This is a genomic window from Corynebacterium sp. LaCa_282 (assembly GCF_057198125.1).
Window position 1 is genome coordinate 229,111 of the sequence record NZ_CP191095.1, and the last position, 115,343, is coordinate 344,453.

Consider the following 115,343-nt stretch of genomic DNA (forward strand, 5'->3'; position numbering starts at 1 on the left):
TCGGCCGGTTTGGCCTCAGCATCAGAATTAGCTCCAGAACCTGAGCCCTTGCCAGTACCTTTGACCGCGTCTTCTTTCCTGGACGAGTCCGCCGTCTTGTCGGCAACGTCAGAGGACGGCTTGGAAGATTGGACATCCCCAAACGCAGGTTCGTGCGCCTGATCTTTTGGCTCTGCCGTTCCGGTATAAGCCCACGTACTGGCCGCTACGAGGGCAATGACCGCGAGGATCGCGATCACCACGGTGGCGATGCGCTTGCCGCGGCCTTTAGGGGAGCCGGTCGGTTCCGAAGATTCTGAAGGCTGAGTTTTGCTCAAGAGAGGGGCCCTTAGGTGGTGTAGGGAGGAATAAAGAGAATGGCAGTGAAGCCCTTTGCGCACTTACTATAGCGTGATCGCGTACACGACGGGACGCAGTTGCTCCCCGAATCGCGTTATTGCTTTCAGCCTTCCCATCCAAGGAGCCAGGGAAATAAGCAAACCACGGGCATAAAACGCTGCAGCCGACTCCGTCACTCGACTCGACTGCAGGTATCGTCGCACACATGGAAAACTTATCTGGACGACCCCTCTTCGTGGCGGCCGTGGATGCCGAAGCTGCACACATTCCGGACAGTGAAGCGCTGCTTATTACCGGTATCGGCACGGTTCCAGCGGCGATTTCCCTGACCGAGGTCTTAGCTGAGGCCCGCGCACACGATGCTTTGCCTGAGCGCGTGGTCAATATTGGTACGGCGGGCGCGCTCGTCGATGGCATGGATGGCGTCTTTGAGATCAATAAAGTAACCAAGCACGATTTCAAACTAGACGTTCTGACCGATATCAGCCGTTACCTCCTGCCAGAATTCATCGAGCTGGATACCTCTGGCAAGCTTCCGGCACGCGGGCTAGCCACCGGTGACATGTTTGTCTCTACTACCGCACTGCGCAATGAGCTGGTGAAAAAGTCCCAGCTATGCGATATGGAAGGCTATTCCATCGCAGCAACCTGCCAGCGCTTCGGCGTGCCCTGCACTTTGCTGAAGCAGGTTTCTGATTCCGCCAACGAGGAATCGATGGGCACCTGGGCCGGTGTCTTGGATCGCAGTGCCCGCCAGCTTGCCGCTGCCGCAGCTGACTTAGGCTTCTTGCGCTAAAAATCTTTTCAGTTCTCCATCCACCGTGAGACGAACGAACTGGATGTAGATCAGAAGAGGCCCGCTCAACGTCATTTTGCAAGACGATGAGCGGGCCTCTTTGTTATGGAACAGCTCTACGGAAGAACACGGTGATTAGTTCAAGGCACGCCGTCCAATAAACACAGCTGCTGCCGCTACAACACTGGCCAAGAGGGCGAGTCCTCCTAAGCCGCGACCGCCGGTATTGGGCAGATCGCCTTTACGGATATCGGCTACCTGCATGACCGAGTGGTTCGCATCCTTCTCATCTTTCTGGATGGAAATTTCCGGATACTGTTCAGCTCCTCCTTCGATCTCAATCTCTGGTTTTCCAGATTCTCCAACGACGATGTTGAAGTAAATCGGGCTGCTAAGTAGCTGGTAGCCAGAGGGTGCTTGTGTTTCTACCAGCTCATAGCGATTACCCGGCTGGAGATCGAAAATCCGCGTTGCACCATCACGCAGGACCCCTACTTGTTCACGATTGTCTCCATCCATTTTATTGAGGGTGAATTCGGACCCCGCTAGAGGTTGTGGCTGGTCTTCGAAACTGACTTTTTGCACGGAAAGATCAATTTTTACCGGAACGGTGTAATTTTCAATCGTGCAATTGACGATGCCCCGGAATGGAACATCCACGCCGAATCCTGGTTTTTGAGCATCGTCAATATTGCGTACTTCGGAGTCCTTAGTCTTCCACGAGTTGCCCTCACGCACGCGTGTCGTGCATACGGCATTCTTGCCGTTCTGCTTGTGGAGCCTATATCCAGACTGCTGGTGCTCAACTACGGTGACGGATTGACCCTTCCTGTTTTCTTGATTCAAGGACCGTCCATAGCGTCCGTTCTCGTCGGTTTTATCAGTGACTTGTGCTTTACGCTCAGTTCCATCCTCGCCGTCGATGATAGCTTCTTGACCACCGTTAACAGAGGTATCAAAGGTCCAATCCTGTCCAGGTGACACTGAGCCGTCTTTGCCATGGACAAGCTTAGTTACGTTAATGGAACCAAAGCAGTCATTGAGGACTAGCTCATTGAGTCTATTTACCAAATTATTGAAGTTATCTACGGTAGTGACGGCATCCTCGCTGGAGATGTCTGCACCGATGGACTTTGTATTACGAACGCCCGCACGCCATACTTCCGGCTGGTTCGTAATATCGTATTCTGTGGTTGTAGTCGGATCTGTGGTATCCCACATCAAGACCTTGCCATTCTCGACAATGTCTCGTACGAAATCCGCTTGGCCGTAGTAACTCGGGTATCCATAGCCGTCCTGGTAGGGCCAGGGTTTCGGTATACCATCTGTTACATTGGGCACTTTTGGCGTCTTTTGGTTTTTAACTGCCCCTAAACCGAAGTAGTCATCTTTGAGAATGTGCTCGTTGAATGGTTCTATGCCGACCATGACGGTTTCGATGCGTGTGCCGGACTCTTTGATCCGGTTAGCCTCATGAACCGCTGCGGATAGATCGCTCTGATTGATTAGCGTACCGATGTCGAACCCGAAAGGATAGTCTCGCCCGCTTGTGGTTGGAAGCCCATCAGAGATGAAGTAAACTACGTCGAACTCTCCGGAGGGGACCTGGTTAAGGCCGGCCTCATAATTGGTGCCGCCACGACCATTGCGTTCAAAATATTCTCCGATGGCATTAACAGCGCTGCGCAGTTTTTGTACATCACCATTGTCATTGAGGCTTAACGTATCTGTTGACATGCCCGGGATGGACTTTGCACTCGAAGCAAAATTATAGATCGCCATCTGGCTTCCTGTTCCCTGTAACGCGTTAATAACGCTTAATCCGGCATCGCGGCTAGCAACAACACCTGCACCATTATTTCGTGCGATGGAATCGGAGGTATCGAAAACTAGGGCAATCTTTCCCCCACAGCGCTTCGGCAAGGTGGGGTTTGGGGAAGATGCTGGCAGCCAGTCTAACTCGTGACGTGGTGTTTCTTGTGCATTGATATCGATATCCGTTGCGTCACGGTCGAACCAATCGGGAGCCTTGTGCCACAGCGTCATTTGGCAATTGGGGTTTGCCATGTCTAGTGGGATCTCAGCTTCGACATCGAAGGAATCGATGTGTGAAGCAGCTCGTTGCATCTTTTGATTCAGTTCAAAAAAGATTCGATTTTTACTTACCGTCAGTGTGTAATCAACGTCTTTTTTCAGATCCGTCCAACCCGCTCTTCCAGAGCCGAAGCGAAGTTGCAGCCGTGGATCTGCGGCATTGATAGCATTAGTGAGGTCGCCAGCACCGTTAACAGTCACTTCGACGACGCTTACATCTTTGCCGCCATGCTTCCGCGTGTTTTCTGAATTGTCCCACCAAGTCTTTGCATACAGAAGGCCATCGTTTGAGGTGCAAGCATCCCACGTTCTTTTGTTTGGAAGCGCACGGTAATTTTTCGCCTCTGTAGGATTTCCAACGGCTGGGGGCTCTGGTGGTGCTAACTCGGTGCCTTCCATGGTCGCCGTCATACTAGACAACCTAGGGACATTTTTCTGTCCTGCCCGCCATTGGACAACAATGGGAGTCCCAGGCTGTACGTCTATGGCAGTCGGAAGATTTACGGTAAGCGTATTCGTAGATCTTACGTTAGGTGAAATCCAGGACACAGGATACGAGGTACCATTGATGGTGAGAGCTTTGTCTGTATCAGGTGGATACGTAGAGAACTTCTCTGTGGTGTTAAGAGTCAGCCTCTTCATCGACATCGCTTGGGTGGCCGACATGTGAACCGAAAAAACGTTGCTGTATACAGTGCGAACGTTATTGATTGTCACCGGAGCTCGCACTGCAGATTGAGCATGAGCAGTCGGTGTGACGGAGTGTTCCGATTGGGTTGGGGTGACCGCTGGAACAGCCCCAGCTGTCAGCATGAGGGTAAAGGCAGCTACTGCGCTTGTCCGCATTTTGCGGGAGAAGCTGTGCATTGTTGTCGTCCCTTTCATCATTGGTCACCTTTATTATTTCGACGGATAAGCAGCATTCCGGCCGCGATGAGGCCAGCAGCCAGAACAAGGATTCCGAGTACGGAAGCGCCTGTTCGTGCTAATTGGCTGGGCTTTGGTTTCTCAGGACCTGCTGGTGGGGTATCAGCAGGCGTAGTTTCTGTTGTTTCGGAGCCATCCGATCCCGGCCCCGGAGGCGTGGTGTCCTCAGGTGGTGGGGTCGAATTAGGCTTCGATGGAGTAGGGGTGGGGGTGGGCGTCGGCCGTGGATCGGGGATATCCGTTGGTGGAGGGACATCGCCACCGCCGTCGTCGGTTTTGGCTACGACCTTGAGATCGTGTAGCCAATTTCCCTCCTTGTCCGTGGCAGGAAGTACAACGATCATTGGCCGGATGTCCTTATGCTTCTCCCCGCTGCGTTGGGGAGGGGTTATCTCGATTAGGTACGCACCCGCGGGGAGATTTTCGAAGCGAACCTTGCCAGAATCATCGCTGGTTTCTTTCCGCTTGACATCAGTAAATCCCAGATCGCGTGCTTTTTTGGGAGTGAGGTTGAGTGCATCCGTATATCCCTGGTGCGTACGAATATCAAGGCCCGCTACCTGCGCCAATTCGAAGGTATAACCGCTTAATGCCCCTGGCGGTAGCTCGCCCTCTTTAACTTCATCAAATGGATTACCGGTGGGCAGAGAAATGGTAAGGGAATTGAGCTCTTGACCAATGGAACTGGGGTCAACCTGGGTGGATGCTGGGGCATACCCTGAAATGACTTTGGCATCAGCCGGTGTTGCAGGGGCAGTCATTGTCACGAGACATCCTGCGCACAGGGCTGCTGTTGCCCGAGCTAGTCTACGTTGCTTAAACATTTATGCTTCCTCTAGTGATACTGACTGACCGAATTTTGGCTTTTGCTTTTTGTTCAATTTGTACAGCCAGAAAGCGGCCGCAATGGCGATAAGCAATGCGCCAGCCATAAAAGCCCACATCCACCACGTCCAGTGGAGGCCACGAGGGGTAAAGGCCTGTTCTGCTTCCTCATCGAAAGGCACGCGCTCAGCAGTAACCAGCAAGCGATGGGAATTGACGCCATACGGCGTGCAGGTAATGAGGGTGACTTGGTCCTTGCCGGCTTCTGGCCGGAGAGAATCCGTCTCGTGCGGAAGCACCACACGGATGTCATTGACCTGGTACTTCATTTTTTCACCGGAGACACCAACATAGATTGGGTCTCCTTCTTTGACCTTGTTGAGATTGTCAAAGAGCGTGGCGTTTACCAGTCCGGTGTGGGCAGTTAAGACCGAGTGCGTTCCTTCTCCGCCAACAGGAAGATCAGAGCCGTACAAGTGCCCAACACCCTTCTGAAGGACGTCCTCACTGGTGCCGTGATAAACGGGAAGATCGACGTCAGCCGAAGGCACAACGAGTCGAGCCATAACGTCATGGGCATCTAATTCGGATAAGTATGCTTGGTAGTCAGCGTTATCCTCAGAAATACGCGTCAGCCAGGGATCGAGGATCGGACCAGCCGAATGAGTCTTGTTGTATTCCTGGGCTGCGGCGAATTGCTGGGCAAGCAACTCCTGATCTGCATTATCGATGTCGTTGCTATAAGAATCAGCGGCGCGGAGCTGTTCCCAGTTATTGAGTTGTGTCACCACCACTGGGTAAAGCAAGAGGCCGATGGCAAGCATCGCGAGAACAATGACGGGAACTGCTTTTTGCGGCAGTGCCTTCGATGTGTCCCTGTGCTTCGCTTTAACCGCGGGACCAGAAGTACGCAGTACCATATAAAATTTCCTCACTCGCCAGACTCGGCATGTCCGTTGTGGTGGTGTAAAAGCTCATGGAATCTGTTCCCTCGCCGAAGCGAGGGAACAGTCCACGTATGTGGGAGTTAGCTGCCCGTATGCAGTCGAATTAACTCCCAGGTGCCTAACCGATGGTTCGGTTTAGCTTTCTTTGTTCGCGCGGCGAGCGAACCAGAGTGCACCGCCTGCTACCAGTACGGCGAGTGCGCCTAGGATGCCAATACCCATGCCACCGGTAAGCGGGAGCTGCGGCATATCGGAGCGCTTGTTTTCAATCTTTTTCTCCAACTGCAGAGGGGAATCCGCGTTCAGCTTAGTTTCGTCGGAAGTCAGCTTGAATGAGTGGACCTCATTGGTGGCAACAAAGCCGCGCGGGGCTTTGGTCTCTACAAGGCAGTAGGAGTTTTCGATCTTTTTCGAATCGTCTTCTACATCGGTGACGTGGATGCCATCGATAAGTACGGTGCCGTCGTCAGCGGTCTTCCACTTAGAAGTGCCGTCGATGGAAATCTTTTGCTGATCATTTAACTGATCAGCTTGCGTTTCAGTACCTGCACAGCGGTAGAGCTCAAATTCAGCACCCTTCAGCGGAGTCTCAGAGCCCTCTTCAATCTTGACTACCTTGACCTGGCCCCAGTAGGACTTGACCTCGTTGGACTCGGTTTCGGTCTCGTTATCTTGGTTAGGGTAGTGGACGAACTGACGGGCCTTGTTTACGGCGATGCCATCGGTGCCTGCGAGTTCCTTCACCTTGGCGGTAATAGTGAGATCGACGGTGGTTCCAGCGTCCAATCCTGCAAGCTTGTCCAAATTGGTGACGTTTAGCTCAACGTCGCCGGTGCCTTGGGTGATATTCAGGGTGTAGTCGCTGGCAGCCAACTCGGTACCATCAGAGAGTGCGACCTGAGCTTCAATATTCTCGAGGTTTTCGGTATCGAGTTTATCCGTAAGGCGGAAGCTCTTGAGCTTTTCGCCCTTCGGGACGACCGGTACGTTGCCGTGGACAACATACTCGATGGTGTCTCCGACGTTCTTGTCCGCGTCTTTGACTTCCTTGGTAACACCTGCGGTGGTGTTCTTCGGCTGGACCACTACATTGTAGTTCCATCCGTTGCCTTCACCGTTGGTATAAGGCAGGGAAACGATAAATGGGGTGGAGGGGGCTACTTCAGAGGCTTTGTAGCTCTTTTGAGTAACGGTGTCGGTTACTTCGCCCTCGATGGTTTCAGTGAATAGCCAAATGCCCTGCTGGAAATTGGTACCGTTCGAATCAAACTTCAGCTGGCCATCGTTGCCGGTTTTGCCGGTAACTGTAGTTCCCGTGGCGGTAGCTCCAAGCTCCTTGTAGTTGCTTGCGTTCAGTTCGCCCAATTTCTTCGGGTCTACGTTGCTGACGTCAAGGAGCGTACCGGTGAAAGTAGCACCTGCCAGTGGGTTACCGGTAGCATCTTGATCTGCTGTGCCGGAACCAGGTCCGCCGATGCTGGTGGGATTGAGGCGCTTATCGATGGTCAGGGTCACCGGCGCATTCTCATCGATGACAGCAGCCGGGGCGGCGGCCGGAGCGCCATCTTGGGCCACGGCGGTTACTCCGCTCATGGAGAGCGTAAGTCCGAAGATGGCCGCAGCACTTGCGGACCGGATTAATGCAGTTTTCTTCATGCGTGAAAAGCCTTTCTTTGCTTAACACCCAACGTGTAGAGAGGGAATTCTGTGGCCAGGTGTTAATGACGACATCCAGGAAACGGAGATCTCGTTTACCCTGTACACACCGTAGGAAGATTAATATTTCCTGTACAAATTGGTTGGAGTGTGATTATCGTTACCTGGAAATATCCTGCATGTATTAATTTCGCAAAGTAGATGCCCTCCCCCCCGGATGGGGAGGCTGTTTGCACTTAAAAGCAATGCGGTGCACCTCGAAGGGAATACTCCGGCAGGTGCACCGCGTTGTGTAAAAGGGTCTTTAGGTGAGCGGGCTCATGGCCGCGAAAAGCTGCTTTACCTTCTCGCGAGGAGTCTCCTCGCGGGGGCTGTTGCTGTTGTCGTCGCCTTCGGAATCTTCGTCATCTTTGTTGTCCTTGGACGCGGCCTTGGAACCGGTGATGACTTCGATATCGTCTGGCGCGACTTCACCGGCGCGCAGGGCGGCCATCTCTGCGTGGTAGCGCAGGACAACGGCAATGGTGGCGGCGACCGGCACGGCGAGGAAAGCGCCGACGATGCCGGCCAGGGTGGAACCCACGGTGATGGAGAGCAAGACGATGGCCGCGTGTAAGCCCATGGCCTTGGACTGCAGGATGGGTTGGAGAACGTTGCTTTCCACTTGCTGGACGATGATGATAAGTGCCAGCGCGAGCAGCGCATTGGTCAGGCCATTAGATACCAAGGCGATAATGACGGCCAAGGCACCGGCAGTGACGGCACCGATGATGGGGATAAAGCCCGCGAAGAAGGTGATGACGGCGATGACTAGCGCCAGTGGGACCTGGAGGGCCCAGAGGCCGAGGCCGATAAAGACGGCATCGACAAGCGCGACTACTGCTTGGGCCTGAATGAATCCAGACAGCGTCTTCCACATGCGGGAGGTCAATTCCGTGATGTGCCATGCGGCGGAATTGCCGGTGTATTTGCGCAGCCAGGGCAGGAACCTATCGCCGTCTTTGAGGATGAAGAAGGTGATAAAGAGCATGATGACGGTGGCTACCGCAATGGAGCTGGCCATGGAAAAACCAGAGACGACGCCGGTGGCAATTGTTGAGGCCTGGCCCTTGGCAAAGGTTACGATGTCTTGGAAGACTGATTGTAGCTGGTCCACCTCAATATCCAGCGGGGAATCGTTGACCATCTTGGTCAGCTGCATAATGCCGGCTTCGGCCTCATTGATAAGCACCTTGGATTGCGCGGTGACCATGGGCGCCATGGCGGCAAAGATGCCGCCGAAAATAACCACCAGACCCAAAAGCGTCGTGACCGCTGCCAGGGTGCGGGGAAAGCCCTTGGAACGCAGCCAGGCGGTGACCGGATACAGCACCGTGGAGACCAAGATGGCGAGGATAACCGGCAGCAGGCCCACCCAAATAAAGCGCAGCAGGAAGCCTGCCAGGCCTAGCCCTGCCGCGATGAGGATAAAGCACACCGAAATCTTGGCCATGCTGCGGAAGTCTTTTGCCAGCACGGCGGATTTATTATCGCGATCGGCGGGATCGGCGGTGGCTACCTCAGCGCCCAGCTGGGATTCATCGGGGGAGACCAGTGGCGTGGCGTAGGGGTTCTTCGCATCGGCCTTGCGGTTGACGGCGTTGTCCTCGAGCGCCGAGGGGTACTGCGCGCGCTGCGCCGCGTCCTGGCCCGGGTGCTGCTCCGCGCCGTGAGGGAAATGGTTTTCTGGCGTAGTCATTCATCTACTATGCCACACGAAACCACCTAGAGACAGCGTGGGAAAGCAGGCAAAAAGGTAGCGCCCCACCTAACTCCCAGCGGAAAGGGCAGGAGAAAGGTGGGGCGCTTATTCAATGTGCCGCGACGGAGGCGACTGGCGTATTAGTCGCGCAGGTTGCCCACGTTGCGGATGATGCCGAAGCGGTGCATGGTCACGGAGACTGCCTGCTCGAGGAGGTAAGGCATGAGCTCACGGCGGCCATCGGCAAGCACGGGCTGGTCCAGCACCACGGAGTTGGAGCGCACCGCTGCCTCGTAGACGGAATCCGGCACGGTGCCCAAGGCGCGCACGCGGGAGGACTCGTCATTGGCCACGGCGGCGGCGAAGGAACCATCAGAAATGGACTTCACGTCGAAGCCGAGCTCCTGCAGCTGGGCGGCAACCTCTGGCGCAGCGGAGATTTCCGTCTCGGTTCCGGTGATGCCGGAAGCAAGCACCTGGCGGGCGACATCGCGCAGCTTGTAGTCCTCGCCCACGCGGATGCGCAGCTTGGTGAGCAGCGGGCGGTAGCGGAAGCGGTTGGCTTCAGCGACCAGCGCGGTGCGGTCGTGGGTGCGGCCGAATTCCTCGAGCCACGCAATCCGGTCCAGCTCGGCAGCGCGCCAGAGCCATTCCAGATCGTCCTGGCTGAGCTCATCAGACAGCTCATCGTGCAGGCGCTGCAGAATCTTCACGCTGGCTGGGGCGATATCCACGTCGCGCGGCTTGAGCTCGCCATCGGTCCAGGTACCCATCTGAGCCACGTAGTTCGGGCCGCCGGCCTTCGCACCTGGGCCCATGACGGACTTCTTCCAGCCGCCGAAGGACTGCCGCTGGACAATCGCGCCGGTAATGCCGCGGTTGACGTAGGCGTTGCCCACCTCAACGTTGTCGATCCAGTACTCGATTTCCTTGTCATCCAGGGAGTGGATGCCGCCGGTCAGGCCATAGCCGGTGCTGTTTTGCCAAGCGATGGCCTCTTCCAAGGTATCGGCGTACATGATGCCGAGGATGGGGCCGAAGCACTCATTCTTGTGGTACCAAGAGCCCGGCTGGACATTATCGCGGATGCCCGGGGACCACAGGGTGCCCTCTTCGTTGAGCTTCTCCGGCTTCAGCAGCCACTTCTCGCCCGGCTCCAGCTGGGTCAGGCCGCGCAGCAGCTTCTCGCTCGGCTTTTCAGCCAGGCCGTTCATCGTGGTGGTGATGTCATAGCCCGGGCCAGGCTTCAGGGTCTTGACGGAATCCAGCAGCTGCTCGCGCAAGCGCTTGGACTTGCCCGCAGCACCAACGAAAATCACCAGCGAAGCGGCCGAACACTTCTGGCCGGAGTGGCCAAAGGCGGAGTTGTACAGGTCCTGGATGGCCAGGTCCGGGTCGGCGGCTGGGGTGATGACCAGCGCGTTCTTACCGGAGGTCTCTGCCATCAGGTTCATCTTGGGCTTCCAGGAGCGGAAGAGCGCGCCGGTATCGGAGGCACCGGTCAAGATGATGTTATCCACGTCATCGTGGGAGAGCAGGGTCTTGCCGGCATCGCCTTCATCAGTCAGCACCAGCTGCACCAGATCCGGATCCAAGCCTTCTGCTTCGAGTGCGGTGCGGAAGGCTTCAACCACCATCTTGCCGCAGTGGACTACCTGGGGAGCAGGCTTGACGATGACCGCCGATCCCGCCGCCAAGGAGGCCGCAATGCCACCGGTAGGAATGGCGATGGGGAAGTTCCACGGAGGGGTCACCACGGTGACGGTGTGCGGGTGGAACTCGGAGTGTGCCTCTTCCAAGAAGCGGGCGGACTGCCCGTAGTAGGTGCAGAAGTCAATGGCTTCCGAGACCTCAGGGTCAGTCTGGGTGACCGTCTTATTGGCCTCGTAAGCTGCTACAGAGATGAAATCGCCGCGCTTGGCGGCCAGCTGATCTGCGACGGCGTCTAGGGCTGCAGCGCGCTCTGCGGCGGGGCGCTTGCCCCATTCGGTGCCCAGTTCCTTGGCGCGGGCGACGTAGCTTTCCACGGAGGAGGGGTCGGTGACCTCCTGGACGCCGTGCTCACCAGGGTCATTTGCAAGCGCGCGCTTGGCCCAGGTGCGGTTCGGGGTAATGGCCGGGTCCGTATCGGGCTCGTTCCTGAAGCGCCCGGAATCCGGTGCCTGGCGCCCGGAATCCTCGAGGCGGTTCTGGGTGCGGCGCGATCCGGCGAAGGTATCCCAGCGCTTGGCCACGGCCTTGCGGAACGTTTCTTCCTGGCTTGCCAGTGGTTCCTCGCCCGGGGCGAAGAGGGCGTAGAGGAAGTTCTGCGGCGCGGAGTTCTCCTCCAAGCGGCGCACGAGGTAGGACACGGCGACGTCGAAGTCATCCGCGTGGACCACCGGGGTGTAGAGGATCTGGCGGCCCTCGTAGACCTTGCGCACGGCTGCCTGCTGCGCCGGGGACATGCCCTGCAGCATCTCAGAATCCAGCATGTGCAGCACGCCGCGCTTTACGCCGAGCTCGTAGGCCATGGCGGCGGTGTACAGGTTGTGGCTGGCCACACCGATGCGGATGCAGTCCGCGAATTCCTCCTGCAGGATGTAATCCAGCAGGCGGTAGTAGTTAGCGTCAACGTCCAGCTTGTTGGTGTAGGTAGCCAGCGGCCAGTCGTGGACTTCGCTTTCGGCGGTCTCCATGGACAGGTTGGCGCCCTTTACAATGCGCACCTTGACCTTGGCGCCGCCTTCTGCCACGCGCTGCTTGGCAAATTCCGCGATGTCCTGGAGGGCATCGAAGGTATCGGGCAGGTAGGCCTGCAGCACGATGCCGGATTCCAGGTTCTTGAACTCCGGCTCGCTCATCAGGCTCTTGAACAGGCGCAGCGTCAGGTGGAGGTCGTGGTATTCCTCCATGTCCATGTTGATAAAGACCTGCGGGTTGCGGCGTGCGGCCTCCTGGTAGAGCGGGCGCAGGCGGTCCTTCAGGCGTTCTACGGAACTGCCGATGTCCCAGTTATTCAGCTGCGCCACCATCGAGGACGCCTTGACGGATACGTAGGTCACGCGCGGGTTCTTGATGAGCTCCAGGGTGCGGCGCGCGCGGGACTTTGCTTCCTCTTCACCGAGCACGGCTTCACCCAGGAGGTTAAGGTTCAACTGCTCGCCAGAGGCTGCGGCCTTTTCCAGGGTGTCATTGAGCGCATCCGATTCCGCGTCCAGCACCAGGTGGCCAACCATCTTGCGCATGTACATGCGTGCTACCGGCATGACCAGGTTAGGCAGGATGGGTCCGAAGAAGCCGCCGGCGCCAACGAGTGCGCCATTGATGCTGCCCAGGAAGGAAGGATCGTACTGGGAGGAAATGTCCTTCAGCGCCTTGGCCGCGACCTTGTCATCTTCCGGGCGCATGACGCGGTCCACGAAGTCCATGGTAAACCGCACACCATTGTCATCGCGCAGCAGCTCCGCCAGCTGCTCGGTGGCCTTGTCCTTTTCATCTGCGGTGGAATCGAGCCAGCCCTGCGCGCGCTTAATGGCGGCGGGCAGTACGGCCTCAACATCATCAGATAGTGGCGTGCGGGTGTATGCGGGAGAAGTCATGTGAAATTCAACCTCTTTTTCGAAACGTGTACTTCCAGGTTGGTGGCCAACCCACACCGCGGTGTGGCCTTTATGCTGTGACTTTTAGCGCCGGTGGCAGAAAGTGGCTGGTAAGTCTATGGAAATGAGAAAGCATGCGGGGCGTTTTAACGCCGCACACGTGGCAATGAGTGGAACACGCGGAATGCGCGCGCCGCTGCTCGGTGGTTTACACCAAGCGAATCAACAAGCCATAGTGCTATCGGTATTGGTGACCGGGGGCCTGTCGCTATGGCGGCGGACGCGTGCCAAGTTGGTGTTCAACACTCACCTGCTTTCTACGAAGTGACGATATTAAAAAAGGGTGAGCACTCTCTGTAGTAAAAGTGCAATGCCCTTTATGTTCCAGAACGGGGTATAAGTACCGGGAACGGCATAAATCCGCTGGTACGCAAGGATTTTTACCCCTTTGCTGTTAACCTGATTATAGGGGTGGAAGGAACGTGACGCTAGTCTCGTTTGCAAAATCACACTCGGGGGTAAAAACAGAAAGCTTAACGTGCTGGGTACAGAGTTTTAGGGGGTAGTCGCTGCCTAGTGTTAAAGGTGCGCTTTCTCCGAGATTAACCGTGTTAAAGACTGTCTGGCGAGGTCAGGGCCGTGCGGCGATCTGGGGTAAATGGGCCAAGACTGTATTTCACCCAGATCGCCACTCATGCGAAGCCGATATGTGTCCAACCTCGTACATGAGGTACACGCTTTTCACAGCTCATGTTAATGTTCACGGCTGAATCTTAAGCATTCTCTAGCCCCTATCCATCTACTTGCCAGAGGTTTCCATGAGGACTTCCAGAAAAGCTTCCACGAAAGTAATGGCGTTGCTTACTGCTTCGCTCCTGACGGTAGCGGGGGCTGCGGTAGTAACCCCTACGTCTGCTAATGCCTTCATTCCTGACGCGTCGCTAGAGGGACCGTCTCACGGTGACGACCTGGGGCACGGCCCCAAAACGGCCAGGATTACTTTGGACACGGATAAAACCAAAGTAAAGCCTGGTGAAACCGTCAATGCCCACATCGAAATTGACGGTACGGCACCTTATCCAAAGTCGGGAAAATGGAAATATGGCGAGTCTGATATCACCGCAGTTTTGTTTGAACTGAATGTTAATCCGAAACTGACCGTCAAATCGGTAGATAAGTTGGACTTCAAGTGGAGCGACGGTAAGAAGCGGGAGCTTACCCAAGCTCCGACGGTGGACGAGCACAACACTATTGCTTTTGAATTTGCAACCGGCGAGCTTCGCCCTGGGTTTAAATCGACCACTCCCTTTGGCGCCGACACTTCTCTAAGCGTCGATATTCCTGTCACGGTTAACGAGACTGTCAAAGATGGAGAAGAACTCGGTGTGACGGTAGCGACCGAAATCGATATCCGCCCGACGTTGGACTGGACGTACGGGAAATGGGAAATGAACGAGGTAAACGGTCGCGAGGTGGACAATGCTGCCTGCTACCGGGATGCGGAAGGTACGCTTACCTTTGAAAACCCAGGCCGCTACGGAACTTGGATGGCCGATTTGTGGCTCGGGACTACTGCTGACCACTTCGAATTGAACGGTAAACCAGAATTTACGGTGACGGGCCCCAATGGAGAGAATCTCACCGATAAGGTTTTCCCAAGTGACGCTTATCCAAAGCGTACCCTGAACCCGCAGGCTAAGCCGACCATTTATACGGGTGCCGACGGTACGGATCTGACAAACTATCGTTGGCTCAGCCGCTATGAATGGAAGTTCAATGAAAAGGGCTCCGCCGGCGATGTATGGATACCTGAAGGCTCTACCATCCACGTTAAACAACGGGTGAGGTCTACTAATTGCTCATTCAATCCCAGCAAGGACCACTTCGGTGTCAAGGTCGAAAGCCGAAATGCGCATCTATTTAAACAAGATGTTGCGAGTGCCGCGCTGACCGTCGATGAAAACCCTGAGGCGCCTACTCCAAGCGAGACCGAACCCAAGCCGGATACGGAAAAGGAGTCGGAGCCGTCTTCTACCTCTTCTACTCCGTCTACGGAGGCGACGACTACCTCGGATTCTCCTGAACCGTCGGAGCCAACGGAACCAACGGAGCCATCGGAACCGTCAGAGCCTTCGGAGACTACGCCCAATGAAGATGGCGAGACCACGGTAACGACCACGGAACCAGAGACCGAAGACCCTGAGCCAGAGCCCGAAGAGGATCCTGAGCCATCTTCTCCTTCGTCTACTACATCTACGGAGGTGACGACTACCTCGGAGACTCCTGCTTCTTCGACTACGGAGACGACCAAGACGACTACGCCGACGTGTAAGCCATCGGAGTCTGAGTCCCCTAAGCCATCGGATCCGTCGGAGCCGTCCGAGCCTTCGGAGCCAACGCCTAGCGAGAGTGGCAAGACCACAGTTCCTTCTACGGAGCCTGAGTCCGAGGACCCGGACTGCGAGCCTTCGGGAAGCCCTGAGCCTACGCCTTCGTCCACCACGACGCCGACGTTGCCGCAGCCATTGCTCCCAGTGCCATTGCTGCCGTTGGGAAAGAACAAGGATAAGGAACCGAGCACGACGCCGGACAAGCCGAAGTCGAGCGAGCCTCAGGGAACTGAGCCGCGGGAACCCGGCACGCAGCAGGAGACCACCCAGCCGCAGAACGGTTCGCAGTCTCATGCCGCCACCAGCACGACGGCTGCAGCCCCTGCCAAGGGTGACCACTCGCAGCGAACCACTGGCCTTGCCAATACCGGCGCGTCTGTCATTGGACTGGTTATTGCCGGAATCATGGCTATTGCAGGCGGTCTCTTCCTGGTGCGTAGGAACCGCAACGCTTAAGAAAGCTAGTGGCAGTTACCCAGCACTGCCGGCTTCTGAGAAGCTGACTTAGAAGCGGTCAAAGCAGCGCCCTCGCAACGCGTACGAAACGTTGCGGGGGCGCATTGTGCTGTGCAGGTGCGTTCTTAAGGGAAGCCCCTATTTTCCGTAACCGGCTTTCAGTGCTTTAACGGCGAGTTCGAGGCGAGATTTTGCGTGGAATTCGCTGAGCAGGCTGGAGACGTACTTCTTGACGGTGCCGGCGGCATAGTGGGTGCTGGTGGCAATTTCCTCATTGGATTTGCCCTCGCAGACCAGGTCGAGGATGCGCTCTTGTGCCGGGGAGATATTGGGCGTTTCCGGTGCGTGGGCCGGCGCGGCGGCCGCGTCGTCATCGTCGGTGTGCAGCTCCGGCATCTGCTGGAAGAGGCGCGTCAAAGATTGCGGGGCTACGACCGTGCCGCCGCGCACCGCCTCCCGGACCGTGTCTTGGATATAGGCGGGCTTGGAGCTTTTGAGGATATAGGCTGCGGCCTTGTGGGACATGACCTCTTTGAGGGTGTCATCGTTATCCATCGCCGTCATCGCGATGAAAACGGGTGGATCCTCCAGCTTGTTGATCTCGCGCAATAATACGGTGCCATCCATTTCTGGCATGTGAATATCGGCGATAACCGCATCGATGTCGTTGGTCTTTAGCTGCTCCAGGGCGTCCTTGCCGTTTTCTGCGGTGGCGCTGACCTCCATGTCCTCGGCGGTGGCAAAGTAGTGGCCTAGGGCCTCGAGGACGAGGGGGTCGTCATCGACAAGCAGCAGCGCTGTCTTTACTCGAAGCACCATGGAGCCGGGCAGCCGAAGACGAGTTCTACGGAGGATTCGTACTTGGTGTTGTGGGGGAGATCGCCAGGGGTGAGGTCCGCGCCGAAAAGGGAGGTGGACATCATTAAGGGCGTGAGGATGCTAGCGAGCGCGGTCTGCATAACCAATCTCCTTGTCATAAAATCTACGTCAAAATAAGCAAGGCATAGCTTAATTGAAGGGGGCGCGGGCCTGCCATGCGGCGTGGCATAATTAACGCGCCTTATGCGCCGAAGGTGGCAGGGATAGGGTGAGCTCCCAGCGCTTGTCGATGCCCCTCGTATCCAGCCTGGCATCGATAGTTGCTGCGATGCGCTGCATGGATGAAAGCCCAATGCCCGACGATGTCTCTGCCGACGTGTTCGTGGGCTTGGCTATGGGATTGCTCAATCTGAGTCCAGCCCCTATGAGGCCGCGCCGAAATGGAAATCTCGGCGCCGGGAGGCGAGTACTTCACGGCGTTCAGGCACGCCTCGGTGGTAATAGCGGCGATGGATTCGAGCACCGTGGGAGGAAATTCGGGGCAGAAATCGTGCCCGCTAATGTTGACTACTGGGCGTCTGTTGAGTTTGGAGAGCCGCTCTTCCTCGCGGCTAAGCAGCTGGGTAAAGCTGGTGGGTGGGGCCAGCGTACCAAGGCTGGTGGCCTCAGTGGTGCCCTCGATATTGGTGCGCAGCACCTTGGTGAGCGCGCGGACCTCGGACATGGATGCACGCATGGCATCGCTAAGCTCAGTAAGGCGTCGGCTAAGGCCAGGATCGTTGGCGTATTCCAAGCTCAGGGCCTCTAATTGCATGGTATTGACCGTCAGGCTGGAGACCACGGAATTGTGGAGGGTTTCGGCCAAGTCGGTCTGGCGGCGCTTGACGTCGTTATTCCATTCCACCATCGCCTTCTTGTAGCGCCTGGCGGAATGTGCCAGCGTGCCGCCGATAAGGGCGCTGACCGTCAAAAGCATGCCCCAGACCAGCGCAGGCGCGGGCAGGAAGACCAGCCGGTGCGTGCCAGGATCGATAAGGCCGACACCCCAAAATGCCAAGAGGAGGAAGAAGGTCTGCCATCTGGTGCCATGAAAGGCGAAGACGGCGAGGAAAACCGGGGCGAGGAAGACGCAGCTGGCATAGGGGATGCCCACCGTGAGGATGGCAGCGACCCAGATGCCCAGGAACGCCACCGTCATTGTCTTGGGGTAGCGGTACACAGAGGCGGTGATCGTCGTGAGGATGAGCCCGATGATGGCCGCGGAAAGCTGATGCTCGGTTGGGGTGAGAAACGCTGCGAGCAGGGTAAGCGCTACGCACAGGGCGGCGATTAATGCTGCGGTGCGCTGGAGGGTCATCGCAGAGCGGAGGCGGTGATACAGCGGTGGGCGAGGGGCGTGGGTCACGGCGAGAAGGATGCTTTCTAGACGCGGCGGGCTAAATAGACGTGCGCGTCTAGTGTAAATACAAACGCATATCTAATAGGTAGGGCGCGAAAACAGCTCAACCTCCCGCACCTTCTGGCTGCTTATTTGCGCAGCGCATGTCGCGCGGCACAGAAGGTGAGGGAGGTTTAGCTGGTCTTCACGAAGGAGTGTGAAACGCTACCGAGCGTTTTAAGCGTTCGGGGTTTTAAGCGTTTGCGGCGGTGGCGGTGGTGGCAGCCTCTTCGGCTGCTGCGGTGGTCTCAGTGGTGGACTCTACGCTGCCCTGGGAGGACAATCCCTCAACTACAGAGGACAGGCCCTCGGAGTTGGAATCGGACTGAGAAATCAGCCCAACAATGCCCTTGGTGATCTTAACGACAGTATCGAAGTCAACGGCGGAGCTGAGGTGTACAAGGGTATCGAGCATTGACATTTCCTTTCATGTCGGTGGGGGAAGTGAATCTACACAACAATCATTCTCTGGATAGCAACCAGTGGCTGCCGTGGTGTCCAGTATCTGCGAGCGGGTGAAGGCTGACAATCCTCTTTGTGCCCCATTCTTTGGTAACTTTTGGCCACCTTTGGGTCACTTTTTGGGGCGCCGTGTGGGTGACTTTGGGCTCTGTGGGGCTCAAGGGGGAAGAGTTTTTCTTTGTTGTGTATCTGGGGCGGCTGGGATGGTGGTCCAGCTTTACAACCTGTCTAGCTGGGAAAATATAAAAAGTTTCAAGAAAGTTGAGTCTGCGGGAATAACTTTGCAGGGTGGCCCGTTATTAAGATTGAGTGACACAGGCTCAAGGTTTTGTGTAGGAGCGCTAAAGTTCTGTTAGAGTAGCGCAAGGACGCAACGAAGAGTTGAGTCACTGATAATCAACTTTATTAACTGCACTCAATAAAAAGGAGAATGAATCATGGGACGCGCAGTAGGTATTGACCTTGGTACGACGAACTCCGTCGTTTCCGTATTGGAAGGTGGCGAGTCCACCGTTATCGCTAACTCCGAAGGCTCCCGCACCACGCCTTCCGTTGTAGCGTTTGCTAAGAACGGCGAAATCTTGGTTGGTCAGTCCGCCAAGAACCAGGCCGTGACCAACGTGGATCGCACCATCCGCTCCGTCAAGCGCCACATTGGTACTGACTGGAAGGTCAACATTGATGACAAGGACTACACCTCCCAGGAGATTTCCGCTCGCACGCTGATGAAGCTGAAGCGCGATGCAGAGTCCTACTTGGGTGAGGATGTTACGGACGCCGTTATTACCGTCCCTGCATACTTCGAGGACGCACAGCGCCAAGCCACCAAGGAAGCTGGCCAGATTGCCGGCCTGAACGTCCTGCGCATCGTCAACGAGCCCACCGCGGCCGCACTTGCATACGGCCTGGAAAAGGGCGAGCAAGAGCAGACCATCCTGGTCTTCGACTTGGGCGGCGGCACCTTCGACGTGTCCCTGCTGGAAATCGGCGATGGCGTCGTTGAGGTTATGGCTACCGCAGGTGACAACACCCTGGGCGGCGATGACTGGGATCAGCGCATCGTTGACTGGTTGGTTGACCGCTTCAAGAGCTCCCAGGGCGTCGACCTGACCAAGGACAAGCGCGCCGTGCAGCGTCTGCGCGAGGCTGCAGAGAAGGCCAAGATTGAGCTGTCCTCCTCCCAGCAGGCCAACATCAACCTGCCCTACATCACCGTTGACTCTGACAAGAACCCACTGTTTTTGGACGAGACCCTGACCCGTACCGAGTTCCAGAAGATCACCCAGGATCTGCTGGACCGCACCAAGGCTCCGTTCAACCAGGTCATTAAGGATGCTGACCTTTCCGTCGGCGATATCGACCACGTTGTGCTGGTCGGCGGTTCCACCCGTATGCCGGCCGTATCTGACCTGGTCAAGGAGCTGACCAGCAAGGACCCGAACAAGGGCGTTAACCCAGATGAGGTCGTTGCAGTAGGTGCTGCCCTCCAGGCAGGTGTGCTGCGCGGCGAGGTTAAGGACGTGCTGCTTCTCGATGTCACCCCGCTTTCCCTCGGCATTGAGACCAAGGGTGGCGTGATGACCAAGCTCATCGAGCGCAACACCACCATCCCGACCAAGAAGTCCGAGACCTTCACCACCGCAGAAGACAACCAGCCTTCCGTGCAGATTCAGGTCTTCCAGGGCGAGCGCGAGATGGCTACCGCCAACAAGCTGCTGGGTTCCTTCGAGCTCGGCGGCATTGCACCGGCACCTCGCGGTGTGCCCCAGATTGAGGTCACCTTCGATATCGACGCCAACGGCATCGTCCACGTGACCGCCAAGGACAAGGGCACCGGCAAGGAAAACACCATCAAGATCCAGGAAGGCTCCGGCCTTTCCCAGGAAGAGATCGACCGTATGGTTAAGGACGCCGAGCAGCACGCTGAGGAGGACAAGAAGCGTCGCGAGGAGCAGGAGCTGCGCAATAACGCAGAGTCCACCTCCTACCAGACCCGCAAGTTCTTGGAGGATAACGAGGACAAGGTCTCTGAGGACACCAAGACCAAGGTCACCGAGGCTGCTGACGCCGTGGACGAGGCGCTTAAGGGCGATGACCTTGATGCCATCAAGTCTGCAGTAGAGAAGCTGTCCACCGAATCCCAGGAGATGGGCAAGCAGATCTACGAGGCGCAGGCTGCAGAGGGCGGCGCTGAGGGTGCTGGCGATGCCGGCGCCGCACAGGGCGACCCAAACGTGGTCGACGCTGAAGTTGTGGACGAAGACGAGAACTCCGACGACAACAAGGATGGCGACAAGTAATGACTCAGGACAGCGGAATGCCGCAAAACCCAGGCGACCCGGAAAACACGGATCCGGAGGCTACCTCGGCTGACCGCGCTGAGGCTGCCGCCGAAAAGGCCGAGGAAGCACAGGCTGCCAACGACGCGCAGGCTGATGCCTCCGAAGAAGCCAAGTTGGATCCCACCCTTGATGCTGACCTCGAAGACGCGCTGGCTGATGTCAACGCCGATGAGGTCGAGGCCGAGGCGGAGGGCGATGAGCCCACCTCCACCGGTGCTGCCACCAATGATGTGGAAGCGCAGTTGGCAGAACGCACGGAAGACCTGCAGCGTCTGAATGCGGAATACACCAACTACCGCCGCCGCACCGAGCGTGACCGCCAATCCGTTATCGAGACCGCGAAGGCAAAGGTTATAAGTGACTTGCTGCCGGTTCTTGATGACCTCGATTTGGCCAAGCAGCACGGTGACTTGGAGGGCCCGCTCAAGGCGGTTGCGGATAAGCTCCGCAAGGGCCTAGAGCAGCACAACCTCACCGCCTTTGGTGAAGAGGGCGAACCCTTCGACCCAGAGATGCACGAGGCCGTGCAGGATTTGTCCTCCGGCGATGAGCAGGTGCTCGGCACCGTGCTGCGCCAGGGCTACCGCGTAGGTGAGAGGCTGGTGCGCAACGCGCTGGTCATCATCGCGGACCCCGGTGAGGATTCCGGCAGTTCGGAAGGCACCGAACAAGCCGATTAATCCGGGAAAAGGGCGCCTTGGGAACTGACTGATTCAACTTCCCCCGGCGCCCTTTTTACTAACTACAACCGATTCTTCTTGAAAGGAGGAGATGCCCAGTGAGCGCTAAACCCGAATGGGCAGACAAAGATTATTATGCGGATCTGGGGGTCTCCTCGTCCGCAGATCAAAGCGAGATCAAGCGCGCGTACCGCAAGCTTGCCCGCGAAAACCACCCGGATACCCACCCCGATGACCCCGCGGCAGCGGACCGGTTCAAGCGGGTTGCGGAAGCATACGATGTGCTTTCCGATGCCTCCGAGCGCAAGGAATACGACCAGTTCAAGGCCATGCTGCGTAATGGCGGTGGCTTTGGACGGAACGGAGGCGCCGGCTTTCCCGGCGGGTTTCGATCCACGAACATGGGTGGACAAGGTGCGCAAGACTTCGACCTCTCGGACCTCTTCGGAGGAGCCACTGGAGGATCGTCTCAAGGCGGCGGTTTTGGGGATATCTTCGGTAGCGTTTTCAACCGCAGCGGTAGTGCTGGCCACTCAGCTAAACCGTCGCGGGGGGCCGACGTCGAAACGGAAATAACCCTCGATTTCCGCGAGGCCGCCAAGGGGACCACCATCCCGCTGGCCTTAAGTGGTAATGCGCCGTGCACCACGTGCCACGGCTCGGGTTCTTCCTCTGGCAAGACCTCAACGTGCGGGACTTGCAATGGCTCCGGGTACACCTCGGAAAACCGCGGTGCCTTCGGCTTTTCTGCCCCGTGCAAGGATTGCGATGGCACGGGCCGCCGCATCCCAGATCCATGTTCGGACTGCAACGGCACCGGAACGGTGCACCGCACCCGGAATATCACGGTCCGCATTCCCGCCGGCGTCATCGACGGCCAAAAGGTCCGCATCGCCGGCCAGGGCGAGGCTGGCCCGAATGGCACCCCGGCCGGTGACCTCTTCGTTGCGGTCACCGTGAAGCCAGACAAGGTCTTCACCCGTGACGGCGACGATATCCACATCACCGTCCCCGTCTCGTTTGCCGAGCTCGCCCTTGGTGACACCATCACGGTCCCCACCTTGGATAGCCCGGTCCGCGTGAAGATCCCGGCTGGTACCCCGGATGGCCGCACCTTGCGTGTGCGTGGGCGCGGCATTGCCAAGCGCGCCGGCAAGGCTGGCGACCTGTTGGTGAGCGTGCAGGTCACCGTTCCTTCCAAGCTCGATGCCGCGGCCTCCAGCGCCTTGCGCACCTATGCACAAGCCGAAAAGGACTCTGGCTTTAATCCCCGCGCAGGCTGGGCCGGCGCGGAGAGCAATTAAGGCAGGAGGTGCATTGCACAATGAGTACTGGAAAGGCAGAAGGCTCCGCCACCGCGGTTTACGTCATTTCCGTGGCCGCCGAGCTTTCCGGGATGCACGCCCAAACCCTGCGCACCTATGACCGCATGGGTTTGGTCTCCCCGGCCCGCACCCGGGGCGGCGGTCGCCGTTATTCGGATCGCGATATTGAATTGCTCCGCAAGATTCAGGCGCTGTCGCAAGACGATGGCGTCAATCTCGCCGGCATCAAATCCATCATCGAGCTAACTGAAGAGCGCGACCAGCTCGAGGCCGAACGCGATGCGCTTGCCGATGAAGTCCGTGCCCTCCGCGACCAGCTCGCCGCCGGGCAGCGCTCGGGATCGCAGCACCCCCAAGCGCAGGGGCAGCACACCCGCGGCGCACAAGGTCCGCAAGGCTCGCAGGCTCCGGTGCACTCCCAGCGCAGCGGTGAGCTCGTCCACGTCCCGCGGTCTACCTCCGTGGTGATGTGGAGCCCGCGCACCGCGCGCGATCGCAAACGCAATCGCCGAAACAACGGCGGCTAAACCGGCTAAACCGCCTAATTCGTCCTGCGGACGAGAAACCTCAACTTAAAACCCTCCATACCTTTGCCAGGACATAGCGCCCGCACAGGTATGGAGGGTTTATCTCTGTCCAAAAGCCCCTCGCACTCTCGGTGCCCCCGGCCTCCCGGCTCCCCCTCGGCCCCTATCATTCCCGCGCCCCCTCGCACCGCTGCCCCCTCCCTCGGGCAGTTCTGCACTCGCACAACCGGACTTTGGTCTGTGAAGAAATGTTAATTTCTCACCCCTATTTTGTGCGAGATGCGAAAAAGTGCATTACTATGGCCGGAAAGCAGGTGAGATACGCCACGGTAGAGCGCCTGCAGTGGTCCGAGCCATACCCGGCAAGGACCACGTCTGGCAAGAGCCACAGTCGAGATTTCTGCACGAGAGGACACCACCATCATGACTTTGTACGCAGCACCCGGAACCGAAGGGGCCATCGTCAACTACCGCGACCGCTATGACAATTACATTGGCGGTAAGTGGGTACCGCCAGTCGATGGCGAATACATGGACAACATCAGCCCCGTGACCGGCGAGGTATTTTGTCAGGTGGCCCGCGGCAAGGAAGCCGATGTCAATGCAGCCATCGACGCCGCGGAAAAGGCGTTTGCTACCTTTGGCAAGACCACGCCAGCAGAGCGCGCGCTCTTGTTGCACCGCATCGCGGACCGGATTGAAGAAAACCTCGAAAAGATTGCCGTTGCGGAGACCTGGGAAAACGGCAAGGCCGTCCGCGAGACCTTGGCCGCCGATATCCCGCTGGCCGTTGACCACTTCCGCTACTTCGCGGGCGCCATCCGCGCACAGGAGGGCCGCCTCTCCCAGATCAGCGAAGACACCGTGGCCTACCACTACCACGAGCCACTCGGCGTGGTCGGCCAGATCATCCCGTGGAACTTCCCGCTGCTCATGGCCTCCTGGAAGATTGCACCGGCCCTGGCCGCCGGTAACTGCATCGTGCTCAAGCCTGCGGAGCAAACGCCAGCATCCATCCTCTTGCTCATGGATATCATCGGCGACCTCCTCCCAGACGGCGTGCTCAATATCGTCAACGGCGTGGGCGAGGAAGCTGGAGCCGCATTGTCGGGATCGGATCGCATCGCGAAGATCGCGTTCACCGGCTCCACCCCGGTGGGCAAGCTCATCAATAAGGCCGCCGCGGACAAGGTCATCCCGGTCACCCTGGAACTCGGCGGCAAATCGCCGTCCATCTTCTTCAAAGACATCATGGATGAAGATGACTCCTACCTAGAAAAGTGCGTCGAGGGATTCGTCATGTTCGCCCTCAACCAGGGCGAGGTCTGCACCTGCCCATCGCGCGCGCTGGTCCATGAGGATATTGCTGATAAGTTCTTGGAGCTCGCCATCGAACGCGTCAAGAAGATCAAGATCGGCCACCCGTTGGATACCGAAACCATGATGGGCGCCCAGGCCTCTCAGGAGCAGATGGACAAGATCACCGAATACCTCAAGATCGGCCCAGAAGAAGGCGCGGAAACGCTCACCGGCGGCCACGTGAACAAGGTCGAGGGCCTCGAAAACGGCTACTACATCGAGCCCACGGTCTTTAAGGGCAGCAACGAGATGCGCATCTTCCAGGAGGAGATCTTCGGGCCAGTGCTCTCTGTGGCGACCTTCAAGGATTACGACGAGGCCATCGAGATCGCGAATACCACCAACTTCGGCCTCGGCGCCGGCGTATGGTCGCGCCAACAAAACATCTGCTACCGCGCCGGGCGCGATATTCAGGCCGGCCGCGTGTGGGTCAACCACTACCACGACTACCCAGCACACAGCGCCTTCGGCGGCTACAAGGAATCCGGCCTGGGCCGCGAGAACCACTTGATGATGCTCGGCCACTACCAGGAAACCAAGAACATGCTGGTCTCGTACTCCGACGTCCCCGCAGGACTCTTCTAAACCCGCCCCACGCTCCCACGCCCCCGCGCTGCCCAGCCCAACGCTAATCCGGCCTGGGTTCCGGGGCGGCCACCGTGCCCAAACCGCGCAGGAACTGCGGGTCCTCCCAATAAGACCCGTGGTCCCCGGGTAGGCCATCCGCGCCGGGCAGGGGAGTGGCACCAAAGGACTGGGTGGTGGGATCCGGGCCGTGGATCCCGCTAAGTGGCCCCGTCGCGATAGCGATGGGGTCATTGTCATTGGTCGCCGCCCACACGGTGCCGTGCAGCTCGCCGGCATGCTGGGCACTAGTACCGGGGCTTCCCACGAGCACAATATCGGAGGCGATGTCCTCCTCGCGCGCCGCGTATCCGGTCACGACGGAGCCATAGGAATAGCCCACCACCGTTCGTTTCGCACCTGGATACCGCTTGCCGATGCCCCGCTGAAACCGCACCAGCTCCTGCCCCGCCGCCCGCGCGGGATCAGCGTGCACGGCGCGCGGCAAACTCGACGGCGCCTGGTAACCCAACCACACGGCGGCAGGACCACCACTCGCCTTAGCAATATTGCGGCCACGGTCCACGGCGCGCTGCCAGGTGGTGGGGTCGGAGGAATGCACGCCTTCGACAAACGTGGTCACGGACGCAGGCTCCGTGCGAAAGCCCTCAGGATCCACCAGTGCTACCAACCGGCCAGGGCTAGTTTCCACGATGCGCATATCGGGATTATCCGCGGCCAGCTGCGCCACGCGGTCGCTGGCCTGGGCGAGGTTAATCTCGTGGATGGTATCGAGAGGAAGATCGGCAAAATCCTCCAGCCGCTTAGGCGGTTCCGCCCCGGCCGGCGTGCAGAGGGCGTCGATTTCTTGGGAGCAGAGCCAATCGAGGGCATCGCCAAGCGCGCGCACCTCCCGCAGTTGCACGGCCCCGGCCAGCGCGGCGGGGCCAGAAAGCTCGTCGATCTTGCCCAAAATGGAAATGATCCGCGCCTCCACCCCCTCGCGCCAGGCCTGCAAGTCCGCGTGTCGGTCGAGCACCTCGATGACCCGCTCCATCTGCTCAAGGGGGCTACTCAGCCACTCGGTAGCCTCGGCCAAACCGGAGCGCGCCGCCACGCCCGCGGGGCCACCCAGCGATAGCGAGCGCCAATCGTGGTGCGAGTCCATATAGTGAGTGTGCAGGCCAGAGCGATCCGCGGCGAGCTGCGCGGCGCTGTGGCGCAGGGCAGTCGATAAATTCATCGCGCCCTCCCCAAGTTCGCAGCCAGTGAGGAATCGAGCGCGCGGGCGCGATCCAGAAAGTCGTGGAGGCTGCGCAGGTGCTGGGAAACGGTGGCATCGCTAAGCTGCTGCGTCTCAGACCATTGCGCCACCGCGCGCTGGAGGGAAGCGGACGTCCGAGAGGCCACGCTTAAGTGCGCCCCCGGCAACGCCGCCGCCGGCCGCGCCCTCAACGTGCGTACATGTACGGGAAGGTGTTCAGGAATATCTACATAAGTCATGGCCTTAAGCGTGGCCGCTGCGGGCTGTGGCCGCGAGGGCAAAACCGCCAACCTGTGGATAACTAGGTGACGCTGCACTAAGTTGGGATTTATGAAAGTAGCAGCAGTGCAATTGACGTCTACCGGCAGCATCGAGGAAAACCAAGAACTCGCCCTGGATAAAATCCGCGAGGCCGCGGCGGCGGGCGCGCGCCTTATCGTGCTGCCCGAGGCCACCTCGCAGAACTTCCGCTCGGGCCGCCTGGACGAGCAGGCGCAGAACCTCGAAGGCCCGTTCGCCACCGCGATTCAGGAAGCCGCGGAGGAATTGGAGGTCACCGTCGTCGTTGGCATGTTCTGCCCAGCCGATACCGTCGAGCGCGAGGATAAGACCATCAACCGCGTATCCAATACCGCGCTCGTCGCAGGCCCTGGCGTGCTGGGCGGTTACGAGAAAATCCACACCTACGATGCCTTTGACTACCGCGAATCCGATACGGTGCAGCCCGGGGAGTCCCTGGTGACCTTTGACGTTGATGACCTCACCGTCGGCGTCGTGGTCTGCTATGACATCCGCTTCCCAGAGCAGTTCAAGGAGCTTGCGCGCGAGGGAGCGCAGCTCATCGTCGTGCCCACCAGCTGGGCGGATGGCCCCGGCAAGCTGGAGCAGTGGCGCCTGCTCACGGCCGCGCGGGCGCTGGATTCCACCAGCTATATCCTCGCCGCGGGCCAATCCCGCCCGGGCGGCAATGCGGAGGCCGGATCCCCCTCGGGCCCGACCGGCATCGGGCACTCCACCATCGTCGATCCCAACGGCGTGCGCGTGGCCGAGGCCGGCTACGAAGACGAGATCCTCTACGCCGAAATCGATCCGCACGAAGTAGCGAAGACGCGCCGCTCCCTGCCGGTGCTAGAGCTTAACGACTAAGACTGCGCCGCATAATCCTCCGGCAGCCACTCCCGGTCGCGGCCCCAGCTGTGGCTTAAGATCCACTGCTTGCCGATGCCCCTTTTCTCCAATCCCCTCCTTCCTTCCGCTACCTCCTCGGCGCTGCCGAAGAGGGCGAAGTAAGTGGGCGTGCCTGTGGATAACTCGGCCTCGTTGACTACTACATCGGTCGGGTCGGGGGAGAGGGTGTGGGTGGCGGCATCGGCAAGCGGCCGTGCGCCCAGCAACCACGGGTCGTTTTCTTGCCGGATGATGCGGCGCAGGCTGAGATCGGGGTAGAGGGCCGCAAGGTTCTGCTGGAAATGCGTGTCATAGTGCGCGCCGGGGCTATCCGCAACGGCAAAAATCTGCAGGTCCAGGTTCTTCGCGAGTCCCTCCTCGCCCGCATCCGCGGCCTGGCGCGCCGCTAGCGCCAAGCACCGCGCCGCCGCCCAGCCCGTGCCATAGGCTACGATGACCAACCTGCCGCCGCGCAACGCGCGCAGGTCCTGCCAGATGGACCCGGTGGGCCGGCCCAAAGTCCACCAATCGTCCGGCTTGGTATGCGCAAGCGACCGCGAAGCCGCGCCCACCGCGGCGACGTGGAAGACCAGCTGGCCGGTGGCATCGCTTGGCTGGGCTGGGGTGAGCATGCGCCATTGGCCGGGAAGGTACTGGGTGGTGACGGGGAAATACTGCCCCGGCTCAAAGTCTGCGGGCATCCCTGCCTCCACGCGAATGACCGCTGTTTCGCGCGTCGGCCGCTCCACCGCGACCACCTGCCCCGAATACGCCGGCGCCTCCCCAGCCAGGTCCGCCTCGCGCGCCGCGGTCGCCATCTCCGCGCAGACCTCGTGGATGACGGCGCAGGCGAAGTCGTACTGATACCGCGTGAGCGCCAACACCCGCAGGCCTTTGATGAGTGCCTCCTCGAAGCGCGCATACACCTCTGCCGGGAATCCATGCCTGCGGTGATCGCGGCCGAGCTGCGCGATCTTCTCCCGGACTGTCTCGGGCAGCACAGCCCCAACCCCGGACCCCGCCTTCGTGCCGGCGCTGCTGGGCTCCGCGTGTTCAATCACCCACGCCAATGCGTGCACCATGGACCGGTGGGTGTCCTGCATAGAAAGGGAAAAGACCTGCCGCGCCTCCGGCACCATGAGGAAAAACTGCTCATGCACCGCATCGCGGTAGTCGTCTGCGTACTTTCGGAAGTGCTCGCCCAATTCCCACATGCTTTCCCATCCTAGTGTGCTTGCCTGCCTTTTAGCGTGCACATTATCGTCCCCGCGCTACAGTTCCAGCGCCTTGATGACCTCGCGTGCCGCCAAGCGCCCCGCGCGCGTCGCTCCCACCGTCGAGGCAGTCGATCCATATCCGGCGAGGAAAACCCGCGGGTTCGCGGCAGGCGAGACCTCGTTGCGCATGACAATCCCGCCCTTGTGCGAGCGCAAATGCAACGGCGCCAGGTGGTCGAGTACCGGACGAAAACCGGTATTCCAAAAGATGACGTCCACCGCCAGATGCGTGCCCGCAGGGTAGGGCTGCCATGCCGCCCCGCTTTCCGATGCCCCCACAAACCCACCGCTCACAGCACCGTCGCCGTCCGCCACCGTCTCACGGTGCGCCGCAGATTCATCGCTCGCCGCAGCCCTGCCACCCGTGGCCGCCCCGTCGCTCGCCGCAGTCCTGCTGCTCGTCGCAGCCTCGCCAAACCGCACGCCGGTCGCATCGATGGCATTGAACATGCCGCGCGAGACCAAAACGCCGCGCTCTACCGCATCCAGGTATTCCTGCCAGGGCGGAATCCCGGTGGTCGAGACCACCGAGGCCGGTGGATTGCCGCTAAAGACCCGCTCGCGGACCTTCTCTTCCACATCCAAACCCCACTGCTTATCGAACTCCGTATTCGTAAAATCCGGCGCCCGCCGCGTGGCCCAAGTGGTTTGCGCGATGCCCTCAAGCTTCAATAAAAACTGCACCGCGGATAGCCCGCCGCCAACGACCAACACGTGCTGGCCTGCAAAATCCTCCGCCGCCGAATAATCCTTAGTGTGCAGTTGGCGCCCGCCGAAACTGCCGATGCCCGGAATATAAGGAATATACGGCCTATCCCACGTGCCGGTGGCGTTAACGATGGTGTCCGCGGAAAACTGCTCGCCGGACTCCAATGTCACGAGAAACGCGCCGCGCGGCTCGGGCTCGTCGTGCGAGGCGTGCGCACCGCGTGGCTCGTCTGGGTTCTCTGTTGCGCGCTCATCGCGCGGGCCGAGCGCGCCGTGGAGATTGCGCGCGCTGTGCGTGCCGGGCAGGGGGCGGACGCTGCGGACGCGCGCCGGGCGGTAGGGCCGCAGCTGAAACTTGTCCTCGTAAGCGCCGTAGTAGGAGGCGACTACTTGGGAGGCGGGGGAGGAGGCATCGGCAAGCGGGGCGGGCATGCCCGGCAGGCTTGCGATGTTATGGGCCTTTCCAAGCGTCAGGGAATCCCACCGGTGACGCCAGGCGCCGCCGGGGGCGGGGTTGGCATCGATAAGCAGAAAGTCTTGGGCGGGGACAAGGCCGCGGGAGGTGAGCTGGTGGGCCGTCGCCAAGCCTGCCTGGCCCGCGCCGATGATGATGCTGAGGTAGTGCTCCACCGTGCCATTGTAGCGGGGGTGAAAATCCGCCGTATGTTGTGGCTCACTACATGATAGGTAATGTACTTTTTATCTGCGAGCTCTCTACAAGTGAGCGGCCTGTCATAACTGCACAGCTAGAAAGGATTCCCATGGAAGATTTTTCCGCTTATACGCTCATGCTGGACGTGGGTTGGATTTCCTTACTCATGGTCATCGGCAATATTTTGCGCCACCAAGTGAAGTTTATCTTCCAGGACTTATTGCTGCCTGCCCCCATTACCGCTGGCCTGATCGGCCTGCTCGTCGGGCCCAACGTGCTGGGCTGGATTAATTTCTCCGATAACCTCGGCGATTACACCTCCATCCTCATTGCCGTGGTCTTTGCCTCGATGGCCTATTCCATGGAAGTCGGCGGCAACATGGGCAAGGGCGCGCGCAATATGTGGGGCTTTTCCACCATGATGTTTACCGGCCAGTGGGGCCTGTTCATCGTGCTCGGCCTGCTCTTCTTCGCCCCAGTCTTTGATACCCCCAACTGGTTCGGCATGATGCTGCCGGTTGGCTTTACCGGTGGCTTCGGCACGGCCGCCGCTGTGGGTGGCGCGCTGGAGGGCGTCGGCGCCGAGGCGGCTGCGTCTTTGGGCTTTACGTCTGCGACCGTCGGCACGCTGGCCGCGATTATCGGTGGTGTCATCGCTGGTAACTGGGGCATCCGCAAGGGCAAGGTGTCCTACGTTCCCAAGGAGCTGCCGGAAGAGATTCGCCGCGGCTACATCAAGAACCTGGATGACCGCCCCTCCCTCGGCCGCGCGACCACCAACCCTTCTTCCATCGAGCCGCTAGCGCTGCACTTCGGCTTCATCATCCTCACGGTCATGACGGCGTACGGCGTCAATAAGGGCATCTCCAGCATTTGGGAAAATGTTTCCATTCCGCTCTTTGCGATGTCCATGGTTATCGGCCTCATCTTCCGCGCCATCATGAACTTCGTCGGTGCCGAGGATTATCTGGATAAGGATTCCGTATCCTCCATCTCCGGTGCCGCTACCGATTACCTCATCGCCTTCGGCGTGGCCGCCATCGTTCCTGCTGCTATCGCTTCCTACTGGCAGGCGCTGCTGGTGCTGTTTATTTTGGGCACCATCTTCTGTAGCTTCTTCCTGATGTGGTTCCCCGCCGAGTTCTTTGGCGAGCGTTGGATCGAGCGCGGCATCTTCGGCTGGGGCTGGGCGACGGCCACCGTTGCTACCGGCATCGCCGTGCTCAAGATCGTCGACCCGAAGCTGAAATCCGGCACGCTATCCGAATATGGCATGGCCTATATCGGCTTCGGCCCGTTCGAGATTTCGTGGACCATTATCGCGCCAATGGCCGTGATGTACGGGTTTACCGGCGCATTCGGTGCCGTCTCGCTGGCCATTTCCATCGGCGTGTACCTGACGTTCAAATTCATGGGCTTGCTTCCGCCGCGCGGCACGATTTTCAAAGAGGGCATCGGCCACGTGGGCCAGAAACAAGAAACCTAGCCTTCACAAATCCACCCTGCGCAGCTACTCTGCGCAAGCCGGGCTCCCACATTTTTGGTGTGGTGGCCCGGCTTTGTCGTGCCGCGCCCTGCTGGGGCTCCGTCACGCTCAGGCCGTCGGCTGCAAACTTCCCGCCTCATGGAGGTTGTCGGCCGGAACCTCTCTGCCTCGCTGGAACCCGGTTTGAACCCAGCTTCGGCAGTGCGGCGTGCTCACTCCTATGCCGGCAGGACTTGGGTAGAACTTTTGCTGCATGGCGGCAACGCTGGGGAGCATAGCGTGGGAAGTTGAGCCGGGTGGACTCAAAAAATTTGGGTTGAGTGGAATAGGCTCAACTTTATGTGCGTTATACCAAGTGAATCCTTAAAATGGACGAATAAATCTTAGAAGGAGAAACGTACACATGAGTTCTTTTAACCCCACCACCAAAACACAAGAGGCGCTGCAGGAAGCCCTGCAGACCGCTTCCGCGAATGGCAACCCGGATATTCGGCCGGCGCACCTGCTGGCTGCCATCCTTGGGCAGGAAGGCGGCATCGCCGCGCCGGTACTCAAGGCCACCGGCGTTGACCCGGATACAGTGCTGAAGGAAGCGCGCGAGCTGGTTAACTCTTACCCCAGCGCCGAGGGCGCCAATATGTCCAACCCGCAATTCAACCGGGATGGCTTAAACGTACTGACCAAGTCGCAGGAATTGGCGGGCGAGCTTGGCGATGAGTTCGTGTCCACCGAAGTCCTCCTCGCCGCCATCGCTGGTTCGAAGACCGACGCCGCCGAGTTGCTGACCGGCCGCGGCGCAACCTACGACGCCATCAAGGGCGCCTTCCCCTCCGTGCGCGGGGCCGCCAAGGTGACCTCGGAGAACCCGGAGGACCAATTCCAGGCCCTAGAAAAGTACGCTACCGACCTCACGGCACGGGCGCGCGAGGGAAAGATCGACCCGGTCATCGGGCGCGATCAGGAAATCCGGCGCGTCGTCCAGGTGCTTTCGCGCAGGACGAAGAATAATCCGGTGTTGATTGGTGAACCGGGCGTCGGCAAGACTGCGATCGTTGAGGGCCTAGCCCGCCGCATCGTGGCTGGCGACGTCCCCGAGTCCCTGAAGGGCAAGACGCTTATCAGCCTGGATCTCGGCTCCATGGTCGCCGGCGCCAAGTTCCGCGGCGAGTTCGAGGAGCGCCTCAAGGCGGTTCTGGATGAAATCAAGCAGTCTGAGGGCGAAATCATCACCTTCATCGATGAGCTGCACACCATCGTCGGCGCTGGCGCTACCGGTGAAGGCTCCATGGATGCCGGCAACATGATTAAGCCCATGCTGGCCCGCGGCGAGCTGCGCCTCGTCGGTGCCACCACGCTGGATGAGTACCGCAAGTACATCGAAAAGGACGCCGCCCTCGAGCGCCGTTTCCAGCAGGTCTATGCCGCAGAGCCGTCCGTGGAAGACACCATCGGTATCCTGCGCGGGCTCAAGGAACGCTACGAGGTCCACCACGGCGTGCGCATCATGGACTCCGCCTTGGTTTCGGCAGCGGAGCTATCGAACCGCTACATCACCAACCGCTTCCTGCCGGATAAGGCCATCGACCTAGTCGATGAGGCCGGCTCCCGCCTGCGCATGGAAATCGACTCCTCGCCGCAGGAAATCGATGAGCTCGAGCGCATCGTTCGCCGCATGGAGATCGAAGAGCTCGCCCTCAAAAAGGAATCCGACGCCGCCTCCAAGGACCGCCTGGCCGCCCTGCAGGGTGAGCTCGCGGACCAGCGCGAAAAGCTCGGCGAGCTCAAGGCGCGCTGGGCCAACGAGAAGAAAGCCATCGATGACGTGCAGGATATTAAGGAAGAACTCGATGATCTCCGCCGCCAAGCAGAAATTGCCGAGCGCGACGGCGATCTCGCCCTAGCCTCCGAGATAAACTACGGCAAGATCCCACCGTTAGAAAAGGACCTAGCCGCAGCTGAGGAAAAGGCTGCCGCCCAGCGCAATACCATGCTGGATGAGGAGGTTAGCCCGGACACTATCGCGGAGGTCGTTTCCGCGTGGACCGGCATTCCCGCCGGCAAGATGCTGCAGGGTGAGACCGAGAAGCTGTTGAATATGGAATCGGTGTTGGGTGAGAGGGTCGTCGGCCAGCGCGAGGCCGTGACCGCTGTTTCCGATGCCGTGCGTCGCTCCCGCGCGGGCGTGGCTGACCCCAACCGCCCGACCGGTTCCTTCCTCTTCCTCGGACCTACCGGCGTGGGTAAGACGGAGCTGGCTAAGGCGCTGGCGGACTTCCTCTTCGACGATGAATCCGCCATGGTGCGCATCGATATGTCTGAGTATGGCGAGAAGCACTCCGTCTCCCGGCTCGTTGGTGCCCCTCCGGGATACGTCGGCCACGAGGCCGGCGGCCAGCTCACCGAGGCCGTGCGGCGTCGACCTTATACGCTCGTGCTTTTCGACGAAGTGGAAAAGGCCCACCCCGACGTCTTCGACGTCCTCCTCCAGGTCCTGGATGAGGGGCGGCTTACCGATGGCCAGGGGCGCACCGTCGACTTCCGCAATACCGTCATTATCCTAACGTCCAACCTGGGCGCCGGCGGTACGAGGGACGAGACGATGGAGGCCGTGAAGAGGGCGTTTAAGCCGGAGTTCATCAACCGTCTCGATGATGTGGTGATGTTCGAGCCGTTGTCGGAGGAGCTGCTGCGCGGCATCGTTGACATCCAGCTGCGCGGTCTCACCGAGCGTCTGGAGGCCCGCCGCTTGACGCTGCAGGTATCCGATTCCGCCAAGTCCTGGTTGGCCGACCGCGGCTATGACCCCGCCTACGGCGCCCGCCCGCTGCGCCGGACCATCCAGCAGGCTATCGGTGACAAGCTAGCGAAGAAGCTTTTGGCCGGTGACATTGCCGATGGCGATACCGTCCACGTCGATGTCGCCGATGGCGGTGCGGAGCTGGATATTTCCGCTCGCTAAATTACCGGGCGAAAAATAATGCTCATGCCTTTAGACTGGAAGGCATGAGCATTTTAGTTTCCCCGCAGGAACTCAAAGAATCCATCTACCACGGCGATCGTTTCACCCTCCTCGGCACCCACTGGCAGCCCAAGACGGGCCAGAGCTTCATCGACTTTGCATCCCAGCACATCCCCACCGCGCTTTTCGGCGATACCGGCGCGGCCTTCGTCGGCCTTCCCGGCTCGCGCAATGGCCGCAACCCGCTTCCCGATGAAGACAAGCTGCAAGCCTGGATCCGTTCTTGGGGTCTGCAGGAAGACCGCCCCGTGGTGGTCTATGACGAGGGCCGCGGGCTGTTCGCCGGCCGCGCGTGGTGGACGCTGCGCTGGGCAGGCCTGACGGACGTGCGCATCCTCGATGGCGGTCTGGAAAACTGGCTCGCGCATGGTTACCAAACCCTGACGGGGCCGGGCAATATCGCGGTCGGCTCGACGTTCGAGGTCACTCCCGGCCAGCTGCAGACCGCGACTATCGATGACGTCCGCAAGCATGATGGCGTCCTCATCGATACACGCTCCAGCAACCGCTTTGCCGGTCGCCGCGAAAACCTAGATTTGAAGGCAGGCCACATCCCCGGTGCGGTCAATATTCCCGAGCGCCTCTTCCACAACGATGGGGTGCGCACATTGAAGTCCCCGGATGAAATCCGTGAAGTGCTGGCCGCGGCTGGGCTGACCCAGGAAAACACCAAGGATGCAATCATCTATTCCGGCTCGGGCAACCACTCCGCGCTTGCACTCGCAGCGATGGAGGACGCCGGATTCACCGGCCTGCGCCATTACATCGGCGGTTGGTCGCAGTGGTCTGCAGACCCGACCAACCCGGTGGAACGCGGGGATAGGACTTCGGTTAACGATTAATCCCAATTAATCGCTCCGACTCCGACTGGTACCGGCACCGTGGGGTGCCGGTACCTATTATTATCGGGAGATGATGGCTTCTTTACTCCTGATTTTCGCGCTCGTACTCGGCATCGCCGGTGGCTTTTTGCTGTACTACGACCGCACGCAGCGCGCCACCGATGCCCAGCGAGACACCGCATCCCAGCAGGACACCGCTGCAGGCGAATCCGATAATTCGGTGGCAGAACAATCTCAAGGCGAGAAGCCCCAACACAACGGGAAAGACTGGGACTCCCAAGGAGACCAGGACACCTGGGAAGAATTGGGCACTCGGGAAGACCAGGGTGCGCCTTTCCGCGCAGCTACCAACACGGACGACACTGACCATGCTGACGGCAGTGACGAGGATGCCGAAGGCGCCCCAGAAACCGTAGGCACCCCGGACGCCAAAGTGGTCGCAGAGCCTGAAGGTGAAGCCGCTGCTGAATCCTCCTCCAGTTTCGCGGCAAAGTACTCGCCGTCCCCCGATATTGAATCCGATTCTTCCTCCGCTACCTCTTCAGGGCGTCACCATCGCACTGCAGACGATGCGCACCGCAGCGCCAGCGACACCCGCCGTGCCAGCGAGTCCGAAGCTCTTTCGGAAAATGATGTCGTAAAGGGCAACACAACCGACGCCACAACCGCAGGCCTTGCATCCGGCGCAGACGGTGCCGGCAGGGCCAGCAGCAACGGCTGCAACGGCTGCAACGGCAGTATCGGCAGCAACGACACTGACGGCACTAACGAGAGCGTCGACAGTGCTCACACCGCAGGCAACACTGAAAAGGCCGCGGAAACTGGCGCAGGCTCTGGCATTCATCCTGCTGCGGGCTCAGCTGAAGATACGGAATCGGATGCGGATGCCTCCTCCGACGAGGCGGGCCAGAAGGGAACTGAAGAGCAACCGGAAGCTCACGCGAAGCCTAAACCTGTGGGAAGGCCGCGGCCGCTTATCCCTGGCACCATTCGCCGGGAGCGCAAGAACTGGGCGGAAACCCGGGGCTTTGAGTACATGAAGTCGGACCAGTACCTTGTCGATGAATGGACGAGGGGAGTCGCCTCCTCTGGCGCCGCGCCGAAAGACATCGTCGCCGGCAATGTGTACGGCCACGAAATGCTGCTGATGGATATCGACGGCGTCAATGTGATGGCGATGAGGACGGGGGCGGCATCGGATGTGGTCATTGATTTCCAGCGCTTCGACAGCCAAGAGCCCGAGATGTCGGAGGACCTGCTTTTGGCCATGAACATCGAGGGGTTTGAGGTATATTCCTCCGATCGCGGCGTGACGGAGCGGATGGTAGACGAGCGCGTGCGCATCGCGCTGCAGCGCATGCCGGAAGTGGTGTCGGCGCTGTGGCTGGAAACCGAGTGGGTGCTGGCGCAAACCACCAAGCATTCGCGCACCGCGGATTGGGAAGCAATGCTCCCGCCGCTAGCTTTGCTTGCCGATGCCGCCCGCGTCCTCCCACCCCGTTCCTCCTCCGTGCACACCATTCACCTCGAGGACCTAGACCCAGCCAGAGAAATTCCCGCCGCGCCTGTGGTTGAAGCAGTGGGAGGCACAACGTCGGTGGGACAGCCGGAGTTTTCCCGGCCGGTCATCCAAAGGCCGGAGGAACCATTGGATATGCCGTCGCGCACGTACTCCGAGACCCGCGGCCCGGTCGAGCACACGGCGATTGGAGCGGACGAGGTCGATGCCATTGCCGATGGCAATGAGCGCCCCACCCCCGATTCAGGCTCCGCCCGCCTGCCGCGCCGGCAATTCGGGGAGGCTTCCATCTTCGGTGACACTTTTGGCAGCGCTTTTGGCGGCTCTTTCAGCGGCGGCCTCGGCGACGCCTCCCCAGACCCGGCCAAAGACGGGGCGAAAGATATAGCCAAAGATGCGGCCAAGAACGCGGCCAGAGATACGGCCGAAGGTACGGCCAAAGGCTCGTCCACGGGCCCATCTAGAGATTCTTCTCGAGGTCGTTCCAGAAACGCCAGCGGCCCGGCCGCTGCTCGCGATAAAGACCGCCAGGATGAGTCGGGGCCGCGGCAGGGGGAGTAGCCTAGAATGTTGCGTTGGCCCACATAGCCAGGACTTTCCTCATATGCCGAAGAAAACTCTAAAGAAGGAGCAATGCGATGACTGAAGTGCACCTGCAAGAAGACAAGAAGAAGCGTCTCGCGGAACTGGTCAAGGAGCTTGCCGTTGTGCACGGCAAGGTGACTTTGTCCTCGGGCAAAGAGGCCGATTACTACGTTGATTTGCGCCGCGCGACCTTGCACCACGAAGCCTCCCGCCTCATCGGATCCTTGCTCCGCGAGCTCACCGCCGATTGGGATTTCGCGGCCGTGGGAGGACTAACCCTCGGCGCGGATCCGGTTGCCACCTCTATCATGCATGCCGATGGCCGCGATATCGACGCCTTCGTTGTGCGCAAGGAAGCCAAAAAGCACGGCATGCAGCGCCGCATCGAGGGCGCAGATGTGACCGGAAAGAAGGTGCTGGTCGTCGAAGACACCACCACGACCGGCAATTCGCCGCTCACGGCAGTTGCCGCTTTGCGCGAAGCTGGAGCAGAGGTGGTCGGCGTGGCTACCGTCGTTGACCGCGCCACCGGCGCCGAGGATGTCATTTCGGCCGAGGGCCTTGAATACCGTTCCCTGCTTGGTTTGGGTGACCTTGGACTCGCGTAACGAGATGGACCAGGCACGCCAGGCCGGGCAGGTCGAGCCGACCGGTCAGGATGCGCAGGCCGGGCAGGGTGCGCGCGGCGAGAGTATTGCGCGGGCCGCGCAGGGCGAGAGTGCTGCGCAGCATGAGCAGCAAAAGCAACAAGAACGGTCCGAAGAGGCGAAGGGTCCGACCGAATGGAATGAGGGCCGGCACGGCGTGGGGCCCTGGGAAGGACCCTGGCCGGAAGGGCCGGAGGCGGACAAATACGATCCGGAGCTGCTGCGCGAGGGCGACCGGCGCAATGTCGTCGACGCGTATCGGTATTGGCGGAGGGAGGCGATTAAGGAGGATATCGATAAGCGGCGGCATAGCCTGCATATCGCCATCGAGAACTTTGAAAATGACGCCAATATCGGCACCGTCGTGCGCACCGCCAACGCCTTTGCCGTCGATACCGTCCACATCGTGGGGCGGCGGCGGTGGAACCGCCGCGGCGCCATGGTGACGGATAGGTATCAGCATCTGCGGCACCATGAGAGCGTCGATAAGCTCATTGCCTGGGCAGCCGAGGAAGACCTGACGGTCGTGGCCATCGATAACACCCCCGGTTGCGTGCCCCTCGAAACCGCCGAACTACCGGAACGCAGCCTGCTGCTATTCGGGCAAGAAGGCCCCGGCGTAAGCGCCGCCGCGCAAGACGCCGCCCTCATGACCTGCTCCATCGCGCAATTTGGCTCCACGCGGTCCATCAACGCTGGCGTGGCCGCGGGCATCGCCATGCATGCCTGGATCCGGCAGCACGCCGATCTGAACAATTCCTGGTAAGAGATCGTTACACTAACTGTAATAAACCTTGCTACTGGAGTGATAAAGAAAACGTGGAAGAAAAGTGGGCCCACCGCGCCGAACTCGCGGAAACCGCCATCGATGAGCGCCATGCGCATTCCGTATGGGGCCTGCCGCGAACCAACCTCGCCATCGTCAGCTGGCCGCCCACCACGAAAGAAAAGCTCCTCGTGCACTGGCATTACTGGTGGCAAGCGCACTACCTCGACTGCCTCGTCGATGCCGCGGAGCGGAAGAACACCAAGGTCCTCCGCCAGCGCATCCTTGACACCACGCGCGGGATTCGCGTCCGGAACCTGACGCAGCTGACCAAGAATAAGTACTTTGATGACAAGGCCTGGCTCGCGCTTGCCTTCGGGCGTGTGGGCGAGGTGAAGAAGATGAAACCACCCAAGGCGTTGGCGTCTTTGCAGCGCAATATCGCCGAGGGCCTCGATGACTCGCTGGGGATATTGCCGTGGCGCGATGGCGAGAACTTCATGAATGTGCCCGCCAACGGGCCCGGAGCCATCATGCTCGCGCGGATGGGAGAAATCACCGCGGCTCGCCGCATCGTTGACTGGGTCTACGACAATTTGGTCAACGAAGACGGCTTCATCATGGACGGCGTGCGCATGCGCATGGATGGCCCCGAGATCGTCAAACAAGTCCACCCGTACTGCCAGGGCGTGATGCTCGGGGCATGCCTGGAGATTGTGTTGGCGATGCGGGAGGAGTCGAGCATCGGCAAGCTGGAGCAGATCGACAGCGTCTACGAGGCCGAATTGGCTTCCGAGATGATGAGCTACATCATTAAGATCCGTGGCTTGGTGCAGGCTATTGCTTCCGGCATGGCGACTCCCTCCGGCGTCGTGGATTGGGAGACCGGTGATGGTGACGGCGGCCTGTTTAAGGGCATCCTGATGCGCTATCTTGCCGATGTCGCCGTGCGCCTGCCCGGGGATTCGCCCGCCAACCGGGCTACCAAGAAGCTGGCGACCCGGATGGTCGTGGCGTCTGCCGAATCCGTGTGGGAGCACCGGCTCGAGGTTGATGGCCTGCCAATTTTTGGCTCTGACTGGACTGCCGATGCCCGGCTTCCCCACAACTACGGCTTCGGGCACACGACCGTGAGTGAAAAGATGGGCATTATTCGCGTGGATGAGCGCGACCTATCCGTGCAGCTGTCTGGCTGGATGCTGTTGGAGGCGTGCGCCCGGGTGGCTCGTGACCTGCACGAAAAATCGGGCCGCGATTAACCGCGCTGTTGATCCTCTCTGTGGAATTTGCCGAGGGGAACGCCGCAGTGTTGAGAGGCGGATTGTAAACACAGGAAATGTCACACAAATTTTACGGCGGGATTCCGGAAATGTGGGCATAATTGGGTGTTGGAACGTGTTTGACCGCAATCCCACTTTAAGGATGGAATTTCATGCCAATTGCAACCCCCGAGGCGTATAACCAGATGCTGGACACCGCGAAGCAGAACGGCTTCGCGTTCCCGGCCATCAACTGCACCTCATCTGAAACGATCAACGCAGCACTGAAGGGCTTTGCCGAGGCAGAGTCTGACGGCATCATCCAATTCTCCACCGGTGGCGCAGAGTTCGGCTCTGGCCTCGCGGTCAAGAACAAGGTTAACGGTGCTCTGGCGCTAGCCGCTTTCGCACACGAGGCTGCGAAGCACTACGGCGTTAATATCGCCTTGCACACCGACCACTGCCAGAAGGAAGTTCTGGACGATTACGTTCGTCCGCTGCTGGCCATCTCCCAGGAGCGCGTTGACCGCGGCGAGAATCCCCTTTTCCAGTCCCACATGTGGGACGGCTCTGCTATTCCGATCGATGAAAACTTGGTCATCGCCCAGGAGCTTCTGGAAAAGGCAAAGAAAGCGCACATCATTCTCGAGGCAGAAATTGGTGTCGTTGGCGGTGAAGAAGACGGTGTCGAGGCTAAGGCCGGCGATAACCTGTACACGACTCCGGAAGACTTTGAAAAGACCATCGATGCCCTGGGCACCGGCGAGAAGGGCCGCTACTTGTTGGCCGCTACCTTCGGTAACGTGCACGGCGTCTACAAGCCGGGCAACGTGAAGCTGCGCCCCGAGGTCCTGCTGGAGGGCCAGAAGGTTGCGCAGAAGAAGCTCGGCCTGAGCGAGGGCGAGCACGCCTTTGACTTCGTCTTCCACGGCGGCTCCGGCTCCGAGAAGGAGAAGATTGAAGAGGCGCTGCGCTACGGCGTCATCAAGATGAACGTGGACACCGATACCCAGTACGCGTTTACCAACCCAGTGGCCCGCCACATGATGGAAAACTACGACGGCGTGTTCAAGATTGACGGCGAGGTGGGCAACAAGAAGGTCTACGACCCACGCTCTTACCTGAAGAAGGCAGAGCAGGGTATGTCCGAGCGCGTCATCGAGGCATGCCAGGACCTCCACTCCGTGGGCAAGACCACCGCCAAGTAGGCCCGCCCCTAAACTGGGCACGCCGAAGTAGCCGCTTCCCCCTGTGCGGGAGGCGGCTTTTCCTATTTCTGGGCCTATCCCTGGTTCTATCTTGAGTCCTATATCCAGGCCTATCTGTGGGGCGCAAGGATGCGGTGGGGCCTTGCCGGAGATGAGTCAGATCAGTCAGCTAAATCAGATCAGCCAGACAAGCTATGCCAGCGAGATTAGGCAGATTGGGAGGATAGCAGGTTAGGTAGAACTCCTTGATGGGCGTGGCGAATGGGCAGGCGAGGGGATAAATCGCGGGTTACCGCTCCACGGCGGGATCCAGGCGATGCGCCCCTTGATGCGGACCATGCGGCCGCGGGCGGTGGGGCGGGAATCATCATCTTGATTCACCGCATTGTGATGGGCACAGAGCGTTACGAGGTTTTCTTGGTTCGTGGGACCGCCGGCGGCCCAGGCGGTGAGGTGGTGGACTTGGGCGTCATCGGCAGGCGTGGAGCAGCCGGGCCACGCGCAGATGGGATGCTCCGCGCGGGCTAGCATGCGTTGCTTCCAGCTGGCCATGCGCTCGGTGCGATACAGGTTTACCGCGCCGTGCTCGGGGTGGACCAAGCTGACGTAACCGCGCTGGGCGAGGGTGCGGGCCACGAGCTGGGCGCCGGACATGCGTGCGCCGTTGGAAAGCTGAAGCATGATGTCATCACCCTGGCCAGCAGTGATGCGATCTAGTTGGTCAAGGGTGATGATCACGTTGGTATGCACCGCGGGCAGCGCGCCGGGATTGCCTTCGAGGATGACCTGCTTGGCCGCAGCGAGCGGGTTTTCCTTATCCACGGAGGCGAGAACGCCCTTGATATCTGCGATATCGGTGGGATCTGCGGTGATGGAGATGGTGTGGGGACCATCGGGGCGTCGGGTATAGCGCACGCCGTGGGAGGGACGCTTGGCGGGGTTGAGCTGCTTGAGGCGCTTCTTCGCGATCGCGGGAATCAGGTGGGCTTCTGCGCGGCAGAGCTCCAGGCGGAGGTCCCAACTGCGGTTGGTGTCTTTCACACGGTGGGCGAAAGACTCGATGCTTTCAAGCACGGCGAGGTCGTGGCCGCGGGAACGGGCGGCCTCGCAGGCAAGGCGCTGCTTGCGGCTATTGGAAGTGCGGCCGAAATAGGTGTGTTGCAGGCGGGCGAGTTGCGCGGCGAGGAGCTGGCTGGCGCCGGCCTTGATGAGCTCTTGTTCGGAGCATCCCTGAAACTCGGCGACGAGGTCCACACCGCGACGGCAAAGTTGCAAAAATTCTGTGTTCACGACTCCTGACCGTAAAAGCGGCACGGGTGCGCGGCAATGGATGCGCAAGGCGAAACAGCAAATCTGTGGAATTCTCGCGCTGCGGGGGTCGCTGAGGCGCGCATATAGCGCGTTATCCACAACTTGGCGCGGGCCGGGATGCGGACGCACGGGGGCGGTGGTAGAGGGAGGTCTTCTATGCTGGAGGTCATGTCGGAAGCGAAACAAAGAGTCTCAACGAGGCAAATGCTGCGGGTGGTGGACCGCTCAGTAGTATCGCGCCTGCAACGCATCCGTTCGCGCTTCGTTTATATAATCCAGGCCACCGTGGGTGCCGCATTGGCGTATTGGGTGGCAAGCTCCGTCGTTGGGCATCCGCAGCCGTTCTTCGCGCCCATCTCGGCCGTCATCATCCTGGGGCTTTCGGGCGGGGACAGGATGAAAAGGGCGGTGGAGATGTCGCTGGGCGGCATTGTCGGCGTGGCCTTGGGTGATCTGCTCTTCCAAGTGGTGGGGCAGGGCCCGTTCCAGATCCTGTTCATCGTGGGAGCGGGCCTGGTGGTGGGGTCCTTTATTACGAAATCGCCGCTGGTATCCAACCAGATTGTCTTTGGATCCATCCTTATTGCCACGATTTTTCCGCCCACCGAGGGGCCGGGTGGCCTGCACCGGGCCATCGACGCGATGATTGGTTCCGGCATTGGGCTTATCACGATCGCGCTTATCCCTAATTCGCCGTTGAAGGAGGCTCGGCGCGAGGTGTCGAAGGTGCTGAGGATTGCCTCGAGCATTCTTAACGACGTCACGCATGGTATCCGCGATACCAACCCCGAGATCATTCGCGACGCCCGCGATGCGGTGCGCGGCACGCAAAATGACGTGAATACGCTGTTGAGCGCGGCGCAGTCGGGCAGGGAGGCATCGGAAGTATCGCCGCTTTTGTGGACCTCGCGCAGGAATATTCGCTCCCTGGAGCGTATCCTCTTGCCGGTAGATAACGCGGTGCGCGGGGTACGGGTGCTTTCGCGCCGCGCGCTAGTGCTTACCGAAGACGGCGATAGCGTGTCCGCAAAGCAGCTAGAGCTCCTAGAAGAACTATCAGAAATTATCCTCGCGGTGGGAGAACTCTACGGCCGCCAAAAGCGGGATCACGACGAGGCGATAGAGATACCCGAATTAGTACAGCGGCTGCGATACGTGGGCGGCCAAGCGGGCATGGATCTTATCGAAGAAGATGCGACGCTTTCCGCATATACGATCCTCGCGCAGACGAGGTCCATCGTTGTGGACATGCTCATGGTGTGCGGGCTCTCGCGCGAGTCCGCCGTCGCGCACCTGGTTCCTACCTCTGCGCACCCGGCATACCCGCCGGAGGTGTGGGAGCGCGACGATAAACCGAGCGATAAACAGAAGGGGCAGGATTAGCAGGACCCCGCCCCGCAAATCCGCCGAGCGGGGTGCCGGTGCGGGGCGGCGGTAAGAGCCAAGGGAAGTCGGCGTGAGCTGCGAAGGAGGCTAGGGGCGCACGACTTGGAGGTCGCGCAGGTGGCGGTAGAAGGTGACGCGGGTGAGGGGGCGTTTGTGGGGGATGGCATCGACAAGCACGCGCAGCTGGGGGCCGCCCGCCTGGACCGCGCGGCCGGTGCGGACGGAATCCGGGTCGAGGCGGCCGGGCTTGCGCAGCAGGGAGCGCAGGCGACCTTCGGGCTCGACTGGAGAGGTTGCGCGGGCCGCCAGGATGCCCGGGGCGTCGGTCATGGGGACCAGCCGCGCGCCAAAAGTACCGCGGCCGGAGGCGGCGAGGGTAGCGTCATCGATGATGATTTCACCGGTAAGCGGGCCATTGGACCAATCTGAGATGGTTGCTGAGCCGGCGACGGCCTGGCCGGAATCGTTGCGGATGAGCGGCACCGGGCGGACCGGGGCGGTGCGGGCGAGCTCGAGGGCCTCTTGCGGCGCGCCGGGCAGGCCCCAATTGGCGGCGGCGGCCGACTCGCCCGTGGGGATGAACGCTACCTCGGCCCACAGGTTATCGGCGCGCATCAGCCGGGTGATGACGGCATTGAGCGCCGAATCCGAGCCCGCGACGACCACGCGCAGGCGGTCCTCTAAGTAAGGCTCCTGCGGGGCGGCGGCAGGGGCGCCGAGGTGGCGGACATCGGGCTGCGCGGCGATATCGTCAAGCGAAGGCGTGGGGTCGTGGGGGAGGAGGTTGGTGGCGGCGGCATCGACAAGCGCGAGCTCCTTGCGGGAAGGAACGGCCGAAAGGTCATAGGCCTCTGCGGGCAAATCAACGTCGGCGGCGCCGCAGCGGAGGAACAAAAAACGCATGCACAACATGCTACGTGGGCTATTGCGGCCAGAAAAGTGTAAGGTAAATGCGTATTTTGGCTTCAATAATGAGGAAGTGACTTAAAAGATGGCAGCGATCGTCATTGTCGGCGCCCAATGGGGCGACGAAGGCAAGGGCAAGGCTACCGATATCCTCGGCGGGAAAGTTGACTACGTAGTCAAGCCGAACGGCGGCAATAACGCCGGGCACACCGTCGTGGTCGGCGGTGAAAAATACGAGCTGAAGCTCCTGCCCGCTGGGATTCTTTCTGAAAACGCCACCCCGGTGCTGGGCAACGGCGTGGTGATTAACCTTGAGGCGCTCTTTGATGAGATTGATGGCTTGGAAGCGCGTGGGGCGAATGCTTCCCGCCTGAAGATTTCCGCGAACGCGCACCTCGTGGCGCCGTACCACCAGACCCTCGACCGCGTGCAGGAGCGTTTCCTGGGCAAGCGCGCCATCGGTACCACCGGCCGCGGCATTGGGCCGACCTACGCCGATAAGGTCGCGCGCATTGGCATCCGCGTGCAGGATATTTTCGACGAATCCATCCTGCGCCAGAAGGTCGAGTCCGCGCTGGAGATTAAGAACCAGATGCTGGTGAAGATGTACAACCGCAAGGCCATCGAGGCCGAGCAGATTGTGGACTACTTCCTCAGCTACCGCGAGCGGCTGCGCCCCATGGTCATCGACGCCGAGCTGGAGCTGAACCAAGCGCTTGCCGATGGCCACAATGTACTCATGGAGGGCGGCCAGGCCACCATGTTGGACGTCGACCACGGCACCTACCCGTTCGTGACTTCCTCGAACCCGACTGCGGGTGGGGCATCGGTTGGCTCTGGCATTGGGCCGACGCGGATTAAGACCTCGCTGGGCATCATCAAGGCTTATACCACCCGCGTGGGTGCCGGCCCGTTCCCCACCGAGCTGTTTGATAAGTGGGGCGAGTACCTGCAGACCACCGGCGGCGAGGTCGGCGTGAACACCGGCCGCACGCGCCGCTGCGGTTGGTACGATTCCGTGATCGCTCGCTACGCCACGCGCGTCAATGGCTTTACGGATTACTTCCTGACCAAGCTCGATGTGCTCACCGGCATTGGGGAGATTCCTATCTGCGTGGCTTATGACGTCGACGGCAAGCGCTTCGACGAGATGCCGGTCACCCAGTCCGAGTTCCACCACGCCGAGCCGATTTATGAAACCATGCCCGCGTGGGATGAAGACATCTCCGAGTGCACCACCTTTGAGGAGTTGCCGCAGAAGGCACAGGATTACGTGCTGCGTCTTGAGGAACTGTCCGGCTGCCGCATCTCTTATATTGGCGTCGGCCCAGGCCGCGACCAGACCATCGTGCGCCACGATGTCATGGAGGACCAGTAACGCTAATCCTCATAATCCTGTGCTTACACAAGCACCGGGTGAGGAAGCTTTACATAAGTAGCAGCTCATAGCGCGCGGGTTCGTGGGCTCTAGCTGTGAGCGGATAAAAGCAAAAGGGGAGCGAGGTGCCGTGGTCAGGCGCCTCGCTCCCCTTTGTTGGATCCTCGGATACTACCGGAAGCCGTGTGCTTAGCTTTAATAAGCGGCAGTCAGGTTGTCGTAGCCGTTGCTCTTCAGCGCATTCATCACGCGATCCATCGCTGCCTGGTCGGTGTCCGGGTTATAGGTTTCCGGGAAGGTCAGGTGCGCGCTGTGGCTATCTTTGAAGTCGATGTTCACAAACTCGTGGCCTAGTTCCTGCGTGGCAAGTGCGAGTTCGCGTTGGACTTCCTGCTTTCCACTGTCCAGGATCGGCGCGGACTGCTCGGTTTCGGCCGTCTGGGTTACCTCAGGTTCAGCAAGCTGATCCTGGGCAGCGACTGGGCCGAGGCTACCTGCTAGCGGCAGAAGAGCAGCAACGGCGCTTACAATAAATGACGAAATTGACATGTTCGGTCCTTTCTTAAAGGCTAATCTCTTGAACCGAAAGAAATAGTAGCACTTAAAAGTTCGTTAATAGTGTGACCTTAAACCTGTTACTAGTCTTATTAATTCTGATAGCTGTTTGAGATATGTAAAATTAATGTAAGGGTTATCCAAAGAGATCTATCTTGGCGTTTTCGACAGATAGATGTGGAATTAGCTATCTAAAGATTGATCTATACGTTGGGAGGATTCCCTTTGCCTCAGGCCTAGCTAAGAGGTAGGGCAAGCGGAAGGGTTCCTTCTATCTCCGTCCATGGTGACCAATGGGCGGGAGTAATGGCGTGGACCATTTGAGAACTTTCTTGTTAGGGGGAGAAAGTTTCTCAAATGACTGCACGAACTTTTTGGCCAGTGCAATTTTTAAGCGGTGGAGACCGTTCTAGAATGTGATCTATACGACATTTGTGAAGATTGTTTAGATATGTTTGTTCTGATGTATGGACGACTGAGAGAAGTGCGGGCGCAATTGCGAATCAACTGGAGCGAAGACGTATCGAATGTATGGTCGCATATGGGGGGCGTGTCCAATTGGCGATTAGATGTGCTATTGGCGTTAAGGACGCAGTAAAAATGCTGGCCAAGATGGTCTACAACTTTAAAGATGCTTCTGCGGGGGTAAATGGAAGAGTGAATCAGTTCGTAAAGAGCGGTGCAAATAGGAAGATTAAATGTTCACTAAGTCTGTATAAATGTACAAGTTTCCGGGAAGTTGAGTGAACTCCATTTATCGAACATAGGTGTTTCTGTGTGTAGATAAGACTTCTTCTATATTTTCATTATTTCTATTAGCTAGTGAAAGAAATATGTTGATGTATCATGATTGTAATGGCGGGTTTGTTCTGGGTAATGGGGGCGACTGGTACTCTTCCAAGCGCACAATTGAGGGCAATCAATATGTTTTAAAGACAGAGAATGCCCGCTGTGTATTTAACTTTCACATTTAAGTTCTATGTAGCTACTTCTAGGACTGTGGAGGAAGACGTTGTAGGAATGGATCCTTTTAAGGGGATGAAATGAGTGGGACGAGAGGTCTATCTCGAAAAAGACGGCATATCTTAACCACGGTGTTTGTTGTAGTTGCGGTAATTGCAGCGATGATCAACGTTCCATGGATGAAAGCAAATGCTAGAGAGGTGGCTCCTAGTTTTGAGCCAAATCTAACGTTGGGAAACAACGACACGAAGAATGGAAAATCAGGAACGGACCCCAATTATGGGTTCCTGGTTTGGGCTGGAGAGCCGGCGCAAGGGAAAACGAAACCAAACTCTGAAAATAACGTTGGATGGGCGTGGTGCCTCGAGCCAGAGGCGCTAAATCCCTACAACACAGAGCGGTTGTACGATCATGCAAATGCTGAACAACTTAGTGTTTCGCCAGAATATCGCGACGCAGCGATCAATGTTGCTGGCAAGCTACAGAACGCTGCCATGCAGAACAACTCCAAGGAAGCTGTAAACTATTACGTTTATCTTGCGACTCTGCTGGGTGACAAAGATTTGAAGCAATCACTTGGTTTGTCGCAAAAGATATTTGCTTCCACTATTACTGGTTCGAGGGCGCACTCTCTTGGGGTTAATGACACCAGTCAAGTGGTCTCCAAATTTACAGGGAGCCATGAAGAGTTCAGGGAACTTACTGGGTACAAGATTGTAAAAGACGATGGTCCAGTCATCCTGAAGAGAGATTCATCGGTTCAGATTTCTGAACAGCCCGAGGATGCTTTTATCACAGTTGTTCGTGCTGCAGGTGGTTCAGGGAACAAAGCTCAAACTATCATGCCGGTAGATCAACCAGGTCTGCCTGGTAATAGTGAAAAGCCTACGGACGAGGAAACCCCTATTCCTGACGAGCCTGCTACGCCGAATCCCGTTCCGCCGAGCTCTGAACCGTCTGAGAAGACTCCGGAGATTTCGACGAATGCTGATTTCGCTGAGGGTTCCCATGAGGTTGTTGCCGGTGTAGAGATTGTTGACACGGTCAGTTATGAGGGCTTGGTTCCAGGTAAGGAATACACCCTGTCTGCTGAGCTGATTTCCAAGGCTGATGGCAAGACTGTTTTGGGTAAGGGCGAGAAGACCTTTACCCCGGCGGAGTCCGCTGGTACCGAGGACGTCACCATCACCGTTAATGATGACGTGACCGAGCCGGTTGAGGCTGCGGTTGCGTTTGAGGAATTGACTTCTACTGAGGTTAACGACAAGGGTGAGGACACTCCGGGTGTTGAGAAGCCGAATAAGGTTGCTGAGCACAAGGACATCACCGATAAGGATCAGACGGTAACTTCGAAGGGTTCTAAGAAGACTCCGCAGATTTCGACGAATGCTGATTTCGCTGAAGGCTCCCATGAGATTGTTGCGGGTGCAGAGATTATTGATGCGGTCAGCTATGAGGGCTTGGTTCCAGGTAAGCAGTACACCCTGTCTGCTGAGCTGATTTCCAAGGCTGATGGCAAGACTGTTTTGGGTAAGGGCGAGAAGACCTTTACTCCGGAAAAGTCTGAGGGCAGCGTTGATGTGGAGATCACCGTTGACAGCGATGTAACCGAGCTGGTTGAGGCTGCGGTTGCCTTTGAGGAGTTGACCTCGACGGAGGTCAACGACAAGGGTGAGGACACTCCGGATGTTGAGAAGCCGAATAAGGTTGCTGAGCACAAGGACATCACCGATAAGGATCAGACGGTAACTTCGAAGGGTTCTAAGAAGACTCCGGAGATCTCGACGAATGCTGATTTCGCTGAAGGTTCTCACGAGGTTATTGCGGGAGCAGAGATTATTGACACGGTCAGCTATGAGGGCTTGGTGCCGGGTAAGGAATACACCCTGTCTGCTGAGCTGATTTCTAAGGAAGATGGCACCACGGTGCTGGGTAAGGGCGAGAAGACCTTTACCCCGGCGGCGGCTAATGGTACCGAGGACGTCACCATCACTGTTAATGATGACGTGACCGAGCCGGTTGAGGCTGCGGTTGCGTTTGAGGAGTTGATCTCGACGGAGGTTAACGACAAGGGTGAGGACACTCCGGATGCTGAGCAGCCAAATAAGGTTGCTGAGCACAAGGACATCGATGATAAGGACCAGACGGTGACCTCTGAGGAGTGCGACAACCCTGGAGATAAGCCGAACAAGGGCAAGATTCCGTGGTGGGCGATCCTGATTCCGGGCATCGGCTTGGGCAAGATCATCCATGACCACCGCCATGAAGGCGACCACGACCAGCCCAAGGATCACCACAAGGACCACTCGAAGGGCAGCAACGCGTCCGAGCAGCAGTCCAAGGGTAACGGTGATAACCACACTCCGGGCAACACCGGCGAGGACCAGACAGGCGATGCCGGCCAGAGCGCACAGGGCCACGTGCCGGGCAAGACTGGTACTCCGCTGCCAGCCGATGCCGGGCGTACCGAGATTAAGTCCGTGCCATCCGGCGCTACCGAGCTCGACCCAGGTGTGCAGGGCTACATCAAGTAGCGTGCGCGCGTCGAGCCGCTAACAGGCCAAAGTGCCTGGGCACATCACGTCCCCTTCAGGGTGTCACTGCACACGCTGAAGGGGACAAACCATCTGATGAACCACTGAGAAGACCAAATAAGGAGACTGGGCAATGTCTGAGGAGACGGGCCGCAAGGAATCCATGAGCCGGGGCAAAATCGTCGGCTTTATCGTGCTAGTGGTGGCCGTAATTCTGGTGCTGATCCAGCTGGCCCTGTACCTCACCGGCGGTGAGGAGGGGAGTGAGGTGAGTGAGGGGGCATCGGAAAGCGTGGCCAGGGATGAAGGCGACGCCTTCGTTGATGAAAGCGGTGAGCAAGAGCACGAATTCGAGCCGGCGCCGGGCGAGTTCCAGGGCTTTGAGGGCATGTCTGTGGGCATCGACGGCGATTTCGCCGCCGTGGACCCGGTGCAGGTAACGGACCAGGGCGTGCTGCTGCCACCACATGATGTCTCCCGCCTGGGTTGGTACTCCGCCTCGGCAGTGCCTGGCGATGCCGGCAACGTCGGCTCCAGCGTGATTACCGGCCACGTGAACTACCAGGGCCAGGGCACCGGCTATGCGGAGAAATTCACCCGGCTGCAGGAAAACCAGGTATTTACTGTGGTCATCGATGGTGAGGAGCGCACCTTTCGCGTGACGCAAAAGCCGTACCGCCTGCCCAAGGGCGCGGATTTCCCGGACGTGGTCAATGACGCGGACGGTACCAACCGCCTGGTGCTTATCACCTGCGGCGGAAAGTTCGTCGGCGGTGCGCTGGGGTATGAGGACAACATCATCACCGTGGCAGAGCCAGTCGATGCCCCGGTGCCACCAGCACCCCAGGCCTAGCATAAGAGCCCGGAAGCGCCCGGTTCGAGGAAGAATATCCTTGGCCGGGCGCTTGCGTTTGTGCACTTCACGCATGTGCGTCCAGGGTGTGGCGGGCATCTATGAAATAATTTGGGGAAGTATCTGCTGCTCGGAGCGGAATCAAAGGAGCAAAGTCATGGATATTCCAGGCAAAATCGCCGGTCATATTGGCACGCCGCTGACGGGCAATGCCACGAAGGTATTGCTGCTCGGCGCGGGCGAGTTGGGAAAGCAGCTGGCTATTTCCTTCCAGTCCCTGGGCCTTGAAGTGCACGCGGTGGATAAGTACCAGGGGGCGCCGGCCCACCAGGTCGCGCACTATAGCTATGTCGCGGATATTACTGACGCCGCGCAGGTATCGGAATTGGTGCAGCAGATTCAGCCGCACTACGTGGTGCCGGAGGTGGAAATCGTGGCGGTGGAGGCCCTGGAGCAGGTTGAGCAGTCTAGCGACGCCGTCGTCGTGCCCACGGCGCGCGCATGTGCGCTCACCCAGGACCGCGAGCGGGTGCGCGCGGTGGCAGAAGACATTGGGCTGCCGACCTCGGCCTACCGCTTTGCCACCTCGGTAGAGGAGCTGGAAGAGGCGGCAACGGAGCTGGGGTTTCCGTGCATCGTGAAGCCGGACGTCTCCACCTCGGGCAAGGGCCACATGCTGGCGCGGGATGTGGAAGACGTGCGCGAGGCGTGGGAGACGGTGCGCCGCGTGTCCTCGGATTCGCAGCGCGTGGTGGCGGAGCGCTTCGTGGATTTCGACCTCGAGGTCACGCTGCTGGCCATCCGGTCCATCGATCCGGCCACGGGCAAGCTGGCCACGTGGTTTAGCGAGCCCATTGGCCACCGCCACGAGAAGGGCGATTTGATTGAGGAGTGGCAGCCCACCGGCATGAGCGAGATTGCGCTGGAGAACGCGCGCTCGGTTGCGGCGCGCATTTCCAATGAGCTGGGCGGGCGCGGCGTGTACGGCGTGGAGCTTTTCGTCGCCGGCGATGATGTTTACTTTTCTTCGGTCTCCCCGCGGCCTTCGGACACGGCGATGCTTACCGCCTATACGCAGCGTTTTTCCCAGTTCGACCTGCACGCCCGCGCCATTTTGGGCTATCCCATCGATGCCACGTTGATAACCCCGGGCGCCAGCATGTTCTTGCACGCGCAGGAGCCGCTTGCCGATGTCGCCTTTACCGGCATTGCCTCCGCCCTCCACTACGCCGAGACGGACGTGAAGCTCTTTGGCAAGCCCGATGCCTATAAGGGCCGGCGCATGGGCCTTGTGACCACAACGGCGGAAACGGTGGAAGAGGCCCGCGACCGCGCCGCGCTGGCGGCGCACAAGGTGAGCGTGACCTCCACGCCTGGCCTGCTCGCGCAGGGCGGCGCGCGGGGCATCGACCCGCAGGCGGAAAACGTGCCCGATATCGAGGTCGTTGAATACGAGGGCGGGGTCGAGCTCGACCCCAAGCTGACCTCAGGCGTAGACGATACCGACTAGCCCCGCGCCGCGCGGTGCCCGTCCGCCCCGCGCGGCAGCGTCGGCCAGCCCCGAGCGCCGACCAGCCTTGCACGGCAGCGCCGGCCGGCCCCCGCTCGGCGCGGCGCTGGTTAGCGCTGCGGGCCGGCGTGCTTGACCATCTCGTCCCACTCGACGATCTTGATGCGCTCGCGGCCGTGGGGCTCGCCGGCGGCCTGCTCGGCGGAGTTGAGGCGGTGCCAGCCGGCCCAAGTGGTCACGGCGATATCGCGGGATTCTAGAAGATCCAGGATGTCTTGCGGATCGCGCTTGGTCGCCGGCTCTAAGTCGCCGGACTTGTAGTCCGCCAGCAGCATGGTGGTGGTGTCCTTGGCATCGGATTTGGTATTGCCAATAAGCCCCACCGGGCCGCGCTTGATCCAGCCGGTGGTGTAGAGGCCGGGCAGCTTTTCGCCGTCGACATTGGCAAGCACGTGGCCGCCGTCATTGGGCATGGTTGCGGTGGTTTCGTTGAAGGGGATGCCGTCAACGGACTGCGGGTGGTAGCCCACCGCGCGGTAAACCGCCTGCACGGGCCACTCGGTGAACTTGCCGGTACCGCTCACGGAGCCATCGCCATTGAGCTGGGTGCGTTCGGTTTTGATGGCGGTGACGTGGCCGGCATCGCCAAGCACCTCTACTGGGGACTCGAAGAAGTGGATGTAGAGCTTGTGCGGGGCATCGCCAGGTTCGCGCATGGCGTAGGACTCCAGGGTCTGGCAGACCAGGTCGGTGGACTTGGCGGCGCGGCGGGCCTCCTCGGAAGCCTCGTCGTACTCGATGTCCTCCGGGTTGACGATGACCTCGATGGTGGGGGACTCATCGAGCTCCTTGAGCTCCTTCGGCGTGTACTTGGCCTGCGCCGGGCCGCGGCGGCCAAAGACGTGGACCTCCTTGGCGCGGTTTTCCTTCAGGGAAGAGTAGACGTTGTCTGGGATCTCCGTCACCAGCAGCTCGTCGGCAGTCTTGGCTAGAATGCGGGACACGTCGAGCGAGACATTGCCCACGCCCACGACGGCGACGGACTCCGCGGACAGGTCCCAGTCGCGCTCGAAGTTGGGGTTGCCGTCATAAAAGCCCACGAATTCGCCGGCACCGTAGTTGCCCTCGAGATCCTCGCCGGGGATTCCCATTTCCTTATCGGCGGTGGCGCCGGTGGCGAAGATGATGGCGTCGTAGTAATCGCGCATCTCCGTGACGGTGATGTCCTTGCCCACTTCGATATTGCCCAGGAAGCGGATTTCTTCCTTCTCCATGATGTTGTGCAGCGACTGCACGATGCCCTTAATGCGCGGGTGGTCCGGGGCGACGCCGTAGCGAATCAAACCAAAGGGCGCAGGCATCTTTTCAAAGAGATCGATCTGCACGTCCACATCGGATTTTACGAGGAGGTCAGAGGCGTAAATGCCGGCCGGTCCGGAGCCGACCACGGCGACGCGCACTGGGCTAGTCATCTGTTTAGGGTGTCCTTTCTTTAGGTTTTTCTCACATTCTACGCGGTGGCCATGCATTAATTGTCACGGTGCTCACAACCCCCAGTTTAGGAGGGCGCCGGGGCGCGGAAAAGCGGCTGATTCACGTACAGTGGAGACGTCACCACGTGCTAGTAACTGTGATGTACGGCATAATGTTACGGCGCGTGTTCCCAGAGTTCCCCGTGACGGTAAAGGAAAGGTAATCCGCATGTCTGCATCCCAGTCCACAGTGTTAAGCTCCATCGGCCGCGGCTTCGATGGCCTCGATATTCCCGCCTTGGCGAATAGCCTTGGCGCTGAATTGCTCCGCTTAGAAGATTTTGATCCCACCGTGGCGGATGTTTTGGCCAACGCGCCCACCGCCACTGCCGATGCCCTCCTGGTCCAAGGCACCGGCGAGATCTCCTTCGATGCGGAGGTCGCCGCCGCGCTGGGCCTGCCGCTGGTTATCATCTCCGGCGCCCCTGAGCGCGCGGCGGAGCTGGCGCAGCGCAAGGCCGAGTCCCTTGGAGCCACCGTGGCCGGCGTTTTCACCGATCTGGAGGCCGTGCCAGGTGCGTTGCAGGCCGCTGAGGAGACCGCGCCCGTCATGTCCGCGGACCTCTTCCAGAAGCAGCTCATCGACCAGGCCCGTTCCACCGGCTCCCACATCGTCCTGCCCGAGGGCGATGATGATCGCATCCTTGAAGCCGCCGATGCCCTGCTGCGCGATGAGGTCGCCCGGCTGACCATCTTGGGCAAGGAATCCGATATCCAGGCCCGCGCCAAGGAGCTGGGGCTGGATATTTCGGGCGCCGATATCATTGACCACCTGGAATCGCCGCTTGCAGAGGAATTCGCCGCCGATTTCGCGGAGCTGCGCAAGAAGAAGGGCGTGACCTTGGAGCAGGCCCGCGAGACCATGCAGGATATCTCCTACTTTGGCACCATGATGGTGCACAAGGGGCTTGCCGATGGCATGGTATCCGGCGCCGCCCACACCACCGCCCACACCATTAAGCCATCCTTCCAGATCATCAAGACCAAGCCGAATGCTTCGGTGGTCTCCTCCATCTTCCTGATGGTCATGCGCGGGCGCCTGTGGGCCTTCGGCGATTGCGCCGTGAACCCGAATCCCACCGCGGAACAGCTGGGCGAAATCGCCGTGGTTTCCGCGCAGACCGCGTCCCAGTTCGGCATCGATCCGCGCGTGGCTATGCTGTCCTACTCCACCGGTGCTTCCGGCACCGGCCCGGACGTCGAGCGCGCCATCGCGGCCGTCGAGGCCGCCAAGAAGCTGGATTCCTCGGTGAAGGTGGACGGCCCGCTGCAGTTCGACGCCGCCTGCGATCCGGGTGTTGCCGCAAAGAAGATGCCGGATTCCGATGTCGCCGGTAAGGCCAATGTCTTCGTCTTCCCCGATCTGGATGCCGGCAATATCGGCTATAAGACCGCGCAGCGCACCGGCGGCGCCTTGGCCGTGGGCCCCATCCTGCAGGGACTGAACAAGCCGGTCAATGATCTATCCCGCGGCGCTACCGTTCCGGACATCATCAATACCGTTGCCATTACCGCTATCCAGGCTGGAGAGAAATAAATGTCATACGTACTGGTCCTCAACTCGGGCTCCTCATCCATCAAGTTTCAGCTAGTGGACCCAACCGCTAGTGCCACGGATGATCCACTCGTATCTGGCCTGGTGGAACAGGTTGGCGAGCCGAGCGGCGCCATTACCATCAAGGTCGGCGGGGAAAAGGTCACTGAGGAACTGGAAGTTCCCGATCACTCCTTTGGCCTAAAGCGCGCCTTTGACCTGATGGATGATCATCAGGTGGGAACGAAGGACGTCGATATCATCGCCGTGGGACACCGCGTCGTGCACGGCGGCCGCCTCTTCTCGGAACCGCAGCTCATCGAGGATCAAATTGAATCGATGATCGAGGATCTCATCCCGCTGGCCCCGCTGCACAACCCGGCCAACCTGGACGGCATCCGCGTTGCGCGCAAGATCCTGCCGGATATTCCGCACGTGGCGGTCTTCGATACCGCCTTCTTCAATACCCTGCCGCCGGCCGCAGCGCTGTATGCCATCAATAGCGAGGTTGCCTCCAAGTACGATATCCGCCGCTACGGCTTCCACGGCACCTCACACGAGTTCGTCTCCCAGCAAGTGCCGAAGATCTTGGACCGCGATCCGGAGCACACGCACCAGATCACGCTGCACCTGGGCAATGGCGCCTCTGCGGCGGCCATCCGCAATGGCCGTGCCATCGATACCTCGATGGGCCTTACCCCGCTGGCTGGTCTCGCCATGGGTACGCGTACCGGTGATATCGACCCAGGCATCATCTTCCACCTGGTGCGCCAGGCGGGCATGAGCATCGACGACATCGATAAGCTGCTCAACAAGCAATCCGGTGTCAAGGGCATCGCGGGCGTCAATGACTTCCGTACGTTGCGCGAGCACATTGATAAGGGCGATGAAGACGCATGGCTGGCGTATAACATCTACATCCACCAGCTGCGCCGCTTCATCGGCTCCTACATGATTGCCCTGGGCCGCGTGGACGCGATTACCTTCACCGCCGGCGTGGGCGAAAATGACACCGAGGTGCGCCAGGACGCGCTGTACAACTTGGATATGTACGGCATCGACTTTGATAAGGAGCGCAACCTCGTCCGCTCCGATGAGCCGCGGGTCATCTCCACCGATGATTCGCCCGTCAAGGTCTTGGTGGTTCCCACCAACGAGGAGCTGGCCATCGCGCAGAAGTCTGCGGAGGTCGCCGCCCAGGCGCGCGAGGCCGGCCTTTTTAAGTAGGCCCTAGAAGGTGGTGATGGGCCGGACCTGGTTGGCCAAGTCCACCAGCGCGTAGCGGTGGCGGCTAAACGGGGCCTGGCGGGCAAGGGCCCGCAGGGTCTCGGCCAGGCCGGTGCGCAGGCCGCGCTGGGTAAAGGCGTACTCGAAGAGATCGTTGGGCGAGGACGCCCGCGCGAGATCGGCGTTGCGCAAAAAGTTCAGTCCCGCGGAGATGACGGCGATCTTGATTTGGAGAAAGCGCGGCTCGTTGGTGGGGACTTCTTCGAGGCGTCGGGCAGCGCGGCGAATGCGCGATTCCGATAGATTGTGCACGATAAGCTGCAGCACGGTGGTCAGCAGCGCCATACGGAAGTGACGCGAGGCATTGGGGACCTTATCCAAGGTTGCTACGGACAGCTCCACCTGCCCTTCCGCGCGCAATTGGCGGGCAAGCCCAAAAGCGGAGGATACGGTCGTGGGGTTGGTGGCCCAGACGATGCCGTACAGGCGCATGGAATTAAACCGCAGCGCGCCCGGGTCTTGGGTGACATGCGACCAGATTTCTGGCTGGCCCTCAAAGGCGGAAGAGGGGAGATCCGCCAGGGTGGTGTAGAGGTTGGAGCAGGCGCGGGCTACGGTGGCATCGATAAGCGATGTTTCACTGTAATCAATCTGCTGCAGGATGAGCTCATTGATGGCCGCGATGGCGAGCTTGGGGGCGGCCTCGCCGGGCAATAAATCTAGGACGGTAGCGAAGTACTCTTGGGCGTCGACGTAATCATCGTGCAAGAGCTCCGTAATGCCGGCGTACCACTGGTAGCGCCAGTCTTGGCCCAGGCGGTCCTCGATGGAGCCTAACCACTGGCGCGCCTCGTCGGTATAGCCCAGGTCGATCATGGAGCGCACCACGCCGAGGGGAATCTCGGCGGAATGCTCGTATTCCGGGGTGCGCATGGCCTGGCGCAGGGTCTCGAGGGCTTCCTGCGGCTCGGCATACGAGGTACCTTGCAGCAGGCTGGCGCCGACGTCGTCGCGGTCTACCAGGGGTGTTGGCAAGGCAGAGACGACCTCGGGGGCGGTGATTTGGATGGTGCGGTCGATGCCATCGATAAGCTGATCCGTGCGGAAGACCAGGTGCTTGGTGCCAAACGTGGTACGTTGCGGCGAGAAGAGCGAGTGCTGGGAGGGGTACTGGCGGCCGTCGCGGATGGCAAGCACCTCGCGCAGCACGCCGTAGAGCTGGGTGCGCAGCTCCTTGATGGAACTAAACCGGCGCTGGGGATCGCGGTGAGTGGCGCGCAGCAGCAGGCGGTAGAGGGAGAGGAAGCGTCGCAGCTCCGGTTCCGTGGACGGGTTGGGGATGCCAGGGAGGAAGACTCCGTCCTCGCTGGGCAGCTTGAGGCATAGCGCGGCCAGGGTGCGGCCGATGGTATAGATATCGCTGGCGATGGACGGCCCCTTGGAGGCGACTTCCGGGGCCTGAAAGCCCTGGGTACCGTAGATAAATCCGAATGCCCCGATGCCGGAAACCGCGCCCAAGTCGATGAGCTTGACCTGGTCCTCGGTGACGATGATGTTATCCGGCTTCAGATCGTTATAGACCACGCCGCGCGAGTGCAGGTACTCCAGCGCCGGCAGGATTTCCAGGATATAGCCAATGGCAATGTCAACGGGCAAAAGCTCGTTGGGCTGTTTATTGCGCCTGCTTCTTAGCGATGGCCCGCCCACGTACTCCATGACTATGAATCCACCTGGCACGCGGTCATCGTCGATGAAGTTAAAAATCTTGACGATGCCCGGGTGAGTAATGTCTGCCAGAAACTCGCGCTCCGCCTCGGCAGCGGCCGTCTCATCGGCGGACTTTTGGGCCTGCATGCCCTTGAGCACCACCACGCGCCCGGAGACGTAGTGGTCATTGGCCAGGTAAATCCAGCCCATGCCGCCGTGGGCGATGACGCCGAGGATTTCGTATTGCTCCGCGACCATATCGCCCGGTTCCAGCTGCGGCGGCGGAACCTTTTTGCCCTTGATCTTCTCTTTCGGGTCGATGAGGGCGGCGGTGGGATCGGCTGGGGTGATAAATGGCAGGCGCACCATGCCATCAGCCACCGGCCGCTCGGTGCGCTGCGTGCCGCGGCGCTCGCGGAAGGTATCGATCGCCTGCCGGCGCGAGCGTTCCGAGGACTTTTCCTGGGCCGTTTTCTCATCGCGCTCGCTCTCGCGCTGAGCACGGATATTCTCTAAGTCCGCGAGCAGGCTGGAGAGGTGATCCGGGTCGATGGAACCGTCGTCGTCTTCATCGTCATCGGCGAAAGGATCAAAGGCCACCGCCGAAGTCCCCGGATCCCCGCGGTGCTCGATGGGCTCGCTGGCGAACGGGTCATACGCCACGGCTGCCGTGCCCACCCCGCCGGTATCGCCGGGGACTCCGCGGCCGTCGGTAGAGCCTTTATCACCGCTCTCGTCGGCGGTGTTTCCGTTTCGCGCACCCTGGGCCGCGGTATCCTGACCAGCCGTGCTTTGGCCCGCCGTCCTTTGGCCTGCCGTCCTTTGTCCAGCTGTGCTTTGACCCGCCGTGCCCTGGGCAGCAGTGCTAGGGCCAGTCGTGCTGCCGTCCGTTGTTTGCCTGCTCGTTGCCTCCGTATCCGGGAAGGCAGCGGCGGGGGCTGTGCCAGGGACCTGCGCTGCGGCGGTATCGACATCAGCTTCGCTAGTGCCATTGTCGCTAGCACCAGCGTTGTGAGCGGTGGCCGAGGTGTCGGCCCCGACGTCGCGGTTGGCAGGCCTGCGGTTGGCAGCGTTGGTGCTCGCGGTGGGGGAGTCCGCGCCGGCGTTGGTAGCGGCGGTATCCGAGCCAGCGGCGGCGTTGGCGGCGTTGGCGGCGTTGGTGTCAGCGTCATCGGCTGTGCTGGCTGTGTTGGGGGAATCGGCGGCGTCGCGATCGCGGTCCTGGCTGCGGTCTGGGTTGGAGTCTTGGTCGCGGTCCCGGTCGGGGTCAGCGTCGCGGTAGGAGGCCTTGGTGGGCTGCCGGAATTGGCGCTGGGTATCGAGGTTTTCGGGCTCGAGGTATTCGAGCTCGTCTTCGCTGAAATTCGGGTTATGGTTCATGACTTATCTTCCTCGATGTATGTACCCGACGGCAGGGTGGGCTCGTCTAGGTAAGCGCCTAGCCACCTGTCAAAGATGTCGGACCACGTCCCGTCGCGGCGGATGCGCTCTAAGGTGGAATTGACCTGGCGCAGCAGCGGGCGGGTGTCATGATCCTTGTTGGGAAGGCGCGCGGCAACGCCGTAGTTCTCGGTATTTAGCGGCTCGCCCACGATGGAGGTGTAGGAATCCTGCGCGGCCATGCCGGAAAGCAGGGCATCATCAACCACCACGCCATCGGCTTGGTTGAGCTGCAGCGCCATGAGGCAATCGCCCCAGGAGCGGGTGATGAGGATATCGGACCGGGGGGCGCGCTCGCGGATGGTATCCAGCGCGGTGGACCCGCGCACCCCGCACAGCCTCTTGCCATCGGCGTCATCGATGGAATTCATCCCGGAGCTGGTGAGCACCAGCATGCGGGTCTGCGTGGTCATATAGGGGATGGAAAAGGCTACTTCCTTCTCGCGTTCGGGGCTAATGGTCATGGTGCGCACGATGATATCGACGATGCCATTATCCAGCGCGGCGGTGCGGTCGGAGGATTCGACGAAGCGGAAATCCACCTTATTGGGATCGCCGAAGATATCGCGGGCAATCTCGTGAGCGATATCGACTTCGAAGCCGCGGACATCGCCGGATGCGGCATCGCGGTAGCTCAGCAGGTTATTGGAGCGGTCCACGCCCACGATAAGGCGCCCGCGCTTGACGATGTCCGGCACCCGCTCCTTCGCCGTTTTATCATCCGGCCGGTAGGTGCCTTTGAGCTTGGTATCGTCTTCCTGCTTGGGGGCGTTGGTGCCGGCCTCTTCGATGGTGGAGCCTTCCGGCAGCGGCGGGCCGGGGCTGGCATCGAGTGCCTGCTGCTCGGGCGATTCCAGCGGCGGGACGGAGCGAATATCGCAGCCGGCCAGCGCGAGGATGCTGCAGGTTGCAACGATGGCGGTAAGCGGTGCACGGTAGCGCATTAGAGGTACTCCTGCAGTCGGGGACGAATGCCCAGCCACACCGCGAAGATGGCGCACAGGGTGAGCAGGAAGACAGCGGAGGAGACCGCGGTCATGGCGGTCAGCCCGCGCTCTAAGTAGGTGCGCATGGCGATGCGCGCCTGGCCGATGAGCTCCGAGAGCTCGCTATCGAGCTCATTAAAGGACTGTGCGGCCGTGGTCTCGCCATCCTCAGGATCCGTGATGGTGGCCTGGTAGACGGCTTCGTCATAGTCGCCTTCGCTCAGCGCAGCCATGAGCTTTTCGTGCGAGTCTTGCCACTTTTCGGTGGCGGCGCGGGCGCTGTGGATGAGTTCGGGATCGTTGACCTCGACATCATCATCATGCAGCGCGCTTTCATAATCGCCCAGCGCCTTTTCGATGGATTCCACGGATCCGGAAAAGCGCTCGAGCGTATCTTCCTCAGAGGAGCGCAGCACCAGCGCGAGGGTTTCTGAGGTGCGCGCCTGCTGGGCCTCAATGCGCGAGGCCGTCAAAGAATCCCACGGGCGCGAGGCGGTTTCAAAGCCCTGGTGGCCGGTGGACCAGGTCGCCAAGTTAGACAGTGCGACCCAGAAAATGGCCAAGAAGAGCAGCACCGTTGCGGTTAAAAAGCCGCGGTTAAACCGGCGGCGGGTCTGGCGCCACAGCCACCACTGCGCCACGATGAGGAAGAAGACCGCAGCCAAAAGGCCAGAGAGCGGCACCCACTGCGGCGAGGTGAGCTTTTGCTGCTGCTGGTTGACCTTCGCAGTGGTCAGCTGGAATAGCTCAGAGGCCGCCGGCAGGATATGCTCGCGCATGAGCGAGGAGGCATTGGACATATAGGAATTAGCCACGGCATTGCCGGCGCGGTGGTTCGAGCGCGCCTTTTCAATCATCGCGGTATAAATGGGCAGCTCGCGCTGGATGAAGGTAACGAGGTCGCGCACGCGGGCATCGTCAGGCGTGGTGCCCAGTACGGATTCGGTCGCGGCGATGGAGGCAGCATCGATGGCATCGTTATAGCGCTCGCGGTTGCCCTCTGATTCCACGCCGGCCTGCACGAATCCGGTGGTGGCGATGGTATCGGCCACCGACAGGGAACTATAGAGGTGGTGGGCCGCATTGGACATCGGCTCGGTGGTATTGAGCAGCTCGTCGAGGTCGGAGTGGCGGGCGGCGGAAGATTGGGACATCGATAAGCCGGCGGCTCCCAATGCCACTGTGAGGATCAGGGTGACGGTAAAAAGCTTGCCCGGGGTGGTGGAGGCGAAGTAATAAAACCGCCGCAGCAGGCGCGCCGGGCCCGCGAACCATTCCATGGCGCGGTGGGTCAGCCCGCTTAGGGCCGGGCGAGAGGGCGCGGTAACCTCATCCAGCCAGTGATCGCTGGGGTGAGCGTCCTCATCGCGCTCTGACTCTACCCGCACTGCCTGCTCAGTCATTCACTTAGAATAACGCCCCCAGTGTGCTGGGCGCCACCATTTACCCGCGTGTGTGGCTAGGATAGGAAATATGCATAACCCTCACAGTGGAGACGGCTGGGCGGCGGGCCCCAGTGGCATTCGCGTATGGGGAAAATTCGGTGCCGCCGGCCTCTTCCTCGTCGCTGGGCGCGAGGTGCTGCTGCAACACCGCGCCGCGTGGACCAATCATGGCAATACCTGGGGGATTCCCGGCGGGGCGCGGGACTTACAAGAAAGCCCCACCCAGGCCGCGTTGCGGGAAACGCACGAGGAATGCGCCATCGCGCCTGCCGATGTCGAGGTGCTCGACACCCAAGTAACGGCCGGGCCCTATCCACCGGCGGGGGATTTGCCGGGGGAGTGGACCTATACCACCGTGCTGGCGCGCACCCGCAGCGGCCTGCGCCTGCCCACCACCGCCAACGAGGAATCCCACGAGCTGCGCTGGGTGGGCCTGGATGAGGTGGAATCCCTGCCGCTCATCGCGCCATTTCGCCACGCCTTTCCCGCCCTGCGGCGGCGGGTGGAAAAATTGAACCGGTAAGGTATCCAAAAATATGGCATTCTAGTGCTCATGATTGAAGTACAAGGACTGACTAAGGATTACGGGTCTGTCCGCGCCGTTGAGGATCTCACCTTTCAGGTAAAGCCCGGTGTGGTCACCGGCTTCCTGGGGCCCAATGGTGCCGGCAAATCCACCACCATGCGGATGATCGTGGGCCTGGATGAGCCCACGGCCGGCGAGGTCCGCGTCAACGGCAAGCACTACCGCGATCTCGCGCACCCGCTGCGCGAGGTGGGCGCGCTTTTGGACGCGAAGGCGGTGCACCCCAACCGCACGGCCGCGAATCACCTGAAGTGGATGGCGGCGGCCAATGGCATCCCCACCTCCCGCGTGGATGAGGTGCTGGGGCTGGTGGGGCTTTCCGATGTCGCCGGTAAGAAAGCCGGCGGCTTTTCCCTCGGCATGGGCCAGCGCTTGGGGCTTGCGGGCGCGCTATTGGGCGATCCCGGAATCCTCATCCTGGATGAGCCGGTCAACGGCCTGGATCCAGAGGGCATCCGCTGGGTGCGCCAGCTCGTGCGCGCGCTGGCTGCAGAAGGCCGCACCATTTTGATTTCTTCCCACCTCTTGTCCGAGATGGCCCAGACCGCGGATCACCTCGTGGTCATTGGCAAGGGGAAGATGGTTGCGGATAAGCCGACCCACGAGTTCGTCCGCGGCCACTCGCAGTCCTTGGTGTATGTGCGCTCTAACCACCTTCCGGAATTCGGGGAGGCCCTCAAGAAGGAGGGCGTTTCCTTTACCGAATCCAAGGACGAGGAGGGCCGCCCGCGGCTCGAGGTCATCAACCAGACCACCGAGTTCGTGGGCGAGCTTGCCTATTCCACCGGGGTGCCGCTGCACGAGCTCACCCTGAAAAGCGCTTCGCTGGAGGATGCGTTCATGGATCTCACCGGCGATGCCGTGCAGTATCACGCCGGCACGCCTGGCGCGCAGCCAGGCCAGCCAGGCCAGTCCGGTGGGTTCGCCCGCCCCAACGAGCAGGAGGTTTAATCCGCCATGTTGAATATCTTGAAATCCGAGTGGATTAAGCTGCGTACCACCCGCTCCTTCTGGTGGACCACCGCACTATTCCTCCTGTTTTCGTGGGGCTGGGCCGGCACCAGCGCCGCGTTGATGGAGCCGCTCGAGCCGGAGGCCATTGACATGGGCTTCCAACTTATTGAGCCCGAGTTTACCGTCGTATTCCTGGTGACCTTGGGCCTGCCTGTGCTGATGATTCAGGCCATCATGCTGGTGACCACGGAATATCGCTTCGGCACCCAAGCGATTACCTTCATGGCCTCCCCGCGGCGCGGGAGCGTGGCCGTGGCCAAGCTGGTCTTATACGCGGTCATCGCGGCCGTACTGACCTTCATCGGTGTGGTGGGCGCGTACCTGCTTACGGATCTGCTTGCCGATAGCTCCATTTCCGCCACCTTCGACCCCTGGAACGATGAAGTCGGCCGCGAACAGCTGTGGAAGTACCCACTGGCCGCAGCCCTTGTGGTGGCCTTTGCCCAAGGCGTTGGCATGCTCATTCGCCAGACCGCGGGTTCTGTGGCGCTGTGCCTCATCCTGTACCTGGGCGTGGACCAGATGGTCAGCATGATTCCCGTCGTCGGCGATAAGATCGGCAGCTACATGCCCTTTACCGCCTTCCAGAACTGGCTGTTCAATACCCCAGTGGATAACGCGCTGTGGACCGAGGCCGCAGGCAGTGGCGTAGTCTTCTTTATTTGGGCCGCGGTCCTATGGGGCGCTGGCGTCTTCGTGCTGCACAAGCGCGATGCTTAACCGCTGCGCCCTAGGGTTGCTCCCTAGTTAGGGAGCAACGGATTCCTTGGGCGAGGCGGTTTTAGGGGCGGGGAAGGATTCGGGGTTGGGAGGGGCATCGGCAAGCAGAGCTTATTGCAGGGCCGAGGTCAGCCGCATGACGTTATCGATATAACGGCGCACGAACCCGCGCTGGTTCCACTCCTCGAGGGTGAGCTCGTGGCAGACCGCGCGGTAATTGGCGGCGAGCTGGTTGAACTGGGCGAGGAGATCGCCCTTGGCCACGAGCATGGTGGTCTCATAGTTGAGGCCGAAGGAGCGCGGATCCATATTGGACGAGCCGAACATGCACAGCGGATTGAACTCCTGGTCATCTGGATCCGTGATGATGAACTTGGAGTGCAAAACATAAGGGTAGGGGAATTGGTAGATATGCACCCCGGCCTCAAGCAGCGCCTGGTAATACGAGGACTGGGCGTGGTTGACCATGAATTGGTCCGCGGTATCGGAGACATAAAGCTCCACATCCACCCCGCGGTAGCAGGCGGTGGTCACGGCCTCTAAGAGGGATTCATCCGGCACGAAATACGGCGAGCACAGCACCAGGCGCTGCTTGGCGTGGTGCACCAGGGAATTAAACATGCGCAGGTTCGGCTCGGTGGTATAGCCGGGGCCGGAGGGAATCATCTGCAGGTAGTTGGCGTCGACTGTTTGGGCATCGTCATACGGCAGCTCATCCAGCGGGAGGTTCTCGCCGGATTCGGTATACCAATCCACCGCGAAGACTGCGGTCATGGCGGTGACGATGGGGCCAGACAGTTCCACCATGTAATCGATCCAAAAGCGGTCAGTGGTTTTATATTGGCGTTTGATCAGGTTGATGGAACCGATAAAGCCCACCTCGCCATCGATGATGACGAGCTTGCGGTGGTTGCGCAGATCCGGGCGGCGGAAGCGGCCCTTGTGCAGCTGGATGGGCAGCATGAGGCGCCAGTCCACGCCGATGTCTGTCAGTTTGTCCCCCAGCGAGGAATAACCCTTGTACTTAAAACTGCCAATCTGATCCAGTAGCAGGCGGACCTTGACGCCGCGGGCGGTGGCGCGGGCGAGGGCCTGGAAAAACACATCCGTGACCTCGTCCCAGGACTGGATATAGACCTCGATGGAGACGTACTTTTCGGCGCGGTCCACGGCCGCGGCGATGGAGCGAATGCATTCATCGTAATCCGCATGCAGGCCTAGGTTGTGGCCAATGAGCGCTGGAAAGCCGGTTAACTCGCGGTTGAGCTTGATGACGGATTCCACCTCGGCCGACAGGATGCCCTTCGGGTGATCCGGGGTGCGGGCGGAAATATCCTCGAGGCGCTCATTGGCCTCTTGCTGGATGCGGTGGCGGCGCCGGTTGATATACGGCGAGCCCATGAGCAAAAACAGCGGCAGGCCGATGACGGGCAGCACCAAAATAGCCAGCAGCCATGCCGTGGAATTGGAGGGCCGGCGGCCTTCTGGCACGAAGCCGACGGCGATGATCTTGATGGAATAATCGACGATGAGGAAGGCCAGCTGCCAGAAGCTGAGATCGAGCGACCAGGTCATTTAACGCACGGAATCGAAATCGGGCAGATCGAAATCTGCATGAAGCGGGCAGTGATCGGAGGTCTTTTCGCCGGCGCGCTCCTCCATGTCTACGCGGGCGCCGGTGACGTGCTTGGCCAAAGGCGGCGAGGCCAGCTGGAAATCGATGCGCATGCCTTCATTCTTGTGAAAGCGCATCCCCTTGTAATCAAAGTAGGTATAGCGCTGGTCTTCGGTAAACCGGCGCGTGACCTCTTCCAGGCCGGCCTCCTCAAGCATCTGGAAGGCGGCGCGCTCGGGTTCGGTGACATGCGTCTTGCCGCGGAAGGCCTCGATATCCCAGACGTCTTCATCGCGCGGGGCGATATTGAAATCACCGGTTAGAAGCAGCTTCGATTGGGCACGGCCGGCGGCGTAGCGGGCGAGCTGGTAGAGAAAATCCAGCTTGTAGTCATAGTGGCGGTCTGTGATCTCGCGGCCGTTGGGGATATACAGCGACCAGATTTCTACCCCGCGGATGCGTGCACCAAGCGCCCGGGCCTCGCGGTCCTGGGGCTTTTCTGGGTCCTTGGCAAAGCCAGGCTGGTGGGGGAATCCGGTAAAGACTTCCTCTGGTTCTTCTTTGGAAATGATGGCCACGCCATTCCATTGGTTGAGGCCATGGCAGGTGACATGGTAGCCGGCGTCCTCGAAGGCCTCGCGGGGGAATTTATCGTCCTTGACCTTCGTCTCTTGTAAGCACAGCACGTCGATGTCGTGCGTGTGGAGAAGGTCCAGCGCCCGCTGGGCGCGGGTGCGAACGGAGTTGATATTCCACGTGGTGATGCGCATGGATAATACAGTACCGCGCGGGCAATGGCCCGGACTAGTCCAGGCCGCGGGCGGCGGGCTAGTCGCGCAGCCGGGCGTAGATCTGGCGGTGTTGCTCGATGAACCCCAGCTTTTCGTACAGGCGAATGCCGGCGGTATTAGAAGCCAGGACATCGAGGTAGGCGTGCTTCGCGCCCTGCTCGCGCCCCCAGCGCAGCATATGCTCGCCCAAAAGCGCTCCTAAGCCCTGGCGGCGGTGCGCGGGCGATACCTCCACGGCGGAGTATCCCAGCCAGGCGGTGCCGTCGCCGGATTCGGTGATGGTGCCGCGGGTGATGGCGACGGTCTCGCCGCCAATAACGAGCCGCCCAAAGCCCATCGAGCCCTCGATGCGGGCGCGCAGGTATTCCAGGGCCTGGGCGGGTAGCGCCTGGCCGCGGAAGTGGTACATCTGCAGCCACGCTTCATCGGGTTGGTCATCGATGCGAAACTCCGCGCCGCTGGGGTGGGAGCCCGGGATCTCGGCGGATAGCGCCTCGAGATCGCGCAGGACCATGACGAGGATTTCGGGTTCGGTGTGCCAGGTGGCATCGGCAAGCAGGCGCTCTGCAGGCTTGCCAATGCGCTCCGGGATGAGCAGGCGGACCGGGAGATCGTGGCGGCGGTAGAACTCCGTGATTTCCGCGAGCGGCACCGGGTTGAAGCCCGCGGAGGGCCCGAGCGGGACGGCGGAATTGGACCGGCCCGTCACGCCATCGCCGGCGCGCATGAGCCAGGCGCCGTCCGAGGTCCACGTGTGTTCCTTGCCGGGAAAGGCCTGGGCGGTGGCGTATTCGACGGCGCGGATATCGGAATTGCGCACCATGCGCGGTGAAAGGCGCTTGATAATCTTCAGCTGCTCGGGGGCGATTTCCACGGCCTCGAGATCGGAAGGGTAGCCGCCGACCTGCTGCGGGCGGATGACCAGCGGCTCGAGGCTGAGGACGTGGCCAATGACATCGCTATGTACCCCGCCGAAATCGCGCCGGGCCACGACGCGATCGCCTACCTGCACGTTATCGGAGCGAAAGATGCCGGACATGATTAATCGTCGTGCCCGAAGGGGTCTTCGTCCTCGCCCGGCATCCAGGAATAGCCCGGCTCGGTCCAGCCATTGCGCTTAATGGCCTTCTTAGCCTGGCGCTTGTAGCGGCCGATGAGGGTATCGGTATACAAGTAGCCATCGAGGTGGCCGGTTTCGTGCTGCAGGCAGCGGGCGAAAAAGCCGTAGCCCTCCACGGTGATGTCGTTGCCGTGCTCGTCCTTGCCGGTCACGCGCGCCCAGTCGGCGCGGCCGGTGGGAAAGCCCTCGCCCGGCACGGAGAGGCAGCCTTCGTCATCGGAGCCGTCATCGGCAGGCATGGTCTCTGGAATCTCGGAGGTCTCCAGCACCGGGTTGATAACGCAGCCCTTGCGCATGCCGGCCTTATCCGCAGGCAGCTCGGTGCCATCCGGGCCTTCGGTATCGGGGCAGTGGTACACGAAGAGCCGTTTGCCGATGCCCACCTGGTTCGCCGCCAAGCCCACGCCATGGGCAACTTCCATGGTCTCGTACATGTCCGCGATGAGCTGTTGCATCTCGGGGCTGGAAATCTCGGATTCTTCCACCGGTGTGGTGGGCTGATGAAGCACGGGCTCGCCGTGGATAACGATGGGACGAATAGTCATGTTCTACAGTTTAAGCATGAACCCCTTGTCTGACCTAGACGCCGCCATTTTAGACTTTGAGGAAACCGCCCCGCGCAGCATTGGCCGCAAGGAAGAGGCCATTCGCGCGCAGCTGGATATCTCGCCGGTGCGCTATCACCAACGCCTCAACCTGCTTCTCGATGTCCCCGCCGCCGCCGAATCCCATCCCCTCTTGGTGGCCCGGCTAAAGCGCCTGCGGGAGGAGCGCGAAAATACGCGGCGCGCCGCGCGGGGAAATACCCCACCGCGTTAGAACCTGCTACTAGTGTTACTGAAGTGACTAAAGAGAATCCGGATAATCTATACGATCAGCAATTCGACGACGCCGCCGGCGATGACGCCGCGGCCGATTATGGCGATGCTTATTATGACGACGCCTACGAAGGTGCTTACGACGGCGCTTATGACGATGAGGTAGACGGCGAGGACGTTGCTGCTGGCGCTGCCGGGGCTGGGGCCGGGGCCGCCGCGGCCAGGACCGGCGGCGGTGGGGGAGGCGCCCACGCCAAAAAGAGCGGTTTACCACTGCGCGGGCTCGCCATGGTGCTTATCGCCGTGGCCGTGATGCTTGGCCTGTGGGGCCTTTATGCCATGACCTCGGAGGACGATGATTCGACCGTCGCTTCCGATTCCGAGCAGTCGAAGTCAGACGGCTCCGCCAATGGCGGCCAAGAGGGCAACGGCGCCGACGGCCCTGCCGCGGATGGCGCGCGCGGCGATGGTTCCCGTGCCGATGGCGCCAATAACCAGCCGCCTCGCGAGGGTGAGAACGCGCACCCGAACGGCGGCGCCGAGGGCGAGGCTAACCGCGACGCCAACCGCGATACCGGCGCGCGCGATCAGCACGGTGAAGGCCGCGCCGGGGATGAAGCCCGGGCCGGCGGCAATGATGCGCCGTCTGCCGCGCGTGACCGCAATGACATTAAGGTCAGCGTGCTTAATAACTCCGGTGAATCCGATAAGGCCAAGAACGAAGCCGATGTGTTGAAGGACGGCGGCTTCAAGGTGGGCTATGTGGGCAACCTGCCAGGCGATGTCCTGACCGTGCCCAAGACCACCGTCTTCTACCCTGAGGGCGATGCCTCCGCGGAGTCGCTGGCCAAGGAGGTAGCCGCGCGCTACCAGGCAGAAGTAAAGCCCATGAATAAGGACCTGCCCAAGGAAGCCACCGAGGACGGCGCCGTCGTGGTCGCTCTCGCCGTCCCCCAGGCCTAAATAAAATTCATGGAATATTACCTGCCACCCGTTAAGCTGGACCAGTGAAGATTCCGGCAGAAGTATTCGCCCGTTCCCCCGAGCCCACGCTCGGGGTGGAATGGGAAGTCGCGCTCGTGGACCGCGACTCGCGCGATCTCGTCCCGCGCGGGGCTGAGCTGATCGATCTCGCCACTGCCGTCCACCCCGATATTCATGTGGAAAAGGAATTCCTGCAGAATACGGTGGAACTAGTCACGGGCATTTGCTCCACGGTGCCAGAAGCCATCGCGGAGCTAGAAACCTCGCTGGCGGCCGTGGAAGAAGCCGCGGATAAGCTCGGCATCGATGTGTGGGCCTCTGGCGGGCACCCGTTTACGGATTTCCGGGAAAACCCGCTGTCAGATAAACCCAGCTATCAAGAGATCATCGCCCGCACCCAGTACTGGGGCAAGCAGATGCTGCTATGGGGCACCCACGTCCACGTGGGCATCAGCCACGAGGATCGGGTCTGGCCCATCATCAATGCGCTGATGACAAAGTACCCCCACCTTTTGGCTATCTCTGCCTGCTCGCCGGGGTGGGAAGGCTTGGATACGGGCTACGCCTCCAATCGCACGATGCTCTATCAACAGCTGCCCACCGCCGGCATGCCTTACCAATTTTTCACGTGGGGCGAGTGGCAGTCCTATATGCGGGATCAGGCTATCTCCGGGGTCATTAACCACACCGGCTCGATGCACTTCGATATCCGCCCAGCCTCGAAGTGGGGCACCGTAGAGGTCCGCGTATCCGATGCCACCTCGAATCTGCGGGAGCTCTCCGCCGTCGTCGCGCTCACGCACTGCTTGGTCGTGCACTATGACCGCATGATCGACGCGGGCGAGGAGTTGCCCGTCTTGCAGCCGTGGCACGTGGCGGAAAACAAATGGCGCGGGGCGCGCTACGGCATGGATGCCCTCGTTATTACCTCGCGCGACACGGACGAGGCCTGGGTCAAAGATGAACTGACCCAGATGGTCGAAGAACTAACTCCCTTGGCCCGTGAGCTGGGCTGCGCGGAAGAACTGGCCGTAGTGCACGAAATCATCGACGGCGGCGCCGGATACGAACGCCAACGCCGGCTCTTCCAAGAAACCGGCAGCTGGCGCGATGTCGTCGAAGAAACCTGCCGCGAACTGCACACCTTCCGACCGGTGCGCTAATTAGCTAACCGACGTTCGGCTAAGCCTGCGCCCAGTGATCGCACTCCTAGTGCCACACAAGCAGCAGCTGGCCGCGGTGCGGGTTGCAGGGGTGCGCAGCTGGTTGCCGCATGCCCTGGCTGCGCGCGACCACACGCCGCTTAGTCGTCGTCGCGGACGTGGCGGCCGCCGTAGGACGGGGGAGCCGGGATATCGGTATAGCCCTCGGTGGAGGGAAACTCGCGGGTCTCGGGGTTAAATACCGGGAACTCTGCGGTTTCATCGGCGGTGGCAGACCCCTGTGCGGCAGTGCCGGACGCACCTGTGCCGGATGCGGCTGTGCCGGGTGCGGAAACGCCAGACGCGGGAGCTCCGGCTGCTCGGGTGCGCTGCGCCTGGGAGTGCTGGGGCTGAGCGTGCTGCGGCTGGCCTTGCTGCACCGGGGCATGGTGCTGCGATTGAGCAGCGTGCTGACCAGCGTGTTGGCCGCCATGGGGGTCGCCGTGGAGGTCGTCCTCGCTGGGCTGGGTGCCGGGGATGAATCCCCAGAGGGCATAAAAGGCGATGTAGAGGATGCCGGAGCCGGTGAAAAAGAGCATGGCCCACGGCTGGAAATCCCAGTGGTTGAGCGAGCGGTTGGCGGCTTCGAGCCAGAAGGCTGCGGAGACATAGGGCAGGAGCACGATGCACATGGCCGCGAAGGAGACCAGCGCTGCAACTTGCGCGCCGATGACACCGCGCAGGCGCTTGCCCAGTGCCTGGTTGACGGAGATGAGGACCACGATGGCCAGCGGGAAGACCCAGACCCAGTGGTGGTACCAGGAAAAGGGCGAGACCAAGCACGCGCTAATGCCGGCCAAGGCCATGGCGGCGGAGTTATTCTTGTGCTTCATCGCGGTGCGCAGTGCCAGGCAGGTCAAGACGAAGACCACCGCGACGGCGGCGAGCCACATCCAGCCGCCGTCGATGCCCCACGCGCGCACCATGAGCGAGCGGATGGACTGCGCGCCCGGGTTGGTGTGTTCACCCACGCGGGAGGAATTGAAGATCGCATCGGTCCAGAACACCTCGGCGTCCGGGATGGTGACGAAACCAATCGCCACGGTCACCGCGAAGGTAAGGACGCTGATGACCGCCTGCCACCAGCGCCTCTGGAACAAAAGCACCAAGCCCATAAAGGCCGGGGTGAGCTTCAAACCGGCAGCGAGGCCGATGCCAACGCCGGGCAGCGCCCACTTCTTAGGAATGAGGTCGAGGGCGACCAGGAACATTAAAAAGACGTTGATCTGGCCGTAGAACAAGGTGCCGTACATCGGCTCCACGGCCGGGGCGCACAGCACCAGCAGGATGGCGACGACCCAGGTCAGCGGCGATAGTTTGAGGCCGCGCTCGTGGAAGACCATGAGGATGACGGCCAATAAGGCAAGGATGGTGCCGCCTTGCCAGAGGATGATAAGGGGGTCATCGGCAAGCGAGGAAATCCACTTGAATAGCGTGCCGGCAAAGGGAGGGTAAGTAAAAGGCAGGTTGCCAATGTAGGCGTTGTCGTAGAGGTTGGCGCCCTCGGCCACCTCGCCGCCGGCGAGCCAGTAAATCTTCAAATCCAGCGGCACGCGCCAGATGAAGGCATTGGGACCGTCGTATTTGCTATAGCGGGAGATGCTGAAGATGAAGAAGGCAACCAAAAGGGTAGCCAGAGTAGGCAGTCCGTATAGCTTTTTCACGGTTAAAGGTGCCTCCTATTTGCGGCGCAGCGAACGGCCGGCGGGGCGGTCATTGCGCGACATCGATTCCTCGGAACCGTACAGGCCTTCACGGCGTGCGATACGTGAGGTGCGCTGCGCGGTCACCGGGCTGGTAAACATCGCAAACAGTACCAGCAAAATAAGCATACCCAAATCACCACGCTCGGCCATACTGAAAGATTCGGCCCCAGTAATGCGGATGAACGCACCCATGATGGTGAGGATGAGCCCGGTGGTCTGCGGCTTGCTCACGGCGTGCACGCGGGACATCGTGTCCTTAAAGCGCGCCAGGCCAATGGCGGCGGCGAGGATGAGCAGGCTGCCGCTGATGACGAGGATGAGCGAGAGGATATCTGCGATTAGTGACCAACTCATTGGTTATCCCTCTTCCTAAACCTGGTGACGGATACGGTGGAGATGAAGCCGAGCAGCGCGATGACCAGCATGGCCGAGACCACGGAGGTATCAAGCGACCAGCACATGTAGGTCGCCAGTGCGCATTGGAACATGGCGGTAAACCCGTCCATTCCCACCAGCCGGTCGAGGGAGTTGGGCCCTACAATAATGCGCCAGACGGTGATTAATACGGAGACCCACAGCAGGAATGCGGGAACCAGCAGGATGGCGTGATAGATCTGCGGATCCATTATGGGTGGCTCCTTTCAAAGATCTCGATCATGGAAGATTCTAGGCGGGACACGGCATCGATTTCGCGCTGGATCTGCGCCTCATCCCGGGCATCCAGGATGTGGATGGTGATCATGCGATTGGCAATGTCAATGTCGGTCACCGTTCCACCCGGCTGCAGGTTATATAGCGTCACCGCGAGCGAGAGAATGAACTCATTTTCCAGGCGCATCGGCAATTCCAGGATGGCGGTTTTAGGCAGTGGCTGCGGCCGGGAGGCCAGCCAGCCCACCTTGAGGGAGGCGTAAAACAGCTCCCAGAACCAGCGGAGCATGTAGCGGAAGAATTTGCCCCACGCGACCTCGACGCCGGCAATCGGCATCGCCGGCAGCGGCAGGGCGAAGACGATGACCAAGGCGACGAGGAGGCCGCCGACCACATTGCCCACCGTGATTTCACCCATGAGCATGCACCACATGACCGTGATCCAGACGGTAAACCACGGCCGGAAACGGTAGCGCACACCGGCAAAGCGGCTCTTAGTCATCGCGGGCCTCCTTCTTTACTGGCGTAGGGCTTTCCGATGCCCCTGATTTCCCCGGCGCATCCTCGCTCGGCGTCTCCGAACTCGGTGTCTCCGAACTCGGCGTTTCAGCGCTCGGTGTCTCCGGCGCGGCGGATTTCGGATCGTGGGCAGGGCTGGGGTCCGGCAGCAGGTGGCTGCGCTCTTTGTAGGAGTCCGCGCCGCCTTCGTAGCGCTCCTTCTGGTCAAGGTGCCGGGTGGGGTTATCGGCGTTTTCGCCCAATACGGCGTACTGATAAATGGAGGTATCCTGCGCGGATTCGGCCGCGCGGGAGGTAATCCCGGAAATCGGGCCGGCCAGGAAGGTGATCGAGGTCGAGGCGATGACCAGTAGTGCGGTGGCGCCCAGCATGCCGAATGGCACCCGGCCGACGTCCTGGCGGGAGGAGAACTCGACCTCATCGGTGATATCGGAAAGCGGGGCGGGGCGGGCCAGGGCGACGTTACCCTCGGGGGCATCGGCGCGATCGCGCTGGAAGCCCTTGGCCCAGACCAGCATCATGACATAAAGGGTCAGCAGCGAGGTCACCAGTGCGCCACCGATAAGCACCCATGCCAGCCAGGAGCCTTCATTGGCGCCCGCCTGAATGAGGATGATCTTGCCCAAGAAACCAGAAAACGGCGGTACGCCGCCCAGGTTGATGGCCGGGATGAAATACAGCACGGCGATAAGCGGAGCGGAATACATCAGCGAGCCCAGGCGCCGGAGCGAGGAGGTACCGGCCTGGCGCTCGATAAGGCCGACGACCAAGAAGAGCGCGGTCTGCACCAGAATGTGGTGGATGGCGTAGAAAATGGCGCCGGATAGCCCCTGGGCGGTGCCCAAGGAGACGCCAAAGATCATATAACCGATGTGGCTGACCAGGGTAAAGGACAGCAGACGCTTAATATCGGTCTGCGCGATGGCGCCCAGGATGCCCACCAGCATGGTGGCCAGCGCCACCCACATCAGCACGGTATCGAGGCCACCATTGGTAAAGATGGACGTGCGCGCGCGGATAATCGCGTACACACCGACCTTGGTCAGCAGGCCGGCGAAGACGGCCGTGACCAGCGAGGGCGCGGTGGGGTAGGAGTCCGGCAGCCAGGCGGCCAGCGGCACCACCGCGGCCTTAATGCCAAAGGCCACGAGCAAGGTGGCAAAGATGGCGGTGCGAGTGCCCTCCGGGATGTCCTGCATGCGTTGGCCAATCTGGGCCATGTTCATGGTGCCGACGGAGGCATACACATACGCCAGCGCCAGCAGGAAGATCATGGATGAGGCCATCGAGACCATCACATAACCCACGCCGGCGCGCACGCGGCCTGCCGATGCCCCCAAGGTCAACAGCACGTACGAGGCCACGAGGAAGACCTCGAAGCCGACGTACAGGTTAAACAAGTCGCCGGCCAAAAAGGAGATATTTACGCCCATGGTCAGCAACATGTAGGTGGGCAAGAAGACCGCGACCGGTTCGTCCTTGGTGCCATCGCGCACACCCTGGGAAATGGCGTACCAAATGACGGAGAACAGCACCACAGACGAGGTAAAGAGGATCATCGTGGAGAGCCGGTCCGCCACCAAGGTGATGCCCACCGGCGCATCCCAGCCGCCTATTTGCAGGGTCTGTATGCCATGAAAATCCACTATTATGATCAGGCTCGCGTTGACCGCAGCCGTAAACAGCAGGGAGAAAAAGGCAATCTGGCGCTGCACATTAGGCATGCGGGCAAAAAGCAGAGAGAGTGCCGCGGCCACGGCCGGGATGATAACCGGCAGCGGGATGAGGGCGCCGACGTATGGATACATCGCCTCGGCCGCCTGGTGGAATAGCTCAGTCATCTTCGGCTCCCTTCACTGGCTCCTCGAAGGATTCGGGGCCGAAATTATCGCCTTCCTTGGTGGCCCGCCCGGTGGCGGGGTCATTGGAGGCATCATGATCCGCGCTCGCCGCGGCATTGCCGGGCTTGGAGGCCTTGGCGGCAATCGCGGTGTCTTCGGCGTCATCTTCAATGACGTCGGCGGTGCGGTAGCGGTACTGGCGGTAGGCCAAGGTGAGGATGAAAGCCGTCAGCGCCATGGAGATGACGATGGCGGTAAGAATCATCGCTTGGGTAAGAGGGTCCGCAATATCGCTGCCATAAGGCTGGGCCTCGCGGCCATCGATGGGCGGTGAGCCCGCCGGGCCACCGGCCTGCAGCATGAAGAGGTTGGCGCCATTGCCCAGCAAGAGCAGCCCGAGCAGCATCTTGGTCATGGCGCGGTCGAGCAAGAGGTAGATGCCCGCAGAAACCATTACTCCGGCGGCGAGCAGGAGGAAGAGGTTGGCTTGCATTTATTTCTCCTTTCCTGCGTTGTCCCCGGAGTCTGGGCCGGAGGGGCTCGTTGCGGCCGGTACCTTTTCTTGTTTCTTTTCTTGTTTTTGTGACCGTTGGGCCTTCTGCTTGGTGCTGCGCTCCCGGTTCTTCCGCGCAAGGGAGCGGGCGCGGTCGCGGGCGCGCTGCTTACGCATCTCTTCTTCCTCATCCAGCTTGGCGCCGAGCGAGCTGAGCACGTAGAGCGTGAGCCCCACGACGATGAGGTAGACGCCAAGGTCAAAGACCAGCGCCGAAGGCAGCGAGACCGCGCCGATAAGCGGGATTTCGGGCGAGGTATAGCCGCTGGTAAGCGGCGGATGGCCAAAGAACATCGGCACCACCACCGCCAGTGCGGAGAAGGATAGGCCTGCGCCCATGGTGCGCCCGGCATCGATGGGCAGGGCCTCATCGAGCTCCGCGCGGCCACCGGCCAAGTAGCGCAGGATGAGCGCGAGCGCGGCCACGAGGCCACCGGCGAAGCCGCCGCCTGGCGCATTGTGCCCGGCGAAGAAGAAGTAGAACGACAGCGCCATCATGGAAGGGAAGAGCACGCGGGTGGAGACATCGATCATCAGCGAGCGGTTGAGCGCCTGCTCCGATTCCGCGCCCGCGGCCAGCCAGCGCCGGCCCGTGACCTGCAGAGTTGGCCGGCGGCTGTCCCTAGAGAAGGATTGGGTGCGATAAATCAGGGAGGCCACGCCGAGCGCGGCGATGATGATCACCGTGATCTCGCCAAAGGTATCCCAGGCGCGCAGGTCCACCAGCAAGACGTTGACGGCATTGGCGCCGTGGCCAATCTCCTTGGCCAGCTCCGGCATGTACTGCGAGATGGGTTCTGCCGAGCGCGCGTTGATGGCAAACATCGCCACGATGGTGACGGTCAGGCCGGTGCCAACGGAGAGCCACGCGCGCAGGCGGCCCATCTTCGGGTCCTGCTTCCACTCGGTAGATGCCGGGATGCGGCGCAGCACCAGCATGAATAGCACCATGATGATGGTTTCCGTCAGCAGCTGGGTCAGCGCCAAGTCCGGGGCGCCGTGGATGGCAAAGACGAAGGACAGGGAATAACCGGTAATGCCGACGATGATGACGGCAGACAAACGGTTATCGGTCACCGTGGCGGCGATGGCGGCCACCATCATGATGATGGCGGCGACAATCTGCCAGGGATTTTCCGCAACCACCATGCGGATATCCGTGAGATCACCGGTAATCAGCATGGTCAGCGGCAGCACCATCAGGGTGGCGAAGATGACGGTCAGGTTGAGCTGCAACGAACCGCGCTGGGTCACGGCCGTGGTGCGCAGGGAGAGCTTGCGCAGGGTGGAAATGACCTTGTCGTAGACGGCGTCGGCATCGCCAAGCGCGGGATAAGCAAACTGCCATTGCTCCAGCACCTGGCGGCGCCAGTGCACGATGATTCCGGCCACGATGATGATGGCGGAGACGCCCAAGGTCACCGACCACCCGTGCCAGAGTGCCAGGCCGTGGTGCTCGCCTGCCCCGAAAGTGGAATCGAGGTGCTGATCGATGGCCGCCGAGAGCGCCTGCGGCGCGAGGCCGAGCGCGATGGTCAGCGCGGTGAGCACGGCTGGGGCCAGCCACAGGCCCACGTTGACCTTGTGCATCGTGGCTACGGCTTTAGAGACGCCGTCCTTATCGTCAGGGAGGTTCTTGGAGGCAAAGGCACCCCACAAAAAGCGCAGGGCATAGGCCATGGTGAGGATGGAACCTGCCACATAGGCCACCAGGATCATATTGCGTGGCATGCCAATGAGCAGCTCTTCGTGCATGGTGGATTCCAGCACGGCCTCCTTGGACACAAAACCAAAGAGCGGGGGAACGCCCGCCATGGATAGGGCGGAGATTAGGGCGATGCCGTAAAGGAAGGGCTGCCTGCGGCCGAGGCCGGATAGCTTCGTAATATCGCGCGTGCCTGAGCAGTGATCGATGGCGCCGACCACCATGAACAGTGCGGCCTTAAAGAGCGAGTGAGCAAAGGTCAGCGCCAGGCCCGCCTGCATGGCCTCCCGGGAGCCAACCGCCACGATGGAGGTAATAAAGCCCAGCTGGGAGACCGTGCCATAGGCCAAAATGAGCTTGAGGTCCTTTTGCTTCAGCGCCATCCAACCGCCGAGGAGCATGGTAAAGACGCCTAAGGAAATGACCACGAGGTGCCAGGTGGCCACCTCGTACATATCCGGTGCCAGGCGCGCGACCAGGTAGATTCCGGCCTTGACCATGGCGGCGGAGTGCAGGTACGCCGAGACCGGCGTCGGTGCTGCCATGGCACCCGGTAGCCAGAAGTGCGCCGGCACGATGGCGGATTTGGTCAGCGCACCGACCAGGATGAGCACGATGGCGACGGTGACGTACGGCGTTTGGGGGAAGTGATCGTAGGCGTGGATTTCACTAAACGTCCACGCCCCAGTCTGCCGTCCGAGCAGGCAGATGCCCATCAGCATGGACAGGCCACCCAAGACCGTGACCATCAGGGCCTGCTGCGCGGCGCGGCGCGAAGAGGCGCGCTCGGCGTAGTAGCTGACCAATAGGTACGACAAGAGGGAGGTGATCTCCCAGAAGACGTACATGAGTAGCAGGCTATCGGAGGTGACCAGCCCAAACATGGCGGTGGCAAAGCCCACCATTTGGCCGGCGAACATGGCAAGGCGGCGGCGCGTGGAATCGAAATAGCCCCAGCAATACAGCAGGACCAGAGCGCCCATGCCCAAAATAATGAGGCTAAAGAGCCCGCCTAGGGCATCCATGCGCAGATCCACGGCGAGGTGCGCGGCCGGCATCCACTCGATGGTGTAATTCAGCGTGCCGCCGTCGCGGAAGGTGCCCCGGATAAAGTGCGCGAGGGTCCACACGAAACCGACACCGGGAACTATTGCCAATAAACCAAAGGCTGGGCGGCCCACATTCATAATGAGCAGCGGTGCAACCACGGTGGCAACGATGAGGGCACCCAGAAGTATTAGCACGTTGGAATCTGCGCTCCTTAGGTTGTGTCAAGTTCTCAGACCCTCGGTGCCGTGGTGCGTGGGGCATATGCGCCGGGAGCATATACACGCCAAGACAGTCCGCACTCGACCGAGCACGAACTGTCCCACTTGTGCAAGCAGCGTGGCCGGAAACGGGGTCAACTCGTCGAAAGTTTACCGATTTTTCCACAACTTCGAAAGATTACTTTTCGTGCACAGTATTATATACCGCCGTTGTGCGCTTTTTTAAGCGTAGCGCTGCAAGAAAAGAGCCTCCGCGGCGGCGACGTGTTCGATCTCGGTGGGATCGACGGACTCATTGGCGGAGTGGATGGTGCACTTGGGCTCCTCCACGCCGTAGAGGGCGATTTCCGCGTTGGGGTGTGCCTCTTGCAGCTCGGTGGTCAGCGGGATGGAACCGCCCATGCCCTGTGCCGCGGTGTCCTTGCCGTAAGCCTCGGAGAGGCACTGGCCCAACAGTGCCACGGCGGGCTTTTCCGGGTCGGTGGAGAAACCGGCATTGGCCTCCACAACCTCTGCCTTGACGTGCGCGCCCCACGGCGCGTGGTTCTTCACGTGCTCGCAGACGGCCTCACCAATGGCGCGGGCATCGGTGCCTGCTGGAACGCGCAGGTTCAGCTTGGCGGCCGCGGTAGCGGGGACGGCGTTGACGGCCTCAGCCACCGGAGTAGAGGTAAAGCCGGTCACGGAAATGGCCGGGCGGGACCACACCATGTCAGCCACCGGGGTAGCACCCTCCGGATCCTTGGAGCCCATGATCTCGGTGCCCTCGAGCAGCTGCGCATCGCCGCGGAACGCCTCCGCTGGGTATTCTTGGCCCTGCCAGTGGGCGCTGGTATCCACGCCATCGATGGTGGTGCGGCCGTACTCGTCCGTGAGCGAATCCAGCGTGCGCATCAGCGCCTTCACCGCATCCGGGGCCGCGCCGCCGAATTGGCCGGAGTGCACAGGTGCGGCCAGGGTATTGACCTCAACCTCAATCTGCGCACCGCCGCGCAGGGAGGTGGTCAAGGTGGGTTGGCCCACGGCGGCATTGCCGGCATCCGCGATCAGGATGGCATCGGCAGCGAAAAGCTCTGGGCGGTCCTTGATGAGCTGGGACAGGCCTTCGCCGCCGCGCTCTTCAGAGCCTTCGATGAGGTACTTCAGGTTCACCTTGGTGCCGCCATTGGCCTCCAGTGCACGCAGGGCCGCCAGGTGCATGGCCACATTGCCCTTGCAGTCCGCCGCGCCGCGGCCGTACCAGCGGGTGGTGCCCTCGGCATCGGCGCGCTCGGTCAGGGTGAAGGGATCGGACTCCCAGTCCGCGCGGTCTCCGGCGGGCACGACATCGTAGTGCGAGTACAACAGGACGGTCTTGGCGCCCTCCTCACCCTTGCGCTCGCCCAGAATGGCGGTGGAACCATCCGCAGTGGTGATGGTTTCTACCGTTGCCCCGGCCTCTTCCAGCGCGGCCTTTACCCACTGGCTAGCACCCTGGGCCTGGTCTTCCAAGCCTGGCTCATTGTGGACGGAATTGAATGCCACGAGCTCGCTGAGCTGGCGGAAGATGGTGTTGCGGTCACTGCGTACGCTGTCAATGATATTTGTCATGCACCCTACGGTACCCTGCCGTGCGCGGGCCATAAAGTAAGCCATAAATTAAATGGAATAGGTACACGGGGCGGCGGTGGCCTAGAATTTTCCCCATCTTCCCGCCAGGTACCTTCCGGTGGCCGACGCGAAGATGGTTGAGATTAAAAACAGTGAAGCAATACTAGAAAGGACCTGGCATGGCGTCTACGCAAGCTCCCGCCGCCGGTTCGCAGGCCAGCCTGCCCGAGTTGACCCTGCGCGGGGTCATCATCGGTGGCCTGATTACCCTCATTTTTACCGCCGCCAACGTCTACCTGGGCCTGAAGGTGGGCCTGACGTTTGCCACCTCCATTCCCGCCGCCGTGATTTCCATGGCGGTGTTGCGCCGGTTTGCCGGGCACAACATCAAAGAAAACAACATTGTGCAGACCATTGCCTCGGCCGCAGGCACGTTGTCCGCCATCATCTTCGTCCTGCCCGGCCTGGTCATGGTGGGCTATTGGCAGGGCTTCGGATTTTTCAAAACCGCAGGCGTCTGCATCATCGGCGGCGTGCTGGGCGTGATGTATTCCATCCCGCTGCGCCGCGCGCTGGTGACCGGCTCCGATCTTCCTTATCCGGAAGGCGTTGCCGCCGCGGAGGTCCTCCGGGTTGGTGATGAAAGCGGCGACGGCGCCAGTCACGGGGAGAATGCCAAGGGCTTGCGCGTTATCGTCGTCGGCGGCTTGGTCTCCGCCGCGATGGCACTATTGACCTCGATGAAGGCCGCGGCCGCTGAGGTTTCTACCTATTTCAAGCTCGGCTCCGGTGCCACCACGCTGGGCGCGAGCCTGTCCACCGCTCTCATTGGCGTCGGCCACCTGGTGGGCCTGCCGGTGGGTATTGCGATGCTGGTCGGCGTGGTCATCTCCTACTTCGTCCTGCTGCCCATCCGCACTTCCGGCGATGTGGGCTCTGCTGCCGCGCTAGCCGATGTCGTCGATCCCACCTTCGCCGATGACATCCGCTTCATCGGCGTGGGCACCATGGCCATCGCCGCTATCTGGACGCTTATCAAGATCGCAGGCCCCATCACGGTGGGCATTCGCCAGTCCTTGGCCTCATCGCGCACCCGCAAATCCGGCGGCTCGGTCGATGTGACCGAGCGCGATATCCCGTTCCCGTACGTTGTGACCACGATTGTGGTGCTGATGGTGCCCATCGCGCTATTGCTCTGGGACTTCGTGCAAGGTACCGATATTCATGATCACATGGTGGTGCTCATTACCGTCTCTGTGGTCTTTACCCTGCTGGTGGGCCTAATCATTGCCTCCGTGTGCGGTTATATGGCTGGTTTGATCGGTGCCTCCAACTCGCCGATTTCCTCCATTGGCGTGATCGCGGTGCTTACTGCATCGTTAGTCATCGCGGCCGTGACCCGCGGCAGCAGCGCGGAGCCGCTCTCCCTGGTGGCCTATACGCTCTTTACCGCGGCCATCGTCTTTGGCATCGCCACCATTTCCAATGACAACCTGCAGGATTTAAAGACCGGCCAGCTGGTTGGCGCTACCCCGTGGAAACAGCAGGTGGCGCTGATCATCGGCGTGGTCTTCGGCTCCCTGGTGATCCCGCCCATCCTGCAGCTCATGCTCACCGGATTCGGTTTCCAGGGTATGGAAGGCGCCGGCGAGGATGCCCTTGCTGCCCCACAAGCCGCCCTGATGTCCTCGGTGGCCTCCGGCATTTTTGAAAACTCGCTGAACTGGAGCCTTATCTTTACCGGTATGGGCATTGGCGCCGTCCTTATTGTCGTGGATGAGTGCTTGCACAAGTTCACCTCCAAGGGGTCGCTGTCCCCACTGGCTGTTGGCATGGGCATGTATCTTCCGGCCGCGCTCACCGTCGTCATTCCCATCGGCGCCATCCTGGGTACCTTCTATAACAAGTGGGCCGCACGCCAATCCCGCCCGGATTTTGCCAAGCGCATGGGTACGCTTCTGGCCACCGGTCTCATCGTGGGCGAGTCCCTCTTCGGCGTGGTCAACGCCGCCATTATCGCCGCTTCCGGCGGGGATAGCCCGCTGGAGGTCTTTTCCGGCGGTACCTCCGCGACGGTGCTCGGCATCGTGCTATTTATCGCGGCGCTCAGCTTCATCTACCGCTGGACCGCGCGCAAGGTGCAAGCCCCTGAGCAGACCGAGACCCCTGACAAGGCCCGAGCGGACAATCGCTAGTCCCGTTTACGCGTGGCCCTCATCGGGCCACTCCTTATATATACGGATATGTACGCATGCATCTGGTGCCTCTGCGGGAGGTGCCAGATCGCTAGAGGCAAGCGCGTTGCACCTTGCAGTCGGGGTAGGAGAGTGCCAGAATAGTCGTTAGCACTCGCACAGAATGAGTGCTAGATAAATCTCCATCGTTGTGGTTGAGGTTGGTCCACACTCACCAGCCATGCCGTCGCGGGCGTCCGCAGCGAGAAAGACGTGAGTGTCGTCCTCAATAAATCCAAGGAGCACAAACACTATGGCAAAGATTATCGCTTTTGATGAAGAGGCCCGCCGCGGCCTTGAGCGCGGCCTGAATACTCTGGCTGACGCAGTCAAGGTCACCCTCGGACCTAAGGGCCGCAACGTCGTCCTGGAAAAGTCCTGGGGCGCACCGACCATTACTAATGACGGCGTTTCCATCGCTCGCGAAATCGAACTCGAGGATGCCTACGAGAAGATCGGCGCCGAGCTGGTCAAGGAAGTTGCCAAGAAGACTGATGACGTCGCCGGCGACGGCACCACCACCGCAACCGTTCTGGCACAGGCACTCGTCCGCGAAGGCCTGCGCAACGTAGCCGCTGGTTCCAACCCCATGGGCATCAAGCGCGGCATCGAGACCGCAACCAAGAAGGTTGTGGACTCCCTGCTGTCTTCCGCTAAGGAAGTAGAAACCCAGGAGCAGATCGCTACCACCGCTGGTATTTCCGCTGCGGACCCAGCAATCGGTGAGAAGATCGCCGAGGCTATGTACACCGTGGGCAACGGTTCCGTAAACAAGGACTCCGTTATCACCGTGGAAGAATCCAATACCTTCGGCGTGGACCTCGAGGTTACTGAGGGTATGCGCTTTGATAAGGGCTACATCTCCGGCTACTTCGCCACCGATATGGAGCGCCAGGAGGCAGTCCTGGAGGATCCATACATCCTGCTGGTCTCCTCCAAGATCTCCAATATCAAGGACCTCGTTCCGCTGCTGGAGAAGGTCATGCAGTCCGGCAAGCCACTGCTGATCATTGCTGAGGATGTTGAGGGCGAAGCCCTGTCCACCCTTGTGGTCAACAAGATCCGCGGCACCTTCAAGTCCGTTGCCGTGAAGGCTCCGGGCTTCGGCGACCGCCGCAAGGCCACCCTGCAGGACATGGCCATCCTGACCGGCGGCCAGGTCATCTCCGAAGAGGTCGGCCTTTCCCTTGAGACCGCCGAGCTCGAGTACTTGGGCCAGGCACGCAAGGTCGTTGTGACCAAGGATGAGACCACCATCGTCCAGGGTGCTGGCACCCAGGAGCAGATCGATGGCCGCATCAAGCAGATCCGCGCCGAGATCGAGAACTCCGATTCCGATTACGACCGCGAGAAGCTGCAGGAGCGCCTGGCTAAGCTCTCCGGCGGCGTGGCCGTGCTCAAGGTCGGTGCCGCCACCGAGGTTGAGCTCAAGGAGCGCAAGCACCGCATCGAGGATGCCGTGCGTAACGCCAAGGCAGCCGTGGAAGAAGGCATCGTTGCCGGCGGTGGCGTTGCCCTGCTGCAGGCCGCTTCCGTTCTTGACTCCATCGAGGCCGAAGGCGATGAGGCAACCGGTGTAAAGATCGTCCGCGAGGCACTGTCTGCACCGCTGAAGCAGATCGCTCACAACGCTGGCCTCGAGCCTGGCGTCGTGGCCGACAAAGTCTCCGGCCTGCCCGCCGGCGAGGGCCTCAATGCCGCCACCGGTGAGTACGTCAACCTCATGGAATCCGGCATCAACGACCCGGTTAAGGTCACCCGCTCCGCACTGCAGAACGCTGCATCCATTGCTGCACTGTTCCTGACCACCGAGGCCGTTGTGGCTGATAAGCCAGAGCCTGCCGGCTCCAATAACGCTATGCCTGACGCTGACGCTATGGGCGGCATGGGCTTCTAGGCTAAGAGCCTAGAAAGCCTGCCGTATAGCCCTTATATACGCCTCTCAGGCGATATAAGAGGTATACGTGTCAAGGCCTTAGCGGAGGCACGGTAAGTGTCAATGCGCCCCTTCAATGTGCATATACCGCACAATGGTGGGGCGCTTCGGCGTGTCTAAGGCATTCTGTGCGCTTGTCGTGTTACTGCAACGATGAAATTTCGTTGAATCGCGGCATAAACGACGAAAATGCTAGTCATTGGCGTCTTTCTTGAGTCATGACAGCTTCTTCATGGAGCGCCGAAAACTAGGTGACTGAGGCTAAATAAGTGTCCCCTTACCTGATAACATCAGCCACATACGTCACAATACCCCCCCGATGTGGGTACTGGAGCGGGCGATAGGCGCAAGAAAATTTTGGCTGCGTCTACAGACATTAGAGAGTTATGTATATCGGTATTTGCACCCTCGGGTGTTACAGTGTTCACCCGAAATTAACTAAATCGCGGTGCGGGAATACTAAAACCGCAGCTCACAGCTTTGTCTGGACGTCATAAATTCCATCGCGTATCTATATAAAAAACAGGACCATTTCAGTGCAAGTCGAAAAAGGCGAAAATTTTCCGCGAAGTGGACTTGCTTTCAATCGAAGTTGTGCCAAAATATCTCTTGTGACGCCCACTGAGGGTGTCTGCAAACTGCAAACCCCTCCGGGGCAGAAAGCTTCGGACATACTTTAGGAGTTCAATTATGGATCTCTCCACCATCCAGATGCACCTGGACAACTTCGTTACCACTTGGACCCAGTGGCACAACATTGTCGAGGCTGTTCACTCCCTCGTCACCACTGGTAAGGAGAGCTTCGGTGCGGTAAGCTCCAACTTCCCGCTCTTCGCTGGTTCCAGCCACCAGAACGTATACGAATTCTAATTTAATTCTTTTTAAGGAGACACAATGCAAGAGCAACTTTCTTCCTTTGCTTCTAACCTCTACACCTTCGGTGAGGCTATCTACAAGGCGTTCGAACCGTTCTTGAACATCGCTGACGCTGCTTCCAAGCTGCTCGGCATGTTCCAGTAAGAACAGCCTTCTAAAGTGAGCTTATAAAGCTCCTGAAGTAGAATGACCTGTCCCGTTTGGGGCAGGTCATTTTTCGTTTTCTGTTTTATATACCTGTATGCAGGGGCGGCGTTGCCTTTTGGCGCGCTAGAAGCCATCGAACGGGTTACACTAAGTGCATGGCTGATATTAAAGACGACGAACTCCCTGAGATTGACCTTGCAAAGACGGACGGCTTTGTCGTCGATGGAGCGGATGAAGACGATCCGTCGCTGATCATGCCGGATGGTTCTCCCGTGGAGACGTGGCGTGAGAATTATCCTTATGACGAGCGCATGACGCGTGATGAATACGACACTATTAAGCGCTCGTTGCAGATTGAGCTTTTGAAATGGCAGAACTGGACTAAGGAAACCGGTCAGCGCCATATCATCCTATTTGAGGGCCGTGATGCTGCCGGCAAGGGTGGCACTATCAAGCGCTTTAATGAGCACCTGAACCCCCGTGGTGCGCGCACCGTGGCTTTGGAGAAGCCGTCACCGCGCGAATCCACGTCGTGGTACTTCCAGCGCTATATCGAGCATTTTCCCGCCGCAGGAGAGATCGTATTCTTTGACCGCTCCTGGTACAACCGTTCCGGCGTGGAACGGGTCATGGGCTTTTGTACAGAGTCCCAGCACGCAGAGTTCCTGCGTGAGGTCCCCATGCTAGAAAATATGCTCTTAGGATCGGGTATCTCGCTGACCAAGCTGTGGTTCTCGGTTACTAGGAAGGAACAGCGCACGCGCTTTGCCATCCGCCAGATTGACCCAGTGCGCCAGTGGAAGCTTTCGCCAATGGACCTGGCTTCCCTGGATAAGTGGGATGACTACACGCGCGCGAAGGAAGAGCAGTTCCGCTATACGGATACGGAAGAATCGCCGTGGATTACCATCAAGTCCAATGACAAGAAGCGTGCACGCGTCAACGCGATGCGCTATGTGCTCTCGAAGTTCGAGTACACCAACAAGGATCATGAGTTGGTAGGGGAGCCGGACTCGAACATTGTTAAGCGTGGGCGCGACCAGATTGGTGATTAGTAGCTTTAAGTCTTAGCTCCTTTTGTAGCGGGAAGAACGTAATAATCGGTCTTCCCGCTTTGCTGTGTCTGTGGTTTTTACGGCTGAATCGTAGCTGTGGCGAGGACCTGACTTATACGGATATTTATTAGGGAATCTGTAGCTATAAATAAAAACTTTTTGAGTTACGTTCCCCGGGAAACTACTATTAGGGTGACCTAAGAGTCATCTTGCCCGTATGCGTGGTATAACCCACATCTAAGGAGTATGTACATGATAAGGAAGAAACTGTGCGTCTTGGCTACCGCTACCGCTGTATCCATGGCACCGATTGCAGTATCGGGAACGCTTACTGCTACCGCATTTGCCGGTGGCGGCGAACCAGCCGCTGAGGCAGCGGCCGATAAGACCGACGTGCTTGGCCGCTCGACGGTGTCTGATAAACAGATCGCCGATGAAGACGGCTACTTTGATAGCCACGATGGCGAAGGCGTGAAGATCTACTACCGCAAGCAGCTGGTAGAAAACCCGCGCGGCAATGTCGTATTGGCCCACGGTGTCTCCGAACACTCTGGTCGCTATGACTACGTGGCCAAGCGCCTGCTGGATGCCGGATACAACGTCTACCGCCTGGACCACCGCGGACACGGCAAGTCTGCGTCTGGCAGCACGCCGCTGGGTCACATTGATAACTTCCAGTACATCCTCAATGATTTCGACCGCGTCGTCGATATGGCCAAGGGCGAGCACCCCGATGTAAAGACCTTCCTGTTGGGTCACTCCATGGGCTCGCTGACTGTTCAGGCGTACGGTATCCGTGAGCCTGGCAAGGTCGATGGCATCATCACCAATGGTGGCGGTGCACCATTGAACCTTTCCGGTAAGAAGGCAACCGGCCAGACCGTCACCCCAGAAGAAATTTCTGAGGTGCAAAAGCAGCTCGACCCCACCCTGTTCGAGCGCTTGCCGCTGGCGGATATCACCAGCTTTAACGCCAACTACGCGCAGAACCTGATCCCGCACCGGACCCACATTGGTGCGCAGTCGCCGGAGCTTTCCAAGAAGGTTATGCTGTCGAACCCCTTCACGGAGGGCATTTCTACCAGCCAGGCCGTCAAGGACGAGTACGCTACCAGCCCGCTCATCGCGCAAAAGACCAGCGCCGGTACCGCGCTGCAGCTGGGTGCTATTGCAACCTATGATGCCGTCAATGCGGACTTGTTCACCGCGCCGACGCTTATCATGCACGGCACCAAGGACGGCATTGTTCCGCCGTACTTCTCCCAGGACTGGTACAACTCCATTTCCTCTGAAGATGTGGAATACATCAACTGGGAGGGCCAGAAGCACGAGGTATTTAACGAGCCCGCCGCTGATCAGGCCCTCGATACCGTTGTGGATTGGCTGGACCGCCACGTGTAGAAGATAGCGTGTCTCGGGTTTAATAGGCCCGGCACACAATGACCTGCTTTCCCTGTCGTTGGGTTGGTACTTAGGCTTTAGCGGCCTAGGGAAGGTGGGTCATTTATGATTTGTTTGAATTATTTAGACTTGCGTAGAAGGTGTCCAACTCGGTGAGAATTGCTGTTGTGGGCAGGTTTTCCGTGAGGTAAGAGGCTAAATCACGGTCCAACATCGCTGCTACATCTTGGCAGGCCTCGTGGCATTCTCTAGGCCGTAATCGAGTATCTGTGCCCGTGACAGGGATGCCGCGAAGGACTACAGACTCGTGATGCGCAACCCTATTTCTAATTTTCTTTATCTCGAGGATTTTGGAATGAACCCACTTACGGGTCAGACCGTGAGTGGAAAATTCAGGATCTTTCTTCCGAGCTACTGAATTCGCACCTGGAAAGACAGAAATTAAGGCTTGGCGGGACCAAATTCTGTCATGATCAGCATTGTTGAAAGGGGCTGGTAAGCCCGTGGAGCCTCCTGTATCGAGGATATTTGTCCAAGTTCTAAACATGGAAGCAGCAATGACCCGTCCTCCCAGCCTTTTGCTTCGTTCGGTATTCTTGGTGAAGTCTGTTGGCAGGCTATTCCATGCTTCTGTGATATTGTCTCGAACCCGTTTATCGAACCCCATCTCGAGCTTGCAATACCAATCATCTCCGTATTCGGAGCTGAGATATCCAGAAACTGAGTTACGTAATGCTACTTCGATGAAGGCTATCTCATGAAAAAGGGAAGCACTAAGGTGGCGATCGAGTTCGTAGAGCTCAAAAGCCTTATCTGTGGATCCACCAGTTTTTGTAAGGTAGGGCTCCAACCTGTTTTCTGATAACCACTCTTTTTTAATCCGTTTACTACTCATGGCTACCAACTTAAAGGCTCTTTAAAAATATTTTTGATTGAGGCGGCACGTCCGATTATACTCGGTATAGTATTCCCCTCCTCGTGGTGGTCAACCGTTCAGCGGCTTGGCTGAGGAGGGGTCTTTTGCTTACATAACTCCGGATCCAGGCGTGGTCTATCCCCACGGCTCGATGGGGTTGCCCTGCCAGGTGGCATTGGCGGGGACGCGATCGCCGCGCATGACCAGCGAGCCGGGGCCGACGGTGCTGGATTTACCTATGAGCGAGGCGGGTAGCGCTACCGAGTGGGAGGCGAGCGTGGAGCCGGCCTCGATGGTGACGGTATCCAGGCTCATCACGCGGTCTTGGAATAGGTGGGTCTGCACCACGGTGCCAGGGCCCACGGAGGCGCCGGCACCGACGTGGCAGAGATCGGTTTCGGGGAACCAATAGGAATCGATCCAGGCGCCCTTGCCAATGTCCACTCCCAGGCCCCGCAGACCCAGGTTGATCTCTCCTGTGCCGTAGGTGTGCTGGAAGAACCACGGGGCGGCGACGACCTCTACGAAGGTGTCTTGCAACTCGTTGAGCCAGACGAAGGCGCTCCACAGCGGGTGGTCGGCCGCGCTGTGGGTGCCCACGCAGATCCACTTCACGGCGATGGTCACAGCCATGGCGATAGCGCCCATCGCCATGAGCACGAGGCCGGAAAGGGCCCAGGTGGTGGGGAAGCCGACATCGGCAAGCAGGTAATACAGCGTCCCCAGGGTGGCGGCGAGCAGCATGGCCGAGAACATCGGCGCGAGCAGGCGCATGGTCTCCACGATGCCGCGGGCGGCCTTGAGCTTAAAACCCGGGTTATAGGTCAGGGCCTCGGCGGACTCGGCGGGGGCATCGACCTGCGCGGCAACACGCCGCATGCGCTCTGGCGGGGAGCCCCACCAGTTGGCGCCGGACTTGGTCTTCTTCGGGGTGGAGGACAGCACGGCGACCAGCGAGTTCTTGGAAAGCTTGCGCCCAGGTGCGGTGATGCCGGAGTTGCCCACGAAGGAGCGCTTGCCCACCTTGGCCTCGCCGGAGTGAATCCAGCCGCCGCCGAGCTCGTAGCCGCCGATCATGGTGTCATCGGCAAGGAAGGCGCCGTCTTTGACGTCCGTGAGCGCGGGGATCATCACGGCGGTGGAAATCTCCACGTCCTTGCCAATGCGCGCACCCAAGGCGCGCAGCCACCGCGGGGTGAGCTGCGAGGCGTACAGCGGGAAGAGCTGCGTGCGGGCCTCATCCATGAGGCGCTCGATGGCCCATAGGCGCCAGCCGGCTGCAGAGCGCACCGGGTTTACGCCCGGCGATATCCCGATAGACAGCACGCGCACCCCCAGCCAGGTCTGCAGCATATAGGTGGCGAAGGCCACGAGCGCCGCGAGGGGAGCGAAGAGGACTGTGCCGATATAGCGATTGCCAGACGTGGCGTGAACCAGCACCAGATCCACGATTGCGGCAATGACAAGCGCGATAAGCGGCTGGGCTGCCAAGAAGAGGGAGGTAGCACCATAAATGGCCACCCACCAGGGGCGGCGCTTGGGCGGCTTAGATGGGAAGCGGTGCTTGGAGCGGCCCACCTTCTTGGCGGGTGAACCGGACCAGCGCTGGCCGTCCTTGATCTTCTTGCGGCCGGTGACGGTGGAACCCGCCTCCACGTGGGCGTACTTGCCCACCACGGTGCCGGGCAGCAGCGTGGAGCGCGCGCCCACGCGGGCGCCTTCCTTGATATCGATGGCGCCGACGTGGAGCACGTCGCCGTCGAGCCAGTAGCCGGTGAGATCGACCTCCGGTTCCACTGCGGCGTGCTTGCCCAAGGTGAGCAGGCCCGTCACTGGTGGCAGCGAGTGTAGATCCACCCCGCGCTTCATTTTTACCCCTAGGGCGCGGGCATAGTTATTGACCCAGGTAGCACCCGCAATGGAGCGCGAACCCGAGGCATCGGCCCATCGTTCAGCGGCCCAGATGCGCAGGTGGGTAGACCCACCGCGTGGGTAATCGCCAGGCGTGATGCCCGCGGTAATCAGGCGCGCGCCAAAGCCGCCGAGGGGGATGCGCCCCAGCGGTGTGGCAAAGATAAGGACGAGCGCGATGACCGCCCACCACGGAAAGGACTGCGCCCACTCCACGCCCAGCGCGGAGGCTGCGGTAGAGCCCAGCATGAGCCAAGCCAGCCAGCTCGTGGCAGCCAAGGCCATGGCGGGAAGTTGAATGAGCGTTTGTACCAACCTGGTCTTAGTACCCACCGGGGTGACCTCGCGCAGCGGTGCCTGCTGTTCCGCGGTGGGCCGCGGTTCCGCACCGGCGATGAGCTCCGCGAGTGAGCCGAGCCGCGGGTGGTCATAAAGATCGCGCACGGCCACGGTGGGGTAGCGCTCGCGAATGTGGCCTACTAGCGTCGCTGCGGCTAGGGAGGTTCCGCCAAGGTCGAAGAAATCGGCGTTTTCGTCTTCCACCGATATGCCGAGGGTCTCGACCCAGAGTTCTGCCAGCCACTTTTCGGTTTCAGTCAGCGTGGTCGATGCCACGCCGACGCCGGGCAGCGGCCACGGCAGCGCCTTCTTATCCACCTTGCCAGAGGTGCGCACGGGCAGCTCATCCATCACGCAGATGCGCGGGACCAGGGCGGCCGGCATGGTTTCGGCCAGGCGCTCGTGGGCTACACCGTGGTTAAAGCCGCGCGATTCATCGTCCAGCGAGACATAGCCCACCAGCACGGACTCGCCGCCTGGGGTCTTTTGCACGGCCACGGCGGAATTATAGACGTTATCCAGCGCGGCGACGTTCGCGTCGACCTCGCCCAGCTCGATGCGGCGCCCGCCGATTTTTACCTGGTCGTCCACGCGGCCCACGAAGTACAGGCCATCTTCTTCCAAGCGCACGTGGTCGCCGGTGCGGTAGGCGCGCTGCCAACCCATGGACTCCAGTGGTGCGTATTTCTCCGCGTCCTTTTCCGGATCCAGGTAGCTTGCCAGGCCCACGCCACCGATGACCAATTCACCGGTTTCACCCAGGGCTACCGGGCGGCCCTGCTTATCGATGACCACCAAATCCCACCCATTCAGCGGCAAACCGATCGAAACCGCGCGCCCTGGAATCATCCGTTGCGCACAGGCGACGACGGTGGCCTCCGTGGGGCCGTAGGTATTCCACATCTCGCGGTCCTCGGTGGCCAGGCGGTCCACCAATTCTTGGGAGCAGGCCTCGCCGCCGACGATGAGCAGGCGGATATTATCCAGCGCCTCCGCAGGCCACAGGCCCGCCAGGGTGGGAACCGTGGAGACAACGGTAATATCGCGCCGGATGAGCCACGGTCCGAGATCCATACCGGACCGCACCAAGGAACGCGGGGCCGGGACCAGACAGCCGCCGTGGCCCCAGGCCAGCCACATTTCCTCACAGGATGCGTCGAAGGCAACGGAAAGCCCGGCTAGCACGCGGTCTTCCGGGCCGAGCGGGCCGTGGGGGTGATCGATGAGGAAGAGGCTGGCCTCCGCGTCCACGAAGGCGGCCGCCGAGCGGTGGCTGACGGCCACGCCCTTCGGCTTGCCCGTGGATCCGGAGGTAAAGATGATCCACGCGGTGTCTTCGGGCCGCGGGGCTTCGACGCCCTCGGCCGCGTGGCGCGGGTGTTCGCGCAGGAAGCGGAAGCCTTCATCGCTAAACAGGCCATCGATATCGGCCTCACCAAAGACCATCTCCGCGCGCTCATCCGGATCGTCCGCGTCCACCGGCACGTAGGCCGCACCGGCGGCCAGAGTGGACAGGATGGCGAGGTAGAGATCCCGCTTGCCAGACGTCATCCGGATGCCGATGCGATCGCCGCGGCGCACGCCATTGACGTGCAGCTCTGTGGCCCACAGTTGGACCTCGTGGACGAGCTCGGCGTAGGTGATGATTTCGCCATCGTCAAGCGCGGCGGCTTCCGGGTGGATCTCCGCGGTGGTGGTGATGATGTCCCACAACGTGCGCGGGCGCGGAGCCAAATCGCGCAGGAGGTACTGCTGCGGGACGCTAGGTCTACTACACTCTTCGGGCTCGTCCATCCTTATGCCTCGTCCTCGTCCGCGGCGATGATGGCCTTGGCCAGCTTGCGCAGGTGCTTGAGCTGCTTATTGGTGGATACGTCGAGCGCGTCATCCTCGGCGTTGGCGACAAGCTCCGCCAGATCCTTGTGGGTCTTGGTGCCCTTCTTGGTGCACGCCACGATTTGGCGGCGGCGGTCTTTGGGATCGCGCTCGCGCTTGGCCCAGCCGCGGTCCTCGAGGGCATCAATGAGCCGCACCATATCGGAGGCGTCGATGGCCAAGGTCTCAGAAAGGAAGGACTGGGAGGCGGCATCCGCCTCCACGAGGCAGGTAAGCACCCAGAATTCGCGGATGGTGGTCTGCTTGGTCTGCAGGGCCGCCTCGACGCCATCGCGGGTGCGGCGGCGCAGGCGCTCTAGCTGGAAGGACGGGGATTCGAGCAGGGAGGTTGGTATGCCGGAATTATTAGTGGAAGACATACCATCATCATAATCTCAAAAGATGGGTAAAGGCCAATTAATCGCGGATAACCGGCAGGCCATCAGCCTCCCACTGGCTGGTACCGCCCTCGACATTAATAACGTCCCAGCCCAGGGCGTGTTCCAGGTACTGGCAGACCTGCGCGCTTCGCCCGCCCGAGTGGCAGATGACATAAATATCGCGGTCCGGGTCTATTTCCTGGATGCGACCCGTTATCTCACTCATGGGAATATGGGCGGCACCCTCCGCATGCACGGTGGCCCATTCGTCGTTTTCGCGCACATCGATAAGCTGCGCGCCTGCTGGAACTTCGGTGGGTTGTACGTTTTGCATACCCCGCAGTCTACGTGCCGCGCACTAGCCGCCGTAGGTGGCCGCGGACAGGTACTGCAAGATTGCCTTTACGCGGCGGTTATCCTCGCTGGGGTCCAGGCGCAGCTTGGTAAAGATATTGGACACGTGTTTGGCCACCGCGGCATTGGATAGCACCAGCTCGGCGGCGATATCCTTATTGGACTTCCCGCGCGACATCAGCTCCAGGACCTCGCGCTCGCGGGGGCTGAGCTCGCCCAACCCGCTGCGCCCAGAGCGCATGAGCGCCTGCGCCACCGTCGGATCGATGACCGTACCGCCCTGGGCCACCACCTCCAGGCTGGCTAGGAAATCGCGCACCTCAGAGACGCGATCCTTGAGCAGATACCCGGTGCCCGCATCCGGGGAATCAAACAGTGCCACCGCATACGCCGGCGCCACGTACTGCGATAACACCATCACCGGCAGGCCCGGATAGGCGCGGCGCAGCGCCACCGCAGCCTTCAGCCCATCATCGCCCATCTCCGGAGGCATGCGCACATCCGTTATCACCACATCCGGCAACTGGGCACTCAGCTTGCCGATGACCCCCTCCAGCTCCACCGCCGTTCCCGCCCTGCCCACAACCTCGTGGCCACGACGCTCCAAGAGCCCGGCGAGCCCCTCGCGCAGGATCGCGGAGTCATCCGCAATCACAATCCTCAATTCATTCATGCTGATACTCCCGTCTGCCCGCGCTCCAAAAGGAGCGGAATCGTGCACCTTACCCGCGTTGGCCCGCCGTCTGGCGAGGACAGCGACATCTTCCCGCCAAAGGCTGCGAGCCGCTCGGCCATGCCGGCCAGCCCGCGCCCCGGCTCCACCTGCGCTCCGCCCGGGCCCTCATCCACAACCGAGATGCGCAGCGCCGCATCCGAGGTGATGAGCACCGAAACCGGCGCGCCGGGCGCGTGCTTGGCGGCATTGGTCAGCGCCTCGGTGCCAAAGAAATAACCGCAGGCCAGCACGCTGGCGGAAAGCCGCGGCAACGGGTGTGGGGCGTAGACGCTGACGTGGGGGCCGTGGGCGGAGGCGGCATCGGCAAGCGCGGTCACCAAACCGTGATCCTGGAGGACCTGTGGGTGAATGCCGTGCACCGTCGCGCGCAGCGAACGCAGGCCGCGGTCCACGTCCCGCTTCGCGGCCTCCAGCAGCTCGGCCTCGGCCCCGGTGGCATCCAGCAGGGCCTCGCCCAGCTTCATGCTTGCCGCCACCAAATATTGCTGCGCTCCATCGTGCAGATCGCGCTCGATGCGGGCGCGCTCTATCTCGTAGGCATCCGCAATCGCGCGGCGCGAGGCCGTCAGCTCCGCGATGACCCGCGCCTGCTGCTCCTCATTGCTGGTGGCCTGCTTCTTGCTGAAAATCACGCCCCCAAGCCTAATCGCGCGCGCCCCAGGCAGGGGTAAAGCTAGCACTACCCGGAAAGTATCCTTAGCGCTGTAGGAATAGCGCGCCCGGCACGGTGAAATGAACAGCATGACACAGACACTTTCCCTCCACGACATCACGAAGGATTTCGGCGGCGGCCCCGTGCTGGCCGGCATCACCCTGGACATCACCCCGGGCGAGCTCGTCGCCATCATGGGGCCCTCTGGCTCCGGCAAATCCACGCTGCTGCACTGCATGTCCGGCGTGCTCACGCCCACCGACGGCAGCGTCCACTTCGGTGACGAAGACATCTCCACGCTTTCCGATGCCGCCCGCTCCCGCACCCGCCTCCGCCACTTCGGCTTCGTCTTCCAAGACGGCCAGCTTTTGCCTGAGCTGACCAACCTGGACAACGTCGCGCTGCCCGCGATGCTCAACGGCATGGGCCGGCGCGCGGCCCGCACGAAGGCGCTGTCACTGCTCGACCAGCTGGGGCTCGGCGACCTTGCGGACCGCCGCCCCGCCCAAGTCTCCGGCGGCCAGGCCCAGCGCGTGACCATCGCCCGCGCCCTCGTGGCCAACCCCGGCGTCGTCTTTGCCGATGAACCCACCGGCGCCCTCGACCAAGCCACCGGCCACGAGGTCATGCAGATGCTGACCACCACCGTGCGCCAATCCGGCGCCAGCCTGGTCATGGTCACCCATGACCCCAAGGTGGCGGACTGGATGCAGCGCCGCGTGGAAATCCGCGACGGCATCATTCACGATGACCGCCGCCTGGGGGTGCAGCCATGAACACCGCGACCCTAGTCCTCAGCCTCCAACGCGAATCCGTCCGTGCCCGCTCCGGTGCGGGCATTGTCAGCGTGCTGGCCATCGTGAGCCTGACGCTGGGTTCTGCCATCGCCTTTCTCGTCGCCGGCGGCACCTGGATGTTCTGGCAGCGCGTTCATCACCCAGAAGACGCCGTGCCCGCCCTGCGCGCCGCCGCCGGCGAAAACCCGGAAAACTACTTCATGCCCTGGTTCGTCCTCGCGCTCATGGCCTGCGCCTTCATCGTTCCCGCACTCTTCAACCTGACCGCGCAGGCCGCCGTCCTCGGCGCCTCCGGCCGGGAACAGCGCCTGTCCACCCTCCGCCTTTTGGGCCTAAGCTCCCACCAAGTTGAGCGCATGGCCGCCGTGGAGACCGGCATCCAAGCGCTTATCGGCATCGTGCTGGGCTGGCTCATCAGCGTGCTCATCGCCCCCGTCTTCACGCACGTGAAATTCCAGGACCGCCCCGTCGCCTTCGAGGAAATCATCCTGCCCTGGTGGGGATACCTCGCGGTGGCCGCAGTCCTTTTCCTCCTCGCCCTCGCCGCGGCCCTTGCTGGCATGTGGCGCGTGCGCGTCAGCCCCCTCGGCGTGGCTAAACGCCAGATGCCCGCCGCTTTCCGATGGTGGCGCCTCATCGCCTTCCTCCTCATCGTCATCGTCGGCGGTGTCCTGCTCAAAGGCCAATCCGGTACCCCCGAAATCTCCATGGTCGTCCCGCTCTTCGCGGTGATCATGAGCATCAACCTGGTCGCGCCCTACCTCCTGCAACTCGGCGCGCGCCTTTTGGCTTTGCTCCCCGGCACCGCGCACCTCGTAGCCTGCCAGCGCGTGGGCGCCAACGCCCGCCGCGCCTGGCGGCAAAGCGCGGCCATCGGCTTCTTCGGCTTCCTCGCCGGCTTCCTGATGGGCTCGCCCAATGGCACCGATGCGCTTGCCACCGCTCTGAAAGAAGAACAAGAAACGGGCATCGTGTTCCGAGACGTCTCCACCGGGGTCGTCCTGACCTTGCTCTTCGGCTTCGCGCTGACCAGCATGTCCATCTTCCTCGGCCAAGTATCGTCCGCCTTCGAGGACAAAGAACTCATTCGCTCCCTTGACCTGATGGGCGTGCCGCGCCGCTTCCAATTCCGCGCGAACACCCTCGCCGTGATGGGACCCATCGTCGCGCTCAGTATCTTCGGTTTCCTCTTCGGTGCCGGCATCGCCGGCACAATGTTCTTGAGCATCGTCTGGGACGAAGGCGTCGACCTCGCCGAACGGCTCCTCATTTCCTTCAGCTTCCTCGCCGTGGGCTGGGCGGTGACTTTCCTCGCCATCGCGCTCGTCGAGCCCCTGCGCGGTCACGTTCTCCGCAGTGGCCGCCGCAAGGAATAGCCGGTTTCCTCGGGCGCGCCGGGCTGTGGTTCTGGGGTTTTGGCCTTGGCCCTGGCCCAGACTCTGGCCCGGCTGGGCCTATGCCCGGCCTTGCGCTGGTCAGCTGTTGAGCCAGCCTTGCTTCAGCGCCGCGCGCTTTTATGCCGCCACAAGCGGTGCCACTGCCAGGGAGGACGCGCAAAGGGTCGCTTATTCTTTGCCGTGGCCATTACCTGCTGCACCACGAAATCCGGGTAGTGGTCGATCGTCGTCGCGGTGAAGTGGAGGGGCTTCCAGCCGCGATGGACGGCATCGTTAAGCTTGTGCCGGTCCAACTCAAACTGGCGGCGATTTTCTCCCCGGTGGTAGGCATAGCCATCGACCTCGATGGCTATTTTGTGCTCCTTAATCACCAAATCCCAGTGGTAGGGGCCTATTTTTATGTTGTTCTGCACCGTGAAATGCGGCGCGAGGGCGCGCGTTAACTGGCGCTCCGGCACGCTATCCGTGCCGATGATCGCCCTGTCTAAAGCGCGCTTTACCGAGCGCGGAAACCGCTGGTAGTCCAGCTTATTCAGCTCCAGCCGTTGGAGTCCGTCCTTGCCGGAGTAAAAGTCCTCGAGGAAGGCGACCGCATCATCCTCCGGCATCGCCTCGACCGCCTGCAGTGGATTGCACACGGTGACGCCGTCCCAGGTCAACGCGCCCTTTGGCCGGGCGCGCCGGGAGGTGAAATACTTACTCGACGGCAGCGATGAGCTGCGCAGGAACGCCAGCGGAAAGCGCAGCGGCTTATCGACGTGCTTGAGCGCCGCCGAGTAGCCGTCGAGCGCGCAATCCGGCCATTGCTCGCTCATGATGCGCGCGAGTTGGTTCGGCGTCGGATCCTCCGACAGGCAGAAGCCGTTCGCGATCCGGACGGCGCCGTGGCGTACCGCTTGCTGAGCGGCACTTTTCCCCCGAAAAATTTCCATTCGTATCCCTCGATCCCCCGAAGCGAAGGTTGTGTGGCGCGGTTGGGCGCTTGTTTGATGCGGTTTGATGCGTTCTTGAAGCGGTTTGATGCGATCTTGATGCGTTTTAACAAATAGCGGCCTCAAACCCCGCGGTTTCCGCGGCCTATTTGCAAAAACGCATCAGCTGGGCCTCAAAACAGACTTCACGGCCCTAAAACGCCGAGCTCGGCCCCGCAAAAGCGCGGGCCGAGCTCTAAGAGCCCCCGAAGCCCCCCGCAAACTCCGCGACCTACTTCAGACGAGCCTTGGCCTCTTCCAGAATCTTCTCGGCCTCAGCCTTGTCTCCCCAGCCGGAACCGGAAACTTCCTTGTTGGGCTCGAGGTCCTTGTAGTGCACGAAGAAGTGCTCGATTTCGTCCTTGATGTGCTGTTCCACATCGTCGATGTCCTGGTAGCGCTCCCAGCGCGGGTCATCGATGACGGCGAGCAGCTTGTCGTCGCCGCCGGCCTCGTCGGTCATCTTGAACACGCCGACGATGCGGGCTTCAACGATGACGCCGGGGAAAACGGGCTCGGGGAGGATGACGAGGGCATCGAGGGGGTCGCCGTCTTCGCCAAGCGTGTGGTCGATGAAGCCGTAGTCGGCGGGGTAGGCCATTGGGGTGAACAGGTAGCGGTCCAGGTAGACCTTGCCGGACTCGTGGTCCACCTCGTACTTATTGCGGGAGCCCTTTGGGATTTCAATGGTTACTTCAACGCTCACAGCGATGTCCTCCATGTGGGATTGGGTATTAATTACTGTCAATAGTCTAGCGCGTCGACCATCCGCGCTAGGGTTAGTGGCGATGAAAGCAAAGAAGGTTTGGTGGTCAGTAACCGCGCTGATGGTCACGGCGGCGGTCGGGGGCACGGCTGCGCTGGGGGTTAGCATCCAGCGCGAGTACAGTGATCTTTCGCATGGCGAGGTCGAAACGGTGCAGGCCCCGGAAAAGCCCCTGCAGCCGGCTAAGGCGCAGGACGTGGATTTTGCGGCGCTCAGCGCGAAGCTCGATGAGCTGGGCAAGAACGAGGATTTGGCCACCTTTGGCGGGCAGGTCATCGATAGTGAGACCGGCACGGTGGTGTGGGAGCGCGCTGCGGATAAGGCGCTGACCCCGGCTTCCTCGACGAAGGTGCTGACCACCGCCGCGGCAACGCTGGCCCTGGATGAGTCCAAGCGGATTACCACCAAGGTCTACCGCGGCAAGGACCCGAACAACGTGGTGATCAAGGCGGCTGGCGATGTCTGGATGACCAACGAGCAGCTCGATGACCTCGCGGACCAGATTAAAAAGACCGGCACCCAGGTGGCGGGCGTGTACATCGATACCTCTGCGTGGGCGGGCGAGCCGCAGGCACCGGGCTGGGATCCGGAGAACGTGGATGAGGGCTTCGTCGCGCCCATGGAGCCGGCCATGCTGTACGGCGGGCGCATTGGCGCCACGGAGGGCGATGTTCCGCGCAGCCACACCCCGGCCCTTGATGTCGCGGGAGAGTTGGCCAAGCGCCTGGGCACGGATAAATTCGCCGCGGGCACGGTGACGGATGGCGCGGAGGAGCTAGCTAGCGTCGAGTCGGCACCCCTAAGCGATCGCGCGCTGGAGATGGTGCGGCATTCCGATAACGTCATGGCGGAGGCTATCGCCCGCGAGCTTGCCGATGCCCGCGGCAAACAGCCCAGCTTCCAGGCCGATACCCAAGCCACGCTAGACGTGCTGCGCGAGAACGGATTCGATGTCAGCGGTGTGGATATTAAGGACAACTCGGGTCTTTCGGTAGATAACCGCTTGAGCGCGAGCGTGCTGGCGGAGATTGTTAACGGCGCGGTCGAAGAACCGCAGCTGCGCCCCTTGGCGGCGTATTTGCCGGTGGCGGGCGGTGATGGCACGTTGCACGAGCGCTATGGGGAGTCTGCGGCGCGCGGGTTTGTCCGGGCAAAGACCGGCACATTGACGGGAGTATCCGCGCTGGCGGGTACCGCGCAAGGCCAATCCGGGCGCGTGTATTCCTTTGCGTTCTTGGTCAATGATGGCGAGATTATGGCGGCGCGTTCGGCCCAAGATGATCTCGCCGCGGCGCTGCACGAGTTCTAAATGAGCCCACAGCCTGGAGTAACGCCGTTTTGGCCGCGGGTCTCGCCGCATTTTTTGGCGTGTCGGCGGGCGGTCCGTGCAGCACGGATGGACCACACCGTGGCGGTGGGGCTATCCGGCGGTGCGGATTCTTTGGCGCTGTGCGCGGCCATGATCGCGGAGGGCCATGACGTGCTCGCGCTGTGTGTGGACCACGGCTTGCAGGACGGTTCGCATGCGCAGGCTGAAAAGGCCGCTCGGCAAGCGGAAAGCTTGGGCGCACGGGCACGGGTGCTGACAGTGCAAGTGCCGGAGGAAGGCGGAAACTCGATGGAAGCGGTGGCTCGGCAAGAGCGTTACCGGGCGATGTCTGCAGCCGCGCGCAGGGGAGGAAGGTCGCTGGAGATTGCCGTGGCGCATACGGCCGATGACCAAGCGGAAACACTCCTCCTTGGCGCCCTGCGCGGGCGGGTAACTGGCATGCCCGAGCGGGCAATAGTGGAAGGCGCGCGGGTAGTGCGGCCATTCCTGCAGGTGCGCCGTGCGGATACGGAGGGCGCATGCGCAGAGCTGGGGCTGGAGGCATGGCAGGACCCGCAGAATGCGGATACGGATTTTCTTCGGGTAGCGCTGCGCCGGGAGATTATCCCGGAGCTATCGCGGGTCATCGGCGGCGATGCGGTGCCGGCGCTGGCGCAAGCGGCGATGGATACCGCGCGCGATGAAGAATACCTCGCCACGGCGGCCACCGCGGACTGCGCGGAATTGGCCGCGCTGCCGGAGCCGCGACGCCGGCGCGCTATTGCGACCTGGCTCATCGAGCGGGGAGTGAAGGTGACGAGGGAGGGGGTTGGGGGCATCGGCAAGCTGTGTACCAACTGGCACGGACAAGGGCCGGTGGCTGTGAGTTCGGCGCGGCAGGCGGGGCAAAGGTTGGAAGTAGCACGTATAGGTGGCAAACTGGCACTATTGTCTGGTCATTAAAGGAGCGCACACGTGCACGACAAGAAAGACTTCGCCGTCCCCGCAAACCGCTACGGAGACGATGTAGAAGCAATCCTCATCACGGAAGAGGAAATTAAAGACCGCGTCCAGCAGCTGGCGGATGCGGTATCTGAGAAATATGCCGACGCCGAGCAAGACCTGCTTTTGGTCTGCGTATTAAAGGGTGCGGCCTTTTTCCTGACGGACTTCGCGCGCAAGCTATCCATTCCCTCGGAGCTGGAGTTTATGGCCGTCTCCTCGTATGGCGCCTCCACGTCTTCTTCTGGGGTGGTGCGCATCTTGAAGGACTTGGACCGCGATATCGCCGGGCGCGATGTGGTCATCGTGGAAGACATCATCGACTCGGGCCTGACCCTGTCCTGGCTCATCCGGAACCTGCAGGGGCGCAATCCGAAGTCGCTCAACGTGGTGACCTTGTTGCGCAAGCCGGAAGTGGTCAAGGCACAGATCGATCTGCTCGATGTGGGCTTTGATATCCCCAATGAATTCGTCATTGGCTATGGCCTTGACTACGCGGAACGCTACCGCGACCTGCCCTTTGTGGGCACCCTTCACCCTGATGTCTATACCACCAACTAAAATCGCGCAGTAATGAAAAACAATAAACTCCTTCGCTACGGCGGCATTGCGGCGCTGATCCTCGTAGCGCTGTACGCCTTTACGTTCTTTAGCAACGAGACCCGCGGATACGTGGATGCGGATACCTCCGTGGCCTTAAAACAGCTGCAGGATAAAAACGTTGACGAGGTAGAAATTGATGACCGCGAGCAGCGCCTGCGCATCAAGCTCAAGGATGAAATCACGGTAGAAGAGCGCGAGGGCGTAGAAGAGATCGTGTCTCAGTACCCCGCGCGCGCCTCGGAGCAGGTCTTTGATGCGGTCAAGGATTCGGGTGCGGAGAAGTACGAGACCAACGTCACCCAGGAATCTTTCTTGGGCTCTATGCTCAGCTTCCTGCTGCCAATGATCATCCTCTTCGGCCTGCTGTTCTGGCTCATGTCCCGCATGCAGCAGGGTGCCGGCGGCATGTTCGGCATCGGCGGCTCCAAGGCCAAGGAGCTGACCAAAGATATGCCGACCAATACCTTTGAGGACGTTGCCGGCGCCGATGAGGCCGTGGATGAGCTGCAGGAGATCAAGGACTTCCTGGAGGATCCGACGCGCTACCATGACTTGGGCGCGAAGATTCCGCGCGGCGTGCTGCTCTATGGCCCTCCGGGTACCGGTAAGACCCTGTTGGCCCGCGCCGTTGCGGGCGAGGCCGGCGTGCCGTTTTATTCCATCTCCGGTTCGGACTTCGTGGAGATGTTCGTCGGCGTCGGCGCCTCCCGCGTGCGCGACCTGTTTAAGCAGGCCAAGGAGCACAGCCCGTGCATCATCTTCGTGGACGAGATCGATGCTGTGGGCCGCCAGCGCGGTTCCGGTACCGGCGGCGGGCACGATGAGCGCGAGCAGACCCTGAACCAGCTGCTCGTGGAGATGGACGGCTTTGGCGACCGCGAGGGCGTTATCCTCATTGCAGCCACCAACCGCCCCGATATTTTGGACCCGGCGCTGCTGCGCCCGGGCCGTTTCGACCGCCAGATTCCGGTCACCAACCCGGACCTGGCCGGCCGCGAGCAGATCCTGCGAGTGCACGCCAAGGACAAGCCCTTGGCAGAAGAGGTCGATGTGGCGCAGCTGGCCAAGCGCACCGCCGGCATGTCCGGTGCGGACCTTGCCAATGTGCTTAACGAGGCCGCGCTTCTCACTGCCCGCATCGGCGGCAACGTCATTACTTACGACGCGCTGGAAGAGGCCACCGACCGCGTGGTGGGCGGGCCACGGCGCCAGGGCAAGATCATCTCCGAGCACGAGAAGAAGGTCACCGCCTACCACGAGGGCGGCCACACCCTGTCCGCGTGGGCGCTGAAGGATATCGAGCGCGTGTACAAGGTCACCATCTTGGCCCGCGGTCGCACCGGTGGTCACGCCATGACCTCGCAGGAAGACGACAAGGGCATGTACACCCGCGATGAGCTGTTTTCCCGCTTGGTCTTTGCCATGGGCGGCCGCGCCGCCGAGGAATTGGTCTTCGGTGCTCCCACCACTGGCGCGTCCTCCGATATTGAGAACGCCACCAAGATCGCCCGCGCGATGCTGACGGAATACGGCTTTTCGCCCGACCTGGGCACCGTCAAGTATGGCCAGGAGCAGGGCGATCCGTTCAGCCACATGGGCGGGGGCGGCGGCTCCATCGATTATTCGGATGACGTTGCCGCCAAGATCGACGAGCAGATGCGCTACCTCCTCGAGCGCGCGCACGAGCAGGCCTACGACATCTTGCGCACCAACCGCGAGTTCCTGGACAAGCTGGCCGAGGCCCTCCTTGAGAAGGAGACCCTGCGCCGGCCGGATCTGGAGAGCATCTTCGACGGCATCGTCCCGCGCGATGCCTACGATGTCTTCCCCGGCGAAGACGATCGCTTCCCGCGCCAGATTGGTTACGCGCCGGTCAAGACCCCGGTCGAGCTGGCCAAGGAGCGCGGCGAGGAACTTCCCAAACGCATGACGCTTCTCGATGCCTCCCGTGCAGCCCGCGAGCGCCGCCTCGCCGGCGAAGAGCTCAAGGGCGAGGTTGGCTTTAACTTTGGCCAGCACGCCGGCGACTACGTGGACCCGGAAACGGTGCGCGAGCTGCACGGCGGTGGCAGCGATTCCGAAAACCGCAGCGGCCACGGCACCGGTAGCGATGGCCGCGGCGCGGACCGCGAGAATCGGAGCGACCACGCCGACCGGAACGACCGCGAGAACCACGGCGACCACGACCGCGGGGACCGCGACGGTGGGGAAGGGCGAGCGGATTCGGCATCGGAAAGCAGGGGTAAGCACCACAAGCCAGAGGGAGAAACCAGCCAATGGTTCACCCCAGGCTGGAATGAGTCTTCCCGCCGCGATAACCCCTACGCGCGCGATGCGGAAAAGCCGCGCGATGACGAAGAGTAAGAAGTACGTGCATGTCTGAAAATCACACTGATAACCAGCAGGTGCCCGCTCGAGCACCGTATGACCAGGAGCGCGCGGAGGCGGCCGTTCGCGAGTTGCTCCTTGCCGTGGGCGAGGACCCTGACCGCGAAGGCCTGCGCGAGACCCCGGCACGCGTGGCCCGCGCTTACCGGGAGGTCTTCGCCGGCCTGCATGAGGATCCGACGGAGGTACTGCACAAGACCTTCGCGGAGGACCACCAGGAACTGGTCCTGGTGCGCGATATCCCGATTTATTCCACCTGCGAGCACCACCTCGTGCCGTTTTATGGGGTGGCGCATATTGGCTATATCCCCGGCAAGGACGGGCATGTGACCGGGCTGAGCAAGCTGGCACGCCTGGCGGATATGTATGCCAAGCGCCCGCAGGTCCAGGAGCGGCTGACCCAGCAGATTGCCGATGCGCTCGTTAATGTTCTCGAGGCCCAATCCGTCATCGTGGTCATCGAGTGCGAGCACCTGTGCATGGCCATGCGCGGCATCCGTAAGCCGGGCGCAACCACAACGACCTCCGCGGTACGCGGCGGGTTTAAAAATAACGCCGCCTCGCGCGCAGAAGTGCTCAGTTTCATTCGTACGTAGCGCGTACGCAGTCGAGTTTGTCGAGCGAGAAGGAGAACGCAGTGCACCCGGCTTCCTCAGTTGGAGAATTGACCATCGCGAAGCGCACGCTCGTCATGGGCATCGTGAATGTTACGAAGGATTCCTTTTCCGATGGCGGGCGGTGGCTCGACTTCGACGCTGCCACCACTCATGCCCGTGAACTGGTGGAACAGGGCGCGGATATGATCGATGTGGGCGGCGAATCCACCCGCCCGGGTGCGGTGCGCGTGGAGGCGCAGGAAGAGGCCGACCGCGTGGTCCCGGTCATCCAGGCGCTGCACGAGCAGGGCATTCGAACCTCGGTGGATACGATGCGCGCCTCGGTCGCCACCGCGGCGGCCGCGGCCGGGGTGGACATGATTAATGATGTCTCCGGCGGCCTCGCCGATCCTGAAATGTATGCCGCCATGGCCGATGCCGGCGTGCCCGTCTGCCTCATGCACTGGCGCACGCTGCAGGAAGGCGCGTTTGGATCCGCGGCGGGCACGGCGGATCACGGCGGCGATGTGGTCCGCGACGTGCACGAGACCCTCACCCGCCTGAGCAATAATGCCCTGGATGCGGGCGTGAAAAAGGACAATATTGTGCTGGACCCGGGCCTCGGCTTTGCCAAGAGCCCGCAGGATAACTGGGCGCTGCTTAAGGCCCTGCCCGAGTTCCTGGACGGCGAGTTCCCCATCCTGGTGGGGGCCTCGCGCAAGCGCTTCCTCGCCGCCATCCGGGAAGACCGCGGGGTAGAGGCCAGCCCGCTGCTTGCCGATCCCGCCACCGCCGCCGTGACCGCCATCTCCTCCCAGATGGGTGCATGGGGCGTGCGCGTGCACGAGGTGGGCGTATCCCGCGATGCCGTCGACGTAGCCGCCGCGTGGAACGCCGGCAAGTCCTATGTCGGCGGCGCCAATGCCACCGGCAGCTACCGCAATGCCGCCACCGGCACAGGCACAGTGACCTCCACCGCGATGGGTACGGAAAGGAATTAACCATGGCAGATCGCATCGAATTAACCGGCCTGGAGTGCTTTGGCTACCACGGCGTCTTTGAAGAGGAAAAGCGCACCGGCCAGCCCTTCATCATCGATATCACCTGTTGGTCCGAGTTCGCTGAGGCCGCAGCTCACGATGATCTGACCAAGACCATCAATTACGCCGAGCTTGCCGATGTCGCCGCCAATATCGTCGAAGGCCCCTCCCGCGACCTCATCGAGACCGTCGCCAGCGAGGTGGCCGATACCATCATGGATTCCTTCGCCGACCTCCATGCCGTGGAAGTGACCGTGCACAAACCCAAGGCGCCCATCCCGCGCACTTTTGCCGATGTCGCCGTCGTCGCCCGACGCTCCCGCAAGCATGCGCGCCTTGGCACGAACCCCGGGAGTAAGTAATGCGCGCGGTACTATCCATCGGCTCCAATATGGATGACCGCGTGGAGCTTTTGCGGACGGTATTTACGGAGTTCCGCGAGGACATCGTGGCGGCCTCGCCCGTGTATGCCACCCCGCCGTGGGGAGTGACGGACCAGGATGAATTTTTGAATGCGGTGCTCATCGTGGACGTCGAGGAGAGCCCACTGGAGCTCTTGCGCCGCGGTCAGAAGCTGGAAGAAGCGGCAGAGCGCGTGCGCGTGCGCCACTGGGGCCCGCGCACCCTGGATGTGGACATCGTCGATATTGAGGGCTATAGCTCCTCCGACCCGGAACTTACCGTCCCGCACCCCTTTGCCCACGAGCGCGCATTCGTGCTTATTCCCTGGTTAGCCGCCGATGGCGCTGCTAAGTTGAAGGGAAAGGATGTCTCCGCGCTGGTTGCCGCGTTGGACCCGCAGGAAACCGCCGATATCCACCGCTTGGGTCTGATGGAGGAGCTATGAAACGAACCTCGCTCGGTGCGCTTATCGGCGTTGGGGTATTCATGGCCGCCGCGGCCGCCATCCTCACTACGCGCTTTTATGGCTCGATGATGGCCATCCCGGTTACGGTCTCTGCCACGCTATGGCTCATGGTGGTGGTGTGCCTGGGGCTTACCTGGAAGGTGGATAAGGCCACCGATGAGGATCACGGCATCGGGTTGGATAATTCGCAGCTTAATCCCATGACCATCGCGCAGTTTATGCTGGTGGGCAAGGCATCGGCGTGGACGGGTGCGATCGTCGGCGGGCTCTATGCCGGAGTGGCCGTGTACGTGATCCCGAATGCGGGCACCCTTGTCGCCGCTTCCGATGATCTGGTGGGAGTGCTCGCTTCTGCTATCGGCGGCGTCGCCATGTCCGCGGCTGGCCTGCGATTGGAGCGACACTGCGAGACCCCGCCGCCACCAGACGGGCTTCAAGCGGTACATTAGGGAGCATGACTCAGCCGCGCTCTTCTTCCAAAAACTCGTCGTCCTCGCCGGATTTGGGACAAATTGGGATTATCGCCCTCGTCATCTTGGCCGTCATCGCCAGCATCGTCATGCTCATTTCCGGCTCGGCAGCGGCGCTCAAGATTGCGCTCATCGCCGCCCTCTGGGCCGCGGTAGTGGGCTTTTTCTTGGTGATGCGCTACCGCCGCCAGGCAGAGGAATCCGTGACCAAGCTGGAGCTGCAGGAGCGCGCCCACCGCGCGGAGCTCAAGCAGGCCCGCGCGGCCGAGGGCAAGGAGCTGCCGGACCAGCAGATCCTCGATGAGATCCGCACCGAGCTCGCCTCTATCCGCAAGCAGATCGAGGATTTGTCCGGCCACGAGTTCACCTACGAGCCCGCCGCGCTGCACGCTGAGGCGCGCCGCATCATGGAGCTGGAGGCACAGACCGCCGCGGCGTCCCACCACCGGGAAGAAGAGATCGATTTCGAGCAGGCCTCTACCGGTGCGCCTTCTGCCGATGCCATCGCCGGCCGCCTGGGCAATCAGCCAACTGGTGCGCACGCGGACTCCAACCCGCTCAATGACATCATCAGTGAAAACACCCGCGCGCAGCGCAGCGCCGCTCAGCCCGCCCACGCAGAGCCGCTTGCCGATGCCCCCAAGCCCGCCGCGTCCAGCGAGGCCGCGGGTGCGAAGGAACCGAAGGACGTTTCCTTCGATACTGGCAGCTTCCAGGCCGTGCGCTGGGATTCAGGCGGAGACTCCGACCTCAAGCGCCACGGCTCCCAGCACGCGGGTACCGATAGCGCAGCGGCACACTCTGGTTCCCGCGGCAGCCACCGCAAGCCGGAAGATGACACCGCAGCTGAGCCCGCTTCCGATGCGGTGACCCAGAATATCCCGCAGCAGGCAACCGGCAAGGACGCGCGCGAGGAATACAAGGGCTCGGGCCACCACGTGGCGGCCGAGCAGAAGCAAACGGTATCGCGCCGCCAGCAGCAGACCCGTGGCCGCCGCCGCAGCGATGAGCAGCGCGATGGTTCCGTGTCCGTTTCGGAGCTATTGGCGCAAATGAAGAAGGATAAATAAATGCGGCCACCGCGCATGCGCGTTGCCCTTTTCGGCCGCAGCCTCGCCGGGTTTTCCCTGGCCAATGCCATGGAGCGCGCCGGCCATTCCGTGGAGATGCTCAATGATCCGGCCGAGCTTGGCTCTTTTCAGGCGCTGATTCTAGCTGTGGGTGAGGCACGGTTGGATGCTGCCGTAGAACTTTTCGAGGACCATGTACACAAGGGCCTGATCGCTTTCCACACGTGCCTGTCCCGGGGCGTGCAAGGCCTCGATCCGCTGGAAACTCACGGTTGCATCGTGGCGGCGGTAGCACCAATGGCAGGCGGGCGCTGGGCAGTATCCACACTGGATGAGTTGGGCGAAAATATCGCTGACTTCGTATTGAGCGAATTCCGGGCGCAGGCAGTGCCGCTTTCTGATGCCGAACGTCCCGCCTTCGCCGCCCGCTCCTACTACATAGAAATGCTCAGCCGCTTGCACCTAGCAGCGGCCGTAGAAGCCAATTTCTTTGCCGAGTTCGATGAAATCCCACCGTCCGATTTCGATATCGATTCAGAGGACATCATCGCGGCCTATCGCGGCGCGACGGATCCCGGAATGCGCCGCCATTACTTAGAAACCGCTCGGCGCTTAGGCGAAGTAGAAGATCGTACCGAATTAGAAATGTGGGCCTTGCAGGAGGAATCACGATGAGCTTGAAGATGGGACAAGCCACCGTTGTCAGCGAGGTTGAACGCATTCGTATGGTGGGCAGCGCCCTTCGCAAGACCGGCCGCCCCGTTGCTTTCGTACCGCTGACCACCGGCGTGCATGCTGGGCATATCGCGCTGGTGCGCGCGGCCCGTCGTATTCGTGGCGCGGTTACCGTCGTGGCTCTCCAAGAACCCCGCGCCGCGGATGTGGATCTGCTGCGCGCTGAGGGCGTGGACGTTATCTGGGACTATACGCCAGACAAACTCTGGCCCCATGGCCGCCGGATTAATATCGCGGCTCGCAGCATCGCGGTCGAACACGACGCCCCAGGCGCCTCGGCTGCCGATCACACACCGGACACCCAAGCTGGCCCAGTAGGTTTAGAACCCGATCTGTCTGGCGAACTCACCCTATACCTCACGCTGATGATGGCGCTTTCGCCTACCGATGTCCTCATCGGGGAGAAGGACTACGAACTGCTCTTGGCCATTCACCACGCGGTGCAGGACTTGCACCTCGGGGTGCGCGTGCAGGGCGTTCCCGCCGTGCGCATGCCCGATGGCGTGGTGATGAGCCTGCGCAATACGCGCGTGCCCGAAGATAAGCGCGAGGACGTGGCCGCCCTTTCTGCCGCACTTACCGCGGGGGCTCATGCCGCCGAGGCGGGCGTGGACAAGGTTCTTGAGGTTGCCGCTGGGGTCCTCGAAGCGGCCGGCGTTGTACCGGAATACTTGGAGGTGCGTGGCCGCGATCTGGGGGAGCCGCCCGCCGAGGGCGATGCCCGCCTGCTAGTCGCTGCCACCATTGGCGGAGTCAGATTAATTGACAACGTTGGCCTGCCGTTGGGTATTGGTTTCACTAATATCGAAGAGCACGAGGCCAAGGCTGAGCTCGAGCGCGAAAAGCAGCGCGAACACGACCAATCCCTGGAGGACTAATGACTGAAATCCACATCCGTGACCTTGACCCGCGCGATGAACCCAAGGCGATTGAGTTTGCCATCGAAGGCATGCACCTGCACTGGTTTGTGAAGAACCCGCGCTTTGAGCGTGCCTACGGCCGCTACTTTTGGGATTTAGAGCGCGCCCAGGCCACCGATATCTTGGCTGCCTATGCCGATGACGGGAGTTTCCTCGGCGTGATTCTGGCATCGATTAAAGGCGAGCCGGCGCTGCCGTATCCGTGGTGGCGCAAAGCTTATGTCAAGGCAGTGGAGCTTTTCAATAGTCTGCGCCCTGGTGGGCACCGCGGCGACTATGACGCGGCTAACCAAGACATGTTGCTCGATTACCTAGCCGAACACACCGTGGACGGCGAGATCGGTTTCCTCGTGGCTGATCCCAATTCCGGTGTAAAGGGCGTGGGCACGGCCTTGCTCGAAGCCTTTGAAAAGCGCCACCCAGGCAAGGATATTTACCTCTACACCGACGATGGCTGCACCTATCAGTTCTATGATTCCCGCGGCTTTGAGCGGGTGGGGGAGAAAGAAATCTCCATCGATAAGGACCGCGACCTTACCTGCATGCTGTACGTGCGCCACGTGGCGTGATGGGGATCACGCCACGATTGCAGGCGGAAGCGTCACGCCACGCAAACGAACGCCGTCTCTCGTGGCGCGGGTCTCCCCGCGCCACCCGCGCCGCTTTGAATAGTTCTAACGCGCCAGCGCGCCCATCGGATCCCACGCCGGCAGGGTGGTGATTTCGGTGGACTTGAGCGCCTCCTGGTACTGCTCCGGCAGGCGGGACGGGTGGACGGCGATTTCGAAGACGTACTCGTCAAACCAGTCATCGGCCATGGTCCAAAAGCCCTTATCGCCCTTCTCGGTGCCCCAGGAATTCTCCACGCGCCAGCGGGTGACCTCGCCGCCTTCGGCGATATCCGCGCCGGTAAAGACCATCGCGTGCGTCATCAAGGACTCGTGCAAGCGGAGGCGGTTGGGCTTATCGATGCCCATATCCACCCCATACAGCCCCTCATAATCGTGCAGGCGCTTGGCCCAAACACCGCTATCTGCATCGGATTGCTGGCTGGTATCGCAGCCGAACCAGACGGGCTGGCCATCCTCGATGGCAGACCGGGTGGCATCGCGCAATACCTCAACCGGGGCGTTGAGGTAGGTGACCTTTTCACCGGCGACGTTGCCCAAGTAGTCCACGGTGTAGAGCTCGCCGTAGTTATTGCGCGGGTCATTGACCACGCAGACGTACTCGCCCAGATCCTTCGGGAGGTACTCGCGGGCGAAGTCCTGCGGGGTAAAAGTGCCCTCGCGGTGGAAGTTATCGTCCTTATCGCGGTACTGCCACTGGAAATCTGTGGGCGGGAGGCCGAGGTTGGCGGTGAGGATGCGGTAGACATCGGCAAGCGCCTGCTCCTGCGCCCCAGACTTGCCCACGCGGATCTGGTGGGCGGCGCGGCGCAGGACGGTCTGCAGGTTGCGGTTGAGCATGGCGCTGGCCTCGGAGGACGCGGTCTCCGGCATGGCGTACTTGGGCACCACGCCGTACTTTTCCACCAGCGAGACGAACATGGACCACTGGCCGCCATCGCCAATGGGGTCATCCATGAGCTTGGTCAAGGTGCGGTCCGTCATATCGCGGTCCTTGAGCTCATCTACCGCGGTGAGGAACCAATTGGCCTTTTCCAGCTTGTCGTAGAAGTACAGGTAGGTCTGCGAAAGCTCGAAATCCTTGATGTTGGTGCGATCCATGATGCCACCGCGCAGGGAATTCAGGCCCGCAAAAATCCAGCAGCGGCCAGAAGCCTTCTGGTTGGCCGCGCCCCACTTATCGAGCTTGTGGCTGGTCGCCGTGGTGAGTTCACGCACGAGGTCGCGGTCGACGCTCAGCTTATCGATACCCTCCTGCGCCACCGCATTCCGTGCCGCCTTGATGGCCGGCTCGCTGCTAAGCGTGGCGTTGGTGGTGTGAACTTCCTGTGGATTGATCTCATTCATTTTTCGATGCTCCTTAGTTCATCCGGTCCCAGAAGGGAAGCTCGATGGGCTCGGTCTCTAGCGCTTGTTGCTGCGCGGAAGTGAGGAATTCCTTGCGCACGACGATGTGGAAGACGTTTTCGCCGAACCATTCATCCGACATCGTGGCAAAGCCCTTGCCGGGTACCTCATCGGCGTCGTCCCTGCGCGGCGGCTTCGTGCCCCAGGAGTTCTCCACGCGCCATGCCCGGGGTGCACCATCGATACCGGTCAGCGCCATCGCGTGGGTGGGCGCAGATTCGCCGGAGGTAAAGCGCTCCTCCTTGCTCATGGTGGAATCGATGCCGTAGAGGCCATCGGTATCGACGAGGCCCTCGTCCCACACCGCGTTCTGGAAGGAGAACTGGCGGTCGACATCGCAGCTAAACCACACCGGTTCGCCGGCCTCGATGCTGGCGCGTGCGGCGGCGCGCAGCTCGTCCACATCCACGTTGAGGTAGCCGGCGGCCTGCCCACCAGCGACGTTGTTCACGCCGGCGCTGGTGTAGAGGCGGTGCTTATCGTTGGTGGTACGGGGATCATCGGCAAGCACGACGTACTCGTCCAACTTTGGCAGGTACTTATCCGCAAACTCGCGCGGGGTGGAGTGCACGCGGAAGAATTGATCGTCCTTGGTGCGGTAGCTCCACGTGAATTCCTCGGGCGGGGTGCCCAGGTGAATGGCGAGCACGCGTTGGATATCGGTGCGGGCTTGCTTGATAATGCCCCCGCGATCCCCCTCGCCTTCCACCGCACGGTGCGCGGCGCGGCGGATGATGGTGGCGATATCGCGGTTCATCTGGTCGGTGTGGCCGGACGAGTGCACCTCAGGCATGACCTCGGCCGGTACGGCACCGTACTTGTCCACGAGGTTGGTGAAAAATGACCACCAGCCGCCGTCGTCGCCTGTGAACTCGAGGGAAGTAGCCACGTCGCGGTCATCCCAGTCGGTGCCGTCTTCGGTGAGATCCAGCAGTTGGTTGAGCGCGAAGTTGGCGCGCTCGAGTTTGTCGAAGTACTGCAGGTAGGTAAAGGAAAACTCAAAGTCATCGATATTGAGCTCCTTGGCCGCGCGGTGGCGGAACACGTTGAGCGCGGCAAACATCCAGCAGCGCCCGGAGCGCATCTGGTCGGTAACCCCGAGGCTATCGAGTTTTACCTCGGTGGTGGGGTAGAGGGCGGTAATGCGGTCACGGTCGAGGGCCGCCTTGGCCACCCCTACGCTGGTAATGGCATTGCGCGCGACGCGCAGCTGGGAGTCCGCTGCGGCCTCCTCGCGCAATTGGGACAGGAAGTCATTGGTGAGCAAAGTCATATTCTCTGTTTTAGCAGATTGCGATCTCACTCGGGGCCGCTGGGTACTGGATGGTCGTTAGAGATCGCTACAAACCGCTATAGATGCTCCGCCAGCCGCGCCACGGCTTCGGGGCTTCCCACCTCTTCTGGGAGCCAGGGGATCTCGTGAACCGGGGTATCGGGAAGCTTATCGTGCAAGAGCGCTAGGGCCTCGTCCTCGGCGGCTCGGCGGGAGGCCAAGAACTCGCCTTGGTCCGCAGGCGTGCGGCGGTTGACCAGCATGGAGCCCACCCGCACGCCATTGCCGGTGAGATCCGCGTGGAACTCGGAAGACTCCAAGACGGGCAGGCGCTCGGCGGTGAGCACGATATGAAATACGGTGCGCCCTGAGGTCAGCGCAGCGCGCAGGTGCTCGAAGCGCTCGCGGCGCTGGAAGAGCGTGGCTCGGATTTCCTTATTGCGCCGGTCCACCGGATCGTTATCGGCACCGGACTCCGCGGACATCCCGCGCACCAGCGAGCCGAATTTATCGGATTTCTCGCGCCGGGCAAGCAGCCCATCGGTATAGGCCGCCATGATTTCCGGCAGGGCCATCAGCCGGGAGGTGTGACCGGACGGGGCGGTATCGAAGATGAGGTAGTCATACTCGTCCGCGTTAGCGACCAAGGTGGCCATGCGCTCCAAGAGCGCCG

At 60.9% G+C, this 115,343-nt stretch carries 94 protein-coding genes and 1 pseudogene (2 of these 95 only partly in view); 50 read left to right on the top strand and 45 right to left on the bottom strand.

Features of this window, described 5'->3' with window-relative positions:
• Positions 1–317 carry the 5' end (the start) of a hypothetical protein gene (locus tag ACP8KU_RS01070; RefSeq protein ID WP_284631674.1) on the bottom strand. Its footprint begins 355 nt before the window's first position, so the window shows 317 of its 672 coding nt (coding positions 1–317); its start codon is at positions 315–317; its stop codon lies off the left edge, out of view.
• A gap of 227 nt (positions 318–544) precedes the next feature.
• Here ACP8KU_RS01070 and ACP8KU_RS01075 point away from each other — a divergent pair, with 227 nt between their 5' ends.
• Positions 545–1,135, top strand: coding sequence for a nucleosidase (locus ACP8KU_RS01075; protein WP_484483828.1), 591 nt, complete (start codon positions 545–547; stop codon positions 1,133–1,135).
• Positions 1,136–1,270: 135 nt separating this feature from the next.
• On the opposite strand, the gene ACP8KU_RS01080 is transcribed toward ACP8KU_RS01075, so the two are convergent.
• From ACP8KU_RS01080 to ACP8KU_RS01105, 6 genes are all read right to left on the bottom strand, one after another.
• On the bottom strand, positions 1,271–3,640 hold the full coding sequence (locus ACP8KU_RS01080) for a SpaA isopeptide-forming pilin-related protein (protein WP_484483829.1): 2,370 nt from the start codon (positions 3,638–3,640) through the stop codon (positions 1,271–1,273).
• Between the two features lie 473 nt (positions 3,641–4,113).
• On the bottom strand, positions 4,114–4,917 hold the full coding sequence (locus ACP8KU_RS01085) for a pilin N-terminal domain-containing protein (RefSeq protein ID WP_484483830.1): 804 nt from the start codon (positions 4,915–4,917) through the stop codon (positions 4,114–4,116).
• Between the two features lie 63 nt (positions 4,918–4,980).
• Positions 4,981–5,901, bottom strand: coding sequence for a class C sortase (locus ACP8KU_RS01090; RefSeq protein ID WP_484483831.1), 921 nt, complete (start codon positions 5,899–5,901; stop codon positions 4,981–4,983).
• A 162-nt stretch (positions 5,902–6,063) separates the two neighbouring features.
• Positions 6,064–7,584 carry a SpaH/EbpB family LPXTG-anchored major pilin gene (locus ACP8KU_RS01095; protein ID WP_484483832.1) on the bottom strand — a complete coding sequence of 507 codons (1,521 nt, stop codon included), beginning with the start codon at positions 7,582–7,584 and terminating at the stop codon, positions 6,064–6,066.
• Positions 7,585–7,888: 304 nt separating this feature from the next.
• Positions 7,889–9,322, bottom strand: a complete 1,434-nt coding sequence (locus ACP8KU_RS01100) for an AI-2E family transporter (RefSeq protein ID WP_484483833.1) — start codon at positions 9,320–9,322, stop codon at positions 7,889–7,891.
• A 143-nt stretch (positions 9,323–9,465) separates the two neighbouring features.
• Positions 9,466–12,906, bottom strand: a complete 3,441-nt coding sequence (locus ACP8KU_RS01105) for a bifunctional proline dehydrogenase/L-glutamate gamma-semialdehyde dehydrogenase (RefSeq protein ID WP_484483834.1) — start codon at positions 12,904–12,906, stop codon at positions 9,466–9,468.
• A 1,127-nt stretch (positions 12,907–14,033) separates the two neighbouring features.
• Here ACP8KU_RS01105 and ACP8KU_RS01110 point away from each other — a divergent pair.
• Entirely contained in the window at positions 14,034–15,752 is a 1,719-nt protein-coding gene (locus tag ACP8KU_RS01110; protein WP_484483835.1) for an LPXTG cell wall anchor domain-containing protein, read from the top strand.
• 138 nt (positions 15,753–15,890) lie between these two features.
• On the opposite strand, the gene ACP8KU_RS01115 is transcribed toward ACP8KU_RS01110, so the two are convergent.
• From ACP8KU_RS01115 to ACP8KU_RS01130, 4 genes are all read right to left on the bottom strand, one after another.
• Positions 15,891–16,571, bottom strand: a complete 681-nt coding sequence (locus ACP8KU_RS01115; protein ID WP_484483836.1) for a response regulator — start codon at positions 16,569–16,571, stop codon at positions 15,891–15,893.
• Positions 16,556–16,711: a hypothetical protein gene (locus ACP8KU_RS01120; protein ID WP_005285046.1), complete on the bottom strand. Its 156-nt coding sequence runs from the start codon at positions 16,709–16,711 to the stop codon at positions 16,556–16,558. The genes ACP8KU_RS01115 and ACP8KU_RS01120 overlap by 16 nt, the downstream gene beginning before the upstream one ends.
• Before the next feature lie 101 nt (positions 16,712–16,812).
• Entirely contained in the window at positions 16,813–17,976 is a 1,164-nt protein-coding gene (locus ACP8KU_RS01125; protein ID WP_484483837.1) for a histidine kinase, read from the bottom strand.
• Positions 17,977–18,202: 226 nt separating this feature from the next.
• Positions 18,203–18,424 (bottom strand): hypothetical protein, encoded by a 222-nt coding sequence (locus ACP8KU_RS01130; protein WP_039885835.1) that lies wholly within the window; start codon positions 18,422–18,424, stop codon positions 18,203–18,205.
• A 484-nt stretch (positions 18,425–18,908) separates the two neighbouring features.
• Between ACP8KU_RS01130 and dnaK the strand changes: the two genes are divergently transcribed.
• The 5 genes from dnaK (at position 18,909) to exaC (ending at position 25,289) form a co-directional block, all read left to right on the top strand.
• Positions 18,909–20,771, top strand: coding sequence for a molecular chaperone DnaK (gene dnaK, locus ACP8KU_RS01135; RefSeq protein WP_023029306.1), 1,863 nt, complete (start codon positions 18,909–18,911; stop codon positions 20,769–20,771).
• Complete coding sequence (gene grpE, locus ACP8KU_RS01140; protein ID WP_005279390.1) at positions 20,771–21,493, top strand: nucleotide exchange factor GrpE; 723 nt, start codon at positions 20,771–20,773, stop codon at positions 21,491–21,493. Before dnaK ends, grpE begins: the two co-directional genes overlap by 1 nt.
• Before the next feature lie 98 nt (positions 21,494–21,591).
• Complete coding sequence (gene dnaJ, locus ACP8KU_RS01145) at positions 21,592–22,797, top strand: molecular chaperone DnaJ (RefSeq protein WP_005279391.1); 1,206 nt, start codon at positions 21,592–21,594, stop codon at positions 22,795–22,797.
• A gap of 20 nt (positions 22,798–22,817) precedes the next feature.
• Complete coding sequence (locus ACP8KU_RS01150; RefSeq protein ID WP_023029305.1) at positions 22,818–23,345, top strand: heat shock protein transcriptional repressor HspR; 528 nt, start codon at positions 22,818–22,820, stop codon at positions 23,343–23,345.
• A 423-nt stretch (positions 23,346–23,768) separates the two neighbouring features.
• Entirely contained in the window at positions 23,769–25,289 is a 1,521-nt protein-coding gene (gene exaC, locus ACP8KU_RS01155; protein WP_023018042.1) for an acetaldehyde dehydrogenase ExaC, read from the top strand.
• Between the two features lie 43 nt (positions 25,290–25,332).
• Here exaC and ACP8KU_RS01160 read toward each other — a convergent pair whose 3' ends face one another.
• Both ACP8KU_RS01160 and ACP8KU_RS01165 read right to left on the bottom strand, forming a co-directional pair.
• Positions 25,333–26,511 (bottom strand): alpha/beta hydrolase, encoded by a 1,179-nt coding sequence (locus tag ACP8KU_RS01160; protein ID WP_484483838.1) that lies wholly within the window; start codon positions 26,509–26,511, stop codon positions 25,333–25,335.
• Complete coding sequence (locus ACP8KU_RS01165) at positions 26,508–26,771, bottom strand: hypothetical protein (protein ID WP_232018295.1); 264 nt, start codon at positions 26,769–26,771, stop codon at positions 26,508–26,510. Before ACP8KU_RS01165 ends, ACP8KU_RS01160 begins: the two co-directional genes overlap by 4 nt.
• A 91-nt stretch (positions 26,772–26,862) precedes the next feature.
• On the opposite strand from ACP8KU_RS01165, the gene ACP8KU_RS01170 reads away from it, so the two are divergent.
• Positions 26,863–27,678 carry a carbon-nitrogen hydrolase family protein gene (locus tag ACP8KU_RS01170; protein ID WP_284644224.1) on the top strand — a complete coding sequence of 272 codons (816 nt, stop codon included), beginning with the start codon at positions 26,863–26,865 and terminating at the stop codon, positions 27,676–27,678.
• Here ACP8KU_RS01170 and ACP8KU_RS01175 read toward each other — a convergent pair.
• Together ACP8KU_RS01175 and ACP8KU_RS01180 are read right to left on the bottom strand one after the other, a co-directional pair.
• Entirely contained in the window at positions 27,675–28,913 is a 1,239-nt protein-coding gene (locus ACP8KU_RS01175; RefSeq protein WP_484483839.1) for a 2-polyprenylphenol hydroxylase, read from the bottom strand. The genes ACP8KU_RS01170 and ACP8KU_RS01175 overlap by 4 nt on opposite strands.
• Before the next feature lie 57 nt (positions 28,914–28,970).
• Positions 28,971–30,314, bottom strand: coding sequence for an NAD(P)-binding domain-containing protein (locus ACP8KU_RS01180; protein ID WP_484483840.1), 1,344 nt, complete (start codon positions 30,312–30,314; stop codon positions 28,971–28,973).
• Positions 30,315–30,445: 131 nt separating this feature from the next.
• Here ACP8KU_RS01180 and ACP8KU_RS01185 point away from each other — a divergent pair, with 131 nt between their 5' ends.
• From ACP8KU_RS01185 to fbaA, 8 genes are all read left to right on the top strand, one after another.
• Complete coding sequence (locus ACP8KU_RS01185; protein ID WP_484483841.1) at positions 30,446–31,822, top strand: sodium/glutamate symporter; 1,377 nt, start codon at positions 30,446–30,448, stop codon at positions 31,820–31,822.
• A 403-nt stretch (positions 31,823–32,225) separates the two neighbouring features.
• A complete protein-coding gene (clpB, locus tag ACP8KU_RS01190) occupies positions 32,226–34,781 on the top strand; it encodes an ATP-dependent chaperone ClpB (RefSeq protein WP_484483842.1) in 2,556 nt (851 codons plus the stop codon).
• 44 nt (positions 34,782–34,825) lie between these two features.
• Entirely contained in the window at positions 34,826–35,683 is an 858-nt protein-coding gene (locus tag ACP8KU_RS01195) for a sulfurtransferase (protein ID WP_474898865.1), read from the top strand.
• A 70-nt stretch (positions 35,684–35,753) separates the two neighbouring features.
• Positions 35,754–37,763, top strand: a complete 2,010-nt coding sequence (locus tag ACP8KU_RS01200; protein ID WP_484483843.1) for a hypothetical protein — start codon at positions 35,754–35,756, stop codon at positions 37,761–37,763.
• A gap of 77 nt (positions 37,764–37,840) precedes the next feature.
• Positions 37,841–38,395, top strand: a complete 555-nt coding sequence (pyrE, locus tag ACP8KU_RS01205; RefSeq protein WP_284612408.1) for an orotate phosphoribosyltransferase — start codon at positions 37,841–37,843, stop codon at positions 38,393–38,395.
• Positions 38,396–38,399: 4 nt separating this feature from the next.
• Positions 38,400–39,200: a TrmH family RNA methyltransferase gene (locus ACP8KU_RS01210; RefSeq protein WP_484483844.1), complete on the top strand. Its 801-nt coding sequence runs from the start codon at positions 38,400–38,402 to the stop codon at positions 39,198–39,200.
• 53 nt (positions 39,201–39,253) lie between these two features.
• Positions 39,254–40,459, top strand: a complete 1,206-nt coding sequence (locus ACP8KU_RS01215) for a glycoside hydrolase family 76 protein (RefSeq protein ID WP_484483845.1) — start codon at positions 39,254–39,256, stop codon at positions 40,457–40,459.
• A gap of 173 nt (positions 40,460–40,632) precedes the next feature.
• Complete coding sequence (gene fbaA / locus ACP8KU_RS01220; protein WP_023018031.1) at positions 40,633–41,667, top strand: class II fructose-bisphosphate aldolase; 1,035 nt, start codon at positions 40,633–40,635, stop codon at positions 41,665–41,667.
• Positions 41,668–41,898: 231 nt separating this feature from the next.
• Here the strand turns inward: fbaA and ACP8KU_RS01225 are convergent, their stop codons facing one another.
• Positions 41,899–42,957 (bottom strand): HNH endonuclease signature motif containing protein, encoded by a 1,059-nt coding sequence (locus ACP8KU_RS01225; protein WP_484483846.1) that lies wholly within the window; start codon positions 42,955–42,957, stop codon positions 41,899–41,901.
• Positions 42,958–43,134: 177 nt separating this feature from the next.
• On the opposite strand from ACP8KU_RS01225, the gene ACP8KU_RS01230 reads away from it, so the two are divergent.
• Complete coding sequence (locus ACP8KU_RS01230) at positions 43,135–44,361, top strand: FUSC family protein (protein WP_484483847.1); 1,227 nt, start codon at positions 43,135–43,137, stop codon at positions 44,359–44,361.
• A 90-nt stretch (positions 44,362–44,451) separates the two neighbouring features.
• Here ACP8KU_RS01230 and ACP8KU_RS01235 read toward each other — a convergent pair whose 3' ends face one another.
• Positions 44,452–45,267: a hypothetical protein gene (locus tag ACP8KU_RS01235; RefSeq protein WP_484483848.1), complete on the bottom strand. Its 816-nt coding sequence runs from the start codon at positions 45,265–45,267 to the stop codon at positions 44,452–44,454.
• Between the two features lie 88 nt (positions 45,268–45,355).
• Here ACP8KU_RS01235 and ACP8KU_RS01240 point away from each other — a divergent pair, with 88 nt between their 5' ends.
• Positions 45,356–46,648 (top strand): adenylosuccinate synthase, encoded by a 1,293-nt coding sequence (locus tag ACP8KU_RS01240; RefSeq protein WP_284644201.1) that lies wholly within the window; start codon positions 45,356–45,358, stop codon positions 46,646–46,648.
• Positions 46,649–46,843: 195 nt separating this feature from the next.
• Here ACP8KU_RS01240 and ACP8KU_RS01245 read toward each other — a convergent pair whose 3' ends face one another.
• On the bottom strand, positions 46,844–47,197 hold the full coding sequence (locus tag ACP8KU_RS01245; RefSeq protein ID WP_284624595.1) for a hypothetical protein: 354 nt from the start codon (positions 47,195–47,197) through the stop codon (positions 46,844–46,846).
• 1,811 nt (positions 47,198–49,008) lie between these two features.
• Between ACP8KU_RS01245 and ACP8KU_RS01250 the strand changes: the two genes are divergently transcribed.
• The 3 genes from ACP8KU_RS01250 (at position 49,009) to purT (ending at position 53,063) form a co-directional block, all read left to right on the top strand.
• The gene (locus ACP8KU_RS01250; RefSeq protein ID WP_484483849.1) at positions 49,009–50,700 is read left to right on the top strand and encodes a VaFE repeat-containing surface-anchored protein; all 1,692 of its coding nucleotides are present in this window, start codon (positions 49,009–49,011) and stop codon (positions 50,698–50,700) included.
• Positions 50,701–50,833: 133 nt separating this feature from the next.
• Positions 50,834–51,553, top strand: a complete 720-nt coding sequence (locus ACP8KU_RS01255) for a class F sortase (protein WP_484483850.1) — start codon at positions 50,834–50,836, stop codon at positions 51,551–51,553.
• A 157-nt stretch (positions 51,554–51,710) separates the two neighbouring features.
• Positions 51,711–53,063, top strand: a complete 1,353-nt coding sequence (purT, locus tag ACP8KU_RS01260; RefSeq protein ID WP_005279429.1) for a formate-dependent phosphoribosylglycinamide formyltransferase — start codon at positions 51,711–51,713, stop codon at positions 53,061–53,063.
• A gap of 110 nt (positions 53,064–53,173) precedes the next feature.
• On the opposite strand, the gene ACP8KU_RS01265 is transcribed toward purT, so the two are convergent.
• Entirely contained in the window at positions 53,174–54,535 is a 1,362-nt protein-coding gene (locus tag ACP8KU_RS01265) for an FAD-dependent oxidoreductase (RefSeq protein WP_005284969.1), read from the bottom strand.
• A gap of 229 nt (positions 54,536–54,764) precedes the next feature.
• Here ACP8KU_RS01265 and pta point away from each other — a divergent pair, with 229 nt between their 5' ends.
• The gene (pta, locus tag ACP8KU_RS01270) at positions 54,765–56,132 is read left to right on the top strand and encodes a phosphate acetyltransferase (RefSeq protein WP_023029282.1); all 1,368 of its coding nucleotides are present in this window, start codon (positions 54,765–54,767) and stop codon (positions 56,130–56,132) included.
• Complete coding sequence (locus tag ACP8KU_RS01275; RefSeq protein ID WP_023029281.1) at positions 56,133–57,356, top strand: acetate kinase; 1,224 nt, start codon at positions 56,133–56,135, stop codon at positions 57,354–57,356.
• A gap of 3 nt (positions 57,357–57,359) precedes the next feature.
• Here ACP8KU_RS01275 and ACP8KU_RS01280 read toward each other — a convergent pair whose 3' ends face one another.
• The 3 genes from ACP8KU_RS01280 to ACP8KU_RS01290 are packed head-to-tail and all read right to left on the bottom strand — an operon-like array spanning position 57,360 to position 62,892.
• Positions 57,360–60,443 carry a serine/threonine protein kinase gene (locus tag ACP8KU_RS01280; RefSeq protein ID WP_484483851.1) on the bottom strand — a complete coding sequence of 1,028 codons (3,084 nt, stop codon included), beginning with the start codon at positions 60,441–60,443 and terminating at the stop codon, positions 57,360–57,362.
• Positions 60,440–61,447, bottom strand: coding sequence for a glutamate ABC transporter substrate-binding protein (locus tag ACP8KU_RS01285; protein ID WP_484483852.1), 1,008 nt, complete (start codon positions 61,445–61,447; stop codon positions 60,440–60,442). The genes ACP8KU_RS01280 and ACP8KU_RS01285 overlap by 4 nt, the downstream gene beginning before the upstream one ends.
• Positions 61,447–62,892 carry an MCP four helix bundle domain-containing protein gene (locus ACP8KU_RS01290; RefSeq protein ID WP_484483853.1) on the bottom strand — a complete coding sequence of 482 codons (1,446 nt, stop codon included), beginning with the start codon at positions 62,890–62,892 and terminating at the stop codon, positions 61,447–61,449. The genes ACP8KU_RS01285 and ACP8KU_RS01290 overlap by 1 nt, the downstream gene beginning before the upstream one ends.
• Before the next feature lie 70 nt (positions 62,893–62,962).
• Here ACP8KU_RS01290 and ACP8KU_RS01295 point away from each other — a divergent pair, with 70 nt between their 5' ends.
• From ACP8KU_RS01295 to ACP8KU_RS01305, 3 genes are read left to right on the top strand one after another with little or no spacing between them, the layout of a single operon-like run.
• Positions 62,963–63,457 carry an NUDIX domain-containing protein gene (locus ACP8KU_RS01295; RefSeq protein WP_005284954.1) on the top strand — a complete coding sequence of 165 codons (495 nt, stop codon included), beginning with the start codon at positions 62,963–62,965 and terminating at the stop codon, positions 63,455–63,457.
• 30 nt (positions 63,458–63,487) lie between these two features.
• Positions 63,488–64,471 carry an ABC transporter ATP-binding protein gene (locus ACP8KU_RS01300; RefSeq protein WP_284624602.1) on the top strand — a complete coding sequence of 328 codons (984 nt, stop codon included), beginning with the start codon at positions 63,488–63,490 and terminating at the stop codon, positions 64,469–64,471.
• Positions 64,472–64,477: 6 nt separating this feature from the next.
• Positions 64,478–65,254, top strand: coding sequence for an ABC transporter permease (locus ACP8KU_RS01305; protein WP_005284948.1), 777 nt, complete (start codon positions 64,478–64,480; stop codon positions 65,252–65,254).
• Between the two features lie 111 nt (positions 65,255–65,365).
• Here ACP8KU_RS01305 and ACP8KU_RS01310 read toward each other — a convergent pair whose 3' ends face one another.
• From ACP8KU_RS01310 to ACP8KU_RS01325, 4 genes are read right to left on the bottom strand one after another with little or no spacing between them, the layout of a single operon-like run.
• Positions 65,366–66,829 carry a phospholipase D-like domain-containing protein gene (locus ACP8KU_RS01310; protein ID WP_126319854.1) on the bottom strand — a complete coding sequence of 488 codons (1,464 nt, stop codon included), beginning with the start codon at positions 66,827–66,829 and terminating at the stop codon, positions 65,366–65,368.
• On the bottom strand, positions 66,830–67,639 hold the full coding sequence (locus tag ACP8KU_RS01315; protein ID WP_284639770.1) for an exodeoxyribonuclease III: 810 nt from the start codon (positions 67,637–67,639) through the stop codon (positions 66,830–66,832).
• Positions 67,640–67,697: 58 nt separating this feature from the next.
• Positions 67,698–68,699 carry an N-acetylglutamate synthase, CG3035 family gene (locus tag ACP8KU_RS01320; RefSeq protein WP_023029272.1) on the bottom strand — a complete coding sequence of 334 codons (1,002 nt, stop codon included), beginning with the start codon at positions 68,697–68,699 and terminating at the stop codon, positions 67,698–67,700.
• 2 nt (positions 68,700–68,701) lie between these two features.
• Positions 68,702–69,325: a peptide deformylase gene (locus ACP8KU_RS01325; protein WP_023029271.1), complete on the bottom strand. Its 624-nt coding sequence runs from the start codon at positions 69,323–69,325 to the stop codon at positions 68,702–68,704.
• Here ACP8KU_RS01325 and ACP8KU_RS01330 point away from each other — a divergent pair.
• Genes ACP8KU_RS01330 through ACP8KU_RS01340 form a run of 3 tightly spaced genes read left to right on the top strand, consistent with a single transcriptional unit; the run spans position 69,324 to position 71,745 of the window.
• Entirely contained in the window at positions 69,324–69,599 is a 276-nt protein-coding gene (locus ACP8KU_RS01330) for a DUF3263 domain-containing protein (protein ID WP_084519591.1), read from the top strand. The two genes, ACP8KU_RS01325 and ACP8KU_RS01330, sit on opposite strands and share 2 nt — an antisense overlap.
• Positions 69,600–69,622: 23 nt before the next feature.
• Positions 69,623–70,561, top strand: coding sequence for a LytR C-terminal domain-containing protein (locus ACP8KU_RS01335; protein ID WP_126319848.1), 939 nt, complete (start codon positions 69,623–69,625; stop codon positions 70,559–70,561).
• Between the two features lie 44 nt (positions 70,562–70,605).
• The gene (locus ACP8KU_RS01340) at positions 70,606–71,745 is read left to right on the top strand and encodes a glutamate--cysteine ligase (protein ID WP_484483854.1); all 1,140 of its coding nucleotides are present in this window, start codon (positions 70,606–70,608) and stop codon (positions 71,743–71,745) included.
• Between the two features lie 140 nt (positions 71,746–71,885).
• Here the strand turns inward: ACP8KU_RS01340 and ACP8KU_RS01345 are convergent, their stop codons facing one another.
• The 8 genes from ACP8KU_RS01345 to ACP8KU_RS01380 form a co-directional block, all read right to left on the bottom strand.
• Positions 71,886–73,448, bottom strand: a complete 1,563-nt coding sequence (locus ACP8KU_RS01345) for a glycosyltransferase 87 family protein (protein WP_484483855.1) — start codon at positions 73,446–73,448, stop codon at positions 71,886–71,888.
• Between the two features lie 15 nt (positions 73,449–73,463).
• Complete coding sequence (locus tag ACP8KU_RS01350; RefSeq protein WP_005279458.1) at positions 73,464–73,844, bottom strand: monovalent cation/H(+) antiporter subunit G; 381 nt, start codon at positions 73,842–73,844, stop codon at positions 73,464–73,466.
• Entirely contained in the window at positions 73,841–74,116 is a 276-nt protein-coding gene (locus ACP8KU_RS01355; protein WP_005279460.1) for a monovalent cation/H+ antiporter complex subunit F, read from the bottom strand. The genes ACP8KU_RS01350 and ACP8KU_RS01355 overlap by 4 nt, the downstream gene beginning before the upstream one ends.
• A complete protein-coding gene (locus ACP8KU_RS01360; protein WP_005279462.1) occupies positions 74,116–74,643 on the bottom strand; it encodes a Na+/H+ antiporter subunit E in 528 nt (175 codons plus the stop codon). The genes ACP8KU_RS01355 and ACP8KU_RS01360 overlap by 1 nt, the downstream gene beginning before the upstream one ends.
• A complete protein-coding gene (locus ACP8KU_RS01365; protein WP_284630060.1) occupies positions 74,636–76,501 on the bottom strand; it encodes a Na+/H+ antiporter subunit D in 1,866 nt (621 codons plus the stop codon). Before ACP8KU_RS01365 ends, ACP8KU_RS01360 begins: the two co-directional genes overlap by 8 nt.
• Positions 76,494–76,994, bottom strand: coding sequence for a Na(+)/H(+) antiporter subunit C (locus ACP8KU_RS01370; protein ID WP_005279466.1), 501 nt, complete (start codon positions 76,992–76,994; stop codon positions 76,494–76,496). The genes ACP8KU_RS01365 and ACP8KU_RS01370 overlap by 8 nt, the downstream gene beginning before the upstream one ends.
• The gene (locus ACP8KU_RS01375; RefSeq protein ID WP_484483856.1) at positions 76,995–80,003 is read right to left on the bottom strand and encodes a Na+/H+ antiporter subunit A; all 3,009 of its coding nucleotides are present in this window, start codon (positions 80,001–80,003) and stop codon (positions 76,995–76,997) included. It abuts the gene before it with no gap.
• 246 nt (positions 80,004–80,249) lie between these two features.
• A complete protein-coding gene (locus tag ACP8KU_RS01380) occupies positions 80,250–81,617 on the bottom strand; it encodes a dipeptidase (RefSeq protein WP_284636798.1) in 1,368 nt (455 codons plus the stop codon).
• 179 nt (positions 81,618–81,796) lie between these two features.
• Here ACP8KU_RS01380 and ACP8KU_RS01385 point away from each other — a divergent pair, with 179 nt between their 5' ends.
• From ACP8KU_RS01385 to ACP8KU_RS01410, 6 genes are all read left to right on the top strand, one after another.
• Complete coding sequence (locus ACP8KU_RS01385; RefSeq protein ID WP_484483857.1) at positions 81,797–83,812, top strand: OPT family oligopeptide transporter; 2,016 nt, start codon at positions 81,797–81,799, stop codon at positions 83,810–83,812.
• A gap of 292 nt (positions 83,813–84,104) precedes the next feature.
• Positions 84,105–85,748 carry a chaperonin GroEL gene (gene groL / locus ACP8KU_RS01390; protein WP_005279471.1) on the top strand — a complete coding sequence of 548 codons (1,644 nt, stop codon included), beginning with the start codon at positions 84,105–84,107 and terminating at the stop codon, positions 85,746–85,748.
• Between the two features lie 729 nt (positions 85,749–86,477).
• A complete protein-coding gene (locus ACP8KU_RS01395) occupies positions 86,478–86,657 on the top strand; it encodes a hypothetical protein (RefSeq protein WP_005279472.1) in 180 nt (59 codons plus the stop codon).
• Positions 86,658–86,681: 24 nt separating this feature from the next.
• The gene (locus tag ACP8KU_RS01400) at positions 86,682–86,807 is read left to right on the top strand and encodes a hypothetical protein (protein WP_005279473.1); all 126 of its coding nucleotides are present in this window, start codon (positions 86,682–86,684) and stop codon (positions 86,805–86,807) included.
• A 158-nt stretch (positions 86,808–86,965) separates the two neighbouring features.
• Positions 86,966–87,865 carry a polyphosphate kinase 2 gene (gene ppk2 / locus ACP8KU_RS01405; protein WP_023018007.1) on the top strand — a complete coding sequence of 300 codons (900 nt, stop codon included), beginning with the start codon at positions 86,966–86,968 and terminating at the stop codon, positions 87,863–87,865.
• A gap of 252 nt (positions 87,866–88,117) precedes the next feature.
• The gene (locus ACP8KU_RS01410; protein ID WP_284898121.1) at positions 88,118–89,266 is read left to right on the top strand and encodes an alpha/beta hydrolase; all 1,149 of its coding nucleotides are present in this window, start codon (positions 88,118–88,120) and stop codon (positions 89,264–89,266) included.
• 103 nt (positions 89,267–89,369) lie between these two features.
• On the opposite strand, the gene ACP8KU_RS01415 is transcribed toward ACP8KU_RS01410, so the two are convergent.
• The 6 genes from ACP8KU_RS01415 to ACP8KU_RS01440 all read right to left on the bottom strand — a co-directional run bounded on the left by ACP8KU_RS01415 (position 89,370) and on the right by ACP8KU_RS01440 (position 96,520).
• Positions 89,370–90,161 (bottom strand): Abi family protein, encoded by a 792-nt coding sequence (locus ACP8KU_RS01415; RefSeq protein ID WP_023029258.1) that lies wholly within the window; start codon positions 90,159–90,161, stop codon positions 89,370–89,372.
• Between the two features lie 156 nt (positions 90,162–90,317).
• Positions 90,318–94,226 (bottom strand): Pls/PosA family non-ribosomal peptide synthetase, encoded by a 3,909-nt coding sequence (locus ACP8KU_RS01420; RefSeq protein WP_484483858.1) that lies wholly within the window; start codon positions 94,224–94,226, stop codon positions 90,318–90,320.
• Positions 94,227–94,228: 2 nt separating this feature from the next.
• Positions 94,229–94,687 (bottom strand): MarR family winged helix-turn-helix transcriptional regulator, encoded by a 459-nt coding sequence (locus ACP8KU_RS01425; protein ID WP_005284892.1) that lies wholly within the window; start codon positions 94,685–94,687, stop codon positions 94,229–94,231.
• 37 nt (positions 94,688–94,724) lie between these two features.
• On the bottom strand, positions 94,725–95,021 hold the full coding sequence (locus tag ACP8KU_RS01430; RefSeq protein ID WP_484483859.1) for a rhodanese-like domain-containing protein: 297 nt from the start codon (positions 95,019–95,021) through the stop codon (positions 94,725–94,727).
• Positions 95,022–95,045: 24 nt separating this feature from the next.
• The gene (locus ACP8KU_RS01435) at positions 95,046–95,714 is read right to left on the bottom strand and encodes a response regulator transcription factor (RefSeq protein ID WP_284896548.1); all 669 of its coding nucleotides are present in this window, start codon (positions 95,712–95,714) and stop codon (positions 95,046–95,048) included.
• Positions 95,711–96,520 (bottom strand): sensor histidine kinase, encoded by an 810-nt coding sequence (locus ACP8KU_RS01440; RefSeq protein WP_484483860.1) that lies wholly within the window; start codon positions 96,518–96,520, stop codon positions 95,711–95,713. Before ACP8KU_RS01440 ends, ACP8KU_RS01435 begins: the two co-directional genes overlap by 4 nt.
• On the opposite strand from ACP8KU_RS01440, the gene ACP8KU_RS01445 reads away from it, so the two are divergent.
• Together ACP8KU_RS01445 and ACP8KU_RS01450 are read left to right on the top strand one after the other, a co-directional pair.
• Complete coding sequence (locus ACP8KU_RS01445) at positions 96,519–97,205, top strand: ABC transporter ATP-binding protein (protein WP_484483861.1); 687 nt, start codon at positions 96,519–96,521, stop codon at positions 97,203–97,205. The genes ACP8KU_RS01440 and ACP8KU_RS01445 overlap by 2 nt on opposite strands.
• Complete coding sequence (locus tag ACP8KU_RS01450; RefSeq protein ID WP_284629072.1) at positions 97,202–98,602, top strand: FtsX-like permease family protein; 1,401 nt, start codon at positions 97,202–97,204, stop codon at positions 98,600–98,602. Before ACP8KU_RS01445 ends, ACP8KU_RS01450 begins: the two co-directional genes overlap by 4 nt.
• 122 nt (positions 98,603–98,724) lie before the next feature.
• On the opposite strand, the gene ACP8KU_RS01455 is transcribed toward ACP8KU_RS01450, so the two are convergent.
• Positions 98,725–99,555 (bottom strand): endonuclease domain-containing protein, encoded by an 831-nt coding sequence (locus ACP8KU_RS01455; protein WP_484483862.1) that lies wholly within the window; start codon positions 99,553–99,555, stop codon positions 98,725–98,727.
• A gap of 271 nt (positions 99,556–99,826) precedes the next feature.
• Positions 99,827–100,300: an inorganic diphosphatase gene (locus tag ACP8KU_RS01460; protein ID WP_035108560.1), complete on the bottom strand. Its 474-nt coding sequence runs from the start codon at positions 100,298–100,300 to the stop codon at positions 99,827–99,829.
• 82 nt (positions 100,301–100,382) lie between these two features.
• On the opposite strand from ACP8KU_RS01460, the gene dacB reads away from it, so the two are divergent.
• The 13 genes from dacB (at position 100,383) to ACP8KU_RS01525 (ending at position 111,930) form a co-directional block, all read left to right on the top strand.
• Positions 100,383–101,669 carry a D-alanyl-D-alanine carboxypeptidase/D-alanyl-D-alanine endopeptidase gene (gene dacB, locus ACP8KU_RS01465; protein WP_484483863.1) on the top strand — a complete coding sequence of 429 codons (1,287 nt, stop codon included), beginning with the start codon at positions 100,383–100,385 and terminating at the stop codon, positions 101,667–101,669.
• Positions 101,670–101,756: 87 nt separating this feature from the next.
• A complete protein-coding gene (tilS, locus tag ACP8KU_RS01470; protein WP_484483864.1) occupies positions 101,757–102,632 on the top strand; it encodes a tRNA lysidine(34) synthetase TilS in 876 nt (291 codons plus the stop codon).
• 12 nt (positions 102,633–102,644) lie between these two features.
• Complete coding sequence (gene hpt / locus ACP8KU_RS01475; protein WP_005284864.1) at positions 102,645–103,232, top strand: hypoxanthine phosphoribosyltransferase; 588 nt, start codon at positions 102,645–102,647, stop codon at positions 103,230–103,232.
• A 12-nt stretch (positions 103,233–103,244) separates the two neighbouring features.
• Entirely contained in the window at positions 103,245–105,638 is a 2,394-nt protein-coding gene (ftsH, locus tag ACP8KU_RS01480; protein WP_484483865.1) for an ATP-dependent zinc metalloprotease FtsH, read from the top strand.
• A gap of 11 nt (positions 105,639–105,649) precedes the next feature.
• Positions 105,650–106,258 carry a GTP cyclohydrolase I FolE gene (gene folE, locus ACP8KU_RS01485; RefSeq protein WP_005284855.1) on the top strand — a complete coding sequence of 203 codons (609 nt, stop codon included), beginning with the start codon at positions 105,650–105,652 and terminating at the stop codon, positions 106,256–106,258.
• A 95-nt stretch (positions 106,259–106,353) separates the two neighbouring features.
• The gene (folP, locus tag ACP8KU_RS01490; RefSeq protein WP_284624732.1) at positions 106,354–107,259 is read left to right on the top strand and encodes a dihydropteroate synthase; all 906 of its coding nucleotides are present in this window, start codon (positions 106,354–106,356) and stop codon (positions 107,257–107,259) included.
• A 2-nt stretch (positions 107,260–107,261) separates the two neighbouring features.
• Entirely contained in the window at positions 107,262–107,660 is a 399-nt protein-coding gene (folB, locus tag ACP8KU_RS01495) for a dihydroneopterin aldolase (RefSeq protein WP_484483866.1), read from the top strand.
• Entirely contained in the window at positions 107,660–108,145 is a 486-nt protein-coding gene (folK, locus tag ACP8KU_RS01500) for a 2-amino-4-hydroxy-6-hydroxymethyldihydropteridine diphosphokinase (protein WP_484483867.1), read from the top strand. The genes folB and folK overlap by 1 nt, the downstream gene beginning before the upstream one ends.
• Positions 108,142–108,615 (top strand): DUF3180 domain-containing protein, encoded by a 474-nt coding sequence (locus tag ACP8KU_RS01505; RefSeq protein ID WP_005284844.1) that lies wholly within the window; start codon positions 108,142–108,144, stop codon positions 108,613–108,615. The genes folK and ACP8KU_RS01505 overlap by 4 nt, the downstream gene beginning before the upstream one ends.
• Before the next feature lie 5 nt (positions 108,616–108,620).
• A complete protein-coding gene (locus ACP8KU_RS01510) occupies positions 108,621–109,706 on the top strand; it encodes a DUF6779 domain-containing protein (RefSeq protein WP_484483868.1) in 1,086 nt (361 codons plus the stop codon).
• A complete protein-coding gene (locus ACP8KU_RS01515) occupies positions 109,707–110,381 on the top strand; it encodes a Rossmann-fold NAD(P)-binding domain-containing protein (RefSeq protein ID WP_484483869.1) in 675 nt (224 codons plus the stop codon).
• Entirely contained in the window at positions 110,378–111,319 is a 942-nt protein-coding gene (locus ACP8KU_RS01520) for a pantoate--beta-alanine ligase (protein ID WP_484483870.1), read from the top strand. Before ACP8KU_RS01515 ends, ACP8KU_RS01520 begins: the two co-directional genes overlap by 4 nt.
• Positions 111,319–111,930, top strand: coding sequence for a GNAT family N-acetyltransferase (locus tag ACP8KU_RS01525; RefSeq protein ID WP_484483871.1), 612 nt, complete (start codon positions 111,319–111,321; stop codon positions 111,928–111,930). Before ACP8KU_RS01520 ends, ACP8KU_RS01525 begins: the two co-directional genes overlap by 1 nt.
• 105 nt (positions 111,931–112,035) lie before the next feature.
• On the opposite strand, the gene ACP8KU_RS01530 is transcribed toward ACP8KU_RS01525, so the two are convergent.
• From ACP8KU_RS01530 to ACP8KU_RS01540, 3 genes and pseudogenes are all read right to left on the bottom strand, one after another.
• Positions 112,036–113,337 carry a C1 family peptidase gene (locus tag ACP8KU_RS01530; protein WP_484483872.1) on the bottom strand — a complete coding sequence of 434 codons (1,302 nt, stop codon included), beginning with the start codon at positions 113,335–113,337 and terminating at the stop codon, positions 112,036–112,038.
• Between the two features lie 13 nt (positions 113,338–113,350).
• Positions 113,351–114,670 (bottom strand): C1 family peptidase, encoded by a 1,320-nt coding sequence (locus ACP8KU_RS01535; RefSeq protein WP_484483873.1) that lies wholly within the window; start codon positions 114,668–114,670, stop codon positions 113,351–113,353.
• Positions 114,671–114,747: 77 nt separating this feature from the next.
• Positions 114,748–115,343: pseudogene (locus tag ACP8KU_RS01540) on the bottom strand (ArsA family ATPase) (it continues 347 nt past the right edge of the window).

Coding starts and splice junctions, on each gene's coding strand:
- ACP8KU_RS01075 (WP_484483828.1), top strand. CDS start 545: ATGGAAAACTTATCTGGACGACCCCTCTTCGTGGCGGCCGTGGATGCC.
- ACP8KU_RS01080 (WP_484483829.1), bottom strand. CDS start 3,640: ATGACGGCGACCATGGAAGGCACCGAGTTAGCACCACCAGAGCCCCCA.
- ACP8KU_RS01085 (WP_484483830.1), bottom strand. CDS start 4,917: ATGACTGCCCCTGCAACACCGGCTGATGCCAAAGTCATTTCAGGGTAT.
- ACP8KU_RS01090 (WP_484483831.1), bottom strand. CDS start 5,901: ATGGTACTGCGTACTTCTGGTCCCGCGGTTAAAGCGAAGCACAGGGAC.
- ACP8KU_RS01095 (WP_484483832.1), bottom strand. CDS start 7,584: ATGAAGAAAACTGCATTAATCCGGTCCGCAAGTGCTGCGGCCATCTTC.
- ACP8KU_RS01100 (WP_484483833.1), bottom strand. CDS start 9,322: ATGACTACGCCAGAAAACCATTTCCCTCACGGCGCGGAGCAGCACCCG.
- ACP8KU_RS01105 (WP_484483834.1), bottom strand. CDS start 12,906: ATGACTTCTCCCGCATACACCCGCACGCCACTATCTGATGATGTTGAG.
- ACP8KU_RS01115 (WP_484483836.1), bottom strand. CDS start 16,571: ATGGTGCTTCGAGTAAAGACAGCGCTGCTGCTTGTCGATGACGACCCC.
- ACP8KU_RS01120 (WP_005285046.1), bottom strand. CDS start 16,711: ATGCAGACCGCGCTCGCTAGCATCCTCACGCCCTTAATGATGTCCACC.
- ACP8KU_RS01130 (WP_039885835.1), bottom strand. CDS start 18,424: ATGCTCGATACCCTTGTACACCTCAGCTCCGCCGTTGACTTCGATACT.
- dnaK (WP_023029306.1), top strand. CDS start 18,909: ATGGGACGCGCAGTAGGTATTGACCTTGGTACGACGAACTCCGTCGTT.
- grpE (WP_005279390.1), top strand. CDS start 20,771: ATGACTCAGGACAGCGGAATGCCGCAAAACCCAGGCGACCCGGAAAAC.
- ACP8KU_RS01150 (WP_023029305.1), top strand. CDS start 22,818: ATGAGTACTGGAAAGGCAGAAGGCTCCGCCACCGCGGTTTACGTCATT.
- exaC (WP_023018042.1), top strand. CDS start 23,769: ATGACTTTGTACGCAGCACCCGGAACCGAAGGGGCCATCGTCAACTAC.
- ACP8KU_RS01160 (WP_484483838.1), bottom strand. CDS start 26,511: ATGAATTTATCGACTGCCCTGCGCCACAGCGCCGCGCAGCTCGCCGCG.
- ACP8KU_RS01165 (WP_232018295.1), bottom strand. CDS start 26,771: ATGACTTATGTAGATATTCCTGAACACCTTCCCGTACATGTACGCACG.
- ACP8KU_RS01170 (WP_284644224.1), top strand. CDS start 26,863: ATGAAAGTAGCAGCAGTGCAATTGACGTCTACCGGCAGCATCGAGGAA.
- ACP8KU_RS01175 (WP_484483839.1), bottom strand. CDS start 28,913: ATGTGGGAATTGGGCGAGCACTTCCGAAAGTACGCAGACGACTACCGC.
- ACP8KU_RS01185 (WP_484483841.1), top strand. CDS start 30,446: ATGGAAGATTTTTCCGCTTATACGCTCATGCTGGACGTGGGTTGGATT.
- clpB (WP_484483842.1), top strand. CDS start 32,226: ATGAGTTCTTTTAACCCCACCACCAAAACACAAGAGGCGCTGCAGGAA.
- ACP8KU_RS01195 (WP_474898865.1), top strand. CDS start 34,826: ATGAGCATTTTAGTTTCCCCGCAGGAACTCAAAGAATCCATCTACCAC.
- ACP8KU_RS01200 (WP_484483843.1), top strand. CDS start 35,754: ATGATGGCTTCTTTACTCCTGATTTTCGCGCTCGTACTCGGCATCGCC.
- pyrE (WP_284612408.1), top strand. CDS start 37,841: ATGACTGAAGTGCACCTGCAAGAAGACAAGAAGAAGCGTCTCGCGGAA.
- ACP8KU_RS01210 (WP_484483844.1), top strand. CDS start 38,400: ATGGACCAGGCACGCCAGGCCGGGCAGGTCGAGCCGACCGGTCAGGAT.
- fbaA (WP_023018031.1), top strand. CDS start 40,633: ATGCCAATTGCAACCCCCGAGGCGTATAACCAGATGCTGGACACCGCG.
- ACP8KU_RS01230 (WP_484483847.1), top strand. CDS start 43,135: ATGCTGGAGGTCATGTCGGAAGCGAAACAAAGAGTCTCAACGAGGCAA.
- ACP8KU_RS01235 (WP_484483848.1), bottom strand. CDS start 45,267: ATGCGTTTTTTGTTCCTCCGCTGCGGCGCCGCCGACGTTGATTTGCCC.
- ACP8KU_RS01240 (WP_284644201.1), top strand. CDS start 45,356: ATGGCAGCGATCGTCATTGTCGGCGCCCAATGGGGCGACGAAGGCAAG.
- ACP8KU_RS01245 (WP_284624595.1), bottom strand. CDS start 47,197: ATGTCAATTTCGTCATTTATTGTAAGCGCCGTTGCTGCTCTTCTGCCG.
- ACP8KU_RS01250 (WP_484483849.1), top strand. CDS start 49,009: ATGCCGGTAGATCAACCAGGTCTGCCTGGTAATAGTGAAAAGCCTACG.
- ACP8KU_RS01255 (WP_484483850.1), top strand. CDS start 50,834: ATGTCTGAGGAGACGGGCCGCAAGGAATCCATGAGCCGGGGCAAAATC.
- purT (WP_005279429.1), top strand. CDS start 51,711: ATGGATATTCCAGGCAAAATCGCCGGTCATATTGGCACGCCGCTGACG.
- ACP8KU_RS01265 (WP_005284969.1), bottom strand. CDS start 54,535: ATGACTAGCCCAGTGCGCGTCGCCGTGGTCGGCTCCGGACCGGCCGGC.
- pta (WP_023029282.1), top strand. CDS start 54,765: ATGTCTGCATCCCAGTCCACAGTGTTAAGCTCCATCGGCCGCGGCTTC.
- ACP8KU_RS01275 (WP_023029281.1), top strand. CDS start 56,133: ATGTCATACGTACTGGTCCTCAACTCGGGCTCCTCATCCATCAAGTTT.
- ACP8KU_RS01280 (WP_484483851.1), bottom strand. CDS start 60,443: ATGAACCATAACCCGAATTTCAGCGAAGACGAGCTCGAATACCTCGAG.
- ACP8KU_RS01285 (WP_484483852.1), bottom strand. CDS start 61,447: ATGCGCTACCGTGCACCGCTTACCGCCATCGTTGCAACCTGCAGCATC.
- ACP8KU_RS01290 (WP_484483853.1), bottom strand. CDS start 62,892: ATGACTGAGCAGGCAGTGCGGGTAGAGTCAGAGCGCGATGAGGACGCT.
- ACP8KU_RS01295 (WP_005284954.1), top strand. CDS start 62,963: ATGCATAACCCTCACAGTGGAGACGGCTGGGCGGCGGGCCCCAGTGGC.
- ACP8KU_RS01300 (WP_284624602.1), top strand. CDS start 63,488: ATGATTGAAGTACAAGGACTGACTAAGGATTACGGGTCTGTCCGCGCC.
- ACP8KU_RS01305 (WP_005284948.1), top strand. CDS start 64,478: ATGTTGAATATCTTGAAATCCGAGTGGATTAAGCTGCGTACCACCCGC.
- ACP8KU_RS01310 (WP_126319854.1), bottom strand. CDS start 66,829: ATGACCTGGTCGCTCGATCTCAGCTTCTGGCAGCTGGCCTTCCTCATC.
- ACP8KU_RS01315 (WP_284639770.1), bottom strand. CDS start 67,639: ATGCGCATCACCACGTGGAATATCAACTCCGTTCGCACCCGCGCCCAG.
- ACP8KU_RS01320 (WP_023029272.1), bottom strand. CDS start 68,699: ATGTCCGGCATCTTTCGCTCCGATAACGTGCAGGTAGGCGATCGCGTC.
- ACP8KU_RS01330 (WP_084519591.1), top strand. CDS start 69,324: ATGTTCTACAGTTTAAGCATGAACCCCTTGTCTGACCTAGACGCCGCC.
- ACP8KU_RS01325 (WP_023029271.1), bottom strand. CDS start 69,325: ATGACTATTCGTCCCATCGTTATCCACGGCGAGCCCGTGCTTCATCAG.
- ACP8KU_RS01350 (WP_005279458.1), bottom strand. CDS start 73,844: ATGAGTTGGTCACTAATCGCAGATATCCTCTCGCTCATCCTCGTCATC.
- ACP8KU_RS01355 (WP_005279460.1), bottom strand. CDS start 74,116: ATGGATCCGCAGATCTATCACGCCATCCTGCTGGTTCCCGCATTCCTG.
- ACP8KU_RS01360 (WP_005279462.1), bottom strand. CDS start 74,643: ATGACTAAGAGCCGCTTTGCCGGTGTGCGCTACCGTTTCCGGCCGTGG.
- ACP8KU_RS01365 (WP_284630060.1), bottom strand. CDS start 76,501: ATGACTGAGCTATTCCACCAGGCGGCCGAGGCGATGTATCCATACGTC.
- ACP8KU_RS01370 (WP_005279466.1), bottom strand. CDS start 76,994: ATGCAAGCCAACCTCTTCCTCCTGCTCGCCGCCGGAGTAATGGTTTCT.
- ACP8KU_RS01380 (WP_284636798.1), bottom strand. CDS start 81,617: ATGACAAATATCATTGACAGCGTACGCAGTGACCGCAACACCATCTTC.
- ACP8KU_RS01385 (WP_484483857.1), top strand. CDS start 81,797: ATGGCGTCTACGCAAGCTCCCGCCGCCGGTTCGCAGGCCAGCCTGCCC.
- groL (WP_005279471.1), top strand. CDS start 84,105: ATGGCAAAGATTATCGCTTTTGATGAAGAGGCCCGCCGCGGCCTTGAG.
- ACP8KU_RS01395 (WP_005279472.1), top strand. CDS start 86,478: ATGGATCTCTCCACCATCCAGATGCACCTGGACAACTTCGTTACCACT.
- ACP8KU_RS01400 (WP_005279473.1), top strand. CDS start 86,682: ATGCAAGAGCAACTTTCTTCCTTTGCTTCTAACCTCTACACCTTCGGT.
- ppk2 (WP_023018007.1), top strand. CDS start 86,966: ATGGCTGATATTAAAGACGACGAACTCCCTGAGATTGACCTTGCAAAG.
- ACP8KU_RS01410 (WP_284898121.1), top strand. CDS start 88,118: ATGATAAGGAAGAAACTGTGCGTCTTGGCTACCGCTACCGCTGTATCC.
- ACP8KU_RS01415 (WP_023029258.1), bottom strand. CDS start 90,161: ATGAGTAGTAAACGGATTAAAAAAGAGTGGTTATCAGAAAACAGGTTG.
- ACP8KU_RS01420 (WP_484483858.1), bottom strand. CDS start 94,226: ATGGACGAGCCCGAAGAGTGTAGTAGACCTAGCGTCCCGCAGCAGTAC.
- ACP8KU_RS01425 (WP_005284892.1), bottom strand. CDS start 94,687: ATGTCTTCCACTAATAATTCCGGCATACCAACCTCCCTGCTCGAATCC.
- ACP8KU_RS01430 (WP_484483859.1), bottom strand. CDS start 95,021: ATGCAAAACGTACAACCCACCGAAGTTCCAGCAGGCGCGCAGCTTATC.
- ACP8KU_RS01435 (WP_284896548.1), bottom strand. CDS start 95,714: ATGAATGAATTGAGGATTGTGATTGCGGATGACTCCGCGATCCTGCGC.
- ACP8KU_RS01445 (WP_484483861.1), top strand. CDS start 96,519: ATGACACAGACACTTTCCCTCCACGACATCACGAAGGATTTCGGCGGC.
- ACP8KU_RS01440 (WP_484483860.1), bottom strand. CDS start 96,520: ATGCTGTTCATTTCACCGTGCCGGGCGCGCTATTCCTACAGCGCTAAG.
- ACP8KU_RS01450 (WP_284629072.1), top strand. CDS start 97,202: ATGAACACCGCGACCCTAGTCCTCAGCCTCCAACGCGAATCCGTCCGT.
- ACP8KU_RS01455 (WP_484483862.1), bottom strand. CDS start 99,555: ATGGAAATTTTTCGGGGGAAAAGTGCCGCTCAGCAAGCGGTACGCCAC.
- dacB (WP_484483863.1), top strand. CDS start 100,383: ATGAAAGCAAAGAAGGTTTGGTGGTCAGTAACCGCGCTGATGGTCACG.
- tilS (WP_484483864.1), top strand. CDS start 101,757: ATGGACCACACCGTGGCGGTGGGGCTATCCGGCGGTGCGGATTCTTTG.
- ftsH (WP_484483865.1), top strand. CDS start 103,245: ATGAAAAACAATAAACTCCTTCGCTACGGCGGCATTGCGGCGCTGATC.
- folE (WP_005284855.1), top strand. CDS start 105,650: ATGTCTGAAAATCACACTGATAACCAGCAGGTGCCCGCTCGAGCACCG.
- folP (WP_284624732.1), top strand. CDS start 106,354: ATGGGCATCGTGAATGTTACGAAGGATTCCTTTTCCGATGGCGGGCGG.
- folB (WP_484483866.1), top strand. CDS start 107,262: ATGGCAGATCGCATCGAATTAACCGGCCTGGAGTGCTTTGGCTACCAC.
- folK (WP_484483867.1), top strand. CDS start 107,660: ATGCGCGCGGTACTATCCATCGGCTCCAATATGGATGACCGCGTGGAG.
- ACP8KU_RS01505 (WP_005284844.1), top strand. CDS start 108,142: ATGAAACGAACCTCGCTCGGTGCGCTTATCGGCGTTGGGGTATTCATG.
- ACP8KU_RS01510 (WP_484483868.1), top strand. CDS start 108,621: ATGACTCAGCCGCGCTCTTCTTCCAAAAACTCGTCGTCCTCGCCGGAT.
- ACP8KU_RS01515 (WP_484483869.1), top strand. CDS start 109,707: ATGCGGCCACCGCGCATGCGCGTTGCCCTTTTCGGCCGCAGCCTCGCC.
- ACP8KU_RS01520 (WP_484483870.1), top strand. CDS start 110,378: ATGAGCTTGAAGATGGGACAAGCCACCGTTGTCAGCGAGGTTGAACGC.
- ACP8KU_RS01525 (WP_484483871.1), top strand. CDS start 111,319: ATGACTGAAATCCACATCCGTGACCTTGACCCGCGCGATGAACCCAAG.
- ACP8KU_RS01530 (WP_484483872.1), bottom strand. CDS start 113,337: ATGAATGAGATCAATCCACAGGAAGTTCACACCACCAACGCCACGCTT.
- ACP8KU_RS01535 (WP_484483873.1), bottom strand. CDS start 114,670: ATGACTTTGCTCACCAATGACTTCCTGTCCCAATTGCGCGAGGAGGCC.